This is a genomic window from Pseudomonas syringae CC1557 (genome assembly GCF_000452705.1).
In the GTDB taxonomy this organism is placed as follows: domain Bacteria; phylum Pseudomonadota; class Gammaproteobacteria; order Pseudomonadales; family Pseudomonadaceae; genus Aquipseudomonas; species Aquipseudomonas syringae_F.
The window spans coordinates 963863-1077821 of record NZ_CP007014.1; the positions used below are offsets into that span (position 1 = coordinate 963863).

Annotated in this window: 107 protein-coding genes, 1 other RNA gene and 1 pseudogene (2 of these 109 cut by a window edge); 63 read left to right on the forward strand and 46 right to left on the reverse strand. The window is 58.6% G+C overall.

Annotated features, from left to right (window positions below; genetic code table 11):
- Positions 1 to 985 carry the 3' portion of a cell division protein ZapE gene (gene zapE, locus N018_RS04540; RefSeq protein WP_024645906.1) on the forward strand. It extends 110 nt beyond the left edge of the window, so only the last 985 of its 1095 coding nucleotides appear in the window; its start codon lies beyond the left edge, outside the window; its stop codon occupies positions 983 to 985.
- Positions 986 to 1032: 47 nt separating this feature from the next.
- Here zapE and N018_RS04545 read toward each other — a convergent pair whose 3' ends face one another.
- A complete protein-coding gene (locus tag N018_RS04545) occupies positions 1033 to 1938 on the reverse strand; it encodes a GlxA family transcriptional regulator (RefSeq protein WP_195757180.1) in 906 nt (301 codons plus the stop codon).
- A 494-nt stretch (positions 1939 to 2432) separates the two neighbouring features.
- Here N018_RS04545 and rplM point away from each other — a divergent pair, with 494 nt between their 5' ends.
- From rplM to N018_RS04565, 4 genes are all read left to right on the forward strand, one after another.
- Positions 2433 to 2861, forward strand: a complete 429-nt coding sequence (gene rplM, locus N018_RS04550) for a 50S ribosomal protein L13 (protein ID WP_002555065.1) — start codon at positions 2433 to 2435, stop codon at positions 2859 to 2861.
- A 14-nt stretch (positions 2862 to 2875) separates the two neighbouring features.
- The gene (gene rpsI, locus N018_RS04555; protein WP_003216038.1) at positions 2876 to 3268 is read left to right on the forward strand and encodes a 30S ribosomal protein S9; all 393 of its coding nucleotides are present in this window, start codon (positions 2876 to 2878) and stop codon (positions 3266 to 3268) included.
- A gap of 321 nt (positions 3269 to 3589) precedes the next feature.
- The gene (locus N018_RS04560) at positions 3590 to 4207 is read left to right on the forward strand and encodes a glutathione S-transferase N-terminal domain-containing protein (RefSeq protein WP_024645908.1); all 618 of its coding nucleotides are present in this window, start codon (positions 3590 to 3592) and stop codon (positions 4205 to 4207) included.
- Positions 4208 to 4224: 17 nt separating this feature from the next.
- The gene (locus N018_RS04565) at positions 4225 to 4641 is read left to right on the forward strand and encodes a ClpXP protease specificity-enhancing factor (protein ID WP_024645909.1); all 417 of its coding nucleotides are present in this window, start codon (positions 4225 to 4227) and stop codon (positions 4639 to 4641) included.
- 77 nt (positions 4642 to 4718) lie between these two features.
- Here the strand turns inward: N018_RS04565 and N018_RS04570 are convergent, their stop codons facing one another.
- The 4 genes from N018_RS04570 to N018_RS04585 form a co-directional block, all read right to left on the reverse strand.
- Positions 4719 to 5297, reverse strand: coding sequence for a BON domain-containing protein (locus N018_RS04570; RefSeq protein ID WP_024645910.1), 579 nt, complete (start codon positions 5295 to 5297; stop codon positions 4719 to 4721).
- A complete protein-coding gene (locus N018_RS04575; RefSeq protein WP_024645911.1) occupies positions 5294 to 5887 on the reverse strand; it encodes a phosphoheptose isomerase in 594 nt (197 codons plus the stop codon). Before N018_RS04575 ends, N018_RS04570 begins: the two co-directional genes overlap by 4 nt.
- A gap of 168 nt (positions 5888 to 6055) precedes the next feature.
- Entirely contained in the window at positions 6056 to 6427 is a 372-nt protein-coding gene (locus tag N018_RS04580) for a YraN family protein (protein ID WP_032632871.1), read from the reverse strand.
- Entirely contained in the window at positions 6427 to 8241 is a 1815-nt protein-coding gene (locus N018_RS04585) for a penicillin-binding protein activator (protein ID WP_024645913.1), read from the reverse strand. Before N018_RS04585 ends, N018_RS04580 begins: the two co-directional genes overlap by 1 nt.
- 281 nt (positions 8242 to 8522) lie before the next feature.
- Here N018_RS04585 and rsmI point away from each other — a divergent pair, with 281 nt between their 5' ends.
- From rsmI to N018_RS26090, 19 genes and pseudogenes are all read left to right on the forward strand, one after another.
- Positions 8523 to 9395, forward strand: a complete 873-nt coding sequence (gene rsmI / locus N018_RS04590) for a 16S rRNA (cytidine(1402)-2'-O)-methyltransferase (RefSeq protein ID WP_025388930.1) — start codon at positions 8523 to 8525, stop codon at positions 9393 to 9395.
- Between the two features lie 82 nt (positions 9396 to 9477).
- Positions 9478 to 9835, forward strand: an RNA gene (rnpB, locus tag N018_RS25835) — RNase P RNA component class A.
- Positions 9836 to 10141: 306 nt separating this feature from the next.
- On the forward strand, positions 10142 to 10597 hold the full coding sequence (mraZ, locus tag N018_RS04595; protein ID WP_007248958.1) for a division/cell wall cluster transcriptional repressor MraZ: 456 nt from the start codon (positions 10142 to 10144) through the stop codon (positions 10595 to 10597).
- 2 nt (positions 10598 to 10599) lie between these two features.
- Positions 10600 to 11541 carry a 16S rRNA (cytosine(1402)-N(4))-methyltransferase RsmH gene (gene rsmH, locus N018_RS04600; RefSeq protein WP_080265747.1) on the forward strand — a complete coding sequence of 314 codons (942 nt, stop codon included), beginning with the start codon at positions 10600 to 10602 and terminating at the stop codon, positions 11539 to 11541.
- Positions 11538 to 11831, forward strand: coding sequence for a cell division protein FtsL (gene ftsL / locus N018_RS04605; protein WP_024645916.1), 294 nt, complete (start codon positions 11538 to 11540; stop codon positions 11829 to 11831). Before rsmH ends, ftsL begins: the two co-directional genes overlap by 4 nt.
- Positions 11831 to 13558 carry a peptidoglycan D,D-transpeptidase FtsI family protein gene (locus tag N018_RS04610; protein ID WP_161632840.1) on the forward strand — a complete coding sequence of 576 codons (1728 nt, stop codon included), beginning with the start codon at positions 11831 to 11833 and terminating at the stop codon, positions 13556 to 13558. The genes ftsL and N018_RS04610 overlap by 1 nt, the downstream gene beginning before the upstream one ends.
- Positions 13558 to 15021, forward strand: coding sequence for a UDP-N-acetylmuramoyl-L-alanyl-D-glutamate--2,6-diaminopimelate ligase (locus tag N018_RS04615; protein ID WP_025388931.1), 1464 nt, complete (start codon positions 13558 to 13560; stop codon positions 15019 to 15021). The genes N018_RS04610 and N018_RS04615 overlap by 1 nt, the downstream gene beginning before the upstream one ends.
- Positions 15014 to 16384: a UDP-N-acetylmuramoyl-tripeptide--D-alanyl-D-alanine ligase gene (locus N018_RS04620; RefSeq protein WP_025388932.1), complete on the forward strand. Its 1371-nt coding sequence runs from the start codon at positions 15014 to 15016 to the stop codon at positions 16382 to 16384. Before N018_RS04615 ends, N018_RS04620 begins: the two co-directional genes overlap by 8 nt.
- Complete coding sequence (mraY, locus tag N018_RS04625; protein WP_003313553.1) at positions 16384 to 17466, forward strand: phospho-N-acetylmuramoyl-pentapeptide-transferase; 1083 nt, start codon at positions 16384 to 16386, stop codon at positions 17464 to 17466. Before N018_RS04620 ends, mraY begins: the two co-directional genes overlap by 1 nt.
- 5 nt (positions 17467 to 17471) lie before the next feature.
- Positions 17472 to 18818, forward strand: a complete 1347-nt coding sequence (gene murD / locus N018_RS04630) for a UDP-N-acetylmuramoyl-L-alanine--D-glutamate ligase (RefSeq protein ID WP_025388933.1) — start codon at positions 17472 to 17474, stop codon at positions 18816 to 18818.
- The gene (gene ftsW, locus N018_RS04635) at positions 18815 to 20029 is read left to right on the forward strand and encodes a putative lipid II flippase FtsW (protein ID WP_024645921.1); all 1215 of its coding nucleotides are present in this window, start codon (positions 18815 to 18817) and stop codon (positions 20027 to 20029) included. The genes murD and ftsW overlap by 4 nt, the downstream gene beginning before the upstream one ends.
- Complete coding sequence (gene murG, locus N018_RS04640; RefSeq protein WP_024645922.1) at positions 20019 to 21089, forward strand: undecaprenyldiphospho-muramoylpentapeptide beta-N-acetylglucosaminyltransferase; 1071 nt, start codon at positions 20019 to 20021, stop codon at positions 21087 to 21089. Before ftsW ends, murG begins: the two co-directional genes overlap by 11 nt.
- The gene (gene murC, locus N018_RS04645) at positions 21082 to 22542 is read left to right on the forward strand and encodes a UDP-N-acetylmuramate--L-alanine ligase (RefSeq protein ID WP_024645923.1); all 1461 of its coding nucleotides are present in this window, start codon (positions 21082 to 21084) and stop codon (positions 22540 to 22542) included. The genes murG and murC overlap by 8 nt, the downstream gene beginning before the upstream one ends.
- Positions 22539 to 23498, forward strand: coding sequence for a D-alanine--D-alanine ligase (locus N018_RS04650; RefSeq protein ID WP_025388934.1), 960 nt, complete (start codon positions 22539 to 22541; stop codon positions 23496 to 23498). The genes murC and N018_RS04650 overlap by 4 nt, the downstream gene beginning before the upstream one ends.
- Before the next feature lie 3 nt (positions 23499 to 23501).
- A complete protein-coding gene (locus N018_RS04655) occupies positions 23502 to 24371 on the forward strand; it encodes a cell division protein FtsQ/DivIB (RefSeq protein ID WP_007248946.1) in 870 nt (289 codons plus the stop codon).
- A 14-nt stretch (positions 24372 to 24385) separates the two neighbouring features.
- Positions 24386 to 25642, forward strand: a complete 1257-nt coding sequence (ftsA, locus tag N018_RS04660; protein WP_024645925.1) for a cell division protein FtsA — start codon at positions 24386 to 24388, stop codon at positions 25640 to 25642.
- A gap of 88 nt (positions 25643 to 25730) precedes the next feature.
- A complete protein-coding gene (ftsZ, locus tag N018_RS04665) occupies positions 25731 to 26918 on the forward strand; it encodes a cell division protein FtsZ (RefSeq protein ID WP_024645926.1) in 1188 nt (395 codons plus the stop codon).
- A gap of 112 nt (positions 26919 to 27030) precedes the next feature.
- Complete coding sequence (lpxC, locus tag N018_RS04670) at positions 27031 to 27942, forward strand: UDP-3-O-acyl-N-acetylglucosamine deacetylase (protein WP_002555040.1); 912 nt, start codon at positions 27031 to 27033, stop codon at positions 27940 to 27942.
- A gap of 287 nt (positions 27943 to 28229) precedes the next feature.
- Positions 28230 to 28379 (forward strand): annotated as a pseudogene (locus tag N018_RS26090) (T6SS amidase immunity protein Tai4 family protein); the annotation flags it as partial.
- 35 nt (positions 28380 to 28414) lie between these two features.
- On the opposite strand, the gene N018_RS04675 reads toward N018_RS26090, so the two are convergent.
- Positions 28415 to 28870, reverse strand: a complete 456-nt coding sequence (locus N018_RS04675; protein ID WP_025388935.1) for a DUF721 domain-containing protein — start codon at positions 28868 to 28870, stop codon at positions 28415 to 28417.
- A 304-nt stretch (positions 28871 to 29174) separates the two neighbouring features.
- Here N018_RS04675 and secA point away from each other — a divergent pair, with 304 nt between their 5' ends.
- From secA to N018_RS04695, 4 genes are all read left to right on the forward strand, one after another.
- On the forward strand, positions 29175 to 31916 hold the full coding sequence (gene secA / locus N018_RS04680) for a preprotein translocase subunit SecA (protein ID WP_025388936.1): 2742 nt from the start codon (positions 29175 to 29177) through the stop codon (positions 31914 to 31916).
- 109 nt (positions 31917 to 32025) lie between these two features.
- Positions 32026 to 33243, forward strand: a complete 1218-nt coding sequence (gene argJ, locus N018_RS04685) for a bifunctional glutamate N-acetyltransferase/amino-acid acetyltransferase ArgJ (RefSeq protein WP_025388937.1) — start codon at positions 32026 to 32028, stop codon at positions 33241 to 33243.
- 57 nt (positions 33244 to 33300) lie between these two features.
- The gene (locus N018_RS04690; RefSeq protein ID WP_025388938.1) at positions 33301 to 33927 is read left to right on the forward strand and encodes a glutathione S-transferase family protein; all 627 of its coding nucleotides are present in this window, start codon (positions 33301 to 33303) and stop codon (positions 33925 to 33927) included.
- A gap of 2 nt (positions 33928 to 33929) precedes the next feature.
- Complete coding sequence (locus tag N018_RS04695) at positions 33930 to 34880, forward strand: Nudix family hydrolase (protein ID WP_025388939.1); 951 nt, start codon at positions 33930 to 33932, stop codon at positions 34878 to 34880.
- Between the two features lie 139 nt (positions 34881 to 35019).
- Here N018_RS04695 and N018_RS04700 read toward each other — a convergent pair whose 3' ends face one another.
- From N018_RS04700 to N018_RS04710, 3 genes are read right to left on the reverse strand one after another with little or no spacing between them, the layout of a single operon-like run.
- Complete coding sequence (locus tag N018_RS04700; RefSeq protein WP_024647240.1) at positions 35020 to 35598, reverse strand: cob(I)yrinic acid a,c-diamide adenosyltransferase; 579 nt, start codon at positions 35596 to 35598, stop codon at positions 35020 to 35022.
- 15 nt (positions 35599 to 35613) lie between these two features.
- Positions 35614 to 37650, reverse strand: coding sequence for a sensor histidine kinase (locus N018_RS04705; RefSeq protein WP_025388940.1), 2037 nt, complete (start codon positions 37648 to 37650; stop codon positions 35614 to 35616).
- A 43-nt stretch (positions 37651 to 37693) separates the two neighbouring features.
- Entirely contained in the window at positions 37694 to 38614 is a 921-nt protein-coding gene (locus tag N018_RS04710) for a putative 2-dehydropantoate 2-reductase (protein WP_025388941.1), read from the reverse strand.
- A 171-nt stretch (positions 38615 to 38785) separates the two neighbouring features.
- On the opposite strand from N018_RS04710, the gene N018_RS04715 reads away from it, so the two are divergent.
- The gene (locus N018_RS04715) at positions 38786 to 39265 is read left to right on the forward strand and encodes a YajQ family cyclic di-GMP-binding protein (protein WP_007248931.1); all 480 of its coding nucleotides are present in this window, start codon (positions 38786 to 38788) and stop codon (positions 39263 to 39265) included.
- Between the two features lie 100 nt (positions 39266 to 39365).
- Positions 39366 to 40196 (forward strand): mechanosensitive ion channel family protein, encoded by an 831-nt coding sequence (locus N018_RS04720; protein ID WP_024647243.1) that lies wholly within the window; start codon positions 39366 to 39368, stop codon positions 40194 to 40196.
- 68 nt (positions 40197 to 40264) lie between these two features.
- On the opposite strand, the gene N018_RS04725 is transcribed toward N018_RS04720, so the two are convergent.
- Genes N018_RS04725 through N018_RS04735 form a run of 3 tightly spaced genes read right to left on the reverse strand, consistent with a single transcriptional unit; the run spans position 40265 to position 42569 of the window.
- On the reverse strand, positions 40265 to 40579 hold the full coding sequence (locus N018_RS04725) for a hypothetical protein (RefSeq protein ID WP_025388942.1): 315 nt from the start codon (positions 40577 to 40579) through the stop codon (positions 40265 to 40267).
- 28 nt (positions 40580 to 40607) lie between these two features.
- Complete coding sequence (locus tag N018_RS04730) at positions 40608 to 42158, reverse strand: AmpG family muropeptide MFS transporter (RefSeq protein WP_024647245.1); 1551 nt, start codon at positions 42156 to 42158, stop codon at positions 40608 to 40610.
- 54 nt (positions 42159 to 42212) lie between these two features.
- Positions 42213 to 42569, reverse strand: a complete 357-nt coding sequence (locus N018_RS04735) for an MGMT family protein (RefSeq protein WP_025388943.1) — start codon at positions 42567 to 42569, stop codon at positions 42213 to 42215.
- A 160-nt stretch (positions 42570 to 42729) separates the two neighbouring features.
- Between N018_RS04735 and N018_RS04740 the strand changes: the two genes are divergently transcribed.
- Positions 42730 to 43737: a DUF481 domain-containing protein gene (locus tag N018_RS04740; protein WP_024647247.1), complete on the forward strand. Its 1008-nt coding sequence runs from the start codon at positions 42730 to 42732 to the stop codon at positions 43735 to 43737.
- Positions 43738 to 43789: 52 nt separating this feature from the next.
- Here N018_RS04740 and N018_RS04745 read toward each other — a convergent pair whose 3' ends face one another.
- The gene (locus tag N018_RS04745; RefSeq protein WP_025388944.1) at positions 43790 to 44548 is read right to left on the reverse strand and encodes an SDR family oxidoreductase; all 759 of its coding nucleotides are present in this window, start codon (positions 44546 to 44548) and stop codon (positions 43790 to 43792) included.
- 333 nt (positions 44549 to 44881) lie between these two features.
- Between N018_RS04745 and N018_RS04750 the strand changes: the two genes are divergently transcribed.
- The 3 genes from N018_RS04750 (at position 44882) to groL (ending at position 47611) form a co-directional block, all read left to right on the forward strand.
- Positions 44882 to 45373: an FxsA family protein gene (locus N018_RS04750; RefSeq protein ID WP_024647249.1), complete on the forward strand. Its 492-nt coding sequence runs from the start codon at positions 44882 to 44884 to the stop codon at positions 45371 to 45373.
- 252 nt (positions 45374 to 45625) lie between these two features.
- Positions 45626 to 45919 (forward strand): co-chaperone GroES, encoded by a 294-nt coding sequence (locus N018_RS04755; protein WP_003304675.1) that lies wholly within the window; start codon positions 45626 to 45628, stop codon positions 45917 to 45919.
- 48 nt (positions 45920 to 45967) lie between these two features.
- Positions 45968 to 47611 carry a chaperonin GroEL gene (gene groL / locus N018_RS04760; RefSeq protein WP_024647250.1) on the forward strand — a complete coding sequence of 548 codons (1644 nt, stop codon included), beginning with the start codon at positions 45968 to 45970 and terminating at the stop codon, positions 47609 to 47611.
- A gap of 102 nt (positions 47612 to 47713) precedes the next feature.
- Here groL and N018_RS04765 read toward each other — a convergent pair whose 3' ends face one another.
- On the reverse strand, positions 47714 to 48451 hold the full coding sequence (locus tag N018_RS04765) for a phosphatase PAP2 family protein (RefSeq protein WP_025388945.1): 738 nt from the start codon (positions 48449 to 48451) through the stop codon (positions 47714 to 47716).
- A gap of 176 nt (positions 48452 to 48627) precedes the next feature.
- Between N018_RS04765 and colR the strand changes: the two genes are divergently transcribed.
- From colR to N018_RS04790, 5 genes are all read left to right on the forward strand, one after another.
- Entirely contained in the window at positions 48628 to 49311 is a 684-nt protein-coding gene (gene colR / locus N018_RS04770) for a two-component system response regulator ColR (protein ID WP_024647252.1), read from the forward strand.
- Complete coding sequence (locus tag N018_RS04775) at positions 49301 to 50590, forward strand: sensor histidine kinase (protein WP_024647253.1); 1290 nt, start codon at positions 49301 to 49303, stop codon at positions 50588 to 50590. The genes colR and N018_RS04775 overlap by 11 nt, the downstream gene beginning before the upstream one ends.
- Positions 50591 to 50789: 199 nt before the next feature.
- Positions 50790 to 51470, forward strand: coding sequence for a class I SAM-dependent methyltransferase (locus N018_RS04780; protein WP_024647254.1), 681 nt, complete (start codon positions 50790 to 50792; stop codon positions 51468 to 51470).
- A gap of 4 nt (positions 51471 to 51474) precedes the next feature.
- The gene (locus N018_RS04785) at positions 51475 to 52197 is read left to right on the forward strand and encodes a lipopolysaccharide kinase InaA family protein (RefSeq protein ID WP_024647255.1); all 723 of its coding nucleotides are present in this window, start codon (positions 51475 to 51477) and stop codon (positions 52195 to 52197) included.
- Positions 52194 to 52421, forward strand: a complete 228-nt coding sequence (locus N018_RS04790) for a hypothetical protein (RefSeq protein ID WP_024647256.1) — start codon at positions 52194 to 52196, stop codon at positions 52419 to 52421. Before N018_RS04785 ends, N018_RS04790 begins: the two co-directional genes overlap by 4 nt.
- A gap of 77 nt (positions 52422 to 52498) precedes the next feature.
- On the opposite strand, the gene N018_RS04795 is transcribed toward N018_RS04790, so the two are convergent.
- The 3 genes from N018_RS04795 to N018_RS04805 are packed head-to-tail and all read right to left on the reverse strand — an operon-like array spanning position 52499 to position 56151.
- The gene (locus tag N018_RS04795) at positions 52499 to 53596 is read right to left on the reverse strand and encodes a DUF1513 domain-containing protein (protein WP_024647257.1); all 1098 of its coding nucleotides are present in this window, start codon (positions 53594 to 53596) and stop codon (positions 52499 to 52501) included.
- Between the two features lie 17 nt (positions 53597 to 53613).
- Positions 53614 to 54678: an imelysin family protein gene (locus tag N018_RS04800; protein ID WP_025388946.1), complete on the reverse strand. Its 1065-nt coding sequence runs from the start codon at positions 54676 to 54678 to the stop codon at positions 53614 to 53616.
- Between the two features lie 45 nt (positions 54679 to 54723).
- Complete coding sequence (locus tag N018_RS04805; RefSeq protein WP_025388947.1) at positions 54724 to 56151, reverse strand: di-heme oxidoreductase family protein; 1428 nt, start codon at positions 56149 to 56151, stop codon at positions 54724 to 54726.
- Between the two features lie 267 nt (positions 56152 to 56418).
- Between N018_RS04805 and N018_RS04810 the strand changes: the two genes are divergently transcribed.
- Positions 56419 to 57048 (forward strand): pyridoxamine 5'-phosphate oxidase family protein, encoded by a 630-nt coding sequence (locus N018_RS04810; RefSeq protein ID WP_025388948.1) that lies wholly within the window; start codon positions 56419 to 56421, stop codon positions 57046 to 57048.
- A 188-nt stretch (positions 57049 to 57236) separates the two neighbouring features.
- On the opposite strand, the gene N018_RS04815 is transcribed toward N018_RS04810, so the two are convergent.
- From N018_RS04815 to N018_RS04830, 4 genes are all read right to left on the reverse strand, one after another.
- The gene (locus N018_RS04815) at positions 57237 to 58601 is read right to left on the reverse strand and encodes an imelysin family protein (protein ID WP_024647261.1); all 1365 of its coding nucleotides are present in this window, start codon (positions 58599 to 58601) and stop codon (positions 57237 to 57239) included.
- Between the two features lie 179 nt (positions 58602 to 58780).
- Positions 58781 to 60832: a putative bifunctional diguanylate cyclase/phosphodiesterase gene (locus N018_RS04820; protein WP_025388949.1), complete on the reverse strand. Its 2052-nt coding sequence runs from the start codon at positions 60830 to 60832 to the stop codon at positions 58781 to 58783.
- A 348-nt stretch (positions 60833 to 61180) separates the two neighbouring features.
- Positions 61181 to 61762, reverse strand: coding sequence for a superoxide dismutase [Fe] (gene sodB, locus N018_RS04825; RefSeq protein ID WP_024647263.1), 582 nt, complete (start codon positions 61760 to 61762; stop codon positions 61181 to 61183).
- Between the two features lie 190 nt (positions 61763 to 61952).
- The gene (locus tag N018_RS04830) at positions 61953 to 62555 is read right to left on the reverse strand and encodes a LysE/ArgO family amino acid transporter (protein WP_024647264.1); all 603 of its coding nucleotides are present in this window, start codon (positions 62553 to 62555) and stop codon (positions 61953 to 61955) included.
- Positions 62556 to 62650: 95 nt separating this feature from the next.
- On the opposite strand from N018_RS04830, the gene N018_RS04835 reads away from it, so the two are divergent.
- The 4 genes from N018_RS04835 to N018_RS04850 all read left to right on the forward strand — a co-directional run bounded on the left by N018_RS04835 (position 62651) and on the right by N018_RS04850 (position 66383).
- Positions 62651 to 63550 carry a LysR family transcriptional regulator ArgP gene (locus N018_RS04835; RefSeq protein ID WP_025388950.1) on the forward strand — a complete coding sequence of 300 codons (900 nt, stop codon included), beginning with the start codon at positions 62651 to 62653 and terminating at the stop codon, positions 63548 to 63550.
- A 74-nt stretch (positions 63551 to 63624) separates the two neighbouring features.
- Positions 63625 to 64617 (forward strand): NAD-dependent epimerase/dehydratase family protein, encoded by a 993-nt coding sequence (locus N018_RS04840; RefSeq protein WP_025388951.1) that lies wholly within the window; start codon positions 63625 to 63627, stop codon positions 64615 to 64617.
- 86 nt (positions 64618 to 64703) lie between these two features.
- On the forward strand, positions 64704 to 65555 hold the full coding sequence (locus N018_RS04845) for a hypothetical protein (RefSeq protein WP_025388952.1): 852 nt from the start codon (positions 64704 to 64706) through the stop codon (positions 65553 to 65555).
- A 138-nt stretch (positions 65556 to 65693) separates the two neighbouring features.
- Complete coding sequence (locus tag N018_RS04850; RefSeq protein WP_025388953.1) at positions 65694 to 66383, forward strand: hypothetical protein; 690 nt, start codon at positions 65694 to 65696, stop codon at positions 66381 to 66383.
- Positions 66384 to 66455: 72 nt separating this feature from the next.
- On the opposite strand, the gene N018_RS04855 is transcribed toward N018_RS04850, so the two are convergent.
- From N018_RS04855 to N018_RS04865, 3 genes are read right to left on the reverse strand one after another with little or no spacing between them, the layout of a single operon-like run.
- Entirely contained in the window at positions 66456 to 67505 is a 1050-nt protein-coding gene (locus tag N018_RS04855; RefSeq protein ID WP_024647269.1) for an alkene reductase, read from the reverse strand.
- 21 nt (positions 67506 to 67526) lie between these two features.
- The gene (locus N018_RS04860) at positions 67527 to 68693 is read right to left on the reverse strand and encodes an MFS transporter (RefSeq protein ID WP_025388954.1); all 1167 of its coding nucleotides are present in this window, start codon (positions 68691 to 68693) and stop codon (positions 67527 to 67529) included.
- Between the two features lie 32 nt (positions 68694 to 68725).
- Positions 68726 to 69040, reverse strand: coding sequence for an ArsR/SmtB family transcription factor (locus tag N018_RS04865; protein ID WP_024647271.1), 315 nt, complete (start codon positions 69038 to 69040; stop codon positions 68726 to 68728).
- Positions 69041 to 69203: 163 nt separating this feature from the next.
- Between N018_RS04865 and N018_RS04870 the strand changes: the two genes are divergently transcribed.
- Positions 69204 to 69803 carry an ACP phosphodiesterase gene (locus N018_RS04870; RefSeq protein WP_025388955.1) on the forward strand — a complete coding sequence of 200 codons (600 nt, stop codon included), beginning with the start codon at positions 69204 to 69206 and terminating at the stop codon, positions 69801 to 69803.
- On the opposite strand, the gene N018_RS04875 is transcribed toward N018_RS04870, so the two are convergent.
- Together N018_RS04875 and olsB are read right to left on the reverse strand one after the other, a co-directional pair.
- Positions 69761 to 70567: a lysophospholipid acyltransferase family protein gene (locus tag N018_RS04875; RefSeq protein ID WP_025388956.1), complete on the reverse strand. Its 807-nt coding sequence runs from the start codon at positions 70565 to 70567 to the stop codon at positions 69761 to 69763. The genes N018_RS04870 and N018_RS04875 overlap by 43 nt on opposite strands.
- Positions 70567 to 71322 carry an L-ornithine N(alpha)-acyltransferase gene (gene olsB, locus N018_RS04880; protein WP_024647274.1) on the reverse strand — a complete coding sequence of 252 codons (756 nt, stop codon included), beginning with the start codon at positions 71320 to 71322 and terminating at the stop codon, positions 70567 to 70569. The genes N018_RS04875 and olsB overlap by 1 nt, the downstream gene beginning before the upstream one ends.
- A 288-nt stretch (positions 71323 to 71610) precedes the next feature.
- On the opposite strand from olsB, the gene N018_RS04885 reads away from it, so the two are divergent.
- From N018_RS04885 to N018_RS04900, 4 genes are all read left to right on the forward strand, one after another.
- A complete protein-coding gene (locus tag N018_RS04885) occupies positions 71611 to 72717 on the forward strand; it encodes a serine hydrolase domain-containing protein (RefSeq protein WP_025388957.1) in 1107 nt (368 codons plus the stop codon).
- The gene (locus N018_RS04890; protein ID WP_025388958.1) at positions 72714 to 73052 is read left to right on the forward strand and encodes a hypothetical protein; all 339 of its coding nucleotides are present in this window, start codon (positions 72714 to 72716) and stop codon (positions 73050 to 73052) included. Before N018_RS04885 ends, N018_RS04890 begins: the two co-directional genes overlap by 4 nt.
- A gap of 79 nt (positions 73053 to 73131) precedes the next feature.
- Positions 73132 to 73713, forward strand: coding sequence for a YceI family protein (locus tag N018_RS04895; RefSeq protein WP_024647277.1), 582 nt, complete (start codon positions 73132 to 73134; stop codon positions 73711 to 73713).
- 1 nt (position 73714) lies between these two features.
- Positions 73715 to 74872, forward strand: coding sequence for a phospholipase D-like domain-containing protein (locus N018_RS04900; protein ID WP_025388959.1), 1158 nt, complete (start codon positions 73715 to 73717; stop codon positions 74870 to 74872).
- Between the two features lie 117 nt (positions 74873 to 74989).
- On the opposite strand, the gene N018_RS04905 is transcribed toward N018_RS04900, so the two are convergent.
- Both N018_RS04905 and N018_RS04910 read right to left on the reverse strand, forming a co-directional pair.
- On the reverse strand, positions 74990 to 76750 hold the full coding sequence (locus tag N018_RS04905; protein ID WP_025388960.1) for a tetratricopeptide repeat protein: 1761 nt from the start codon (positions 76748 to 76750) through the stop codon (positions 74990 to 74992).
- Positions 76751 to 77139: 389 nt separating this feature from the next.
- The gene (locus N018_RS04910) at positions 77140 to 78663 is read right to left on the reverse strand and encodes a fumarate hydratase (protein ID WP_024647279.1); all 1524 of its coding nucleotides are present in this window, start codon (positions 78661 to 78663) and stop codon (positions 77140 to 77142) included.
- A 179-nt stretch (positions 78664 to 78842) separates the two neighbouring features.
- Here N018_RS04910 and N018_RS04915 point away from each other — a divergent pair, with 179 nt between their 5' ends.
- Entirely contained in the window at positions 78843 to 79781 is a 939-nt protein-coding gene (locus N018_RS04915; RefSeq protein ID WP_024647280.1) for an iron-sulfur-binding ferredoxin reductase, read from the forward strand.
- Positions 79782 to 79928: 147 nt separating this feature from the next.
- On the opposite strand, the gene pyk is transcribed toward N018_RS04915, so the two are convergent.
- Complete coding sequence (gene pyk, locus N018_RS04920) at positions 79929 to 81380, reverse strand: pyruvate kinase (RefSeq protein ID WP_003380907.1); 1452 nt, start codon at positions 81378 to 81380, stop codon at positions 79929 to 79931.
- A gap of 176 nt (positions 81381 to 81556) precedes the next feature.
- Between pyk and N018_RS04925 the strand changes: the two genes are divergently transcribed.
- Together N018_RS04925 and N018_RS04930 are read left to right on the forward strand one after the other, a co-directional pair.
- A complete protein-coding gene (locus tag N018_RS04925) occupies positions 81557 to 81946 on the forward strand; it encodes a tetratricopeptide repeat protein (RefSeq protein ID WP_025388961.1) in 390 nt (129 codons plus the stop codon).
- Between the two features lie 192 nt (positions 81947 to 82138).
- A complete protein-coding gene (locus N018_RS04930; RefSeq protein WP_024647282.1) occupies positions 82139 to 82498 on the forward strand; it encodes a PilZ domain-containing protein in 360 nt (119 codons plus the stop codon).
- A 39-nt stretch (positions 82499 to 82537) separates the two neighbouring features.
- Here the strand turns inward: N018_RS04930 and N018_RS04935 are convergent, their stop codons facing one another.
- From N018_RS04935 to N018_RS04960, 6 genes are read right to left on the reverse strand one after another with little or no spacing between them, the layout of a single operon-like run.
- The gene (locus tag N018_RS04935) at positions 82538 to 83881 is read right to left on the reverse strand and encodes a DUF58 domain-containing protein (RefSeq protein ID WP_025388962.1); all 1344 of its coding nucleotides are present in this window, start codon (positions 83879 to 83881) and stop codon (positions 82538 to 82540) included.
- Positions 83878 to 84936: an AAA family ATPase gene (locus N018_RS04940; RefSeq protein ID WP_025388963.1), complete on the reverse strand. Its 1059-nt coding sequence runs from the start codon at positions 84934 to 84936 to the stop codon at positions 83878 to 83880. Before N018_RS04940 ends, N018_RS04935 begins: the two co-directional genes overlap by 4 nt.
- Positions 84933 to 86162 carry a DUF4350 domain-containing protein gene (locus N018_RS04945; RefSeq protein WP_025388964.1) on the reverse strand — a complete coding sequence of 410 codons (1230 nt, stop codon included), beginning with the start codon at positions 86160 to 86162 and terminating at the stop codon, positions 84933 to 84935. The genes N018_RS04940 and N018_RS04945 overlap by 4 nt, the downstream gene beginning before the upstream one ends.
- Positions 86159 to 87748 carry a DUF4129 domain-containing protein gene (locus N018_RS04950; protein WP_024647286.1) on the reverse strand — a complete coding sequence of 530 codons (1590 nt, stop codon included), beginning with the start codon at positions 87746 to 87748 and terminating at the stop codon, positions 86159 to 86161. Before N018_RS04950 ends, N018_RS04945 begins: the two co-directional genes overlap by 4 nt.
- Positions 87735 to 88715, reverse strand: coding sequence for a stage II sporulation protein M (locus N018_RS04955; protein WP_025388965.1), 981 nt, complete (start codon positions 88713 to 88715; stop codon positions 87735 to 87737). Before N018_RS04955 ends, N018_RS04950 begins: the two co-directional genes overlap by 14 nt.
- Complete coding sequence (locus tag N018_RS04960) at positions 88712 to 89434, reverse strand: RDD family protein (protein WP_025388966.1); 723 nt, start codon at positions 89432 to 89434, stop codon at positions 88712 to 88714. The genes N018_RS04955 and N018_RS04960 overlap by 4 nt, the downstream gene beginning before the upstream one ends.
- A 180-nt stretch (positions 89435 to 89614) precedes the next feature.
- Between N018_RS04960 and sbcB the strand changes: the two genes are divergently transcribed.
- The gene (gene sbcB / locus N018_RS04965; protein ID WP_025388967.1) at positions 89615 to 91045 is read left to right on the forward strand and encodes an exodeoxyribonuclease I; all 1431 of its coding nucleotides are present in this window, start codon (positions 89615 to 89617) and stop codon (positions 91043 to 91045) included.
- Positions 91046 to 91125: 80 nt separating this feature from the next.
- On the opposite strand, the gene mvaT is transcribed toward sbcB, so the two are convergent.
- Positions 91126 to 91506 carry a histone-like nucleoid-structuring protein MvaT gene (mvaT, locus tag N018_RS04970; protein WP_002554971.1) on the reverse strand — a complete coding sequence of 127 codons (381 nt, stop codon included), beginning with the start codon at positions 91504 to 91506 and terminating at the stop codon, positions 91126 to 91128.
- Between the two features lie 356 nt (positions 91507 to 91862).
- Here mvaT and purU point away from each other — a divergent pair, with 356 nt between their 5' ends.
- The gene (purU, locus tag N018_RS04975; protein WP_025388968.1) at positions 91863 to 92714 is read left to right on the forward strand and encodes a formyltetrahydrofolate deformylase; all 852 of its coding nucleotides are present in this window, start codon (positions 91863 to 91865) and stop codon (positions 92712 to 92714) included.
- A gap of 76 nt (positions 92715 to 92790) precedes the next feature.
- A complete protein-coding gene (locus N018_RS04980) occupies positions 92791 to 92976 on the forward strand; it encodes a hypothetical protein (RefSeq protein ID WP_025388969.1) in 186 nt (61 codons plus the stop codon).
- 168 nt (positions 92977 to 93144) lie between these two features.
- Here the strand turns inward: N018_RS04980 and N018_RS04985 are convergent, their stop codons facing one another.
- Positions 93145 to 94617, reverse strand: coding sequence for an inorganic phosphate transporter (locus N018_RS04985; RefSeq protein ID WP_024647292.1), 1473 nt, complete (start codon positions 94615 to 94617; stop codon positions 93145 to 93147).
- Positions 94618 to 94816: 199 nt separating this feature from the next.
- On the reverse strand, positions 94817 to 95014 hold the full coding sequence (locus tag N018_RS04990) for a hypothetical protein (RefSeq protein WP_007248860.1): 198 nt from the start codon (positions 95012 to 95014) through the stop codon (positions 94817 to 94819).
- A gap of 869 nt (positions 95015 to 95883) precedes the next feature.
- Here N018_RS04990 and pcaR point away from each other — a divergent pair.
- The 5 genes from pcaR (at position 95884) to N018_RS05015 (ending at position 101235) form a co-directional block, all read left to right on the forward strand.
- Positions 95884 to 96726, forward strand: coding sequence for a pca regulon transcriptional regulator PcaR (pcaR, locus tag N018_RS04995; RefSeq protein WP_007248858.1), 843 nt, complete (start codon positions 95884 to 95886; stop codon positions 96724 to 96726).
- A gap of 156 nt (positions 96727 to 96882) precedes the next feature.
- Positions 96883 to 97740 carry a CoA transferase subunit A gene (locus N018_RS05000; protein WP_025388970.1) on the forward strand — a complete coding sequence of 286 codons (858 nt, stop codon included), beginning with the start codon at positions 96883 to 96885 and terminating at the stop codon, positions 97738 to 97740.
- Positions 97737 to 98519 (forward strand): CoA-transferase subunit beta, encoded by a 783-nt coding sequence (locus N018_RS05005; RefSeq protein ID WP_195757182.1) that lies wholly within the window; start codon positions 97737 to 97739, stop codon positions 98517 to 98519. The genes N018_RS05000 and N018_RS05005 overlap by 4 nt, the downstream gene beginning before the upstream one ends.
- On the forward strand, positions 98519 to 99718 hold the full coding sequence (gene pcaF, locus N018_RS05010) for a 3-oxoadipyl-CoA thiolase (protein ID WP_024647295.1): 1200 nt from the start codon (positions 98519 to 98521) through the stop codon (positions 99716 to 99718). The genes N018_RS05005 and pcaF overlap by 1 nt, the downstream gene beginning before the upstream one ends.
- Before the next feature lie 215 nt (positions 99719 to 99933).
- On the forward strand, positions 99934 to 101235 hold the full coding sequence (locus tag N018_RS05015; protein WP_025388971.1) for an MFS family transporter: 1302 nt from the start codon (positions 99934 to 99936) through the stop codon (positions 101233 to 101235).
- A gap of 66 nt (positions 101236 to 101301) precedes the next feature.
- Here the strand turns inward: N018_RS05015 and N018_RS05020 are convergent, their stop codons facing one another.
- Genes N018_RS05020 through N018_RS05030 form a run of 3 tightly spaced genes read right to left on the reverse strand, consistent with a single transcriptional unit; the run spans position 101302 to position 107057 of the window.
- Positions 101302 to 102762: an AdeC/AdeK/OprM family multidrug efflux complex outer membrane factor gene (locus N018_RS05020; protein ID WP_024647297.1), complete on the reverse strand. Its 1461-nt coding sequence runs from the start codon at positions 102760 to 102762 to the stop codon at positions 101302 to 101304.
- Entirely contained in the window at positions 102759 to 105893 is a 3135-nt protein-coding gene (locus tag N018_RS05025; RefSeq protein WP_025388972.1) for an efflux RND transporter permease subunit, read from the reverse strand. The genes N018_RS05020 and N018_RS05025 overlap by 4 nt, the downstream gene beginning before the upstream one ends.
- A gap of 3 nt (positions 105894 to 105896) precedes the next feature.
- Positions 105897 to 107057, reverse strand: a complete 1161-nt coding sequence (locus N018_RS05030; RefSeq protein ID WP_024647299.1) for an efflux RND transporter periplasmic adaptor subunit — start codon at positions 107055 to 107057, stop codon at positions 105897 to 105899.
- A 255-nt stretch (positions 107058 to 107312) separates the two neighbouring features.
- On the opposite strand from N018_RS05030, the gene N018_RS05035 reads away from it, so the two are divergent.
- Both N018_RS05035 and N018_RS05040 read left to right on the forward strand, forming a co-directional pair.
- A complete protein-coding gene (locus N018_RS05035) occupies positions 107313 to 107960 on the forward strand; it encodes a TetR family transcriptional regulator (RefSeq protein ID WP_024647300.1) in 648 nt (215 codons plus the stop codon).
- A 471-nt stretch (positions 107961 to 108431) separates the two neighbouring features.
- On the forward strand, positions 108432 to 109556 hold the full coding sequence (locus N018_RS05040) for a DUF3396 domain-containing protein (protein ID WP_032633054.1): 1125 nt from the start codon (positions 108432 to 108434) through the stop codon (positions 109554 to 109556).
- A 23-nt stretch (positions 109557 to 109579) separates the two neighbouring features.
- On the opposite strand, the gene N018_RS05045 is transcribed toward N018_RS05040, so the two are convergent.
- Positions 109580 to 111091 (reverse strand): MDR family MFS transporter, encoded by a 1512-nt coding sequence (locus N018_RS05045; RefSeq protein WP_024647301.1) that lies wholly within the window; start codon positions 111089 to 111091, stop codon positions 109580 to 109582.
- A 128-nt stretch (positions 111092 to 111219) separates the two neighbouring features.
- A complete protein-coding gene (locus N018_RS27725; RefSeq protein ID WP_195757213.1) occupies positions 111220 to 111366 on the reverse strand; it encodes a hypothetical protein in 147 nt (48 codons plus the stop codon).
- 177 nt (positions 111367 to 111543) lie between these two features.
- Between N018_RS27725 and N018_RS05050 the strand changes: the two genes are divergently transcribed.
- Complete coding sequence (locus tag N018_RS05050; RefSeq protein WP_024647302.1) at positions 111544 to 111783, forward strand: hypothetical protein; 240 nt, start codon at positions 111544 to 111546, stop codon at positions 111781 to 111783.
- On the opposite strand, the gene N018_RS05055 is transcribed toward N018_RS05050, so the two are convergent.
- The 3 genes from N018_RS05055 to N018_RS05065 form a co-directional block, all read right to left on the reverse strand.
- Entirely contained in the window at positions 111784 to 112407 is a 624-nt protein-coding gene (locus tag N018_RS05055) for a flavin reductase family protein (RefSeq protein WP_024647303.1), read from the reverse strand. It abuts the gene before it with no gap.
- Between the two features lie 138 nt (positions 112408 to 112545).
- Positions 112546 to 112866 carry a hypothetical protein gene (locus N018_RS05060; protein ID WP_024647304.1) on the reverse strand — a complete coding sequence of 107 codons (321 nt, stop codon included), beginning with the start codon at positions 112864 to 112866 and terminating at the stop codon, positions 112546 to 112548.
- Between the two features lie 427 nt (positions 112867 to 113293).
- Positions 113294 to 113959, reverse strand: partial view of an MFS transporter gene (locus N018_RS05065; protein ID WP_024647305.1) — the 3' portion only. Its footprint extends 660 nt past the window's final position; only the last 666 of its 1326 coding nucleotides appear in the window; the start codon falls outside the window, past its right edge; the stop codon is at positions 113294 to 113296.

Consider the following 113959-nt stretch of genomic DNA (forward strand, 5'->3'; position numbering starts at 1 on the left):
TGCCGCTCACGGCAGCAAGCCCGGCCTGTTCGGCAAGCTGTTTGGCAAGAAAGAGCCGACTCTGGTCAAAGGCCTGTATTTCTGGGGCGGGGTCGGGCGCGGCAAGACGTATCTGGTCGATACGTTCTTTGAAGCGCTGCCTTTCCAGGACAAGGTCCGCACGCACTTTCACCGCTTCATGAAGCGTGTGCACGAAGAGATGAAGACCCTCAAGGGCGAGAAAAACCCGCTGACGCTTATCGCCAAGCGTTTTTCCGACGAGGCGCGGGTCATCTGTTTCGATGAGTTCTTTGTCTCCGACATCACCGACGCCATGATTCTGGGCACGCTGATGGAAGAGTTGTTCAAGAACGGCGTGACACTGGTGGCGACGTCGAACATCGTTCCCGATGGCCTGTACAAGGACGGTCTGCAGCGTGCGCGGTTCCTGCCTGCGATTGCGCTGATCAAGCAGAATACCGACATCGTCAACGTCGACAGTGGCGTCGATTATCGTTTGCGTCACCTTGAGCAGGCCGAGTTGTTCCACTTTCCGCTCAATGAAGCTGCGCAAGACAGCATGCGCAAAAGCTTCAAGGCGCTGACACCGGATTGCGCGGAAACCATCGAAAACGATGTGCTGATGATCGAAAACCGCGAAATCCGCGCGCTGCGCACGTGTGATGACGTGGCCTGGTTTGATTTTCGCGAGCTGTGCGACGGCCCGCGTAGCCAGAACGACTACATCGAGCTTGGCAAGATCTTTCATGCCGTGCTGATCAGTGGCGTCGAGCAAATGGACGTCTCCACCGATGACATCGCCCGACGCTTCATCAACATGGTTGACGAATTCTACGATCGTAACGTCAAGCTGATCATCTCGGCTGAAGTCGAGCTGAAGGATCTGTACACCGGCGGCCGGTTGATGTTCGAGTTTCAGCGCACCCTCAGTCGCCTGTTGGAAATGCAGTCCCACGAGTTCCTGTCACGGGCGCACAGGGCCTGACGGCAGTTTCAAGCTGCAAGCCGCAACTCAGGCTTGTAGCTTGTAGCTTATAGCTTCTCCCTTTGACTCTCGAACTGGTGCCGGTACTGATTGGGTGAAAGCTCGGTGTGTTGGCGGAACAGGCGGGCGAAGAAGCTGGCGTCGTCGTAGCCGACTTCATAGCTGATGGTCTTGATGCTCTTGCGAGTACCTGACAGCAATCCCTTCGCTGTTTCGATACGCAGCCGTTGCAGGTAATGCAGCGGTTTGTCGCCGGTTGCGGTCTGGAAGCGGCGCATGAAATTGCGAATGCTCATGCCGTGTTCGCGAGCCACGTCCTCGAAGCGGAATTTGTCGGCAAAGTGCTCTTCCAGCCAATGCTGAATCTGCAGAATCACCACATCCTGATGCAGCTTCTGCCCGCCGAAGCCGATACGTCCCGGCGCATAGGTGCGGCGCACTTCATAGAGAATGTCGCGGGCCACGGCCTGGGCCACGTTGGCGCCACAGAATCGCTCGATCAGATAAATGTACAGGTCGCATGCCGAGGTGGTGCCTCCAGCGCAATACACGTTGTCGGCGTCGGTCAGGTGTTTTTCCTGATTGAGCAGCACGTTGGGGTAGCGCTCGGCGAAAGCACTGAAGAATCGCCAATAGGTGGTTGCTTCCTTGCCGTCGAGCAGTCCGGCCTCGGCGAGCCAGTAGACGCCGGTGGCTTCGCCGCAGATTACCGCGCCGTTGGCATGTTGTTCGCGCAGCCAGGGCAGGATCTGCGGGTAGCGCTGGCAGAGGATGTCGAAGTCATCCCAGAAGGCCGGGATGACGATGATGTCGCTTTGGCACAGTGCCCCGTCCACGGGTAACGTGACGTCGCTGAAGCTGCTGACCGGGAGCCCGTCCGGGCTGATCAGACGGGTTTCGAAGGCGGGTACCAGGCCTTGGCCCAATTGCTTGCTGTAGCGCAGGCTGGCCAGGTGGAAAAAGTCCTTGGCCTGCATCACGGTGGAGGCGAACATTTTATCGGTGGTCAGGATGCTGACGCGCCGTAGAAGGGCGGTTTGCTGAATCGGCATAATCTTTATTCTTATATGGGTAAATGGTCAAGCAACGGCTGGATCGTCTTATTTTTTGACGATTATGTCCAGTCTGCCTTGGCAGGCATCCCGAGAGCCTATGAGTGATGGCTTTGTGCTTCGCCGGCAAATATCCATCAATCGGCCCCTCGCAGGCAATAAACAGAACGTGAACAACAAAATCCGGTTGAGGTTATTTTCGCAGTCTGTATAATCCGCCAGCTCTTTGCAGTGGAAGTGATGCGCCGTCTGCCGAAGAATCTTGCCGTATAACGGACGCGCTGACCCGAGCCCCCGATAGCGTCTGTTTCCGGCTGCCTTTGACTTGTCAAAGTACGCACTATTCAGTAAGATCCGCCGTCTAATTTTCAGGGCGGCCCCTGAGGCTATAAAGAATGAAAACTTTTACTGCTAAACCGGAAACAGTTAAGCGCGACTGGTTCGTCGTCGACGCTGCTGGTCAGACCCTGGGTCGTCTGGCCACCGAAATCGCGAGCCGTCTGCGTGGCAAGCACAAACCGGAATACACTCCGCACGTTGACACCGGCGACTACATCGTCGTGATCAATGCCGAGCAGATCCGCGTTACTGGTGCCAAGACGACCGACAAGATCTACTACTCACACTCCGGTTTTCCGGGCGGGATCAAGTCGATCAACTTCGAAAAGCTGATCGCCAAAGCTCCTGAGCGCGTGATCGAGACCGCGGTCAAAGGCATGCTGCCTAAGAACCCGCTGGGTCGCGACATGTATCGTAAGCTGAAAGTCTATGCGGGCGCTGTACACCCTCATACTGCTCAGCAGCCCCAAGAACTGAAGTTTTAACGGAATAGTTCATTATGTCGGCGACTCAAAATTACGGCACTGGCCGTCGCAAGACCGCAACCGCACGCGTTTTCCTGCGTCCGGGTACTGGTAATATCTCGATCAACAACCGCACTCTGGAAAACTTCTTCGGCCGCGAAACTGCCCGCATGGTAGTTCGTCAGCCGCTGGAACTGACCGAGACCGTTGAAAAGTTCGACATCTACGTCACCGTTATCGGTGGCGGTGTAAGTGGTCAGGCTGGCGCAATCCGCCACGGTATCACTCGCGCTCTGATGCAGTATGACGAGACGCTGCGCGGCGCTCTGCGTAAAGCAGGCTTCGTGACTCGCGATGCTCGTGAAGTTGAACGTAAGAAAGTCGGTCTGCGTAAAGCGCGTAAGCGTCCGCAGTACTCGAAGCGTTAATTCGCTTTTCGTTCGAAGCTCTTTTTTCAAAGGGCTTCGTTCGAAGCTGTTCGTTCAAAGAAAAAACGTCCACCTCCTCTCGGAGCTGGGCGTTTTTTTATGGGCGCGGTCTTTATGGGTTGGCGGGTCTCAAGCTCTCCTGCTACGCACATATCGCGGGGCTCATAGCCTACCGATGCAAGATTGCAGAATTTACATCGCGTAAATAAGCTATCTTGTCGCCCGCGACGAACACCTGTCCTGTTGCGATCATTATCGGAGGCGCCTTGAGGCGCGTTCGTTCGTGTTTCCGATAAATTTTAACAAGCGAGGAGGATCACCATGGGCGTGACCAACCGGTTGGCCTGTTACTCCGACCCCGCCGACCACTATTCCCATCGCGTGCGCATGGTGCTCGCGGAGAAAGGTGTCAGCGCCGAAATCATTGAAGTCGTGGCAGGTCGTCATCCGCCTCAGCTTATTGAAGTGAACCCTTATGGCAGCGTACCCACCCTGGTCGATCGTGATCTGGCGTTGTACGAGTCGACGGTGGTGATGGAATATCTGGATGAGCGTTATCCTCATCCACCCTTGTTGCCTGTTTATCCGGTGACCCGTGCCAACAGCCGTCTGTTGATTCACAGGATTCAGCGTGACTGGTGCGGTCTTGTGGACCTGATCCTGGATACTCGCAGTAAAGAGCCTGCTCGTGTTCAGGCGCGCAAGGAGCTGCGTGAAAGTCTGACCGGGGTTTCTCCGTTGTTCGCGGAAAAAGCTTTTTTCATGAGCGACGAGCTAAGTCTCGTTGATTGCTGTCTATTACCCATACTCTGGCGTTTGCCGATTTTGGGTATTGAACTGCCGCGGCCAGCCAAGCCGTTGCTTGATTATATGGAGCGCCAATTTGCGCGTGAGGCTTTTCAGGCGAGTCTGTCTGCTGCCGAACGTGAAATGCGCTAAGGCTTAAGGAGCCGTTAATGAACTCCAGTCGCCCTTATCTTGTTCGTGCTCTTTATGAGTGGATCGTCGATAACGATTGCACTCCGCATGTGCTTGTCAATGCGGAGTACCCGTCCGTTCAGGTCCCTCAGGGGTTCGCCAACGATGGACAGATTGTCCTGAATGTTTCGCCCAGTGCTGTGCGTCATCTGCACATGGACAACGACGCCGTCAGCTTTGAAGGTCGCTTCGGCGGCGTGCCACACACGCTTTACGTGCCTGTTGCTGCCATCCTGGGTATTTATGCCCGGGAGAACGGGCAGGGCATGGTCTTCGATCTGGAGCCCTCTCTTGAGGGTGTAGAAGAGATCGAGATTGAAATCGAAGAAGATACGCCGCCAGACAGCGAGCCGCCGCGTCCAAGCGGCCGGCCGAGCCTGAAAGTGGTCAAGTGACACGGTGCTGAAACAGCAGCGCTGAAATAAAAAAAGGCGATCTCAGGATCGCCTTTTTCATGTCTGCCAGTTGGCCGTCAGTCGATGTACTCGAACAGTTTGACGATCTTCTGCACGCCAGAGACGCTTTGTACAAGGTTGGTTGCGCGGTTGGCTTCGTCCTGAGTCACCAGGCCCAGCAGGAATACGATACCGTTTTCGGTCACGACCTTGATGCGCGAGCCGGGGATCGACGCGTCAGCGATCATCTGGCTTTTGATCTTGGTGGTCAGCCAGGTGTCGTTATTGCGGGCCAGCAGCGAAGACGGCGCCATGACCTGGATCTCGTTATTGACCTTCTTGACGCGCTGGACTGCGCTGGCGGCCTGTTCGGCCATTGCCTTGAGGTCTGCGCGCGGTGTCTGGCCTGCCAGCAGTACGATGCCGTTGTAGCTGGTCACAACGATGTGCGAACCTTCGGCCAGATCGGGGCTTGCCTTGGAGATATTGACGGCCGCCTTGGTTTCGATCAGTGAGTCATCGATCTTGCTGCCAAAGGTGCGCGTGCCGCGATCATCCTCGATCGGTTTTTCGCGAGCGGCTGTGATCACCGAACTGCATCCGGTGATGCTGAGGCACAGTGTCAAAACCAGTAGGCTGAGACGATTAGGGGTCATTCTTCACTCCCGAACAGTTGGCTGTCGATCAGATCGCAAAGGCAATGGATCGCCAGCAGGTGGACTTCTTGTATGCGTGCCGTGACGTTGGCCGGTACGCGGATTTCCACGTCCTCCGGCAATAGCAGGGAAGCCATCCCGCCGCCGTCGCGTCCCGTCAATGCTACGACAATCATTTCACGATCATGTGCGGCCTGGATGGCCTGAATAATATTCGCCGAGTTGCCGCTGGTGGAAATAGCCAGCAATACATCGCCCGGCTGGCCCAGTGCGCGGATCTGTTTGGAGAAGATTTCGTTGTAGCTGTAATCATTGGCAATCGAGGTGATCGTCGAGCTGTCAGTGGTCAGCGCAATGGCTGGCAGGCTCGGCCGCTCACGCTCGAAGCGGTTGAGCAGTTCCGAGGAAAAGTGCTGCGCATCACCCGCCGACCCACCGTTGCCACACGAGAGCATTTTGCCTTCGTTGAGCAGGGCATTGACCATGACCTGGCTGGCTTGCTCGATATAGGGTGCAAGGACTTCCATCGCCTGTTGCTTGGTTTCGATGCTGGCCTGAAACAGCCGGCGAATTCGGGATTGCATGTCCATCAATGTGACCTTAATTAGAGCGTACGGCGGCGGGACGGATGCGCCGGGGTCTCCCGGATGCTATCCGGCACACAGGGTGTGCAGCCGGCAAAACAAATAGCGAAATCGATGATGGCAGAGGCGGGTTGCAGGTCTTGAAGGTAGTCGGGCTGTTCGCCCTGATGCACTTCAGCTGTCAAAAGCGCTTCTGATCCAGTTCAGCGGTGCGGCACTGCCAGGGTCGCCTTCAATAGCGATCACGTCGAAACGACAGGGGTGATCGGCCCATTCCGGGACCTGTTGCAGAAAAAGCTGTGCGGCAGTGACGAGTTTCTCCTGCTTGCGAAAATCGACGCTTTCGACAGCGCCACCCCAGCCAGCGTGGCGGCGATAGCGAACTTCGACGAATACTACTGTATCGCCGTCAAGCATGACTAGATCAAGCTCGCCGCGTTTGCATAACCAGTTTTGTTCGATGAGACGCAGCCCCTGCTGTTGCAGATACTGCAGGGCGAAGGCTTCTGCCTCGCGCCCTGCCTGCTGTCGGGTGCCGCGTTGCATCAAGGGGCGGTGTCCGGCAGGCGCTGAATCTTGCCGTCCACAAACTCTGCCCATGGCAATTGACGCTCGATACGGCGACCAGGGCTCATGCTCAGGCTGCCGGAGAGGCCGTCGATGCGGGTATCAGGCATCGCCTTGAGTTGGCCAAGGCGCGGGGCCAGGCGGTAAGCATCGATGCCCATCGCGTACAAGCGACCCAGGCTACCCGCAGCCTGCGGCCATTGCGCCGTCACTTGCTGGCGCAGCGGGTCGTCGGCGTTGAGCAGCCATGGTGTTTCGCAGAAGCGCACGCCGTTCAGGTCCATGTACTGCGCGTGGTCATTGCTGTTGGTAAACAGGTGTGACGTCGCATACACCGGAACGTCGCCAGCATACTGGAAGACCATGGTCGGTTTGATTTGCTGCGCTTGCTGAGGTGTGGCGGCGAGGAACATGAAGTCGATGTCCTGGCGACGGCTAGGCTGTGCTGCTACCTGAGTGCCGGCAGTGCTTTGCAGGCGTTGGGCACGACCTTCACTGTTACGCAGCTGGAACAGATCGGCGACCTGTTGGGCCAGCTCTACCGGCTGATCGACGTGCTCGGCTGCAATCAGCGTACCGCCCTTCGCTTGCCAGGCTTTGCGGAAGGCATCCAGAACGCGGTCGCCCCATTCGCCTTTTGGCACCATGGCAACGGCACTGCGCTTGCCGTCGGCCCACGCGCGGCGGGCCACTTCGCGGGCTTCGTCTTCTGCGGCCAGACCGAATTGATACAGCTGCGCCGGGCCTTCCGTGCCCATGTCACTGTAGTTCAGCGCCAATGTGGTGATCGGCAATTGCTGGCGGCTGTTGAGCTGTTTTACGAGGTTCTTTTCCAGCGGGCCGACGACCAGTTGAACACCGGCAGCCTGTGCCTGACGATAGAACTCATCCATCGAGGTGATGCGCGAGCTGTCGAAGACCTGGATGGCAGGCGGGTTTTCACCTGCCTGCTGAGCCTGGAAGTGCGCAGCCATGAAGCCTTCACGCAGTGCCTTGGCGACCGATGCCAGTTGGCCGTCCTGCGGCAACAGCAGGGCGATTTTGGTCAGCGGCTCACTGGTCAAGGCGCGCAGTTTGGCGAGGGCAGTAGGCAGTTGCAGGGCGGCAGGGTGTTTCGGGTTCTGTGCTTTCCAGTTGTCGATGGCAGCCTGTTGCTGATCAAGCGTACCGGCACCTTTGATCGAGCGCGCGAGGTTCAGCCAGCCGCCCATGTCGTCGGTAGCGGAGCTCTGCAGTTGCTCGGCCGGAAGGGCGGAGACCAGCGTCCAGATCGCATCATTGTTGGCGCTGAGGTCTGCGCCCTGCAGGAGCGGTCCGGCAACAACCCGTTCGTGAACGGCAGCCAGCATCTGGCCGTCGGCTTCCAGCGCGCGCGCCTTGACCATGTGGGTACGAACCTGCTGTTCGACCGACAGTTCACCCAGGCGCTGCATGCTCGGATGATTCAGGGCGGTCAGCGCGGCCTTGGGTTGATTGCGACCCATCGCCAGCTCGGCGGAAAGCGTGCTGGCGTAGACCTGAAGACCTGGCTTGAGTTGATCAAGCTGGACCTGGCCAAGGATCTGCGCTGCGCGTCCTGCGTCGTTCTGGCGGCTGGCCAGGTCGGCAGCACTCAAGCGCAGCGTTGCGGCCTGCTCGGGTGTTTTGGCGTTGGCAGCCTGATCGAGCAATTGCTCGATGCTGGCATCAGGGGTGCGCGGTAGCTCGCCAAGGCTGGACGAGGGTGAGCTGGCGCAGGCTGCAAGAAGCGCAGCGAAGCAGAGGGCAGAGAGCAGCCGCAGACAAGCGATCATTGGTATGTTCCTGATACTCGAGCGAATTAACGTGGAATTGTACCCAAGCGCTGGCCGGGGTGCGACGTCGAAGGTATGTAAAGCCGTGATATTGATCGCGTTAGGGTCATCTGCCGACCAAATCGTTCAATTCGGGGCTGTCGGCGCGTGCTTCGGTTAGGCGTCATCGCGTTTTTATTCCTTTTTTACCGGCTTCCCTGATGCCCGAGCCGTAGGTTCGCGTCGCAGTCTGTACAATGCGCGCTTCCAAGCATCAAGCTTTAACACAAGAGGTCTGCGTTTTGACTGTTCCGGTTGTTTCGAATTCCACTCCGGGCTCGCTATATGTTGTAGCGACCCCCATCGGCAATCTGGACGATATGAGCGTGCGGGCGCTGAAGGTGTTGCGTGAAGTCGCGTTGATCGCGGCAGAAGACACGCGTCATTCAGCACGCCTGATGCAGCACTTCGGAATATCGACGCCACTGGCGGCTTGCCATGAACATAACGAGCGAGATGAGGGTAGCCGGTTTATCGCGCGGCTGCTGGCAGGCGAAGATGTCGCGCTGATTTCCGATGCGGGTACACCGCTGATCTCCGATCCAGGCTATCACCTGGTTCGCCAGGCGCGTGCCGCTGGTGTGCCGGTTGTGCCGGTGCCGGGTGCCTGCGCGTTGATCGCCGCGTTGTCTGCTGCGGGTCTGCCGTCTGATCGTTTCATATTCGAAGGCTTTCTTCCGGCGAAGACGGTCGGGCGTCGGGCGAAGCTCGAGCTGGTAAGGGAAGAGCCGCGCACGCTCATCTATTACGAGGCGCCACACCGGATTCTGGAGTGCCTGCAGGATATGGAGCTGGTATTCGGCGCCGACCGTCATGCTCTGCTGGCGCGTGAAATAACCAAAACTTTCGAAACGCTCAAGGGTCTGCCTTTGGGTGAACTGCGGGCTTTTGTCGAGGCCGACAGTAATCAGCAGCGTGGCGAGTGTGTCGTGCTGGTGTCCGGCTGGACCCCGCCCGAAGACGAGGATGTCATCGGTGCCGAAGCGCGCAGGGTGCTCGATCTGCTGCTTGAAGAGATGCCGCTAAAGCGTGCTGCTGCCCTTGCAGCAGAGATAACAGGGGTGCGTAAGAATCTGCTTTATCAGGTGGCGCTGGACAAACAGAGGGGCGAGTGAGCGGTGCTTGCGAGGGACCATGCGGGTTGCAGGCACTTTAAAGCTTGTTCTTGATGGCGTGTGCCGCTAACCTTGTCGGCGGAGAGTCGATTGGACAGTCGCTGCCTTTTGTTGTTCCGCAACAAGGGGGGGAGGAAAGTCCGGGCTCCATAGGGCGGAGTGCCAGGTAACACCTGGGGGGCGCGAGCCTACGGAAAGTGCCACAGAAAATAACCGCCTAAGCACTTCGGTGCCGGTAAGGGTGAAAAGGTGCGGTAAGAGCGCACCGCACGTCTGGCAACAGTTCGTGGCAAGGTAAACCCCACTCGGAGCAAGACCAAATAGGGTTCCAAGGCGTGGCCCGCGCTGGAACCGGGTAGGTTGCTAAAGACGTCCAGTGATGGCCGTCGTAGAGGAATGACTGTCCTCGACAGAACCCGGCTTACAGATCGACTCTCCACCTTTTTTCTACCCTTCGTTTTACGCAGCAAATCCCCTTCGTAATACCAAAAAAATCTTACAGCTCATAAATCACATTAACTTCGAATCGCAACGATTTGAGTTGTGTGGGATTTATCTGTCGGATAGCGCCTGATTTATCCGTTTTGACTTCGAAACCACTCCTAAATCTCCGAAATGTAAGGGTTTTCCTTAAGACCGTGCCTTGACGGTGTGGTGGGCGCGTTCCTATAGTGTGCGCAAGTGGCAGAAAGTGGCACGAAGTGGGTTTTTTTAGCGCAAAAAGCTGATATTCGGAGAATGCGCCTGTGTTCCGTGGTGCCAACGCGATCAATCTCGATGCCAAAGGCCGTCTCGCTATGCCGAGCCGGTATCGTGACGAGTTGGATTCGCGCAGTGCCGGGCAAATGATCGTGACGATTGACGCTGTTGACCCCTGCTTGTGTCTCTACCCGTTGTCCGAGTGGGAACTGATAGAAGCCAAGCTTCGGGATCTGGCGACCTTTCGTGAAGAGAACCGTCGCTTGCAGCGGCTTCTGATTGGTAACGCGGTCGATCTGGAGCTGGATGGCAGCGGGCGTTTTCTGGTGCCGCCACGCCTTCGCGAGTACGCGAAGCTCGACAAGCGCGTGATGTTGGTGGGCCAGCTCAACAAGTTTCAACTGTGGGACGAGGACGCCTGGAATGCTCTTGCTGATGCTGACCTTGCGGCCATTCAACAACCTGGCGCCATGCCTGACGAATTACGTGACCTGATCCTGTGACTATGAATAGCGCCTTTACCCACATCACCGTACTGCTTGAAGAAGCCGTGGAGGCTCTCGCGGTACGCGCGGATGGCTGCTATCTGGACGGTACGTTCGGACGTGGCGGGCACAGTCGTTTGATCCTCAGTCACCTCGGTCCGGACGGCCAGCTGCTGGGATTCGACAAGGATCCCCAGGCGATTGCCACTGGGCAAGCGCTAGCGGCCGAAGACGGCCGCTTTGTCATTGTGCAGCGCAGCTTTGCAGAACTGGGTTCGGAAGTTCAGGCGCGCGGTATGGCGGGCAAGGTCAGCGGTATCCTGCTGGATCTGGGTGTGTCGTCCCCGCAGCTGGACGATCCTGAGCGTGGCTTCAGTTTCATGAACGACGGCCCGCTGGACATGCGTATGGACCCGACGCGTGGTATCAGCGCTGCCGAGTTCATCGCCTCCGCACCGGCCGAGGAAATCGCCCGCGTCTTCAAGGAATACGGCGAAGAACGCTTTGCCAAACGCATGGCCAACGCGGTTGTGCAACGCCGTGAAGTCCAGCCATTCGAGCGCACCGCCGACCTGGCCGAAGTGCTCAAGGTCGCCAACCCTGCCTGGGAAAAAGGCAAGAATCCTGCAACGCGTGCCTTTCAAGGCCTGCGTATTCACGTCAACAACGAATTGGGTGATCTGGAAGCCGGGCTTGAAGCCGCCCTGGACGCGCTGGAAATCGGTGGCCGTCTGGTGGTGATCAGCTTTCATTCGCTTGAAGACCGCATCGTCAAACTGTTCATGCGCAAGCTCGCCAAAGGCGAAGCCGATAACATGCCGCGCGATCTGCCGATCCAGTTCAAGCCGTTCGAACCAAAGATCAAGATTCACGGCAAGGCTCAGTTTGCTTCGGAGGCAGAAACCAAGGCTAATCCACGCTCGCGCAGCGCTGTCATGCGTGTAGCGGAGAAGCTCAGGTGAGCCGGGTTTTCCTCAAGCCTTTGCCAGGTGGCAGCTTCATTATGCTGCTGCTGTTCATCGCTGTCCTGATTTCGGCAATTGGTGTTTCCTATAGCGCCCATTGGAATCGTCAGCTGCTCAACTCGCTGTATTCGGAAATGAGCGTGCGCGACAAGGCGCAGGCCGAATGGGGTCGTCTGATCCTTGAGCAAAGCACCTGGACGGCCCACAGCCGCATCGAAACCCTGGCCACCGAACAGCTGAAGATGCACATTCCAAGTGCTGCTGAAGTGCGGATGGTGGCGCCATGATGAAACTCGAAGGCGCACTTTATCCTTGGCGCTTCCGCGTGGTTGTGGGCCTGCTGGTTTCGCTGGTGCTCGCGATTTGCTGGCGCATCGTCGATCTGCAGGTCGTCGACCACACGTTCCTCAAGGAACAGGGCGACGCCCGCAGCCTTCGTCATATCCCTATTCCGGCTCACCGTGGTCTGATTACCGACCGTAACGGCGAGCCTCTCGCCGTCAGTACGCCGGTCACCACACTGTGGGCCAACCCGCGCGAAATGCAGCAGGACAAATCCAAGTGGCCGATGCTCGCTGCCGCGCTGGGCCAGGACCTCAAGGCCCTCACCGAACGTCTCGACTCGCAGGCTACCAAGGAATTCATCTACCTTGTTCGTGGCCTCACGCCTGAGCAGGGTCAGTCGGTTATCGACCTGAAAGTACCTGGTGTCTACGGCATCGAAGAATTCCGCCGCTTTTATCCCGCTGGTGACGTGACTGCACACATGGTTGGCTTTACCGACCTTGATGACCACGGCCGCGAAGGTGTCGAGCTTGCTTATGATGACTGGCTTGCCGGTGTGCCCGGCAAGCGTCAGGTCATCAAGGACCGGCGAGGGCGACTGATCAAGGATGTTCAGGTGACCAAGAATGCCAAGGCCGGGAAGACCTTGGCTTTGTCTATTGACCTGCGTCTGCAATACCTGGCCACCCGTGAACTGCGCAACGCCATCGTCGAGAACGAAGCCAAAGCAGGCAGCATGGTGATCATGGACGTCAAGACTGGCGAAGTCCTGGCGATGGTCAATCAGCCTACCTACAACCCCAATAACCGTCGGACCATGGTGCCTGCTGCCATGCGTAACCGGGCGATCATCGACGTGTTCGAGCCGGGTTCGACCATGAAGCCGATCTCCATGACCGCCGCGCTGGACAGTGGCCGCTGGAAACCGACTGACAAGGTCGAGGTTTATCCGGGGACGTTGCAGATCGGCAAGTACACGATTCGTGACGTGACCAAGACCGAAGGCCCGATCCTTGATCTGACCGGCATCCTGATCAACTCCAGTAACGTCGGCATGAGCAAGGTCGCATTCGACGTCGGCGGTGAAGCGATTTTCCGCGCCATGCAGCGTGTCGGCTTCGGTCAGTACACCGGTCTGGGTTTCCCTGGCGAACGCGTCGGCAACCTGCCCAACTATCGCGAATGGCGCAAGGCAGAGACCGCCACACTGTCCTACGGCTATGGCTTGTCGGTTACCGCGTTGCAACTGGTGCATGCCTATGGCGCGCTGGCCAACAACGGCAAGCTCGTGCCGCTGACCATCCTGAAAACGGATAAAGAGCCGGAGTCGACGCAAGCCATCCCCGAGAAAACCGCCAAGACCCTGCAAGGCATGTTGCAGCAGGTGATCGAAGACCCTCGCGGCGTGTATCGCGCCCGTGTGCCGTCCTATCACGTTGGCGGCAAGAGCGGTACAGCACGTAAGACTTCCATCGGCACCAAGGGCTACGCAGAGAATTCCTACCGCTCGCTGTTTGCCGGTTTCGGACCGATGAGCAATCCGCGCTACGCCATCGTTGTGGTGATCGACGAACCGAGCAAAGGCGGCTACTACGGTGGCCTGGTGTCGGCTCCGGTATTCAGCAAGGTCATGTCCGGCACATTACGTCTGATGAACGTGACGCCAGACAACCTGGCGCCACCGGAGCAAGTCAATGCAACACCGGCAGCCAAAGGAGGGCGCGGTTGATGGCTTTTAATCTGAGCAAGATTTTCGCTCACACCGACCGCGATCCATTGATTCGCGAGTTGACGCTCGACAGCCGCAACGTACGTCCGGGGGATCTGTTTCTGGCTGTGCCGGGGATCAACTCCGACGGACGCGCGCACATTGCCGACGCCTTGAAGCGCGGCGCAGCAGCAGTGGCCTACGAAGTCGAAGGGTCGAGCGTTTTGCCGATTACCGACGTGCCGCTTATCCCGGTCAAGGGCCTGGCAGCGCAGCTGTCCGATGTCGCCGGGCGTTTCTATGGCGATCCGAGCCGCAGCCTGAACATGGTTGGCGTCACTGGCACCAACGGCAAGACCAGCGTGACTCAACTGGTCGCCCAGGCGCTGGACCTGCTCGGTCAGCACTGCGGCATCGTCGGCACGCTGGGCACCGGCTTTCACGGTTCGCTGCAAAGCGGCCGTCACACCACGCCTGACCCGATCGCCGTTCAGGCGACGTTGACCGACCTTAAAAAAGCCGGCGCTCGTGCCGTGGCAATGGAAGTGTCGTCCCACGGTCTTGACCAAGGGCGTGCGACGGCCATTGCATTCGATGTAGCGGTGCTGACCAATCTGTCCCGTGATCATCTGGATTATCACGGCACCATGGAAGCCTATGGCGCGGCCAAGGCCAAGCTGTTTGCCTGGCCCAACCTGAACTGCCGGGTGATCAACCTCGATGACGAGTTCGGTCGCACTCTGGCCACCCTCAAGCATGAATCGCGGCTTATCACCTATAGCCAGCTGGACAGTTCAGCTTACCTGTACTGCCGCGACGCAAAATTCGACGACGATGGCGTGCGCGCCACGCTGGTCACGCCTCAGGGCCAGCACTTCCTGCGCAGCGCTTTGCTGGGCCGCTTCAACCTGAGCAACGTACTGGCTGCAGTGGGTGCGCTGTTGGGGCTGGATTATGCGCTGGATGAAATTCTCAAAGTGCTGCCGAAACTCGAAGGTCCGGTCGGACGCATGCAGCGTCTCGGTGGTGCCAGCAAGCCGCTGGTCGTCGTCGATTACGCGCATACCCCGGATGCACTGGAAAAAGTCCTCGAAGCACTGCGCCCGCATGCCAAGGGCCGCCTGTTGTGCCTGTTCGGCTGCGGCGGTGACCGCGATCGCGGCAAGCGTCCGCTGATGGCCGAAGTGGTCGAGCGTCTGGCTGACAGTGTCTGGGTCACGGATGACAACCCGCGTAACGAGCCGCCTGCGCAGATTTTCGATGATATTCGTCCAGGCTTGGTCAATGCTGACAAGGCACGGTTCATCGAGGGCCGTGGTCGGGCTATCGCAGAGCTGATCGCCACAGCCAGTGCCGACGATGTCGTGGTACTGGCTGGCAAGGGCCACGAGGACTATCAGGAAATCGCCGGGCAGCGTCATCCGTTTTCCGATCTGCAAGAAGCCGACAAAGCGCTTGCTGCATGGGGGCCTGCGAATGATTAAGCCAATGACGCTCAGCGAACTGGTTATGCACCTCGACGCCCGGCTGGTGGGTGGCGACTGCAGTTTTGACGGCGTCAGCACCGATAGCCGTGGCATTGCGCCGGGCCAATTGTTCGTCGCCCTGACCGGGCCGCGCTTCGACGGGCATGAATACCTGGAGCAGGTCGCTGCCAAAGGTGCCGTCGGTGCCTTGGTCGAGCGCGAAGTGGAAGGCGCGAGCCTGCCCCAACTGGTGGTGCTCGACACGCGCATGGCGCTCGCGCAACTCGGCGCTATGAACCGCAATGCGTTCGTCGACAAGCCTGTCGCGGCGATGACCGGTTCCAGCGGCAAGACCACGGTCAAGGAAATGCTGGCCAGCATCCTGCGTACGCGCGGCCCGGTTCTGGCCACCCGTGGCAATCTGAACAATGAACTGGGCGTGCCATTGACGCTGCTGGAACTGGCACCCGAACACACTGCCGCCGTCATTGAGCTGGGCGCATCACGGGTGGGTGAAATTGCCTTTACCGTGAGCCTGACCAAACCGCACGTCGCGATCATCACCAATGCCGGAACCGCCCACGTGGGCGAGTTCGGCGGTCCGGACAGGATCGTTGAGGCCAAGGGCGAGATTCTTGAAGGTCTCGATGCCACCGGCACTGCGGTATTGAACCTGGATGACAAGGCGTTTCCGATCTGGCACCTGCGCGCTGGCAGCCGCAAGGTCATGACGTTCGCATTGAATGATCCGTCAGCCCACCTGCATGCAACCGATTTGCGGCGTGATGCGCGCGGCTGCCCGGCGTTCACCCTGAACAGCCCGCTCGGTGCCGCACCGGTACAACTGAATTTGCTGGGCGCACACAATGTGTCCAACGCCTTGGCTGCAGCGGCCGCTGCCTGCGCGCTGGGCGTCAGCCTGGAAGGCATTGTCGCCGGGTTGAACAACGTGCAGCCGGTCAAGGGCCGTGCTGTCGCGCAGATCGCCAGCAATGGCGTCCGCGTCATCGACGATACCTACAACGCCAATCCGGCCTCTATAAATGCTGCTGTCGATATCCTGACCGGCTTTACCGGTCGTACCGTGCTGGTGCTGGGTGATATCGGCGAGCTGGGCGACTGGGCCGAGCAGGGCCACCGTGATGTAGGTGCCTACGCTGCCGGCAAGGTTTCAGCGCTGTATGCCGTCGGCCCTCTGATGACGCATGCCGTGAGCGCGTTTGGCGAGCATGCGTATCACTTTGCCAATCAGGCAGAGCTGATCGCGGCGCTGGGCGCAGAGCAGGACCCTAATACCACTTTATTGATCAAGGGCTCGCGTAGCGCTGCGATGGAAAACGTCGTGGCTGCCTTGTGCGGTTCTAGCCTGGAGAAACATTGATGCTGCTGCTGTTGGCCGAGTTCTTACAACAGTTCTACAAAGGCTTCGCGGTCTTTCAGTACCTGTCTTTGCGCGGGATCCTTGGCGTGCTTACTGCACTGACGCTGTCGTTATGCCTGGGGCCGTGGATGATCCGCACTTTGCAGATGCGCCAGATTGGCCAGTCCGTGCGCAACGATGGTCCACAGTCGCATCTGTCCAAGTCCGGCACGCCGACCATGGGTGGCGCGCTGATTCTGTCGTCGATTGGTATCAGTACCCTGTTGTGGGCGGACCTGAGCAACCGTTACGTCTGGGTTGTGTTGCTGGTGACCTTTCTGTTCGGTGCCATCGGCTGGGTCGATGACTACCGCAAGGTGATCGAAAAGAATTCCCGAGGCCTGCCGAGTCGCTGGAAGTATTTCTGGCAATCGGTGTTTGGCCTGTGCGCGGCCATCTTCCTTTATACGACCGCACCGTCCGCGACCGAGACCACGCTGATCGTGCCGATGCTGAAAGATGTACGCATCCCGCTGGGCATTGGCTTCATCGTGCTGACCTATTTCGTGATCGTCGGCTCCAGCAACGCCGTCAACCTGACTGACGGTCTGGACGGTCTTGCGATCATGCCGACGGTGATGGTCGGCGGCGCGCTGGGCATCTTCTGCTACCTGTCGGGTAACGTGAAGTTCGCTGAATACCTGCTGATCCCTTATGTGCCGGGGGCGGGTGAGTTGATTGTGTTCTCCGGTGCTCTGATCGGTGCTGGGCTCGGATTCCTGTGGTTCAACACCTATCCGGCGCAAGTCTTCATGGGCGACGTCGGTGCGCTGGCACTGGGCGCTGCACTGGGCACCATGGCCGTGATCGTGCGTCAGGAAATGGTCCTGTTCATCATGGGCGGTGTGTTCGTGATGGAAACCCTTTCAGTGGTCATTCAGGTTGCGTCTTTCAAACTCACCGGCCGCCGGGTGTTTCGCATGGCGCCGATTCACCACCACTTTGAACTCAAAGGCTGGCCCGAGCCACGCGTGATCGTCCGTTTCTGGATCATCACCGTGATTCTCGTGTTGATCGGTCTTGCCACGTTGAAACTGAGGTAGAACGAGTGTCCCTGATCGTTTCCGACCGCTTCCGCATTGTCGTGGGTCTAGGCAAAAGCGGCATGTCTCTGGTTCGCTTTCTGGCGAACCAGGGCGTGTCCTTTGCTGTGGCCGACACGCGGGAGAATCCTCCTGAGCTGGCGACCTTGCGTCGCGATTATCCGCAGGTGGAAGTGCGTTGTGGCGAGCTGGATGTGGACTTCCTCTGCCGTGCCGACGAGCTGTATGTCAGCCCTGGCCTCGCCTTGGCAACACCGGCCCTGCAACAGGCACATGCGCGTGGCGTCAAGCTGTCGGGCGATATCGAACTGTTCGCACGGCACGCAAAGGCGCCGGTGATTGCAATTACCGGTTCCAATGCGAAAAGCACCGTGACCACGCTGGTCGGCGAAATGGCCGTTGCCGCTGGAAAACGTGTCGCAGTCGGCGGCAATCTTGGCACCCCGGCGCTGGACCTGCTCAGCGACGAGGTCGAGCTTTATGTCATGGAGCTGTCCAGCTTTCAGCTCGAAACCACCGATCAGCTCAACGCTGAAGTCGCCACTGTGCTGAACATCAGCGAAGACCATATGGACCGTTACAGCGGCCTGCCTGCCTACCATCTGGCCAAGCACCGCATTTTCCGCGGTGCGCGGCAGGTGGTGGTCAATCGTCAGGACGCGCTGTCCCGCCCGTTGATCGGCGAAGGTCTGCCGTGCTGGACGTTTGGTCTGAACAAACCTGACTTCCACGGTTTTGGCCTGCGTGAAGAGAATGGCGAAAAGTACCTGGCCTTCCAGTTCGAGAACCTGATGCCAGTGCGCGAACTGAAGGTGCGTGGCGCGCACAATCAGGCCAACGCGTTGGCGGCACTGGCCCTGGGCCATGCGGTCGGGCTGCCGTTCGACGCCATGCTTGCCAGCCTGCGTGAGTTCACCGGTCTTGAGCACCGCTGCCAATGGCTGCGCGAGCGCGAAGGCGTTCACTACTACAACGACTCCAAGGCCACCAACGTGGGTGCCGCACTGGCCGCCATCGAAGGCCTCGGAGCGGATATAGACGGCAAGCTGGTACTGATCGCCGGTGGCGACGGTAAAGGCGCCGATTTCAGCGGTTTGCGTGCGCCAGTGGCTGAACATTGCCGCGCTGCCGTATTGCTCGGTCGCGACGCCGAGCTGATCGCTCAGGTGTTGGGCGATGCCGTTCCATTGATTCGTGTCGACACGCTGCAAACGGCGGTCGAGCGCAGTGCTGAACTGGCCCGCAGCGGCGATGCCGTGTTGCTTTCTCCCGCATGCGCCAGCCTGGACATGTTCAAGAATTATGAAGAGCGCGGACGTGTGTTCGCGCAGGCAGTGGAGTGCTTGTCATGATCTTCGGTGTGATCAAGCCATATCCATCGCCGCTGATCAGCGGACGCGGTATCGACCTCGATTTCCCTATGCTGGTCGGTTGTCTGGCATTGCTGGGACTCGGTCTGGTGATGATCACGTCCGCCTCGTCGGAAGTGGCGGCCGTGCAGTCGGGTAACACGCTGTACATGATGACTCGCCACCTGGTCTATCTGCTGCTCGGTCTGGGCGCCTGCGGTGTGACCATGATGATCCCGGTCGCCACCTGGCAGCGCCTGGGCTGGCTGATGCTGCTGGGTGCATTCGGTCTGCTGCTGATGGTGCTGGTGCCCGGCATCGGGCGCGAGGTCAACGGTTCGATGCGCTGGATCGGCTTCGGCGCGTTCAACGTGCAGCCCTCGGAAATCGCCAAGGTTTTCGTGGTGATCTTTCTCGCCGGTTACCTGATTCGTCGTCAGCAGGAAGTCCGCGAAAGCTGGATGGGCTTCTTCAAGCCGTTCATTGTGTTGCTGCCGATGGCGGGTCTGTTGCTGATGGAGCCTGACTTTGGTGCCACCGTGGTCATGATGGGTTCGGCTGCCGCGATGCTGTTTCTCGGCGGAGTGGGGCTGTTCCGCTTCTCGCTGATGGTGGTGCTGGCGGTTGCTTCGGTGGTCGTGCTGGTTCAGGCCCAGCCCTATCGTATGGCGCGTCTGACCAACTTTACCGATCCGTGGGCTGACCAGTTCGGTTCCGGCTACCAGTTGACCCAGGCGCTGATCGCCTTCGGTCGCGGCGAGTGGTTTGGCGTCGGTCTGGGCAACAGCGTGCAGAAGCAGTTCTACCTGCCGGAAGCGCACACCGACTTCGTGTTCTCGGTTCTCGCAGAAGAGCTGGGCGTCATCGGCTCGCTGCTGACCGTTGCGCTGTTCCTGTTCGTCAGTATTCGTGGCATGTACATCGGCATGTGGGCAGAAAGGGCCAAGCAGTTCTTCGGCGCTTACGTTGCCTATGGCCTGTCATTCCTGTGGATTGGTCAGTTCCTGATCAATATCGGTGTGAACGTCGGTCTGTTGCCAACCAAAGGCCTTACGCTGCCGTTCCTCAGCTATGGGGGCAGTTCGTTGGTGATCTGCTGTGCGAGCCTCGGCCTGTTGCTGCGCATCGAGTGGGAGTCGCGCAACAACATGGGCAGTGAAGAAGCCGAGTTCCAGGAAAGCGACTTCGCCGAGGAGACGCACAATGGACGCTAACGTGCTGATCATGGCAGGCGGTACCGGCGGGCACGTATTCCCGGCGCTGGCCTGCGCACGCGAGTTCCAGGCCCGAGGCTACAAAGTCCACTGGCTGGGCACGCCACGCGGCATCGAAAACGAGCTGGTGCCACAGGCCGGTCTGACGCTGCACCTGATCAACGCGACCGGTTTGCGTGGCAAGGGTCGACTGTCGCTGCTCAAGGCGCCGCTGATGTTGCTGAAAAGCCTGATGCAGGCGCGCAAGGTGGTTCGCCAGGTGAAACCGGTCTGTGTGGTCGGCTTTGGTGGTTATGTCACCGGCCCTGGCGGTCTGGCGGCGAAGCTGGCGGGCGTGCCGTTGATCATCCATGAGCAGAACGCCGTCGCCGGTACTGCCAACCGCAGCCTGGCTTCGTTCGCCAGCCGCGTGTGTGAAGCGTTCCCGGACACGTTTGCGGCATCGGCCAAGCGCCGCACCACCGGCAACCCGGTGCGTGTCGAACTGTTTCTGGAAACACCGCGTCAGGCGCTCGCCGGGCGCAAGGCGCGTCTGCTGGTACTGGGCGGGAGCCTGGGCGCGGAGCCGCTGAACAAGTTGTTGCCTGAGGCGCTGGCGCAGTTGCCGCAGGACATCCAGCCCGAAGTGTTTCACCAGTCGGGCAAGAATCATGATGCCGTCACCGCCGAGCGTTATCGCAACGTCGGTGTCGAGGCGCAAGTTGCGCCGTTCATCCAGAACATGGCCCAAGCCTATAGCTGGGCCGATCTGGTGGTCTGCCGCGCAGGCGCATTGACCATCAGCGAACTGGCCGCCGCCGGTCTGCCGTCGTTGCTGATACCGCTGCCCCACGCGATTGATGACCATCAGTCCCGTAACGCCGACTATCTGGCCCGAGAAGGTGCAGCCTTCGTCATGCCACAAGCAACAACTGGCGCCGCCGAGATGGCCGCACGCCTGAAAGAGGTTTTGATGCAACCCGAACAATTGAACAGCATGGCCCGCACTGCACGCCGTTTGGCCAAGCCTGATGCAACCAACACCGTCGTCGATGTCTGTGTGGAGGTGGCCCATGGTTGAGAATCAACGTGCCATGCCTCAGCCGGAAATGCGCCGTATCCGCCGCATCCACTTCGTCGGTATCGGCGGGGTCGGCATGTGCGGCATCGCCGAGGTACTGCTGAACCTGGGTTACGAAGTGTCGGGTTCCGACCTCAAGAGTTCCGCCGTGACCCAGCGCCTTGAATCGTTCGGCGCACAGATCTTCCTCGGCCATCGCGCCGAAAACACCATCGGCTCCGATGTGCTGGTGGTGTCCAGTGCCGTGAACACGTCCAACCCGGAAGTGGCCACAGCGCTGGAGCGCCGTATCCCCGTCGTACCGCGCGCCGAAATGCTCGCCGAGCTGATGCGTTATCGCCACGGCATCGCCGTTGCCGGTACGCACGGCAAGACCACCACCACCAGCCTGATCGCTTCGGTGTTCGCGGCCGGTGGCCTGGACCCGACGTTTGTGATTGGCGGCCGGCTGAACGCTGCCGGCACCAACGCGCAGTTGGGCACCAGTCGTTATCTGATCGCCGAGGCCGATGAGAGCGATGCCAGCTTCCTGCACCTGCAACCGCTGGTGGCTGTGGTCACCAACATCGACGCCGATCACATGGCGACCTACGAGGGTGACTTCAACAAACTGAAGAAGACCTTTGTCGAATTCCTGCACAACCTGCCGTTCTACGGTCTGGCGGTGATGTGCATCGACGATCCTGTGGTGCGTGAGATTCTGCCGCTGGTCAAACGTCCGACCCTGACCTACGGCTTCAGCGAAGAAGCCGACGTGCGTGCGATCAATGTGCGTCAGGACGGCATGCTGACTTTCTTCACCGTGCTGCGCCGCGACCGCGAGCCGCTGGATGTGTCAGTGAACATGCCCGGCAACCACAACGTACTCAACTCGTTGGCCACCATCGCCATTGCGACCGACGAAGGCGTCAGCGATGAAGCCATCGTCCAGGGCCTTTCGGGCTTCCAGGGCGTGGGCCGACGCTTCCAGATCTACGGCGAACTGCCGGTCGAAGGCGGCAACGTCATGCTGGTCGACGACTACGGTCACCACCCGCGTGAAGTCGCAGCGGTGATCAATGCTGTACGCGGCGGCTGGCCGGATCGTCGTCTGGTCATGGTTTACCAGCCGCACCGTTTCAGCCGCACACGCGATCTGTACGACGATTTTGTGCAGGTGCTGGCCGACGCCAACGTGCTGTTGCTGATGGAAGTCTACCCGGCCGGTGAAGAACCGATCCCCGGTGCGGACAGCCGCAACCTCTGCCACAGCATTCGTCAGCGTGGCCAGCTGGACCCGATCTACATCGAACGTGGCGTAGAGCTGGCGCCATTGGTCAAGCCGCTGCTGCGTGCCGGTGACATTCTGCTCTGCCAGGGCGCTGGCGACATCGGCGGTCTTGCACCGCAGTTGCTCAAAAGCCCGCTGTTCGTCGGCGCGAAAGTGGCGTCAACCGAAGGGAAGCTGAAATGACAGCCCTTGCCTGGTCTTCCCTGTGCTCGACACTCGAGCCGAAAAGCTTCGGCCGCGTTGCCGTGCTCTTCGGCGGCAAGAGTGCCGAGCGGGAAGTGTCCCTGAACTCGGGGCAGGCGGTACTCAAGGCGCTGCTCGACGCTGGCGTGGATGCGTTCGGCGTCGATGTGGGCGTTGATTTCCTGCAGCGACTGGTCAGCGAGAAGATCGACCGCGCCTTTATCGTTTTGCACGGACGGGGCGGCGAAGACGGCACTATGCAAGGCCTGCTGGAGTGCCTGGAAATCCCTTATACCGGCAGTGGCGTACTGGCGTCGGCACTGGCCATGGACAAGCTGCGGACCAAGCAGGTCTGGCAGAGTCTGGGCCTGCCAACCCCGCTGCACGCCGTGCTCGAAAACGAGAGCGATTGTATTTGCGCCGCGACGGAACTGGGCTTCCCTTTGATCGTCAAACCGGCCCATGAAGGTTCAAGTATCGGTATGGCCAAGGTGAGCAGCGTCGATGAATTGATCGCCGCCTGGAAAGCCGCCAGTACCTACGATTCGCAAGTGTTGGTCGAACAGTGGATTCAGGGGCCGGAGTTCACTGTTGCGTCTCTGCGTGGCCAGGTATTGCCTCCCATAGGCCTGGGCACACCTCACAGCTTTTATGATTACGACGCCAAGTACCTGGCCTCCGATACCCAGTACCGGATCCCGTGCGGGCTTGGTGATACGCAGGAACAGGAACTCAAACAACTCGCTGCACGTGCTTGCGAAGCCATCGGCATTGCAGGCTGGGCGCGCACGGATGTGATGCAGGATGCGCAGGGCAAGTTCTGGCTGCTGGAAGTGAACACTGTACCGGGCATGACCGATCACAGTCTGGTGCCGATGGCGGCACGCGCTGCGGGCCTGGATTTTCAGCAACTGGTGTTGGCGATTCTGGCCGACAGCGTTCCGGTGAGAGGGTAAAGCATGTACGGCCCTTCGGCACGTCCTCAGCCACCCGCCCCCGGCCGTAACAAGCCGGTGCCGCGTGGCGCCAGCCGGATGGTGGCCAAGGAGCCACTGTCGGCGCGCCTGCCGAAGGCCAACTTCAGTTTTCTGAAGCGCCTGTTCTGGCCGGTGTTGCTGGTGATTCTGGGCTTTGCCACGTACGAGGGAGCTCAGCGCCTGCTGCCGTATGCCGATCGCCCGATTACCCGTATCAACGTGCAGGGCGATTTGAGTTACATCAGCCAGCAGGCTGTGCAGCAACGTATCGCTCCCTATGTGGCGTCGAGTTTTTTCAAGATCGACCTTGCCGCCATGCGTACCGAACTGGAGCAGATGCCGTGGATCGCGCATGCCGAAGTGCGTCGCGTCTGGCCGGATCAAGTGGTGATTCGTCTTGAAGAGCAACTGCCGGTGGCGCGGTGGGGCGATGAGGCGTTGTTGAACAACCAGGGGCAGGCTTTCACGCCACGTGAACTGTCCAATTATGAACATCTTCCCCAGTTGTTCGGCCCGCAGCGGGCTCAGCAACAGGTGATGCAGCAGTATCAGGTGTTGAGTCAGATGTTGCGCCCGCTGGGCTTCTCCATCGTACGCCTGGAGCTGCGCGAGCGTGGCAGCTGGTTCCTGACAACAGGCGCCGGTAGTGCAGGCCCGGGTATCGAATTGTTGCTTGGACGCGACCACCTTGTCGAAAAAATGCGCCGCTTCATCGCGATTTACGACAAGACGCTTAAAGAACAGATCACGAACATCGCGCGCGTCGACCTGCGTTACTCCAACGGCCTTGCGGTCGGTTGGCGCGAACAGGCAGCGCCGACGACGGAAAAACCCGCCGTCGCGAAGAATTGATAAGAGGCAGGACCATGGCAAACGTGCAAAGCGGCAAAATGATCGTCGGGCTGGATATCGGTACCTCCAAGGTGGTGGCGCTGGTAGGCGAAGTCGCGGCCGATGGCTCGCTGGAAATCGTGGGTATCGGCACCCACCCCTCCCGCGGCCTGAAAAAGGGCGTGGTGGTGAATATCGAGTCGACCGTGCAGTCGATTCAGCGCGCAATCGAAGAAGCGCAGTTGATGGCCGGTTGCCGCATCCACTCGGCCTTCGTCGGTGTCGCGGGCAGCCACATTCGCAGCCTGAATTCGCACGGTATCGTGGCGATTCGTGATCGTGAAGTCAGCTCTGCGGACCTGGAGCGCGTGCTTGATGCTGCTCAGGCAGTGGCCATTCCTGCCGACCAGCGCGTGTTGCACACCCTGCCTCAGGATTACGTGATCGATAACCAGGAAGGCGTACGTGAGCCACTGGGTATGTCCGGTGTACGTCTGGAAGCCAAGGTGCACGTAGTGACTTGCGCAGTGAATGCCGCGCAGAACATCGAAAAGTGCGTGCGTCGCTGCGGCCTGGAAGTCGACGACATCATTCTCGAACAACTGGCTTCGGCCTATTCGGTTCTGACCGATGACGAGAAAGAACTTGGCGTCTGCCTGGTGGATATCGGCGGCGGCACCACCGACATCGCGATTTTCACCGAAGGCGCCATTCGTCACACCGCGGTGATCCCGATTGCCGGTGATCAGGTGACCAACGACATCGCCATGGCGCTGCGTACACCAACCCAGTACGCCGAAGAAATCAAGATTCGTTATGCCTGCGCCCTGGCCAAACTGGCCGGTGCCGGCGAAACCATCAAGGTACCGAGTGTGGGCGACCGTCCACCTCGCGAGCTGTCGCGTCAGGCGCTGGCTGAAGTGGTCGAGCCTCGTTACGACGAGCTGTTCACCCTGATCCAGGCCGAACTGCGTCGCAGCGGCTACGAAGACCTCATCCCGGCCGGCATCGTGCTGACCGGTGGTACGGCGAAAATGGAAGGTGCGGTCGAACTGGCCGAGGAAATCTTCCACATGCCGGTGCGCCTGGGCGTACCGCACAGCGTCAAAGGGCTCGCAGATGTCGTGCGTAACCCGATCTATTCAACGGGCGTAGGCCTGTTGCTGTACGGGCTGCAAAAACAGTCGGACGGCATTTCGTTGTCCGGGATTGTCGGCAACAGCAGTTACAGCGACGAAACCAAGGCTCCGGTGCTTGAGCGGATCAAGCGTTGGGTGCAGGGCAATTTCTAAGTTTCAGGTTGTAACGTTTCAGGGCGACAAAAAAGCAGTATCGGCAGGCAGTAGGCAAAACTAACTAGAAAGCGGAAGGAGAGAGAAAATGTTCGAACTCGTAGACAACGTCCCGCAAAGCCCGGTCATTAAAGTTATCGGCGTAGGCGGTGGTGGCGGCAACGCCGTCAATCACATGGTCAAGAGCAACATCGAAGGCGTGGAATTCATCTGCGCCAACACCGATGCTCAGGCGCTGAAAAACATCGGCGCGCGGACCATTCTGCAACTGGGCACAGGCGTGACCAAAGGTCTTGGCGCTGGCGCCAACCCTGAAGTCGGTCGTCAGGCCGCCATGGAAGACCGTGAGCGCATTGCTGAAGTCCTGCAAGGCACCAACATGGTGTTCATCACCACCGGCATGGGCGGCGGTACCGGTACCGGTGCAGCGCCAATCATTGCTGAAGTGGCCAAGGAAATGGGCATCCTCACGGTAGCAGTCGTGACCCGTCCGTTCCCGTTCGAAGGTCGCAAGCGTATGCAGATCGCCGATGAAGGCATCCGCATGCTGTCCGAAAGCGTCGACTCGTTGATCACCATTCCCAACGAGAAGCTGCTGACCATCCTCGGTAAGGACGCCAGCCTGCTGTCGGCTTTCGCCAAGGCTGACGATGTACTGGCCGGTGCCGTTCGCGGTATCTCCGACATCATCAAGCGTCCGGGCATGATCAACGTCGACTTTGCCGACGTTCGTACGGTCATGAGCGAAATGGGTATGGCGATGATGGGCACTGGCTGCGCCAGCGGTCCGAACCGTGCACGTGAAGCGACTGAGGCAGCCATCCGTAACCCGCTGCTCGAAGACGTCAACCTGCAGGGCGCTCGCGGCATCCTGGTCAACATCACTGCCGGTCCTGACCTGTCTCTGGGTGAGTACTCGGACGTGGGTAGCATCATCGAAGCGTTCGCTTCCGAGCACGCCATGGTCAAGGTCGGTACTGTTATCGATCCGGACATGCGTGACGAGTTGCACGTGACCGTGGTTGCCACCGGCCTGGGCGCGAAAATCGAGAAACCTGTCAAGGTCATCGACAACACGCTGCAGACCACCCAGCAGGCTCCTGCACACCAGGCAGCCCGTCAGGAAGCGCCGTCGGTCAACTACCGCGATCTGGATCGCCCTACCGTTATGCGCAATCAGGCACACGCCAGCGCTACCGCTGCGGCAAAGATGAACCCTAACGATGACCTCGACTACCTGGACATCCCGGCTTTCCTGCGTCGTCAGGCCGATTGATGAAATGTATCAGGGGTATTAGGGTGATTGGTGTTCAGCAAAGGCATGGTCTGCTATTATCGCCAGCCTTTGTTGATACCAGTTCGCAACTTGCGCTGAAGCGGCCCATGCCATGATTAAACAACGCACCCTGAAAAATATTATCCGTGCCACAGGTGTAGGCCTGCACTCCGGGGAGAAGGTTTACCTGACCCTCAAGCCCGCACCTGTGAATACCGGCATTGTGTTTTGCCGAGCTGACCTTGACCCCGTCGTGCAGATACCTGCGCGTGCGGAAAACGTCGGCGACACCACCCTTTCGACCACACTGGTGAATGGTGATGTCAAAGTTGACACGGTAGAACACTTGCTCTCGGCCATGGCTGGCCTTGGCATCGATAACGCCTACGTCGAGCTCTCTGCCTCCGAAGTCCCGATCATGGACGGCAGCGCAGGCCCTTTCGTATTCCTGATTCAATCGGCAGGCCTGGAAGAACAGGACGCGCCGAAGAAATTCATCCGGATCCTGCGTGAAGTCACAGTGGAAGAGGGCGGTAAACGCGCTACTTTCGTGCCTTTCGAAGGCTTCAAGGTCAGTTTCGAGATCGATTTCGATCACCCCGTCTTCCGTGACCGCACCCAGAGTGCAAGCGTGGACTTTTCCAGTACTTCCTTCGTGAAGGAAGTCAGCCGTGCCCGGACCTTCGGGTTCATGAGTGATATCGAGTACCTGCGCAAGCACAACCTCGCACTCGGCGGCAGTGTGGAAAACGCCATCGTGGTCGACAAGGACGGCGTATTGAACGAAGACGGCCTGCGTTACGAGGACGAATTCGTCAAACATAAAATCCTGGACGCCATCGGTGACCTTTACCTGCTCGGCAATAGCCTGATCGGGGAGTTCCGTGGCTTCAAGTCAGGACATGCACTGAACAATCGTCTTTTGCGCACGTTGATCGAGCAGAAAGACGCCTGGGAAGTGGTGACCTTCGAGGATGCCAGTACGGCACCTATTTCTTACATGCGCCCTGTCGCGGCGGTGTAAGCAAGCTTTACTCTCTTTCCTTTTGTTCTTTAAAGGCTGCCCTCGGGTGGCCTTTTTTTATGGGTTTCTTCCGCAAATCGAAGGTTGGGTTGACGGCACATCGCTGTCTCTTATCATTAGTGATTAACGGCATGGATTAGCCGTGGATTCAGGCTTATGGAGTGTGTCTTGATCAGATATATGAATGCGGTTGCAGTGCTGACATGTGCGGCCTTCGCTTCTGTTGGCTGGGCCAGGGATGACGCTGCGAATTCGCCTAAGGCGGGTGGGCGTACCTACGCGCAAAACTAGTCGAGTCAGAAGTGAAGGGCGTTCGCTTTGACCTGCTGAAGTGCCTGGATCTTTATCACAGCAAAGAGCTGGACAGTCAGGTCAAAGAGCTGGTTATCAAGCCTGACCACACTTACCGCCAGGATAACCCGCCGAAGACGAAATGACGTACGTCCCGCTTGGCTGCCTGTTTCCCGGCCTCTTATTTCCTGTCCCGGGCATGGCTGGCGAGTCGCTCCAGTGCGGCGCGCAGCCTGGGGTCGGTGATGCCCTCGGCAGTGGCCTGGATGTTTTCGGCGGCGACGGTCGACAGGTCGATGGTGTGGGTCGCGGCCCCGCGAGGCGCTTCGGGCGGCTGGACCTTGAAGACGATTCTGGTCAGGTTGACGAAGTCGTCAAAGGCGATCAGTTGTCGATGCAGGCGCTTTTGTTGATAACGCAGGCGCGTGGCCCAGTGGCCGTCGGTCACGATCAGCAACAGCGTGCCCTCGCGCCATGAGGCCACATGGCAGTGCTCGCGCGCTGCCGGTTGCAACTGGCTTTCGAGCAAGCGTTGCAGGTGGCTCAGGCGTTCGGCATGGCGAAAAATAGCCTTCAGGGGCTTGGCTTCGCGCAGCAGAACCGCAGGGGGGCGGGCATTGAGGGGACGAAAGGCCATGGGTAAGTGCCTGGTAACAAGATGAACATCTTAACAGAAAGCATTCTGACGGCTGCTTTCCGAGGCGTTTCCGTGCTTTCATATGCAAATCAATGAGTAACTTCCCCGGTTTATGGGTTGAAGTGCTTGAAAATGGCCCCATTGTAAATCTGCCCCGTCACAGCGCTGTGCCAGCATCGTGGAATAACGCCACTTTCCTCACCATCGTTTCCGGGTAGAATGCTCGTTCGCATGTGGCCATCTGGGCTGCACGGGCGACTCACGGGGCCGCCCTCCATTCCTATGTGTGGAAGATCCTGTCGATATGTTTGCGCCTTTGTTGAAAAAACTTTTTGGAAGCAAGAACGAGCGTGAAGTCAAACGCATGCTCAAGACGGTACAGATCGTCAATGCCTTCGAAGAGCAAATGGTGGCCCTTTCGGACGAGCAATTGCGCGCCAAGACCGAAGAGTTCAAGGCCCGCATAGCCAAAGGCGAGACCCTCGATCAATTGCTGCCTGAAGCCTTTGCCGTCGCTCGTGAAGCGGGCAAGCGTGTCATGGGCATGCGCCACTTCGACGTTCAGTTGATCGGCGGCATGACCCTGCACGAAGGTCAGATCGCGGAAATGCGTACCGGTGAAGGTAAAACCCTCGTCGGTACTCTCGCTGTGTACCTCAATGCATTGTCCGGCAAGGGCGTTCACGTAGTTACCGTGAACGACTACCTCGCTCGCCGCGATGCCAACTGGATGCGCCCGCTGTACGAATTCCTCGGTCTGACCGTAGGCATCGTCACGCCATTCCAGCCACCGGAAGAGAAGCGCGCCGCATACGCTGCCGACATCACTTACGGCACCAACAACGAATACGGTTTCGACTACCTGCGCGACAACATGGCGTTCAGCATGGACGACAAGTTCCAGCGTGAACTCAACTTCGCCGTGATCGACGAAGTCGACTCGATTCTGATCGACGAAGCGCGTACGCCGCTGATCATTTCCGGTCAGGCCGAAGACAGCTCCAAGCTGTACACCGAAATCAACCGCCTGATCCCCAAGCTCGAGCAGCACATCGAGGAAGTCGAAGGCGAAGTCACCAAGCCGGGCCATTTCACCGTTGACGAGAAGACGCGTCAGGTCGAGCTGAACGAAGCCGGTCACCAGTTCATTGAAGAAATGCTCACCGAAGTCGGCCTGCTGGCCGAGGGCGAGAGCCTGTACTCGGCGCACAACCTTGGCCTGCTGACCCACGTCTATGCCGGTCTGCGTGCGCACAAACTGTTCAATCGCAACATCGAATACATCGTTTCGGACGGTCAGGTTCTGCTGGTCGATGAGCACACCGGTCGTACCATGCCGGGTCGTCGCCTCTCGGAAGGTCTGCACCAGGCCATCGAAGCGAAGGAAGGTCTGAACATCCAGGCTGAAAGCCAGACGCTGGCTTCGACCACGTTCCAGAACTACTTCCGTCTCTACAACAAGCTGTCCGGCATGACCGGTACAGCCGATACCGAAGCGTTCGAATTCCACCAGATCTACAATTTGGCCGTGATGGTCATTCCGCCGAACAAGGCACTGGCGCGCAAGGACTTCAACGACCTCGTCTATCTGACGGCGGAAGAGAAGTACGCGGCCATCGTGACCGACATCAAGGCCTGCATGGCGGAAAACCGCCCGGTGCTGGTCGGTACGGCGACCATCGAAACGTCCGAGCACATGTCCAATCTGCTCACCAAGGAAGGTATCGAGCACAAGGTTCTGAACGCCAAGTTCCACGAAAAAGAAGCAGAAATCATCGCACAGGCCGGTCGTCCGGGTGCGCTCACCATCGCCACCAACATGGCCGGTCGTGGTACTGACATTCTGCTGGGCGGCAACTGGGAAGTCGAAGTTGCCAACCTGGAAGACCCGACCCCGGAGCAGATCGCACAGATCAAGGCTGACTGGCAGAAACGCCATCAGCAAGTGATCGAAGCCGGTGGTCTGCACGTGATTGCCTCCGAGCGTCACGAATCGCGTCGTATCGACAACCAGTTGCGCGGCCGTGCCGGTCGTCAGGGTGACGCCGGTTCCAGCCGTTTCTACCTGTCGCTTGAAGACAGCCTGATGCGCATCTTCGCCTCTGACCGGGTGAAGAATTTCATGAAGGCCCTGGGCATGCAGTCCGGTGAAGCCATCGAACACCGTATGGTGACCAATGCCATCGAGAAAGCGCAGCGCAAAGTGGAAGGTCGTAACTTCGACATCCGTAAGCAACTGCTTGAGTACGATGACGTTGCCAACGAACAGCGCAAAGTGATTTATCACATGCGTAACACGCTGCTGGCCGCCGACAACATTGGCGAAACCATCGCCGACTTCCGTGAAGAAGTGCTCAATACGCTTATCAGCCAGCACATTCCGCCGCAGTCCCTGCCTGAGCAGTGGAATGTCTCTGGTCTGGAAGCTGCGCTGAATACCGACTTCGCTGTGCAACTGCCGATTCAACAGTGGCTCGATGAGGATGATCGTCTTCACGAAGACAGCCTGCGCGAGAAAATCATGGCGCAGCTGCTGGTGTCGTACAACGAGAAGGAAGATCAGGCCAGCGCCGAAGCGCTGCGCTCCTTCGAGAAGCAGATCCTCCTGCGTGTGCTGGACGATCTGTGGAAAGATCACCTGTCGACCATGGACCACCTGCGTCACGGCATTCACCTGCGCGGTTACGCTCAGAAGAACCCGAAGCAGGAATACAAGCGCGAGTCGTTCACCCTGTTCCAGGAGCTGCTCGATTCGATCAAGCGCGACACTATTCGTGTCCTGTCGCATGTTCAGGTTCGTCGCGAAGATCCGGAGGAAGAAGAGACACGCCTGCGTCGCGAAGCCGAAGAACTGGCCAGCCGCATGCAGTTCGAACACGCGCCAGCGCCGGGCATCGATCAGCCGTTGCTGGATGAAGAGGGCGGCGAAGTACCTGTTGCAGTCGCTTCGGAACCCGTGCGCAACGACCAGAAACTGGGTCGCAACGAGCTGTGCTGGTGCGGTTCGGGCAAGAAATTCAAGCACTGTCACGGCCAGATCAACTAAGCCTTTGACCGTGTAATACCTGCGCCGCGACCGGCTTGCCCGTCGCGGCGTTTTTTCATTGATAGCCGTACCGATGTGGACGGCGCCACACTCCTTGAGGAGCACCCCGATGGCTGTTGGTCTTGGTCCTTTGCCTGCGTTGCACCCGGTTCCCGGTTTTGAACTCGGCATTTCTTCTGCCGGCATCAAGCGTCCGGGGCGCAAGGACGTCGTGGTCATGCGCTGTGCCGAAGGCTCCAGCGTTGCCGGTGTCTTCACGTTGAACGCGTTTTGCGCCGCTCCGGTCATTCTGGCCAAGCAGCGTGTGCAGGGCGTTGTGCGTTACCTGCTGACCAACACTGGCAATGCCAATGCGGGTACCGGCGAGCCGGGTCTGGCTGCGGCGCGTCGTACCTGCGAAGCGCTGGCGCAACTGACGGGCGTTGATGCGTCTGCAGTGCTGCCGTATTCAACGGGCGTAATCGGCGAGCCGTTGCCTGTGGAAAAGATCGAAGGCGCCCTGCAAGCCGCGCTCGACGATCTGTCTGTGGATAACTGGGCCGCTGCGGCAACCGGGATCATGACCACCGATACCTTGCCCAAAGGCGCAAGCCGCCAGTTCACTCACGATGGCGTCACCATCACCGTGACCGGCATCAGTAAGGGCGCGGGCATGATTCGCCCGAACATGGCGACCATGCTCGGTTACATCGCGACCGATGCCAAAGTTTCGCAGAGCGTCTTGCAAGACCTGATCCGCGACGGCGCCAACAAGTCGTTCAACCGCATCACCATCGATGGCGATACCTCGACCAACGACTGCTGCATGTTGATCGCGACCGGCCAGGCTGATCTGCCCGAAATCACCGAAGCCAAAGGCCCGCTGTTCGAGGCTTTGAAGAAGGCCGTGTTCGACGTCTGCATGGACGTCGCTCAGGCCATCGTGCGCGACGGCGAAGGCGCGACCAAATTCGTGACTGTCGAAGTCAATGGCGGTGGCAATCATCAGGAATGCCTGGACGTCGGCTATGCCGTCTCTCACTCACCCCTGATCAAGACCGCGCTGTTCGCCTCCGACCCGAACTGGGGGCGTATCCTGGCCGCTGTCGGCCGTGCGGGCGTGCCGAATCTGGACGTGAGCAAGATCGATGTATTCCTCGGTGGCGTCTGTATCGCCAGCCAAGGCTGCCGAGCGACCACCTACACCGAAGAGCAGGGTTCGGCGGTCATGGCTGAAGAAGAAATCACCATCCGTATCGAACTGGGTCGTGGTGATTGCAGCGAAACCATCTGGACCACCGATCTTTCTCACGAGTACGTGAAGATCAACGCGGAATACCGCACCTGATTCAACGTCCGGCGTGTGGGCAGCCTGTCTTCGCGCCGGACTCAGTGGAGCTGAACCATGAGCCTGCATCTGATTATCGGCGACAAACGCTACTCCTCCTGGTCGCTGCGTCCATGGCTGGTGCTGGAAATGACCGGCGCGCCGTTCACCGATCAGGTGATCCGCCTCAACCAGCCTGATACCCGCCAGAACATCCTCAAATACTCTCCGACCGGCAAGGTGCCTGCACTTCAGTGCGAACACGGCACGATCATCGATTCTCTGGCGATCTGTGAATACCTGGTCGAGCGCTTCCCTGATGCGGCGCTATGGCCGAGCGACACCGCTGCCCGAGCTCAAGCTCGCTCGGCATGCGCGCAGATGCACAGCGGTTTCGTCAGCCTGCGCTCGAACATGCCGATGGACCTGCGCCATGATCAAGCGCTGGAAGTGATTCCGGTCGACACCCAGAACGACATCGACCGCATCGTCGCGCTGTGGGCCGAGTGCCACGCCGCGGCTGCTGAAAGCGGTCCGTTCCTGTTCGGTAAACCGAGTATTGCCGATGCGTTCTTCGCACCTGTGGCGATTCGTTTGCGCAGCTATCGTGTCGAGTTGCCGGCAGAAGCGCTGGCTTACATCGAAACCATCTACCACTGGCCTGCCTTCAAGCGCTGGCAGCAGGCTGGTCTGCAGGAGTCCTGATCGTGAAACGAGTGCATGTGGCCGCCGCTGTTATCCGTGGCGCAGACGACAAAGTCCTGATCGCCCGACGTGCCGACAGCCAGCACCAGGGCGGGCTCTGGGAGTTTCCCGGTGGCAAGGTCGAGGCGGGCGAGACCGTTGAGGCGGCACTCGCACGTGAACTGCAGGAAGAGCTGGGCATCGTGGTGACCACTGCTCGTCCATTAATCAAGGTGTGCCACGATTATCCGGACAAGCAAGTGCTGCTGGATGTGTGGGAGGTTTCTGCATTCACCGGCGAGCCGCATGGCGCAGAAGGTCAGCCGTTGGCCTGGGCGACGCCTCGGGAGCTGGCCAGCTATGAGTTTCCGGCGGCCAACCAGCCGATTGTCGCAGCGGCACGCTTGCCTGGCGAATACCTGATCACGCCTGACGGGCTGGACAACATCGAGTTGTTGCGTGGCGTGCAGAAAGCAATCGCCGGTGGTATCAAGCTGGTTCAGTTGCGGGCACCGGGCGGCTACGATCCGAAGTATCGCGATCTGGCAGTCGATGCAGCGGGCTTGTGCGCAGGCAAGGCGCAACTCATGCTCAAAGGCCCTCTGGAGTGGCTGGGGGACTTTCCGTCCGCTGGCTGGCACCTCACGGCGGAACAGCTGCGCAAGTACGCCAGCCGCGGCCGTCCGTTCCCTGAGCATCGCTGGTTGGCTGCGTCCTGTCACAACGCAGAAGAACTGGCCCTGGCCGAACAGATGGGCGTGGATTTCGTCACCCTGTCACCGGTCCAGCCAACCCTGACCCATCCAGATGCACAGCCACTGGGCTGGGAGCAGGCGACACAGTTGATCGCAGGCTTCAACAAACCGGTTTTTCTGTTGGGTGGGGTAGGCCCTGCGGAACGTCAAAAAGCCTGGGAAGGCGGCGCGCAAGGCGTGGCTGGAATCCGCGCGTTCTGGCCTGACGAGATCGTCTGAGTCGCAAAACAGGACGCAGAGCGTCCTGAACGGCATGGCAACGCAGAGCGTCGCACGATAGTTGAGATTATCGTTCCTTACGCTCCAGCGTGGGCATGCCTTTCACGACGCTCCGCGTCACACGCAGCCCGCCTGCCAATTAAACCGGCTTGGGCGCGGGCTGCCAGAGTATCTCGGCAATGCCCTGTCTTCTGGCGATCAATCGGGCGGCGACAAACAGCAGGTCCGACAGCCTGTTGATGTACGCCAGCCCTGCGCCTTCCAGCGGTTCTACTGCGTTCAGGTGCTGGCAGCGGCGTTCGGCGCTACGCGCCAGGCTGCGGCAGATGTGCGCTTGGGCGATCAGCGAGGAGCCGCCCGGCAGGATGAAGTTTTCCAGCGGCCCCAGCTCGTCATTCCAGACATCAATCGCCGCTTCCAGCCGCTCGACCTCGGCGCTGTTCAGCGCCTTGTAGCTCGGCATCGCCAATTCGCCACCCAGATCAAACAACCGATGCTGGCAGGGCGCAAGCACCTCAATCACTTCATTGAGCGCCGGAACGCGCTGAGCCTCGTCAATCAACCCCGCCAGCAACAGCCCCAGCTGGCTGTTCAGCGTATCGACCTCACCAATGGCCTCGACGCGCGGGTGATCCTTGGAGACACGGCGGCCGTCACCCAGCCCGGTTTCTCCGGTGTCGCCAGTGCGTGTGTAAATCTTCGACAAACGAAAGCCCATTGCGATGGCTCCTGATCAGGATTTAGAAATAACCTGCTGCTGCACACTTACCTGATTGGCGACCAGAGGCAAACGCAGCGTGAAGCAGGTTCCCATGCCGAGGGAGGATTGCACCTCCATCTGGCCTTTATGGTTATTGGTGATGATGAAGTACGACACCGAAAGCCCCAGTCCAGTGCCCTGGCCAATTTCCTTGGTGGTAAAGAAAGGCTCGAAGGTACGTTTGCGCACGCTTTCCGACATGCCGATGCCGTTGTCTTCTACCTGAATTTCGGCCCACGGCGGATTAAGGCGAGTGCGCAGAATGATGCGCCCTGGTTCAGCGCTGTCAGGCCGTTGATGAATGGCCTGCGCTGCGTTTTTCAGCAGATTCAGGAGGACCTGCTCCAGTTCGTTGGAGATGCACGGCACCGGGCCCAGCTCCGGGTCGAACTGGCGAATGATGTGCTGGCCCTTGAAGTCGAAACCGATGGTCAGGTCGAAGTCGTTACTGGCGATTTCCACCGCCTGATCGATCAACGCGGGCAGATCGCAGGGCGACAACTGGCGGCTGCTCAGGCGGCTGAAATTGAGCATGTGGCTGACAATCTTCGCCGCCCTGGCGCCTGCCTGCTGAATGCCATCCAGCAGCTTTGGAACCTCGCGGTTCTCCAGATACTGATTGACCACCGCCAGATCAATGCCGTCGGCTTCGGCTTGTTCGATGTTCTTTGGCAGTTCCGGGGACAGGCGCCGACGGATGTTCTGCACGTTATGCAGAATCGCCCCCAGCGGATTATTGATCTCATGTGCCATACCCGCTGCCAGGCCGCCGACAGACAACATCTTCTCCGACTGCACCATCATTTCTTCCAGCGAAATACGCTGGGTGATGTCGTCGATGCGGATCACCACACCACGCCCGGCATCGCCGGTCAGCGGGTAGAACGTCAATGCGTAATGGCGCGCCTCGTCGTTCTTGATCCAGGTCACGCGCTCGATCTTGGTCACACTGTGCCGCTCGACAGTGTGTTTGATCTGCGGCAGGAACGAGCGCATCGGTTCGAAGGCGAGGAAGATCGGCTGATTCAGTGCTTCGTCCAGCGTCGTCCCGGACAGCGCGGTAGCCTCCTGATTCCACTGCGTCACGTAGAGCTGCTCGTCCAGCGCGATCATTGCCGAAGGCATCGAATCGATGATGCTGTTGAGGTAGTTCTGAAAGCCGGTGAGCTTCTTCTCGATCTTGCTGCGTACCTGAACCTCCAGCTCCAGCTTGCGGTTGGTGTGGCGTGTTTCCTCGGCCAGCCCCTGGGCTTGATCGTAGGCTTCCTGAGAGTCGTCCCGGGCGCGCTTGAGTTGCTGCTCGCGGGCCTCGATACGCGACAGCATGGTGTTGAATGCTTCGGCCAGGCTACCGATTTCATCTTCATTGCCAGGCTCGGCGCGCAGGGCGTAGTTCTCTTCGCGGGTCACCCGCCGGGACAGTTCTTCCAGTTGATAGATAGGCTCGGTGATCAAGCGCCGGATCTGCCGTGCGACCACCAGCCAGAGCAGCACACTGAACACCAGAATGCCCAGGCTGGCGGTCAGCGTGCCCGTGTAGAACGCAGGCGGCAGCTCGCTGCTGGCGACCAGTAACAGATGCCCTGGCGGTTCATTGCCTTTTGGCACGGTAATGACCTGAGTGCTGCGAAATTCCGTCAGGCGCCAGCTGTCCAGGTCCTTGAAATGCTTGGGCAGCTCAAGGCTTTCGCCCTGATGCATCTGTTCGAGCCGCTCGCCGTTGTTGTCATACACGGCGGCTGCACGTAACGGCCCGTAGCTTCTCAGTTCCTTGAGCAGGGCACGCGCCTCGTTCGGCGAGTACAAGGCTCGCTCGTTGAGGTTGGCGCTGCTGATCAGGCGGCCGATGGTTTGCAGGGCCTGCGGGGCCATGGCTTCCTGAGAGATGTAATAGGCCGCGCTGATGAAGGTCAGGTTGGCGACCAGCAGCACGGTGGTCATCAGGACCAGCAGGGCGGCCAGCAGTTTCTGGCCTACCGGCAGGTTTTCCAGGCGTTGGCGCAAGGGCATGGGCAAGTCGCATTGACGGGTGGTGCGAGCAGGGTAGCGCGGGCTAGTCAGTACGCAAACCCTTGCTTGCCAGATGAGCTGTCAGACGCGCCTGCAAATGCTGCAGGTGGGGCGTCGGGCAGCGATGGCGGATGGCGGCAGCACACGCGAAGCCAAGCAGGTAGCTGATTTCGGTGCGGCGCCGGTGGGCGACGTCCTGATGCATCGACGCGTAGTTGGCCGCCGTGGCAGTGATCACGCGCAGCACTTCGCTGTGCAACTCCTGCGCGGCGGCGGGCTGGCCGCAGCACTCCAGCAACTGAGCCAGTTCTGCGCATAACGTCGCAACCTCGCAGCCGTGTTCCAGCAAACCGCCATTTCGGCAATCGTGGAGCACCGTCAGCGGGTTGATCGCGCAATTGATCGCCAGCTTGCGCCACAGGCGAGAGAGAATGTCCGGCGTCCATTCGTGCGGGATACTGCTGTCGTGCAGGTCCTGCAAAAACTGCGGTGCAGCCGGGTTTGCGGGATCACCCAACCAGGTGAAACCATGGCCGGCGAACCTGACGCACCAGTCCGACTCTCGAAACGCGCCTTCGGTACTGGACGCGAAAATGCAGCGAGCGTGTGGTATTCGAGCGGCCACCGCATCCTGACTGCCCATACCGTTCTGCAGCAGGATGACGTCGGCGTTGGCCGTCAGACGCGGCGTCAGTTGCGCAACAGCCTGCTCAGCGTCGTAGGCCTTGCAGGCAACCAGCAGCCGTTCGATGGGCGCTTGCTGCTCAGCCGTCTGCGCTTCGACGGCATAGGCATGCGGCACAGCGTTTTCGACCAGCGTCACGCAGCCACCATTGGCGTGATACGCCGCCAGCCGATCGGCGTCGCGCAGTATCAGGCGCACCGGCAGACCTGCCCGGCTCAGACGTGCCGCCCACAGGCTGCCCAGGCTGCCGGCCCCCAGCACATGCCAGATCACCGCCATCAGCGTGGCACGATCATGGGCTGGAACGGTCTGTTGAACGTGAAAACAGGGATGTGCATGAAAGGCTCACAGTGAACGCAGGGAAAGTCTCGTTATAATGAGCGTTCTTTCAAACCGTCAAGTCATGCGTGCCCGAACATTGTGCGCACGCCGTTTATCTGGAGAACATACATGCCCTCGTTCGACGTAGTGTCCGAATTGGATAAACACGAAGTCACGAATGCCGTCGACAACGCCATCAAAGAGCTGGACCGTCGCTACGACCTCAAAGGCAAAGGCACGTTCGAGTTCAAGGAACTGACCATCACGCTGACCGCTGAAGCAGACTTTCAGCTGGAAGCCATGATCGAGATCCTCAAGCTGGCGCTGGTCAAGCGCAAGATCGACGCCAAGTGCCTGGAAGTCAAAGATGCGTATGCGTCCGGCAAGCTGATGAAGCAGGAAGCCACGCTGCGCGAAGGCATCGACAAGGAGCTGGCGAAGAAAATCGTCGCCCACATCAAGGAAGCCAAACTCAAGGTTCAGGCCGCCATTCAGGGCGAGCAGGTTCGCGTGACCGGCAAGAAGCGTGACGACTTGCAAGAAGCCATCGCGGCACTGCGCGCCTACGATGCGGACATGCCGCTGCAATTCAACAACTTCCGTGACTGAACAGGTGCACTGAGCTGCGGGGAACCGTTGCGTTCCCCCGCCAGTTCGAATCGCCTTGAGCGCGATTTGACATCGGTTAGTAACGGGTATGGGGGCAACAATGGATTTAAACGCTGAAGTCGGTCATCTGTGGCAAGCGTCGCAGGCGTGGATTCCGATGATCATGGAATACGGCAGCCGTTTGCTGCTGGCCTTGGTAACACTGTGCCTGGGCTGGTGGCTGATCAACCGGCTGACCGGCAAACTGGGTGCTTTGCTGGCATTGCGACACGCCGACCTGGCCTTGCAGGGCTTTGTCAGCAACCTGGCGAACGTCATTCTGAAAATCCTGCTGGTGGTCAGCGTCGCGTCGATGATCGGCGTCGAAACCACCTCATTCGTGGCCGCAATCGGTGCTGCCGGTCTGGCCATCGGTCTGGCTCTGCAGGGCAGCCTGGCGAACTTCGCGGGCGGCGTGCTGATTCTGCTGTTTCGCCCGTTCCGCATCGGTGACTGGATCGAGGCCCAAGGGGTATCGGGAACCGTCGACAACATCCAGATCTTCCACACCGTGCTGCGCACCGGCGACAACCGCACCGTGATCATTCCCAACGGCAACCTGTCCAACGGCATCATCACCAACACCAACCGTCAGCCAACCCGCAAGATCACCTTCGACATCGGTGTCAGCCACGATGCAGACTTGAGGAAAGCATTGCAGGTCCTGCTGGACATGGCCGACGACCCGCGCGTGCTGAAAGACCCAGCCCCGCAGGCCGTGGTGGCCGCGCTCGGCGAGAACGCGATTACCTTGTCATTGCGGGTCTGGACCAGTACTGGCGACATGGGCGATGTGACGTCGATGTTCAACATCGAAGCGCGCGACCGCTTGAAGGACGCGGGCATCGAGATCCCACTGCCGCAGCGGATTGTGCGGATGGTTCAGGAGTAACTGACAGCTCTTCTGATACGAAAGAAGCCCTGACATTGTAAACGTCAGGGCTTTTTCGTCTCGTCTCACTACATCCTGGCCAACGTAGTAATGATCGTGATCGCCGCGGCAACTGCGGCCATTGCGTTGATCCAGAACACTGCGCGTACTGTTCTGGACAGCCTCCACGGCTTTATCGCGATGGCGTAAAGCAACAGGAAGATGACGGCGAAGATTTCAATCTGCGCGAGGATGACTGTGCCACCGCCAAAGGCCGTCGAGCCGGACGCATCAGCAGGCCCTTGCGACAGGTAGGCGGCGCCTATGATCGGCAGCCAGACCCCAAGGCTGATAAGGCCCAGTGGAACCGGGTTGAAAGGGCGTGCTTTGTTTTCAGTGTCCAATGGTGTTCCTTGATGGGTTGGCCAGGGATCAGGGCTGGTCGATGGAGGTCGCTTCTTTAGGCTCCTCGGTCTTCGCCGTGCGTAGCTCTCTGTTCCATTGCAGGATGATCATCACCAGTGTCGGGATACCCAACAGGGCGGTGATCAGGAAAAAGTTGTGGTAGCCGAACTTTTCCACCACCACGCCAGAATAACCGCCCAGCAGACGTGGCAACAGCAGCATGATGGAGCTGAGCAAGGCGTACTGGGTGGCGGAGAACTTCAGGTTGGTGAGGCTCGACAGGTAGGCGACGAACGCCGACGTCGCCAGTCCGGAACTGAGGTTGTCCAGCGAGATAGTCAGAATCAGCATCTTCACATTCGGCCCCATGTCCGCCAGCAGCAGGAACAGGATGTTGGTCGCTGCCGAAGTAAAGCCGCCGATGAACAGGATTGGCATGATGCCGAAGCGCACGATCAGCAAGCCACCGGCACCTGCGCCCAGCAGGGTCATGACCAGACCGAATATCTTGCTGACACTGGCGATCTGGTCCTTGGTAAAGCCCTGGTCGATGTAGAACACGTTGGCCATCACGCCCATGACCGTATCCGACATCCGATAGGTCGCGATCAGGCCCAGCAGCAGCAGGGCCTGCCAGCGATAGCGCATGATGAAATCGTTGATAGGCGTCAGTACGGGTGCCAGACCACGACGGCCCATCGAAGACAGGCAGGCGAAGGTCAGGAGTGTGTAGAGGATCGCGCGCAGGAAGGCCCGGTCTTCCAGCAGCAGGTCCATCCAGCTGGTTCCGTTGAACAGCACGCTGGCGAAGTCGGTGTTGTAAAGCTGGGTAAACATCGCCGGTACTGAGACCAGCAACACAATGAGCACGAACACCGACGCCAACTGGTGCGTGAAGCCGTAACGTGCGGCTGACAGTTGGGTGCGCAACGGCACTGGCGGCTCGCGCATGATCAGCGTGGTGGCCAGTGCTGGCAGCATCAGCAGGCCGAACAGCACGTAGGTGCCGGTCCATGCGGAGTGCTTGTAGGCAAAGCCGGTCGAGCCGAAACCCTCGGCGAAGTACAAGGCGCCCGCGGTTGCCAGCAGTGCCGCTACTCGATAGCCGGACATGTAGCTGGCGGCGAGGGCAGCCTGTTGGGTGTCCTGAGCGATTTCAAGGCGATACGCATCAATGGCAATGTCCTGGGTCGCAGACGCAAAGGCCACCACCACGGCAATGGCGATCAACCACGATAGGTGCTTTTGCGGATCGCAGAAGCCCATGCCGATCAGGCCCAGGATCACCAGGCTCTGCGCAAGGACCAGCCAGGAGCGACGCCGCCCGAGTTTACCGAGCAGCGGCAGACGCCATTGGTCGAGCAAAGGCGACCACACCCATTTAAAGGCGTAGGCCAGACCGATCAGGCTCGCATAGCCGATGGTTTCACGAGCGACACCGGCTTCGCGCAACCACACGGATAAAGTTGAAAAGACCAGCATGTAAGGCATGCCCGCAGCGAATCCGAGCAGCAGTAATACTAATGTCGACGGGCTGGCATAAGCGGCGAGCGCGGCGCGCCAGGTTTTACGGGGCATGGGCTGGAATCTGCCTCAGGTTACGAAAACAAAGGGCGCACTCTAACCGCTGTGCTATAGGGGACGCCAGCCATGGCGCTGCATATCCACCCGATTATTTATAATGGTAACGCCCTCGGCCCGTAAGCGTGCGCGCTGTTCGTCACCTGACGCGCTGCCCACCGGCAGGCTGATGCGGCCGCCCGCCCCTAAAACCCGATGCCACGGCAGGGCGGAGCCCTCCGGTAACTGGCTCAGCGTGCGCCCGACCCAGCGCGCGGCGCGGCCAAGGCCAGCCAGCTCGGCCAGTTGCCCGTAGGCGACCACTTTGCCTTCCGGTATTTGCGCCATCGTCAGGTAGAGAGCGGCACGTCGTACCTCGTTGGGTGACTGTCCATCGGGGTAAGGTAATGTTAAGTCCGGGTCGGCCACACAATAATCCTGTATAAAACGATATTGATTGTCGTTCGCTGAACTTTTGCTGGATAAGGCTGTCAGTTACCACCGTGCCTAGTGGTACATGGATAGCCCCCGAACGCCCTCCTGCAGGATAATGCCCGATTTCCCGCCTTACAGAGCCTAGTTATCGCTTATGTTGTCCAGAACCTTGCTGTGCCTTGCAATCACCGCCGTATCCACTCCGTTGCTTGCCGATACCGTCTGGTTGAAGAATGGCGATCGGCTGACCGGCACCATCAAAGTGTTCGATGGCGGCAAGTTGCTGCTGCAGACCGAATACGGTGGCGCTATCGCGCTGGACTGGAAACAGGTCAAGACCCTGAAAAGCGACCAGCCTTTGCTGGTCAAGCAGGATGAGCACACCGGCGAAGTCGCCAAGTCGTTGCAAGCTGCCGACGACGGCAAGGTGGTGCTGGCCAATGGCGAGGCACCGAAGACGGTCGAGCTGGCCAGCATTCAGCAGATCATCAAGCCGAAGCCGGTCATCACCGATCTGGTCTGGAAGGGCAATATCGATGCCGCGCTGGACTTCCAGCAGGCCGAAAACGATACTGATGACTACAACGTCTCCTTCAAGACGTCGGCTCGGCATGGTGACTGGCGTCATAACGCCAAGGGCGATTACAACCGCGAGACTACGGATGAAGTGGTCGGCACCGACAACTGGAGCGCCGAGTACTCGCTGGACCGCTTCCTGACCGAGAAATTCTTCTGGGACGGCCGCATCAGTTACAAGCGCGACAAGGTAGAAGACCTCTCCCGTCAGCGCGTTGTGGGTACCGGTCCTGGCTACCAGTTGTGGGATGACGAACTGGGTGCCTTCAAGGTCGGTGCGTTGCTGAACCGTACAGACTTCGAATTTTCCAATGACCAGAAGGAAAACTTCTACTCTGTTGCCGGCACCTGGGACTACAACCGCTACCTGATCGGCAAGAAAGTCGAGTTCTTCACCAACGGCGAGCTGGGCAAACCGTTGAGCGGTGTGGCTGATTACTCGCTGGATGTCGAAGCGGGCCTGCGTTACAAGGTGACCGAGTGGGCCTCGCTCAATCTGAAAGCCGAGAAAAACGTTATCAGCGGTTCGGATAATGGCGATGTCGACAAGACCCGTTACACCGCTGGCTTCGGCGTAAGCTGGTAAACCAATAAGTGGGCGACGACGCTTACGGTGCGTCGCTCACTTATTGATGTGACTAAATGCGCATCGCGCCATCCAGCTCCAGGATGCGTCCGCTGAAATAATCATTCTCCAGAATATAAGCCACCGAGTGCGCAATCTCGTCCGGCTTGCCCATGCGTTTGAGCGGTATTGCTGAGGTCATTTTTTCCAGTGCCTCGGGCTTCATGCCGCCAGTCATCTCGGTTTCAATGAACCCCGGCGCTACGCCCGCCACGCGAATGCCGTAGCGCGCCAGTTCCCTCGCCCATGTGACAGTCGCTGTAGCGACACCGGCCTTGGCGGCTGAATAGTTGGTCTGTCCGATATTTCCGGCCCGGGAAATCGAGGAGATGTTGATGATCGCGCCCTGACTCTTCTGCTCGATCATTTTCGCTGCGACTTCGCGTGTACACAGAAAGACACCGGTCAGGTTGACATCGATGACCGACTGCCATTGCGCAAGGCTCAGCTTGGTCATGACGCCATCCTTGACCTTGACCAGCAGGCCGTCACGCAGGATGCCTGCGTTGTTGACCAGACCGTGAATGGCACCGAAGTCCTCAGCGACCTTGTCGACCGTATCAACGACTTGATCTTCGTTGGCGACGTTGCACAGATAAGCGCGAGCCTTGACGCCCAGCGCCTCACAGGCCGCGACGGCCTGGTCCAGCTTCTCCTGATTCAGGTCCAGCAGCGCCAGATTCGCGCCCTTGCCGGCCAGATACTCGGCCATGGCTCTGCCCAAGCCCTGGCATCCGCCGGTGATGATTATCAGCTTGCCTTTCAATTCCATGTGCGTGCCCAATCAAGTGATCGTTTCCATGGCGTCACTGGCTGGATGCGAGTGCTTATGCCATAGCCAGACGACGTTATATTCTGTTTCGACGCGTTCGTCTTCCCTTCGCACAAGGCTGCCGTGACTGAGCTTTAGCCCAGGTCCGCCGCCGTCGTCGGTGGGTATTTTTGCGGCTCTGAAATACACCGATACACGTTCGTGAAGCCTGTGTTCAGCTGGTTTATGCGCATAATCAGCGTGCGGCCGAGACGTATGGCGCTTGAATTAACGATCTTCTGACATCACATACGGTCTACTCGGAAGGCATTCTTCCCTTGAGGAACTCATTTGATGCGTGTTTTTTTACTGCTGTTTTTATTATTCCCGGTTCTTGAGCTGTTTCTGCTGGTTCGGGTCGGGATGTCCATCGGCTTTCTCTGGACGTTCCTGCTGGTCGTCGCGACGTCCATGCTCGGGTTGTTCGTGATGCGTGTGGCCGGGTTTGCAACGGCACTGCGTGCGCGCGAAAGCCTGGCGCGCGGCGAATTGCCTGCTCAGGAAATGCTCGAGGGTCTGATGGTTGCCGTGGGTGGTGGTCTGTTGCTGCTGCCCGGCTTCATCAGCGACATTCTGGGCGTGATCTGTCTGTTGCCGATAACCCGCCGTCTGCTGATCAGCAAGGTGCGGCAGCGCGCCGAGGCTCAGGCAATGCGTCAGCGCGCGTTCGCGGATGATTTGCAGACCCCGGCCAATCATGGGCCTGCAAGCCGCCCCGGAGCGATTCATCAAGCGACCCGCGATCCCGATGTCATCGAGGGCGAGTTCGAACACCGCGACAAGTGACCTGTATCGCCCGGCAGCGCGGCACCTTCGGGTGCCGCGCTCGTTTTCGGGCCGACATCCGATTATAAAAATTTTCTGCGCCAAGACTTGTAATCACCTTGCTCGCCCTTATGTATGGGTCACCGAAAGGTTTCTGGCCTGAAGGCCAGACCGTATTCTGCGGTTCGCGCGTCGAACCGTAACCGGCAAGTCCGGATTTGAACCGGCCGGTGCACTCACCGGGCGATAAAAAAACATAATCAGGAGATCGCAATGAAGCTTCGTCCTCTGCATGACCGCGTCGTAATCCGTCGCAGTGAAGAAGAAACGAAAACTGCCGGCGGTATCGTTCTGCCAGGTTCGGCTGCTGAAAAGCCTAACCGTGGCGAGATCGTTGCTGTGGGTACCGGCCGCGTGCTGGACAACGGTGAAGTGCGTGCGCTGGCTGTGAAAGTGGGTGACAAGGTTGTGTTCGGCCCTTATTCCGGCAGCAACACAGTGAAAGTTGATGGCGAAGACCTGCTGGTGATGAGCGAGAACGAGATTCTTGCTGTTGTCGAAGGCTGAGTGCTTCCGCTGATTTCCGTTACCACCAAGTATTAAGGAATAATGATCATGGCTGCTAAAGAAGTTAAGTTCGGCGATGCTGGCCGTAAAAAAATGCTCGCCGGTGTAAACGTCCTGGCTGACGCAGTAAAAGCGACTCTGGGCCCTAAAGGCCGTAACGTCATTATCGAAAAAAGCTTTGGCGCTCCACTGATCACCAAAGACGGTGTGTCGGTTGCCAAGGAAATCGAACTCAAAGACCGTTTCGAGAACATGGGCGCGCAGCTGGTCAAAGACGTTGCCTCCCGTGCCAACGATGACGCTGGTGACGGTACTACCACTGCGACCGTTCTGGCTCAGGCCATCGTCAACGAAGGCCTGAAGGCTGTCGCTGCCGGCATGAACCCGATGGACCTCAAGCGCGGCATCGACAAGGCGACCATCGCCATCGTTGCAGAGCTGAGAAAGCTGTCCAAGCCTTGCACCGACACCAAGGCAATTGCCCAGGTCGGCACCATCTCGGCCAACTCTGATCACTCCATCGGCGACATCATTGCCGAAGCCATGGAAAAAGTGACCAAAGACGGTGTTATCACTGTTGAAGAAGGTTCGGGCCTGGAAAACGAGCTGTCTGTTGTAGAAGGCATGCAGTTTGACCGTGGTTACCTGTCCCCGTACTTCATCAACAAGCCGGACACCATGGTTGCCGAGCTGGACAGCCCGCTGCTGTTGCTGGTCGACAAGAAGATCTCCAACATTCGCGAAATGCTGCCGGTTCTGGAAGCAGTCGCCAAGGCTGGTCGTCCTCTGCTGATCGTGGCTGAAGATGTTGAAGGCGAAGCGCTGGCAACTCTGGTTGTCAACAACATGCGCGGTATCGTCAAAGTTGCAGCCGTCAAGGCTCCAGGTTTTGGCGATCGTCGCAAGGCCATGCTGCAGGACATCGCTGTTCTGACTGGCGGTACCGTCATCTCCGAAGAGATCGGTCTGAGCCTGGAAACCACTACCCTGGAACACCTGGGTAATGCCAAGCGCGTCATTCTGAACAAAGAAAACACCACCATCATCGATGGTGCTGGCGTCAAGACCGACATCGACTCGCGCATCTCCCAGATCCGCCAGCAGATCGGCGACACCAGCTCGGACTACGACAAGGAAAAACTGCAAGAGCGTCTGGCCAAGCTGTCGGGCGGCGTTGCAGTGATCAAGGTCGGTGCTGGTTCCGAAGTTGAAATGAAAGAGAAGAAAGCCCGCGTTGAAGACGCCCTGCACGCAACCCGCGCAGCCGTTGAAGAAGGCGTGGTACCTGGCGGTGGCGTAGCGCTGGTTCGCTCGCTGCAGGCTATCGAAGGTCTGAAAGGCGACAACGCCGATCAGGACGTCGGTATCGCTCTGCTGCGTCGTGCAGTTGAAGCACCTCTGCGCCAGATCGTTGCCAACTCCGGTGACGAGCCAAGCGTTGTTGTCGACAAGGTCAAGCAGGGTTCGGGTAACTACGGTTACAACGCTGCTTCGGGCGAATACGGCGACATGATCGAAATGGGTATCCTCGACCCGGCTAAAGTGACTCGCTCTGCTCTGCAGGCGGCGTCCTCCATCGCCAGCCTGATGATCACCACCGAAGCGATGATCGCTGACGTGGCTGACGACAAGGCCGCTGGCGGCGGCATGCCGGACATGGGCGGCATGGGTGGTATGGGCGGCATGATGTAAGCCGGCTTTACCCCTCGAGCAACACCCATAAAGCTGCACCCATAAAAAACCCCGCCTAGTGCGGGGTTTTTTATTATGCAGCGTATGTCCGAATAATCAGACTCAGCGAACCGCTTGAGTTTGCGCATTCGCGACTTGCTTCGGTGCTGGCCGATACAACACGAAATAATAAACTCCCAGACAGATCAGCCAGCAGAACACGGCCGTCCAGATGTTATGGGAAAAGAAGTGCGCGCCTTGCAGCATACGGCCAATGGAAAATATCGACCCCAGGCCGAAAGCCAGTGCCAGCCCTGCTTTTGCCAGCCGAGGGCGACGATCACGAAGCATGAAAAACAGTGCGAACAGGGTGAAACCGGTAGCCGCATGGCCGCCGGGCCAGCAGCGCCCTGGTTTGTCGGTGGCTGGACGTGTGCTCAACAGCTCGCTGTAGGTTTCCTGGCCGCCGAACTCTTTCAGGCTCCAGGGGCACTGCACCGAAGTCACCACTTTTACAGGAGTAACGAAGGCAGTTGAAAGGGCCATGGACAGCACAAGGCACCCCAGCTCTCTGCGCCATGGAATCAGCCGTTCTACCTTGAATGACGCAGCAAAACCGATGATGGCCAGCGCACCGAAGGCCATGACCATCTGTTTGGCGCGGTCATGCAGGACATCTTCGAGAAAGTAACTGTGCCGGCCGATGAACTCGCCGCTGACGGGGTCGTAGACCATTTTGGCAATGTCCATGTCCAGCGGGGTTAGTTCGAGCAGTATCAGCGCTATCGCAACAGCGATAGGGATACCCAGGTAAATCCAGGGATTGAGCGAACGAGAGTAGGGAAGGGCAGTTTTCGACATATCGAATCCAGAACGATGGGTAAAAGGCGGCTGTTTTACGTGCGACAGCAGGTCTCAAAGTGTGTCATGGGCTTTGTTTATCATAGGTGAAAAAAACGTCATGCCATATCGGCGCTGGCTCTGAGGCCCACTTCGTCTTAAGCTGCGCCAGCCCAAACTGCATATGAGAGTGCTCCATGCGAATTCTTCTGGTTGAAGACAACCGCGACATCCTGGCGAACATGGCCGATTACCTGGGCATGAAAGGCTACACCGTCGACTGCGCCCAGGATGGCCTCTCAGGACTGCATCTGGCAGCCACCGAGCATTACGACCTTATCGTGCTCGACATCATGCTGCCGGGCATTGACGGCTACACGCTGTGCAAGCGCCTGCGCGAGGACGCTCGTCGCGATACGCCGGTCATCATGCTTACCGCCCGCGACCAGCTGGACGACCGTCTGCAAGGGTTTCGCTCGGGGGCCGACGACTACCTGCTCAAACCCTTTGCCCTGTCAGAGCTTGCCGCCCGTATCGAAGCCGTATTGCGTCGCGCGCAGGGCGGCGGGCGGCGTACCTTGCAGGTCGGCGATCTGATCTACGACCTCGACACGCTTGAGGTCACCCGCGAAGGTCGCATGCTCAAGCTCAACCCGGTCGGGCTCAAGCTGCTGGCCGTGCTGATGCAGAAAAGCCCGCATGTGCTGCGCCGCGAGATTCTTGAAGAAGCGTTGTGGGGCGACGATTGCCCGGACAGCGACAGCTTGCGCAGCCATGTGCACCAATTGCGTCAGGTGATCGACAAACCGTTCGCCAAACCGCTGTTGCAAACGGTGCATGGTGTGGGCTACCGCTTGGCCGAGGGCCGGGATGGAGTTTAAACAGAGTCTTGCCCAACGGATCATCATTGCCTTCGCATTGATGAGTGCACTGGTCGCCGGGTCGTTCGCCATTGGCATCATCTCCACCGTCCATCTGGTTGAAGAAAAACTGATCTCTGCAGGCCTCGGTGGCGACCTCAATCGCCTGATGCTGATGGACAGCGTCAGCGACTGGAGCCACCGGCCCAAGCCTGACCAGCTGTTCTATTTCAGCAACGGTCCTGGCGATTTCGATCTGCCCAAGGACCTTCGGCATCTTGAACCGGGCTTTCACGAGGTTTTTCGCGGGCCATTGTCCTACCACGCCATGATTGAAGTGGTGGACGGTCGGCATTACGCGCTGCTTCAGGATCAAAGCGATTTCGAAGAGCGCGAGCGCGTCCTGTTCGCCGTTGTGCTGGTGGGTTTTGTGCTGGCTCTGGCATTGGCGGTGTTTCTCGGCTGGGTACTGGCGCGTCGAGTCATGGCACCGGTCGTGCGTCTCGCGAGGCAGGTGCGGCACCGTGACCAGCTTCTGGGGCTTGCGCCGCCACTGGCACCCGACTACGCCGCCGACGAGGTGGGTGAGTTGGCCGTGGCGTTCGACGCAACGCTGGGGCGCCTCAGACAGGCGCTGATCCGTGAGCGCATGTTTACCAGCGATGTGAGTCATGAACTGCGGACGCCGTTGATGGTGCTGGCCAGTTCCTGCGAGCTGTTGCTGGAAAACCCTGCGCTCGACCAGCGCGCGCGCCGACAGGTCGAACGTATCGGCCGTGCCTGTGAAGAAATGCGCGATCTGGTACAGACCTTCCTCATGCTCGCTCGCACCCAGCGTGAAGACCCGGCCATGACGCCGAAAGCCACCCTGGTAGGTGTTGCCGAGCAACTGATCTCCCAGTGGCGAGACCCTATCGAGAGCAAGGGCCTCACGCTGACCTACAACCCTCCGCCCGAAGACCAGCTGTCCGACATTCGCTACAACGCGACTTTCCTGCACGCGGTCATGGGCAACCTGCTGCGCAACGCCCTGCACTACACAGACGAAGGGTTCATTGTGTTGACCTTGCAGGCTGAAAGCTTCACGGTCGAGGACAGTGGGGTCGGCATTCCCGAAGAAAAGCGCGAGGCCATGTTCGAGCCGTTTGTGCGTGGCAACGAGCAGCGTGGCGAAGGGCTGGGTCTTGGTTTGTCGTTGGTCCAGCGTATTTGTGTCAACCAGGGCTGGAGCGTGGAACTGAGCCCGATGGAGCCCCATGGTTGCCGGTTCAGTGTGACCCTGAATGTGACCAAGGCCTGAACGCCCTGTTCGATAAAAAATGCTGGTGTGTGATCAGAAATCGACTGCATTTCGTCGATTGGTCACACCTGGTGTTTATCTCCCTGTAAAATCTCGAAACACCTGCCTCGCCAACATGACAAATTTTTCACATTGAGATGACCTGACAGTGACAGCGTGGCCTTTATTTTGGCCGGCATCATTGTCAGGAGATGCTCTTATGAGTGAGCGCATAGAACTAGAGTTTTCCCGGAAGTACGATAAAGATCATGCTCGTCAATATCTTGAGAAACATCAAGACGGTCTATGGCGCAAGCTGTCGCACTATCGCGATGAGCAGTTGGCGAGAAAAGCCCTGCACATGGCGGGTGACCCGGGTCTGGTTCTGGATTTGCCTTGCGGTGCAGGGCGTTTTTGGCCGCTCCTCGCCGAAAAGCCCAACCGGACGATCATCGGTGCCGACAACTCTGCTGACATGCTCGCCACAGCCTGTGCGTCGCAACCGGGAGATGTTGTAAAAAGGGTACAACCCTTGCAGACATCTGCTTTTGCCATTGATCTGCCTGATAACTCGGTAGACAGCATTTTTTGTATGCGTCTGTTGCACCATGTCGGCCAGGCCAGTGATCGAATGGCTCTATTGCGTGAGTTTCAACGCGTTACCCGTGACAGCGTAATTATTTCGCTATGGGTCGACGGCAACTTCAAGGCATGGAAGCGCGAACGTCTGGAGAAACAGCGTTTGCAAAAAAACGGGCAGGAAAGTTACCAGAATCGTTTTGTGTTACCCGTAGCAACCGCAGAAACCGAATTTGAGCAGGCCGGATTTCGCATTCAGAACCGAATGGATTTCCTGCCGATGTACGCCATGTGGCGTGTCTATGTCTTACGAAAAAGGTAAAAAGATGGGTTTGCAGTCCTTGAAAACGCCAGTTGTAAACTCGATGCAGGATGAGTTCAGCCATTTCTGGAACCAGCGCGGCGAATGGGTTGAAGAGCCTAATGTGCGCCGTGGCGGAGAGAGTGGTGTACAGCGGCTAATCATGGACGACGGCCAGATGCTTTATGCCAAACGCCAGACAGGCCATATCTATCGCAGCCTGCTGCATCCGCTTGGTCGTCCGACTGTCTTGCGTGAGCGCGAGGCACTCGAAGGGCTGCGCAAGCAGGGTGTTGTTGTGCCGGAAGTGGTGTATTGCGGCGCCAGGCGTGGCGATGGCAATGCCTGGCAGGCATTGTTGGTTACTGGTGAACTGGTGGGTTTCGAGGAAATCGAGAAGTGGCTCGATGCAGGAGGACGAGAGCGCCATGGCGAGCTTTTTTATGAGCATATGCTCAAGGAAGTGGCCCAAACCCTGGCGCGCATGCACCTCGGCCGCTGGCAACACAGCTGTCTGTACATCAAGCACATTTTTGTTCGGGTGACAGGTGACGGTCCTGACGCCAGCGTAGAGGTTGCCTTGCTTGATCTGGAGAAAGGCCGCCGTCGCGTCACCGCCTACGGTGCTGCCCAACACGACATGAAACAGCTGAGACGCCATTCGTCATTCAGCACCGCAGACTGGCAGAAACTGGTCTACTTTTACCAAGTGGCATTTGGCAGTTCCATCAAAGGTTTAGAGTCATGAAACTAGAAATGGCAAGAGGTCTGTTTGTCTTCGGCGCGCTGGCGACAGCGACCGTCGCAATTGCAGCGTTTGAGCAACCGACTACCCGAATACTTAGCGCGGCGCACGGTGAAGGGTATTGCCCTATGCCGCGTGTGGCGAAAAGCCTGGTGCCGGTGAGTCCGGATCACGACCTCTTGCTGCTCATGTATGGCCTGGTTCAAGGAACCGGCGTCCGTAACTGAGCCTGTTTCACCTCACGCAATAAGGCCCCTGAAGGGGCCTTATTGCTTGCTGCGTGCAGTCTCCTCTCCATGAATGGCTATGCCACATGCAGGTGGTTGTCCCAGAGCCCTGCGGGCAAATTCAGAGGCTCGGCCAGCAACCCGGTTTTACGGCAATCGTAGAATCGGCAACGACCCTGGCCTGACGTCACCACAAAGCCATCTGCTACTGCACCTACGCCCGCGCAGTCCGGTAACGGTGCATCCAGCTTCAATGCGCCGCTGTCCAGATCCCAGATGAAAAACCGATTGCCACGCGGTGCGGTGAGGGCCACCAGTCGCAGCTCACTGTGCACTGCGACGCTGGCCGTGTAGTGAGCCATTGCGCGAAGTTGTTCTTCTGCCACCGGAAACGCCTGGAACGGCTGGCCCGGACGCTTGATTGCCAGCAGCTCGGCCAGCTCATGGCTGGCGCCCATGAATTGCTGACTGGCAACGATTGTGCCGTCAGCGGCGATGCCCATATGGCGCACGCTGTTCATCTGCTGCGAAAGGGTTTCCTTGCTCAGCAACGTCCCGTCGCGCTGCATCAACACCAGACTGGGCTGCATGGCATTGAGGTTCATTTCCACGCGGCTTTCCGCTTCGGTACGAATGCCACCGTTGGCGACGACCAGTGTCTCGCCGTCCGGCATCCAGGACACTTGATGCGGGCCAATGCCGTGCGTAGAGATTTCGCCCGAATACTCCAGTCGCTCACCGACAAACCGATAGATGCCCAGCAGACCGCGGCCTGGATCGCTCGTGTCGTTTTCCGTAGCGTAAAGCCACTCGCCGTCGCGATGGATCACGGCATGGCCATAAAAGTGACGATCAGTCTGTGACGTGATGGTTTGCAGCAGGCTGCCGTTGCGCAGGTCGATCAGATAGCTTTCGGTCCCTGGACGACGCGCGATGAACACCGCCAGCGGCAGGCTCGGATGGTTGATGATGTCGTGACAGCGCTGGCCGACCTGTGTGGCGAACACCTGCTTGCCGTCAAGCCGGTAACCCACCGCGTAATGCCGACCGTCGGCATCGTCACGCGCGGAAAGCAGCAGGGGGCCCTGATCCTTTTGCCTGAACAACATCCAGCCACCCAGCATGCGAGCACTGGGTAACCATTTGGCGAGGGCCGTGGCCTGACGTCGCAACATCACTCGTCTCCTCTTGATCAGTCGCCGTCGTTGGCGTTGAAGCCCAATTGAATGCCCAGTGCCTTGGCCAGTTCGCCTTCGTGCAGGCGATGCACTGTGTTCAGGCTGTCATAGAACGCATTGAGTTGCTGGCGTCCTGCCTCGGTGGCCAGCAGGTCGGCCAGCGGCGGCTTGAGTTGCGTGAGCAATGTGCGGCTGCTGGCGTAGGCTGCATCGATTTTGTCGGCCAGTGGTTTCTGTTCGGCAGGGAGCAGGCCTCGCAAACCCTTGTTATCGACCCCAGTCCAGACGGTTTCGGCGCTGATCAGGCTGGCTTCCAGGCTGCTGAGCGACGCTTTGCTGCGCCATGCATCTGCCTGGAATGGCTGCGGCTGGCCTTTGCTCTGGCGACCCAGTGGCGTACCCAGTTTTTTCTTCAGGCTGTCCAGTGCAGTGACCTGAACCCGCAGCAACTCGGCAATGGCTTCGTGGGAATCGGCGTAACGCTGGTTGGGAAACTTGCTCAGTTGCGCGAGCATGCCGTCGGTGCTGTTCCAGCTGTTGAGGATCTCTTCGGCCAGCTGTTTCTGACGCTCGCCAATAGCCATCAACAGCGGGCAGTACCGCGCTTTCTGCTCTGCATTGGCCATGTCGATGTCGGCATCGAACAGAATGTATTCGTAAGCGGACAGGCCTTGCACCACCACACTGGCTTTGGAAAGCTCACCGGCGGTGATCTGCGGTTGAGCGGCGACCAGTTGCTCGACCTGACGCCCAACCAGATTCTTCTTGTCGGGCCAGAACTGTATTTGCCAGGCGCGATTGCCTTCGGCCAGCGGGCCGATCAACAGCGGTTGCAGCTCCGCCCAGGTCTTTTGCGCTTTTAGAAAGTCTGCGCGGGCTGCTGCCAGATCGGTCTTGCCCTGGCAGAACGCCAGAGCGCTGGCCGCCAACTGACGATCGGCGTCTACCCAGCGACTGTAGGTCGGCAGGATCACCTGCTTGGCGATGGCCGCAGACGTGACCGCTTGAGGATCGGATGGCGAACAGGCACCCAATGCGAGAGCCGCAAGGCTGGTCAGCAACAACTTGGGTCGGAACATGTCCGGCTCCTTATTTTTTGAAGAAGTAGTCTGGAAGGGGAGCAATCATAACGAATTCAGAAAGGCGAGCAGCGCTTCACGCTGTTCGGCGTCGAATGTCAGTACTTTTCGTTGCGCCGTCTGGGCCTCGCCGCCGTGCCAGAGTATCGCCTCAAGCACAGTACGGGCGCGACCATCATGCAGCAGTTGGGTGTGTCCGCTCACCGTGCTGGTCAGGCCCAGCCCCCACAGCGGTGGCGTGCGCCATTCGCTTCCTGTGGCTTGAAACTCGGTACGATTGTCGGCCAGCCCGTCGCCCATATCATGCAACAGCAGGTCGCTGTAAGGGCGAATCTCTTGATTGGCCAACTCTGGCTCGGCGGCGTCGCTTCGGGTTTTGAACGCGGGCGTGTGGCACTGCTGACAGCCTGTTTCGAAAAACAGATTCTTGCCGGCCAGCACTTGAGGGTCGTCCACCTTGCGACGCGCCGGAACGCCCAGGTTGCGGGTATAGAACTCCACCAGACGCAGTATGTTGTCGCTGACTTCCGGCTCGCCTTCCGGGCCGTTGCCGTTTGGCGCTGCCCGGCAGTCGGTCTGCGCCGGGGTGCAGTCATCGAAGCGCCGCAGGCTGGTGGTCAGCCCCATGTCACCGGCAAACGCATGCACGTTCTGCTGATTGAGGTTGGGCTGCCCGGCTTTCCAGCCGAAGCGTCCCATCACGACTTTCTGTTGCGCGTCGTCCCACACCCAGTTGGCGCGCCCGGAGATACCGTCGGCGTTCTTGTCATCGGGATCGGCGTTGGCGAGGATCGCTTCGTCGGCGATGGCTTCCAGCAACCCGAGGCCAATCATTGGCGGTGCGATGCGCGCTGAAATGTGGGTTTCGGGATGCATCGGGCCGTAGCCCAGCTGTGTGATTCTGAGGGTAGGCTGGCGTAACGCTACAGAAGTGCCGTCGCGAAACGTGACCGCCAGCGCGTCATATTGGACCCGCACCTTGCCCTCTGGTGGCACGCCGGGGTTGGACATGTCCTGCAATTGTCCGCCGTAGGTCGGTTCGGGCAGTACACCGTTGCGCTGGATCAGGTCGGCGTAGGCCGGGTCGTCTGGAATGGACAGCCTGACCAGCATCGACACCGCATTGCTGTCGCCCGCTTCAGGTGGGTGCCCGCGACCGTCCTTGATATGGCAATTCTGACAGGCGTTGGTGTTGAACAGCGGCCCGAGGCCGTCGCGAGCCGTGGTGGTAGACGGCGCGATCACCCAAGGGCTGCGGAAGAAGCTGTTGCCGACGCTGAAGTCCAGCCGCCGTACCGGTGACAAATTGGCCGAGGGCATGGAGAACGCGTTCTGGTCAGTCTTGCGCACCGTGGCGCTGCCTGCGGACAGGGCTTCGCCCGGCTCGGCATGCGTGAAGCGCGGGGCGTCATCGCACGCGCCCAGGACCAGCGTCGAGAGCAAGGTAAAGAGAAGACGGAACCGCGTACTCATAAACATCCTGCAACGAGGCGCCAATCAGGGCGTGCAAGCTTATCAGTCTGCTGCGGTTTGAATAAGAGGGATTATCGTTTGCTGGGCTTCAAGCAATGCGTTGTTACGAATCTTTCAAACTGGCCGGATTTCGACATTCTTGCCTATCCTGCATGTGCCGTTTCAAATTGCGACCAATCGCATCACTGTCATCGTGACCTGCTTAGACTGATCACGCGTGTCGCAGCCAGCAGCCCTCAAAGACAAATGCCCAGTAGAGATCATTCGATGGATAACCCGGACAACAGTGCGTTCGTGACCACTACCCAGGCGCTGGAAGCGCTCTATGGCCCGATTGCTCCTCCTTCCCTCATCAAGGAAGTCGACCATATTCACCCGGCCTACCGACCCTTCATCGAGTCGGCACCTTTTGTTGTGCTTGCCTCTGCCGGACCCGACGGGCTCGACGCCTCGCCGCGCGGAGATCAGGCGGGCTTCGTGCATATCGAGGACAGCAAGACGCTGTATTTGCCTGACCGACGCGGCAACAACCGGATCGATACCCTACGCAACATCGTCAACGATCCACGCGTCGCGCTTCTGTTTCTCATCCCCGGCGTCGGTGAAACCTTGCGCATCAACGGCACAGCGCAGATCTCGATTCAGCCCGCGCTGCTGTCGCGTTTTGAAGTGCAGGGACAACGGCCCAGATCAGTCCTGCGCATCACGGTGACCAGCGTGTATTTCCAGTGCAGCAGAGCCACTATCCGGTCTGGTCTGTGGAACGCAGCACGGCACATCGAACGCAGTGCGCTACCCACTGCGGGGCAGCTACTGAAAGCGGTTTCGGCGGCGCAAATCGACGGTGATGCCTATGACAAGGCCTTGCCGGGACGCATTGCGGATACGTTGTATTGATAACCCGGGCCGCGCCGACGACGTGGGTAGACACAATCGGATTTGCCTGCTGGAAGATTGCCTGTGGCCGGGCAGTACCCTCCACGTGGCCGGGCGAAAGAGATGAAAACAGCGTAGGCCCATGTGCAATAAAAAACGCCGGTCAGCGAACTGACCGGCGTTGTTTTTACAGCGCGAAACGCAGTTGATCAGAACTCGTGGTCAGCGTTATCCGGGTTCAGGTCGGTGATGCCCAGCTTGCCCGCCGCTTGCTCGATGGCGCCGGTCTGTTTGACCAGTGCGGCGATGGCGTCACGGACCACTTGATTGCCCGCGGTGTTGCCGGCGGCGATCAGTTGGTCGAAGTGTTCGCCCTTGTTGGCGTGATCGACGATGGCCTGCAGCTTGGCCTGGGTGTCGTCCAGGTCCGCGCGCAGTGTGGCGTCGGTGGCCGGATCTGCTTTAGCCACCAGCGACGAGAGGCTCGGGCCGCTTATTTTGCTGCCGTCGGTGCGGGTGTATTCGCCCAGATAAACGTTGCGAATGCCTTTGCCGTTGTAGAAGTGCGAATTGTGCGTGTTGTCGCTGAAGCAGTCGTGTTCGTCTTCGCTGGAGTTTGCTTCCAGCGCGACCTTCATGCGCTCGCCTGCCAGTTCACCCAAGGACAGACTGCCCATGCCGAACAGCATCTTGCGCAGGCCGCTTTCGCCGGACTCGGCTTCCAGCGTGGCGCGGTAGTTGTCGGCAACACCGGCTTTCCAGTTACCGGACATTTCTTCCAGGTCGCTGACCAGCAGGTCAGTGACCGCCTTGAGGTAGGCGCGGCGACGGTCGTTATGACCACCGGTAGCACCCGCGCCTTCAAGGTAGTCACTGGCTGGACGGTTGCCGGCGCCCGGGCCCGTGCCGTTCAGGTCCTGGCCCCAGAGCAGGAATTCGATGGCGTGGTAGCCCGTGGCGACGTTCGCCTCGGAACCGCCCAGCTCGTTGAGGCTGGCGAGTTTGTCGGGGGTGATCTCTTTGACGTCGACCTTGTCCTCGCCTACCTGAATTTCGGTGTTGGCGATGATGTTCGCGGTTGCGCCAGGATTGCCCAATGCGTGCTGGTAGTCCTTGGCCACGTAATCGATCAGGCCTTCGTCCAGGGGCCAGGCGTTAACCTGTCCTTCCCAGTCGTCGATAATGGTATTGCCGAAGCGGAACACTTCGCTCTGCATGTAAGGCACGCGGGCAGCAACCCAGGCATCCCGAGCAGCTTTCAGGGTTTCGTCATTGGGTTTGGCCAGAAACGCGTCGACGGCGGTGCTCAGTTTTTTCGCACCGGCTTCGGCATCGTCGAACACTGCTGACACCATGTTGGTGTAGTTGGCAACGACAGCTTTGGCAGCGGCATCGTCTGTCTGGGCTGCGGCAGCCGGTGCGGCGGCGGGTGCAGCAGGCGCTGGCGCGCTAGCCGGGGCGGCAGGGGTTGCGGCGGGAGCCGGTGCGGCTGCCTTGTCCTTGCCTTCACCGCAACCGGCGAGAGAGATAGCGATGGCCAACAGACTAGCGGTTGCCAGAGGCATACGAATCATGACGGAATCCTGCGTCGATAGGGTTAAGGCGGAGGTGCGCCCAGAAAATCTGCGACATGATGCGAAAGATTTGCATTCGATGTAAAGGCAAAACGCCTTTGCCGGCGTGATCAGGTATTCGAGAGGTTGTAACAGATGGTTTCAAGGCAGCTTGAGCAGCCCGGCCTGTGCGTCAATTTTCAGGGTATGACCGGATTGCCCTGACGTGCCTGCTTCAAATACGTCAGCAGCTCACGGCTCGGCAGCGGTTTGCTGTACAGGTAGCCCTGACCTTCATGGCAGCCTTCGGCCACGACGTAGGCTTCCTGCTCAACCGTTTCCACGCCCTCGGCAATCACCTGCATACCCAGGCTTTTGCCCAACTGAATAATCGCCCGCACGATCGTGGCGTCATCGTCGTCATCAATCAGGTCCTGGACGAAACTCTTGTCGATCTTGATCTTGTCCAGCGGCAGACTTTTCAGGTAACTAAGCGATGAGTAACCCGTGCCGAAGTCATCGATGGCAATCAGCGCACCAGAGCGTCGCAAGCTGAGCAAGTGCTGGGCGGCGGTGTTGATGTCTTCCATCAGGCCGGTTTCGGTGACCTCCAGTTCCAGGCTGCGGGGCGGCAGGCGATATATCTGTAACAGGTTGTTCACGACCCTGGGAAGCTCGGCGTGATGCAGCTGCACGGTCGACAGGTTCACCGCCATGCGTAAATCGGTGAAGCCCTGATCAAGCCACTCGCGCAGTTGGCGGCAGGCCTGGTCGAGCACCCATTCGCCAATGGCGATGATGGTGCCGTTCTGCTCGGCCAGCGGGATAAACACGTCCGGCGGCACCAGGCCATGCTCCGGATGCTGCCAGCGAATCAGCGCTTCAACGCCGACCACACTGTGGTCGCGATAGCTGACCTGCGGTTGATAGACCAGGTACAACTGATTGCGTGGCAAGGCGTCGCGCAGGTCTTTTTCGAGTTCACGACGGCGGCGCATTTCGCTGTCGACGCTGGCAATGTAAAACTGATAGCGATTGCGCGAGCGGGCCTTGGCCAGCGTCATGGTCTGCTCGGCTTTCTGCAACAGTTTCTCGGTGCTGTCGCCATCCTCGGGGAAGAGGGTGATGCCGATGGTTGCCCTTAGCTGGATTCGCTGTTCGGCGACATCAAACGGGGCTTCGAGCTCATCAAGAATATTTTGCGCCAGTTCTGCCGCTTCGTAGGGCTGCTCGATGGTGGCCTGAACCAGCGCGAACTGATCGCCGCCCAGGCGCGCCAGAGCACCGAGTCGCCCGCTGTGCGCACGCAACCGGTCGGCGAGCGCCAGCAGCAACTGGTCGCCAGCCTGGTAGCTGAACTGCTCGTTGATGCCCTTGAAGTCATCGAGACCCACGCAGAGCACTGCAACCCGGTGCTGTTGACGTCCGGCATCCTCCAGAATCCGGTCCAGCCGAGTCTGCAACTGGAGTCGGTTGGGCAAACCGGTCAGAAAATCGTACTGCGCCATGCGCTGCAGATTGCTTTCGGCCTCGTGACGCAGATAGGTGTTGCGCTCAATGGAGGCCAGCAGTTGATTGGCGGTGTTGACCCAGATTCCCAGCTCGTTTTCTTCATGCCCCTTGAGCAGCGGCAATTGATGCTCGCTGGGGCGATCCGGGTTGATGGTGGTCAGGTGTTCGATGATTTTTGACAATGGCTTGGTCAGCAGCCAGTGATAAACCAGATACAGCACCAACCCCATCGCCAGTGCCCGCAGTACGCCTGCGATGAAGATGATCCCGGCGTTGACCAAAAAGCTTTCGCCATAGTTGGCGGTGTCCAGCGTGATGCGCAAGTCGCCGTAGTACTCACTGTACGGGCTGCGTCCTACCAGTTGCGTGGAGAAGCTGCGCTCCTGGCCCAGAATGAGATCGGTCAGCCAGCGCGTCGGTGATGCCTTCAGCGGGCGGTCTTTTTCGGCAAGCAGGGTTTCGTTGGGATGTCCGATCGAGGCCATGCGTACCGAGTCATCCTGAAACAGACCTTCGATGACCTGCATGCCCATTTCCCTGTCCAGGCTGTAGACCGCCTGGGTTGAGGGATCGCGAAACATGCCGAGAATCCGCTCTGCATCGCTCGCCACTGTCTGGCGGGTCTTGTACGCATCGAAAACGATTTGCGCGCAGCTCAATACAACGCCGACCAGAAGCGCCGACAGCAGCACTACACGCAGCAGCTTTACCGACAGGCTGTTCTTGAGTTCCAGCTTCAATGGCCGTTCCTTAGTTCGTGTCGGAGGGCGCGTATGGCCCCGTCACCCTCGAAAAACCGGTTGACCCATAGAGGGCTCGCACCGGCTGATCTTCGCGTTCCTTGCACCCACTGGCCCACGCCACCTCGATGCATCGGGCGGCCATGTGCGTAACTTGAGCAGGACACTGTAAAGAATTAAGTCGTGATAATTAGCTAACTAGCGTTTTCTGACAATACAAAAGTACAGGCGGCAGGTTAAAAACATTTCTGCTTCGCATGGATGAAAAACTGGTCGTCCGAGGGCATTTCGCTGGGGGCAGGCCATAAAAAACCCGGCGCATGGCCGGGTTCTTCAGGGTTGCCGGACTCAGGAAGCGAATTGCTCAGCCACGAATTTCCAGTTCACCAGGTTCCAGAACGCTTCTACATACTTCGGACGCAGGTTGCGATAGTCGATGTAGTAGGCGTGTTCCCAGACATCGCAGGTCAGCAACGGCTTGTCACCGCTGGTCAGCGGGTTGCCAGCGCCGATAGTGCTGGCCAGTGCCAGGGAGCCATCAGCCTTTTTCACAAGCCAGCCCCAGCCGGAGCCGAAGGTGCCGATGGAAGTCTTGCTGAACTCTTCCTTGAACTTCTCGAACGAGCCGAAGGCGGTGTTGATCGCATCAGCCAGCGCACCGGTAGGTTCACCACCAGCGTTTGGCGCCAGGCAGTTCCAGTAGAACGTGTGGTTCCAGACCTGCGCGGCGTTGTTGAAGATACCGCCCGAGGAAGTCTTGATGATCTCTTCCAGCGTCTTGCCTTCGAACTCGGTGCCTGGCACCAGGTTGTTCAGGTTCACGACGTAGGTGTTGTGGTGCTTGTCGTGGTGATATTCCAGAGTCTCCGCAGAAATGTGCGGCACCAGAGCGTCTTTGGCGTAAGGCAGTGGCGGCAATTCAAAAGCCATGGTTTATCTCCTTTCAGGTCAATTGCGGTAGTCGCACGGCCGATCACGGGCGGCCAGATACAGCATGCACCGGGAGTTTTACTCTTTTGCGGCGCAGACCCCGGACTATAGCACCGGGCCTGCGGCTTAACCACGCAACAACTGTGTGGGATAGAGGTTCCCGCGCTGTTGCCTCAACGACATGAAACCTTCAGGCCGACTGGATCAATTGCCACGCCACGCTGAACATCATGACCGCCACCATCACATCCAGCAGACGCCATGTGGCAGGGCGGGCCAGCCAGGGAGCGAGCCAGGCCGCGCCGATGGCGAGGCAGGAGAACCACAAAAAAGAAGCGCTTGCGGCGCCGGCCACATAGGCCCCCGGCACACTTTGCTGTGCCCCGAGCGAGCCGATCAGCAATACGGTGTCCAGATAAACGTGCGGGTTGAGCAAGGTAACGGCCAATGCACTGAGCAGTACCGTGCGGCGCGACTTTTTGCCCGCCGCCGCGCTTTGTTCGAGGCTCTGTTTCGAGCAGGCCCGGCGCAGGGCCTGCAAACCGTACCCACTGAGAAATATCACACCGCCCCAGCGTGCTACCGCCAACAAGGTCGGGTTTTGCGCCAGCACACTGGCCAGACCGAACACCCCGGCGGTGACCAGAATGACATCGCAGATAACGCAGAGCATCGCGACCGACACAGGGTGTTCACGGCGCAGACCCTGAGCCAGCACGAAGGCGTTTTGCGAGCCGATGGCCATGATCAGGCCAGCGGCGATCAGCAATCCGTTGAAGTAGCTTTGCCACATAAATACGTTCCCATCGAGCAGATTGAGATGGCGATTCTCGGGACTGAAGCGGTATAAGGAAAACCAATAATCCTGATCGCTCATTAGGGAAAGTGATGTTCGACTACAAACTGTTGTCTGCGCTCGCTGCAGTCATCGAACAGGCCGGGTTCGAACGGGCGGCCCATGTGCTGGGGCTGTCGCAGTCAGCCGTCTCGCAACGTATCAAATTGCTTGAAGCGCGTATCGGCCAGCCGGTTCTGGTCAGGGCCACGCCGCCCAGCCCGACAGACATCGGGCGACGCCTGCTCAATCACGTGCAGCAAGTGCGACTGCTGGAACGCGATCTGCAAAGCCAGGTGCCTGCCCTGGATGAAGAGGGCAGGCCCGAGCGTTTGCGGATCGCCTTGAACGCCGACAGTCTGGCAACCTGGTGGGCACCGGCCATTGGTGATTTCTGTACGCAGCATAGTCTGTTGCTGGACCTGGTGGTCGAAGATCAGGACGTCGGGCTCAAACGCATGCGTGCTGGTGAAGTGGCGGCCTGCCTGTGTGGCAGCGAGCGCCCCGTGGCCGGGGCGCGCAGTCAGTTGCTGGGGGCGATGCGCTATCGGGCGCTGGCCAGCCCGGCATTCATCGCACGCCATTTTCCGGGCGGTGTCAGCCCGGAAAAGCTGGTCAGATCAGCGGCGCTCGTTTACGGGCCGGATGATCTTTTGCAGCATCGTTATCTGGCGCTGCTTGGTGTGCAGGACGGTTTCGAGCATCATTTGTGCCCGTCCTCCGAAGGTTTCATCCGTATGATTGAAGCCGGAATGGGCTGGGGGCTGGCGCCCGAGCTGCAAGTACGCGAGCAATTACGCAGTGGCACGCTGCTTGAGCTGCTGCCGGATCGCTGTATTGATGTGCCGTTGTACTGGCACCATTGGCGCAACGGCGGTCAGTTGCTGACCCGTCTCACCGAGCATCTGGCACAACATGCTGCCCACTGGCTGGTGCCGTTGAGCGATGAATGATCGTCATTACGATCATGTGTAATCAATGCGGGTCGGGTTACTCCCGTCACGCAGACGCGTTAATGGAGCGGTAAATGAAAATTCTGGTCACCGGCGCAAGCGGCTTCATCGGCGGACGCTTCGCGCGTTTTGCCCTTGAGCAGGGCATGAGCGTGCGGATCAATGGCCGTCGTGCCGATGCTGTCGAGCATCTGGTCAGGCGCGGCGCCGAGTTTATTCAGGGCGACCTTGCCGACCCGTATCTGGTGCAAGCGCTGTGCGATGACGTCGAGGCCGTGGTGCATTGCGCCGGCTCCGTCGGCGTGTGGGGGCGTCGTCAGGATTTTATGCAGGGCAACGTGCAGCTCACCGAGAACATTGTCGAGGGCTGCCTGAAACAAAGAGTGCGCCGGCTGGTCCACCTGTCATCGCCGTCGATCTATTTCAATGGTCGCTCGCGCCGCGATATTACCGAAGACCAAGTGCCCAAGCGCTTCCACAACCACTATGCGGCCACCAAATACCTGGCCGAGCAAAAGGTCTTCGGCGCTGAAGAGTTCGGCCTGGAAGTGATTGCCCTGCGGCCGCGCTTCGTCACTGGTGCAGGCGACAACAGTATTTTTCCGCGCCTGCTGCACATGCAGCGCAAGAAGCGTCTGTCGATTGTCGGCAACGGCCTGAACATGGTCGACTTCACCAGCATGCAGAACCTTAATGAAGCGTTGTTAAGCAGTTTGCTGGCAACCGGGTCTGCGCTGGGCAAGGCGTACAACATCAGCAACGGCACGCCTGTCCCGTTGTGGGATGCGATCAATTATGTGATGCGGCAGATGCAGTTGCCTCAGGTTACTCGTTATCGTTCTTACGGGCTGGCCTACAGTGCGGCGGCGATCAATGAAGCGGCCTGCATGCTATGGCCGGGCCGACCTGAACCTACGCTGTCCAGACTGGGCATGCAGGTCATGAACAAGGACTTCACGCTTGATATAAGCCGTGCAAGGCATTATCTGGATTATCAGCCGCAGGTCAGCCTGTGGACGGCACTGGATGAGTTCTGTGGCTGGTGGCGGGTACAGAACGGGATGTGAATGCAGTAGTGGCACAGTGAGATTGGTCACGGTGCTGTTGTTATACTGCCCGACTTTGGTTTCAACAGCTTCCTGAAGGGTTATCCATGCGCAACGATCCATACGATGACGTCGATGACGTTCCCCACCTCACCGCCAAAGACGACGATGACGATTTTGTCGTGGGCAGTGAAGCGCGTGATCGCACCACGGTCTATTCGCGCACCACGCCTGTGGTCAAGGTCAAGGGCCCGAGCACCGGGCCGCTCTGGGCATTGGTCGGTGCGCTGTTTATCGCGTTTTGTGGTCTGGGCTGGTGGAGCTTTCAGCAGGTTTCCCTGATGGAGCAACAACTGGTGGCGACGCAGGAAAGCTTTGCGCGCATCAGCGAAGAAGCGGCGGGGCGTTTGCAGGATATCTCCGGCAAGGTCGTGGCCACCGAATCGCTGTCCAGCGACGGCGAAGCTCTCAAGCAGCGTATCAAGTTGCTCGAAGCGCAACTGGAAGACCAGGACAAACAACGTGAAGGCGTTGAAGGTCAGCAGGGCAGCCTCGACAAGCGTCTGGAGCAGATGGCCGCGCAAACGGCGCAGCAGCACACCGAAAACGCGCAGACCCAGGAGCAACTGAAAAGCGTAGTCGCTGAACTGGCCGCGTTGAAGGCCGTGTTGCCTGACCTGAAAACCGCCCAGGCTGAGCAGGGCAAGCTGGACGCCCAGATCAAGAGCGTGGCAGCCGATGTAGCAACGCTGAAAAAGCAGGGCAATCCGTCCGCTACTGTCGAACGACTGGAGCAGGAGCTGATGGTCTTGAAAAGCGAACAGGAAAACCGCCCGGCACCGTCAGCAGAAACCAATACCGCCGAGTTCGACGCATTTCGTGCTCAGGTCACTCGTAACATCAACACCCTGACCAGCCAGATCCAGAATCTGTCGCAACAGCTCAACGCACGTCGTTGAAACCGGGCCTTGCCTGCTGCTATCCATAGCGGCAGGCAGGTGGCCCGTTTTTTTTTTGCACTCCGTACATAGTTATATGCCTGCCAATTGAGGGAAGGCTTACGCTTGCCTGGCAGTTAAATAAATGGAGTTTCAATAATGAATGGAATCAAGGATATGCGCCCTAATACGCCGGAAGAAACCATCGAAATAGATGACAGCGTTGCTGAAGAACTTCAGCCCGTGCATCCAGAGTATCTGGTATCAACCAAACCAAAAGTAAACGTCAAGCCTCCGGTCAAGGTGAAAACCCCACTCAAACCGCCGGTGAAACCTCCGATCAAGACAACGGACCCGCTCAAGCCGCCAGTCAAACCTCCGATCAAGACAAAGGACCCGGTCAAGCCGCCGGTCAAACCGCGGGTCAAGCCCTCTATCAGTGAGCCATTGCCGCAGGCGATGCCCCCGATACCTGCGGCACCCTCGCGTCTGGACAAGCTACTGGCAGTCGTCAACACCGCAACAGGTGTTCTGCAACTGGTCCAGCCGCTCAATAGCGTGGTCAACCCGGACGGCACGGTCAGCTATCCAAACGGCAGCGTCGAGTCTGCAGATGGTCAATCCGTCACCCATCCTGACGGAGCCTTGCAGAACCTCGACGGCACGACGGTGCATGTCGATGGCTCGATAGAGCACCCCAATGGTGATGTCCAGCACAAGGATGGAACCTGGGTTTTTGCGGATGGCTCGGTCAACTACCCGGACGGCCGCTGGAAAATGGTGGATGGTACGATCACCGACGCCGAAGGCAATGTGTTAGGTACAGTCAAGCCTGACGCTGCACCGTAACGTTCCCCGTTAGACGGGCGATAAAAAACCCTGACTCTTGCGAGTCAGGGTTTTTTGCCTTGCAGTAACGTGTTACAGGCGTGGGTAGTCGATGTAACCGACCGGGCCTTTGGCGTAGAACGTCTCCGGATGAGCTTCGTTCAGAGGGGCATCGCTGGCCAGCCGCTCCGGCAAGTCCGGGTTGGCGATGTAAGGCACACCGAACGCGATTGCGTCGGCCTTGCCTTCTGCCAGCCAGGCATTGGCACTGTCTTTGGTGAACTTCTCGTTGGCGATATAAACGCCGCCGAAGTCTTTCTTCAACTGCGGGCCGAGGCTGTCTTCGGCGTCATGCTCGCGAGCACAGATGAACGCGATACCGCGCTTGCCGAGCTCCCTGGCCACGTAGCTGAAGGTTTCAGCCCGGTTTTCATCGCTCATGTCATGCATGTCGGCGCGCGGCGAAAGGTGCACACCCACGCGACCGGCACCCCACACGTCAATGACTGCATCGGTCACTTCCAGTAGCAGACGGGCACGGTTTTCTACCGAACCGCCGTACTCATCGGTGCGCTGGTTGCTGCCGCTCAGCAGGAACTGCTCCAGCAGATAGCCATTGGCACCATGGACTTCCACGCCGTCGAAGCCCGCTGCCTTGGCGTTTTCCGCGCCGATCCGATAGGCCTCGACGATGTCGCCGATTTCCGCCAGCTCCAGCGCGCGCGGCACTGGCAGCGGCGTGATAGGGCGCATCAGGCTCACATGCCCTTCAGCTGCAATGGCGCTCGGCGCAACCGGGGTTTCGCCGTTCAGGTAAGAAGGGTGGGAAATGCGCCCTACGTGCCACAGTTGCAGCGCGATGCGGCCACCGGCGTTGTGCACCGCCTTGGTGATGTTGCTCCAGCCACGCACCTGATCATTGGACCAGATGCCAGGGGTGTCCGGGTAGCCCACGCCCATCGGCGTGACCGAGGTAGCTTCAGTCAGGATCAGACCTGCCGAGGCGCGTTGTACGTAATACTCGGACATCATTGCATTGGGGACGCGGCCTTCATCGGCGCGGCAGCGTGTCAGCGGCGCCATGATGATGCGGTTTGGCAGTTGCAGATCGCCCAGGGTGATAGGGTCAAAGATAGTCGTCATGTATCGAATCCTCGTAATTGATCAATTAGTAGCGTGTGCCAGATCCGGGTTGCCGGTCTGACGGAAAGTAATCAGGGTGATCAGCAGCGCGAGCACTGCCAGTACAGCAGCCGCCAGTGGCACGCTGGTCAGGCCCAGGCCGTGAGCGATAACGCTGCCGCCGACCCAGGCGCCGAGCGCGTTGCCAACGTTGAAGGCGCCGATGTTCAGGGTCGAAACCAGGTTGGGTGCCGCCTTGCCGAAGGTCACCACATTGATCTGCAACGCCGGGACCGCAGCGAAAGCCGCGACCGCCCAGAGGAACAGGGTGATTTCAGTCGGGATCAGCGATGCGCTGGTCCAACTGAGGACGGTGGAAATCACCGCCATCGAAACGAACACGGCAATCAGTGTGGACGACAGGCGGCGGTCGGCCATTTTGCCGCCGAGCACGTTACCGGCGGTCAGGCCAAGGCCGATCAGCAGCAGGGTCCAGGTCACGCCGTTGGGCGATACGCCAGTCACTTCGCCGAGCAGCGGGGCGATGTAAGTGAACAAGGTAAACATGGAGGCTGAAAACAGCGCAGTCATGCTCAGCGACAACCAGATACCGGCACCTCTGAGGGCTCCCAGTTCGGCGCGCATGTCGAGCTTTTCTTCATTGCGATTGGTCGGCAGAAAGCGAATCAGGCCGATCAGCGCAATGACGCCGATGACGGTCACTGCCCAGAACGTCGAGCGCCAGCCTGCGTATTGACCCAATGCGGTGCCCAGCGGCACGCCCAGCACGTTGGCCAGGGTCAGACCGGTGAACATCAAGGCCACAGCGGACGCACGACGGTTGGCCGGCACCAGGCCTGCGGCAACCACCGAGCCGATACCGAAGAACGCGCCGTGGCACAGTGCGGTAACGACACGGGCGAACATCAGCACGTTGTAATCACTGGCCAACGCACAGAGCAGGTTACCGATGATGAAAATCCCCATCAGCGTGACCAGTGCGGCCTTGCGTGGCAGTTTTGCCGTGGCCATGGCCATGAACGGTGCGCCGACTGCCACGCCCAGGGCGTAGCCGGTCACCAGCCAGCCAGCGCCGGGGATCGATACGCCGAGGTCGGCGGCGACGTCGGGCAGCAGGCCCATGATGACGAATTCAGTGGTGCCGATGGCGAAGGCGCTCAGGGCCAGAATGAGTAGCGAAAGGGGCACGGGGCATCTCCAGGAACAAAAGGTGAAAAAAATCAGGTCGGGTTGTTCAGCTCTTCAAGCAGTGCCTGTACGAATGCCTGGATGACTTCTTCGTTGCGTCTGAAGAAATGCCATTGGCCGACCTTCTTGCTGCTGATCAGCCCGGCGCGTTGCAGCGTTGCGAGGTGGGCTGACACAGTGGATTGGGACAACCCTGCGCGCTGATCGATCTGTCCGGCGCAGACGCCATGTTCGATCGAGTGTTCCTGAGCCGGAAAACTCGCGCGCGGGTCCTTCAGCCAGGTCAGGATTTCTCGGCGGACCGGATGGGCCAGAGCTTTTATTATGTCGTCGAGGTCAATTGGCATGTCGTTCTCACAGGCGTATAGCGATATATCGCGATGGGGCGAACTTTATATCTGTATTTCGCGATATACAAATATGATTTCGTGCTGAGCAACGATCAAATCGGAATATCGGGTTATATCGATATATGGACCGGAACCCCATAAGCGGCGTAGGCTTGCGGTCATGAACTATCTGGCACATCTTCATCTTGGCGGGCATCGACCTGCCCAATTGCTCGGCAGCCTGTACGGCGACTTCGTCAAAGGCCCGCTGCCGGGGCGTTTTCCTGTCGAGCTGGAAGCGGCGATTCGTCTGCATCGCAGCATCGATGCGTTCACGGATGCTCATCCGCTGATCAAGTCGTCCATTGCCCGTTTTCCAGCGCAACGCCGCCGTTATGCGGGCATCATGCTTGACGTGTTTTTTGATCACTGCCTGGCGCGTGACTGGCAGCTGTATGCCGATCTGCCGCTGGACGTGTTCACTCGCAAGGTCTATGGCACGCTGGCCGCCGAGCCGCAGTTGCCCGAGCGCCTGGCGCTGATCGCACCGCGTATGGCGGCGCAGGACTGGCTGGGTTCCTATCGGGATTTCGAGGTGCTGGAGCAGGTGCTGCGGGGTATCTCCAGCCGCCTGTCACGACCCGAAGGGCTGGCGGGCGGCATGCAGGAGTTGCAGGCGCTTTACCAGCCCTTGAGCGAGGACTTCGCGGAGTTTTATCCGCAGTTGCAGGATTTCGCTCAGGCCGCTCTGGCCGGGCGCGAGACCACTTCACTCGGCTGAGCAGGCTCGCCGATCACCGGTTCACCAAACAATGCCGTTTGCACAGCTTGCTGAGCCTTGAAGGCCAGGGCCGCACGTTCCTGATCTGCAGTCGGGATCGGTGTCAGAAGGTGAATATGCACGTCGCTCTGCTCGTTGGCGAACAGTCGGCGCAAATGCGACAGCAAGTCATCGTCGCCAATGAACGGGGCTATCGGGTCCGGTTTGCCGTCACGTGAGTAACCAATCGCCACCGGCTGGATCGGCACACCTGCTTCGATGGCGCTGGACAGCAAGCGACCGTGAAAGGTGCGCAGGCTCTTGCCATCGGTGGTGGTGCCTTCCGGGAAAATCAGCAGCGCGTTACCTTGTTGCAGGTGATTGCACATCTGCTTCTGGATCAGACGACTGTCGCCCGAGCCACGTCGAATGAACAGCGTACCGGCTTTCAATGCCAGCCAGCCGGCCACCGGCCAGGTGCGTACTTCGGCCTTGGACAGAAACGACAGCGGCGCGAGCATGCCCAGCAGTGCGATGTCGGTCCAGGACACATGATTGCTGACCCACAACATCGGCTGCGTGGGCAGCTCGCCGGTCACGGTGACGCGAAATGGCAGGGCGTTGCTCAGGCGTGCCATGAACCAGCGGCTCCAGCGCTGCCTGCGCTCCATCGAACTGCCGAACTTGATACGCTCCAGAATCGCGAAGGCTCCGGCAATCATGAGGCCGAGCGCCACGACCATCAGCACCCTGACCACGCGGGCGTAGCCGCGAATCCGGCTCATCATACGGCCGCCTTGAAATGGCGCGCGTAACGTGGGCACAGGTCGTCGCGCTTGAGCAGAATGAACACGTCGGCGACCTGGAAATCTTCGTCCCAGCACGGTTCGCCACAGATCTTGGCGCCCAGACGCATGTAAGCCTTGAGCAGCGGCGGCATTTCGCAGATCACGTTGCTCGGGATGTCGAGGGTCGGCAGCGGGTTCTTCGGTTCGGCGCGCAGGTGCTCGTTGCACAGGTAGCGTTCGCGCAGACGCTGCATGATCGCGTGGGCCTGAATGCCGCCGTCCTGCATCGGAATACTGGCGCAACCCATCAGGTAGCTATAGCTGCCTTCATTGAGCACTTCGGCCAGCTCGCTCCACAACACGGCAATGGTGCCGCCGTTGCGGTAGGCTGGATCGACACACGTGCGACCCAGTTCCAGAATCGGACCTTGCAGATGAGTCAGGCCGTGCAGGCTGAATTCTTCTTCACTGTAAAAGCTGCCCAGTGTGCTGGCAGCCTTGTGGTCGAGCAGCCGAGTCGTGGCCACCAGGCGCCCGGTGTTCAAGTCGCGAACCCCGATGTGCGAGCAGTGAATATCATAGTCATCGATATCCAGACCGTGTTCAGCGCCATTGAGGCGGGCGTTGAACTCTTCGCTGAACACACTGAAACGCAACGCCTGTGCTTCCTGCAAGGCGCGCGCTCCAATCAGGCGCTCGGCCTGAAGACGACGTTCAGAAGTGTTGTCACGAATGCGGGCGATCTGGGTCATACGAATCTCCATGAGCCAGCCTTGCATATTGGCTGGTTGACTGATTTGTCCAGGCGCTTTGCCGTAGTTGCAGGCTAGGGAGATGGCGTGTCATGCCTGTGAAGCTTTGGTGATGGTTGTGTGACGGAGGCTCTGACGCCTCATCGTGGTCATCCTCATCCGCCCGGTTATGGGTCTATCGTGCCGACGCTCTGCGTCCGCCCTTGAAGGGGAGCGGCAATCCTGCGTGTTGACTGGCTGTCATGAAGCGCTGCTAATGTGCGCGGATAAACTTTTCGAGACTTAGCCATGCCTCGTCGATTCATCCATCTGTGTCTGCTTTTGATTTTGGGCATCAACCTGCACAACGCTGCCGCCGAAACCTGGCCAGCCGAGCAGTGGCCCTCCCGCTCAGTGCCGCGATCTTCGGCCATTGAAGAGCTCGAAACCTACGCCTTCCCACCCAGAGACGAAGAAACCCGCAAAGGCATCCGCACCGATGCGCTGCTGGTCATCCGCGATGGTGAAGTGGTCTACGAGCGTTATGCCGGTGTCACCACTGCCCAGACCCCGCACCTGACCTGGTCTATCAGTAAGAGCATCATGGCGACTGTGTTGGGAGTGGCATTCACAGAGGGGCGCTTTCAGTTGAATGATCCGGTCGCCAGGTTCTACGCGCCGTTCCAGGCGCATCCCGATATCACCCTCAAGGACCTCATGCACTGGGCGTCAGGCCTGGACTGGCAGGAGGACTACGAGTACGCGCCGCTCAACTCTTCCGTGGTCGCCATGCTCTACACCCGCGGGCGTGACGACATGGCGCGCTTCACCGCCGATCACGCCGCAGCCAGGCCGGCAGGCAAGGCGTACCTGTATTCCAGTGGCGACAGCGCCGTGCTGGCCGCGGCGTTGAAAACCATGGTCGGGCAGCAGGCTTATGCGGATTACCCATGGAAAGCGCTGTTTGACCCGCTGGGTATTCGGGGGGCCGTCTGGGAAACCGACGGCAGCGGCACCTTCGTGGGCTCGTCCTATGCCTACCTGACGGCTCGCGACCTGGCACGCATCGGCCTTTTGATGCAGCGTGGTGGGCAGTGGCAAGGTCGGCAGTTGCTCAATCAGGAGTGGATGAACTTCGTGCTGACGCCTTTTGCCGGCGAGCAAGTAGACGCGACTGTCGAAGTGCCGGGCGGCCAGTGGTGGCTTAATCACACCGCTGATGGAGGCAAAGGGCCGTGGCCCGACGCACCCGCCAATACCTTCGCCGCGCTGGGCCATTGGGGGCAGGCGTTGTATGTGATCCCCGACGAGAAACTGGTGATCGTGCGCTACGCCGATGATCGCGATGGCACGTACAACCACAATCAAATGCTCAAGCTGACACAAGCAGCATTCGGTAAGGAGGGTGGCCAATGAGCAGCCGTCGAATGTTCATCCTGCGTCGCCCGTTCAGCAGCCTGTTGTTGCTGATCGTTGCTGCACTCGCGGTACTTGCCTGGCAGTATCGCGTTAATTTGCAGGCATTCCCGACCATCATCAGCGCCTACACCGCCAAGGAATACTGCTCGTGCCGGTACGTGATGAACAATCCCGAAGCGTACTGTCGGGGCTACGTCAAACAGTACGTGCCGAGCACCCTGACAGACGACTCCGGGCAGAAACGGGTAGTCGCCAGCGGCCTTGGACGAACCAGCAGTGCGGCGTGGCAAGGCGAGCGCCAAGGCTGTCGGCTGTTGCCGCCCGCCCCATGAAAATTTTGGGCGAACATAGCGGTATGCCGGTGGTCTGACAGGCGGTAAGGTGGCCCTCAAATGCTCGTCTGGAGTCTGCATGCTCAACACAATTCGTCTGCTGCTGGTCATGCTGGCCGCAGTGGCGTTACCTGCCCATGCCAACTGGTATCTGGACAACGAGTCTTCACGGCTCTCTTTCACGTCAACCAAAGATTCCGACATTGCCGAAGTGCAACGCTTTCTGGTGCTGCACGGCAAGGTGGGCAACAAAGGGCTGGCTGAGGTCGAGATCGAGATGGACTCGGTCAGCACCGGCATTCCGTTGCGCGACGAGCGCCTTCGTGAACAGGTGTTTCAGGTTCGAACATTTCCTTCTGCGCAGATCAACGCGCAACTGAATATGCGGCCGATCAATGATCTGGCCCCTGGCGCGCAACTGGAGCTGCGCCTGCCGCTGTCCGTGCGCCTGCGTGGCAAGACCCATAGTTACAATGCCGAATTGTTGGTCACGCGCCTCGACGAGCGTCGCTTTCAGGTGGTGACGCTGGAGCCACTGGTGGTTCATGCACAGGATTTCGACCTGGTGCCAGACTTCACCGCCTTGCGCAAAACCGCAGGTTTGTCTGCGGTCAGCCTGTCGGTGCCTGTAGGCGCTGTCCTTATTTTCACGGCGCGCTGACATGAACGGTGCGATTTTTCCATGGCGTGAAAACAACCGTTTCCAATTGTTGATCGACGGCCCGGCGTTCTTCCCGCGTATGATCGCGGCAATAGATCGGGCCGAGCAGCAGGTTGATCTGGAGCTGTACCTGGTCGAGGCCGGGGCCTGCGCGGATGCCATCGTGCGGGCGCTGGTCGAGGCGGGACGACGTGGCGTGATAGTCCGTTGCCTGTTCGATGACTTCGGTTCAAAAGCATTCGATGCCGGGTTGCGCCAGCAACTGACCGATGCCGGCGTCATCCTGCGCTTCTACAACCCGATTCACTGGCGGCGTGGCGTGCGTAATTTCTACCGTGACCATCGCAAGATCCTGGTCGTGGACAAGACCCTGGCTGTGGTCGGCGGCACCGGTGTGACCGATGAATTCTGGGAGCCGGACAAAGACGTCAGCCAATGGCACGAGGTCATGGTGGAAATCAGCGGGCCGCTGGTTCTGGACTGGCAGGCCTTGTTCGACCGTCAGTTTCACGCCAATGCCCGGCGCTTTGCCTGGCGCCCGAAGCAGAACTTTGGTCTGACGCAGTTGCCGAAAATGCCGGCATCCGGTGAGGGGCTGGGCCGTGTGGCGTATGCCGACTCGCGCCAGCATCGCGACATTCTGCAGTCATTGGTGCGCACCTTGCACAGCGGCCAGAAGCGTATCTGGCTCGCCACCCCGTATTTTCTGCCCACCTGGAAAGTTCGCCGGGCGCTGCGTAGTGCCGCGGCGCGGGGCGTCGATGTGCGTCTGTTGCTGACCGGCCCGCGCACCGATCACCCGTCCGTGCGCTACGCTGGCCACCGCTATTACCCGCGTTTGCTGCGTGCCGGTGTCAAAGTCTTCGAATACCAGCCGTGTTTCCTGCACCTGAAAATGGTCCTGATCGATGACTGGGTGAGTATTGGCTCGTGCAACTTCGACCACTGGAACCTGCACTTCAACCTGGAGGCCAACCTCGAAGCCCTTGACCCGGGCCTGACCCGGGATGTGGTTGCCAGCTTCGAAAAAGACTTCGCCCTGAGCGCCGAAACAACGCTGGAAGACTGGAAAGCCAGACCATTGTGGAGGCGGGTCAAACAGCGCTTGTGGGGCTGGATCGACCGGCTGGTGGTGAACATGCTGGATCATCGGAATTGAGGTGTTATATGTTATAGGGTAGCTTGCAGCTGCTTGCTGTACTCTAGCTACGCTGTCCCGAATACTTTGAGAAAAGAGGGGCAAGGTCCGACACAGCCTGCGTAGAATTGTCTAAAGCTATTGCTGAATGTTGATACTATCAGATTTTTTTCTGGCGTTTTTTCGTGCAGGCGCTGGTGTTAGAATCTTCAAAATTGCATCATGCGTTTCTTTAACTTTCAGGTTGTCAGGGTAAAGCTCAACAGCCTTTTGGATTATTTGTTTAGCCTCGTTACTCTTCATGTATTGAAAAGCTAAAAATTTTGCATAATTAAGCAAAATAAGGACGTTGTGGGGATTTAGCTCCATTGCTCTTTGGTAGTATTTTTCCGCTAGATCGTAGTTATTAAGATGGTCAGATAAAAAATCAGCGTAACTCAGTGAGATATCTGCATTGTCGGGGTGGTTTTTTACTGCTTTCTGATAAACTTTGCTCGCTCGCGATAGTTCTTTATTTTTAACAAGTGCTTCTGCATAAAGACCAATTACATCAGAGTCTTCAGGAGCAATAGATAAGGCCTCCTCAAGGAGTTCCAATGCTTTGCTGTAGTCCCCGTCATGATTAATAACTATCTCTGCATAGTTATGCAGGATCTCGTGGTCTTTTGGTGCTAGTTTTAAAGCCTTTTCATACATCGATTTTGCGCTATCTGGATCATTTTTAGTGGCGGCTAAAAAAATGGCGTAGTTATAAAGTAGCTCAGGGCTGTCAGGGAACTGAGATAACCCCTGCTTGTATATCTCCTCTTTCTCTTCAGGGGCAGACGCCGCGACCGCTTCTATCTCCCATGACCACCAACTTTTTTTGCTATGAACTGACTGTGCCATTACTCTTCGCGTATTCAGTTGCTCCTCAGTGCCTTTTTCCAAGCTTTTTATCAACTGCTCGGCTTGCTTGCGATACCGTTCAGCACTTTTCTTTCCGAGCTCTTCGGTGCGCTCAGAAATTCTATTTAAATCAAAGTTTGGCACAAGTTTTGCTGCTAGTTGCAACATGAACTCGTCAAATCCGGGGATCTGTACTTTTATTCCATCATGCTTGGCGAGTACTTCCTGGGCTAGTAACGGAGGTGGCGAGCCATTTCGATAGCACCAAATCATTCTACCAGCGATATCTCCCAGCTCAAGGCTATTGAGCAACCCCATCAAGCTTCCATCATTGCCACCGTAACCCACTACGACAGGGGTGAAGTACTGAAAAAGTTTTTTAAGTGCAATTTTCCAACCTTCTTCCAGGTTGGACACCCCATCGTGATCATTGATAGGGTTGAAATAAAGGTCGCGGTGAATCTTTGCAACGAGCGGTCTACGAAGTTGGGGGCGAACGAAACCGACTAATGATTCATGAGCAACAACGAGTGGTGATTGGTGAGCATGCATTGATAGAGCATCTGCTACCAGATTGTCAAAGTTGGTTGTAATAACTACCTTGTGTCTAGTTTCTTGTATTATTTCGGCAAGCAGTGTGTACCCTAGGCTTGGGGTTTTACCATCCATGTGTTTTTCCAACTCTGCGTACCCTGATTCGCGATCTCCCCGAAAGCGGCGCTCAAAAATCTGAGGGTAGAACTCGGCAGCAGTTTCGAATGTTAATTCTCCGTTTCCTATACCGCTTTCCTTGGTCCACTCTTGAATCGATTGCCCGTTCCTGCATTCTCGAAGATGAAGGTCGGTAAGCCAGCGCTGGGCGAGGTCTTTTCCAGTCGGTATATTAGACGAAAATGACGCTCCAGAGCCGAGAATAAATGCAAAGTGCCTATCATGCATTGAGCCGTCCAAGCGGGCCAGTTCGTCCAAAACACCTTCCAGTGTCCATTCCTGCACTTCATTATGAGGCATCAGTCATCCTTGAGAGTAAGCAAAGAACAGGAGGTATCATAATGCCTCTACGTTTGCATTTCTATCTAAGATCGCTAAGTTTTTCGCTGAGGCAAATCTGATGGGCAGGGGTGAGAAGCATGCATGGAGCGAGGTATTCTCTCGTGGCCCAAAATTTAGGAATCGACGGAGCTCGTTGAAAAGCGAGTTTCTTGCTGGTATCTAGGGCAGAGCTTATGCCCTTAATACTTACACAGGGCCCTTATTAATGTTTTCTGCATAGAAATATGTCTCAGCGACGATTTGGGTATTCTGTCAGTGCCAATAAATTACTGGTATCTTGAATATAGGCTTAAACCGATTACAAATCCGGCATTCGCCGGGTTTGTAATCGCGTTTCACGTCAAAACCTACTGCACTTCCACCGCCAGACTGTCGCTGATCTTTTTCTGCCAGATCTGCGGACCGGTGATATGGACGGATTCACCGGTGCTGTCTACCGCAACGGTCACCGGCATGTCCTTGACCTCGAACTCGTAGATCGCCTCCATGCCCAGTTCGGCGAAGGCCACGACTCGGGATTTCTTGATCGCCTGAGCCACCAGGTAAGCTGCGCCACCGACGGCCATAAGGTACACGGCCTTGTGGTCGCGGATTGCTTCGATAGCGGTCGGGCCGCGTTCGGATTTACCGATCATGCCCAGCAGGCCGGTCTGGTCGAGGATCTGGCGGGTGAACTTGTCCATCCGCGTCGCCGTTGTCGGGCCGGCAGGACCAACTACTTCTTCACGTACCGGATCAACCGGGCCAACGTAGTAGATAAAGCGGCCCTTGAGGTCCACCGGCAGGGTTTCGCCCCTGTTGAGCATCTCGACCATGCGTTTGTGCGCAGCGTCGCGACCGGTGAGCATCTTGCCGTTCAGCAGCACGGTTTCGCCCGGTTTCCAGCTTTGCACGTCTTCCGGGGTCAGGGTGTCGAGGTCGACGCGACGGGCCGATGGACCGGCTTCCCAGACGATTTCCGGATAGGCATCCAGTGATGGAGCCTCCAGCGAAGCAGGGCCGGTGCCGTCGAGGACGAAGTGGGCGTGACGGGTGGCGGCGCAGTTGGGGATCATGCACACCGGCAGTGAAGCAGCGTGGGTTGGGTAATCCATGATCTTGACGTCAAGCACGGTGGTCAGACCGCCAAGGCCCTGAGCGCCGATGCCCAGTTGATTGACCTTCTCGAACAGCTCCAGACGCATCTCTTCGATACGGCTCTGCGGGCCGCGGGCTTTCAGCTCATGAATGTCGATGGACTCCATCAACACTTCCTTGGCCATGACCGCGGCTTTTTCAGCCGTACCACCGATGCCGATGCCGAGCATGCCGGGAGGGCACCAGCCAGCACCCATGGTCGGTACGGTTTTCAGTACCCAGTCGATGATCGAGTCGGACGGGTTGAGCATCGCCATCTTCGATTTGTTTTCCGAGCCGCCGCCTTTCGCCGCCACGTCCACTTCCACGGTGTTGCCCGGGACGATGGAGTAGTGGATGACCGCCGGCGTGTTGTCCTTGGTGTTTCGGCGAGCGCCTGCCGGGTCGGCGAGTATCGACGCGCGCAGCACGTTCTCGGGCAGGTTGTAGGCGCGACGCACACCTTCGTTGATCATGTCGTCCAGGCCCATGGTGGCGCCGTCCCAGCGTACGTCCATACCGACGCGCACGAAAACGGTGACGATGCCGGTGTCCTGACAGATCGGGCGATGACCGGTCGCGCACATACGCGAGTTGATCAGGATCTGGGCGATGGAGTCGCGAGCGGCAGGCGACTCTTCACGCAGGTACGCCTCGTGCATGGCCTGGATGAAATCCACGGGGTGGTAATAGGAAATGAACTGCAGGGCGTCTGCAACGCTCTGAATCAGGTCGTCTTGCTTGATCACGGTCATGCGGCGCGCTCCTCTGTAAGGACGGGAACATTCAATTACGCTATCGGCGGCAGTCTGGAACTGCGGCTTGAACCAGAGCTGTCAGGTTAGCCGTAGCGGGCGCAAAAAGGCGCGGCAGTATAACCCGCCCGACAGACCAGTCTGTACAATCGCGTTTATTTTCTGCATAAGGCGGTTTGATGCCTCAATTGCGTGTTGGTGAGCGTAGCTGGACGGTGGCAGCGGCCGACAATCTGCTCGATGCCCTGAACGATGCGGGTGTGGCGGTTCCGTTCAGTTGTCGTGCGGGCAGTTGCCATGCGTGCTTAGTGCGCTGCGTTCAGGGTGAACCTGCCGATGCATTGCCCGACGCGTTGCCCGCTGAAAAACGCCAGCAGGGTTGGCGTCTTGCCTGTCAGTGCCGAGTGAGCCAGGACCTGGCGGTCGAGGTGTTCGACCCGCAACGCGACGGCCTTCCTGCAACAGTGACCGGCTGCGACTGGCTCAGTCCGACGCTGCTGCGTTTGCGTCTGGCACCTTTGCGCCCGTTGCGCTACGGCGCTGGTCAGCATCAGGTGCTATGGACTGAGAATGGCGTTGCACGGCCTTATTCACTCGCTAGCCTGCCGGGTGAAGACCCGTTTCTGGAATTCCATATCGATTGCCGTTATCCCGGTGCATTCTGCGACGCTGCCCGACAACTGCGTGTGGGCGATGCGCTGAGGCTTGGCGAACTGCGTGGCGGGGCACTGCGTTATGACGCTGACTGGCAGGAAAAACCCTTGCTGCTGCTGGCGTCGGGTTCCGGGCTCGGGCCGTTATGGGGCATATTGCGTGAAGCTTTGCGTCAGGAGCATCAAGGCACGATCCAACTGATCCATCTGGCCCGTGACAGTCAGGAACACTACCTGGCAGACGAGTTACAGGCGCTGGCCGCGCTTCACCCGCACCTGTCAGTACAACTCATCACCGCGCAGACGCTACAGGCAGCGCTGGCCGACCTGCGCCTGTTGTCCCGGCGCGCCATGGCACTGGTATGCGGCAGTGCTGATAGCGTAGAGATGTTTGCCAAGCGGTTGTACCTGGCAGGGTTACCGCGCAATCAGCTACTGGCGGATGTGTTTTTGGCGCGGGAATAAGAGGCTCGTCAGTTACCGCTCTCGTTCCGCACGCTCCAGCGTGGGAACGCCTTGCGCGACGCTCTGCGTCACATTCCGGCAGGCATGACACCATGCAAAAGGCCCCGACTCTTGAGAGCCGGGGCCTTTGTTTGCAGCGTGTGGCTATCAGACCAATGGGTCGCCAACGTGCAGAATCTTCATGCCGTTGGTGCCGCCAATGGTGTGGTAGCTGTCACCCTTGGTCAGGATGACCCAATCGCCTTGCTCGACCAGCCCACGCTTGAGCAGTTCGTCGACTGCAGCCTGACTGACCTGACCTGGCGGCAGGGCTCCCGGATCGAAAGGCACGGTGTAGACGCCACGGAACATCGCCGCGCGCGCCTGAGTGCCACGGTGCGGGGAGAACGCGTAGATCGGTACCGAAGAGCGAATACGCGACATGATCAGCGGGGTATAGCCGCTTTCGGTCAGCGCAATGATCGCCTTCACGCCAGGGAAGTGGTTGGCGGTGTACATGGCGGCCAGCGCAATGCTCTCGTCACAACGCGTGAACGAGTGGCCGATACGGTGGCTGGACGTTTTACCGGTCGGGTGCTTTTCAGCGCCGACGCAGATACGTGCCATGGCCTGCACCGCTTCTACCGGGTAGGAACCTGCTGCGCTTTCTGCCGAGAGCATGACGGCGTCGGTGTAATCGAGCACGGCGTTGGCCACGTCTGAAACTTCAGCACGGGTCGGCATCGGGCTGGAAATCATCGACTCCATCATCTGCGTGGCGACGATTACTGCCTTGTTGTGGCGACGTGCGTGCAGAATGATGCGTTTCTGAACACCCACCAGTTCGGCGTCGCCGATTTCAACACCCAGGTCACCACGAGCAACCATGACAGCGTCACTGGCGCGGATAAGTGCGTCGAGCACTTCGTCATTGGCGACCGCTTCAGCGCGTTCGATCTTGGCAACCAGCCACGCTGTGCCACCGGATTCGTCACGCAACTGGCGGGCATATTCCATATCAGCGGCATCGCGCGGGAAGGAAACGGCCAGGTAGTCCAGGTCCATTTCGGCAGCGAGCTTGATGTCCTGCTTGTCCTTCTCGGTCAGCGCCGGAGCCGTGAGGCCGCCGCCGCGACGGTTGATGCCTTTATGGTCGGACAGCGGACCGCCGATCAGCACCGTGCAGTGCAGCTCGTGCGCGGTCTGGGTGTCGACGCGCATGACCACGCGACCGTCGTCGAGCAACAACTCGTCGCCTACGCCGCAATCCTTGACCAGATCCGGGTAGTCGATACCCACGATTTGCTGGTTGCCACTGGTCAGCGGATGAGCGGTGGAGAAGGTGAACTTGTCACCGACCTTCAGCTCGATTCGTTTGTCTGTGAACTTCGCAATACGGATTTTAGGACCTTGCAAGTCACCCAGCAGAGCGACGAAACGCCCGTGTCTGGCGGCAATTTCACGGATCAGTTTAGCGCGAGCCTTATGCTCATCCGGGGTGCCGTGGGAGAAGTTCAGGCGGGCAACGTCGAGACCCGAGAGGATCAGTTGCTCGATGACTTCTGGTGAATTGCTGGCAGGGCCAAGTGTGGCGACGATTTTGGTGCGGCGTACGGTCATGCACAAACTCCTTGATTGAAGCGCAGCGAGAGGCTACTCCTCTCTGGGTGTTTAGTCATTGTTCCTTTGCACAGCCGCGCCGGGGGCGGGCAGGGCACCTGGCTGACGATTGGTGCTCGATTTGCCTGAAGAAACTGGCTGTCGAGCCGATAAAGCGCAGAGAACAGGAGACTCCCATGCGTATTGTAACGATTGTTGTATTACTGATTACGCTCAGCGGATGCAATCGCTGGGCAATGAACTCCAATCTGGATCATGCCTACCGCGCTTATCAGGAAGGCGATTGCGAGCGCGTGATGCTCGATCTGTCCAAGGTCGAACGCCAGAGCCGTGAGCGTCGCTATGTGCAGCCGGAGGTCTCGATGCTGCGCGGGCAATGCCTGGAACGTCAGAAATTGTACGTAGATGCTGCGCAGACCTATCAATTCCTTCTAACGCAGTACCCGCAAAGTGAATATGCTTACCGTGCACGGGCAAGGCTCGACACGCTGGCGCAACTGGGTCATTACCCTCAGGCCCAGCCGGTCAGAGTGATGCCTGCCCCACGCCCTCCCGTTTCAAAATAGCCGCATCCATTTGGGTGGAAAATATCGCTGTCGGGTGGATTTCGGATGAAACTGGGCTAGTCTGTCGCTTAAGGAACAGACGAGCTGTAAAGCTCTGCTTCAAGGACTTTCTGCAGCTCGACGTATTGGGTAGCTGTGGTGAGCGTGCAGTTTTACGTAACCATGCCCAGTGGTTTCCGAAGGCGGCCTGCCATGCATAAAGAGCGAAGAATAGAACGGCACCAACTGCATGACTACCTTCAGGTTTTCAACTTCCATACAGGCAAGCCTGTAGGTTGCCTGGGTAATGTTTCCGAAGACGGACTCATGCTTATAAGTCACATGCCCATGCTCGTGGGCGCGCGGTTCGACCTGGTCTTGAAAATGCCCTTTGCAACCGGCGCCGAGGTCATCGATGTAAACGCCTTGTGCCTCTGGTGCAACGAGGACGAAACGCCCGGTAGCTACGATTCTGGCTTCGAGTTGTCGCAGGTTTCGTCAATGTATCTGGACTATGTCCAGATGCTGCGACGTTACTTCTCGTTCTACCCGTCCTATGAGGCTTCTGCCTGAGCTGTGCTGACCTTGCCGATTACACACAAAGGTTCTGCCTCATAGTGTGCCTGCCTTTTTCCAGCTCAAGTAACGAGTAATCAGCTGTGGCCCAAGTTCTTTAGGGCGCGCATCCATGACCGCAACGCCTTGAGCGCTGATCCGGTCATGAAGTGCTGTCCGGGCGTTGAGAAAATTCATCGTCCCGCAGTAGTCCAGCGCCTGGTCATAGGTTTGCACGGGTGACTGGCGCAGACTGTCCAGCACTTCCTCCCGCAGACTGGCGACCAGCACGCGATGCTGGCGACTCAGTTGCCTGACCGCCGCCAAAAGCTCTTCGTCGTCTTCGTCGCGAAGGTTGGTCACCAGCACGATCAGTGACCGTCTTTTATGTCGGATCATCAATTGACGAACGGCTGCGCTGTAGTCGGCCGGACGCCGGGTGGTCTGCAGGTCATAGACCGTATTCAGCAGCAGGTTAAGATGCCCCGGCCCTTTGACAGGCGACAGGTAGCGGTCCTCGTCGCCGGCAAATGTCGTGAGGCCTACCGAGTCGCCCTGACGCAATGCGACATAACTCAGCAGCAGACAGGCATTGAGAGCGTGATCGAAATGCGAAAGGTCACCGTCCTGGCTGCGCATGCGGCGTCCGCAATCGAGCATGAAGACGATCTGCTGGTCGCGCTCGTCCTGATATTCGCGGGCTATCGGGGTACGCTGACGCGCCGTGGCTTTCCAGTCGATCTGGCGCAGGCTGTCGCCCTCCCGAAATTCGCGCAATTGGTTGAATTCCATACCCAGCCCGCGCCGTTGCAACTGACGCACACCCAGCTGGCTTATCCAGTTATCCACCGCCAGCAGTTGTCCGCCGTAAAGCCGTGCGAAGTCCGGGTAGACGCGAGTGCTGCTGTGCAAGGCCAGATAGCGCCGGGTTGTCCACAATCGCAAACGGCCCGGCAGGCTGATTTCACACTGTTCGAACGTGAAGTAGCCCCGGCTTGACGGTCGCAGCCGGTAGCCGAGCTGGCCTTTTTCGCCTGCTGGCAGCGTAATGGATTGCGGCAGGTTTTCGCATTCAAGGCCGTGGGGCAGATGGTCGAAAACGCGCAGCGTCAACGGTCTGGAACCGTGGTGTTCAAGATCGAGCCGAGCTTCGTTCCAGCGATCCAGCGCCAGGCTTCCCGGCAGATGGCGCTTTACCTGCGGCGACGCCTGGCGAGCCAACCAGAATGCGTCGAGCACGCTGGCAATCGCCAACACCAGCAATGCCCCCCAATACAGGCTGTCGAGCTGCGCCGGATAGTCGATACCCAGCGCATGCAGCGTCCCGAGCAGCATTGCGCCGCACGTCAGCGCCCCGAGCCAGCGGAGCATCGTGACCGACGGCCTGAGCATCTGCTTCACAGGCGCGGTGCCGAAACCTGATCGAGGATCTGCCTGAGCACCTGATCCACCGACAGCCCTTCGATGTCCAATTCTGGCGACAGGCGTACCCGGTGCCGCAGCACAGCCAGCGCGCAGCCCTTGATATCATCCGGGGTGACGAACTCGCCACCCCGCAGCACGGCCCGCGCGCGTCCACCCCGAACCAGCGCAATCGACGCTCGAGGGCCTGCGCCCTGGCTGAGTCCGGGCCAGGTTCGCGTGCTGCGGGCCAGCCTTACTGCGTAGTCCAGAACCTGCTCGTCAAGGGGCAGCTCGCTGGCAATGCGTTGCAGGGCCTGAACTTCACGGGCCTGCATGATGACCCTGAGCGGTTTTACATCCAGCATGTCGGCGCGCGAAGAGCGAGTGACCTGACGCACCATGTCCAACTCTTCCCTGGCTTCGGGATAGTCCATGCGCAGCTTGAGCATGAAGCGATCCAGTTCGGCTTCGGGCAGGGGATAGGTACCTTCCTGCTCGATGGGGTTCTGGGTCGCCAGCACCATGAATGGTTGCGGAATTGGCAGGGCTCGTCCTTCAAGCGTGACCTGCCGTTCTTGCATGGCTTCCAGCAGGGCGGCCTGTGTCTTGGCCGGTGCCCGGTTGATCTCGTCGGCCAGCAGCAGGTTGGTGAACAGCGGCCCCTTGCGCAGCTTGAACTGCTCGGTCTGCATGTCGTACACAGCGTGCCCGGTGACATCGCTGGGCATCAGATCCGGCGTGAACTGGATGCGCGCGAACTCGCAACCGATGCAACTGGCCAGCGCCCGGACCAGCAGCGTCTTGCCCAGCCCCGGTACGCCTTCCAGCAGAACATGCCCGCCACCGATCAGCGCGGTCAGCACGTCGTCGATGACCGCGTTCTGACCGATCACGGCTTTTTGCAGCTCAGTGCGCAACGCCTGAGCCAGCTGGCTGGCGCGCTGGCGTTGCTGCGCCTGGGTGCTTGCAGTGCTCGTCGGGCTGACCTGCTCGGTGACGGGCTCTACAACAGGCTCGGCGCTGGCGATGTGTTCGGGCGTTTGATCGCTCATAAGGCATTCCTGAGGGTTTGCAGGTGGGCCACCTGACGGGTGAATTCGCTGTGTGAAAGGCGTTGCGCCGGTCGTGGGCGCAGGGCATCGCTGATGGCGCTGGTCGGTTGGCGTGTCAGGCGCGACAGCACCTGCCATTGTTCGGCGACCACCAGTTGCTCGAAGCCGGGATGAACCTGACGGGCGCGGCGCAGTACATCCTGTTGCAGACTTTTGATCAGGGTCTGCTGGCCGGTGCGTCTGCGCAGAAACTCGGCGCTGGCGCGCAGGTGCTCGGTCAACTGGCGGCGCGCCAGGGAGGCAGGTTTCTGCAGCGGGCCTTCGCGCATTCCGACATGCCACAGACCGAAGGCAATCAGTAACGCCGATGCCAACAGCGCCTGGGGGAAGTTGCGCAGCAGCAGACTCAACAGGTTGTCGTGTTCGGTTTGCAGCACCATGGTCACTTCGCTGCCTTGCGTCAGGTACCAGAGCAGCCAAGCGTTGTCGTAATTGCCGATCGAATGGGTTTTCCATAGGTCGGCGTCAGTGATCACCGTGATCATGCCGTCGCCACGGCTGATCTGCATGAGGTGCGTGGCGTCACCACTATTGGCCCACGATTGGGCATTGTCTTCCGGGTCCTCCAGATGAAATGCTGGCTCGAAACTCATGTAGGCTGGCGCGCTTTCGTTCTCCAGATACAAGCGGGTCAGCTTGGGCCAGGGCACTTTTTTGTGCGGCAGGGCGGGTTTCATCAGGGGAATGGGCGGCATTGGCTGCGCGTCGTCCAGTTGCCGTTCCTGAGCGTTGATGTCGCGGGTCAGGTATTGATGAATCTGTAACCTGTCCAGCAGCAGATCACCGCTGCGGCCCTTTTTTTCATTCCAGAGTTTTTCCGCGACGAACAGCAAGTGCCCACCCGATTCGGCCCAGCTCAGCAGGCGCTCGGTTTGTGCGGGTGTCATGTTCGTTCGGTCATTGAACAGCAAAAGAGTCTGTGTGCTCTGACGTGGATCGGGCAGCTGCACCAGCGTGTCGGTGGTGTTGACCGGAACCGACAGCCCTTGCAGGAACTGCTTGGCTGCCAGCCACGGGTTGGCCTTTGCCTCAGGTGACGGTCCCTGATCGACAGTTTTCTCGTAGCGCTCCAGATGGCTGCTCAGGTAAATCCCTGCGGCTGCCAGCAGTGCGACGACCAACAAGCCGATCGATATGCCAATCATTGCTCCATTGCGGCGGCTCATGATTTCGCCGCCGAATTGAACAGTTGCCGCCAGCCGTCGCAGAGTTCCTGCTGCGCGTGAGCGGGAGGCAGGCGGTGGCCGTAGGCGAGTGCTTGCCAGTGACGGGTCAGGGTGTTGCTGAATTCGTTCAATAGCGGCTGGTCCAGCGACGCTATACGCTCCAGAACCTGCCCTTCAGTGTCGGCGCTTTTCAACGGCAGTTGGTAGTCGGTCAGCAAGCGGCTGAGGAGGGCGCGGTACAGCAAGCCCAAGGCTTCACGCGGCTGGCTGGCCCAGAGCTGTTCGGCATGACCAGCGACATCGTCCGGGAGGCTTTCGGCGCTCACTTGAAGGCCGAAAAGCTGCTCGGGTCTCGCGGTTACGGTTTTTTTCCTGCCCGTACCACGGCTGACAAAGGTCGTTACCCACTGTCGATAACGCCAGATCAGCAAGCCGGTCAGGCCCAGCACTGCCGTCCAGAGAAGTACTTCGACAAAACGGGCGATGCCGTGGGTCGCCAGCAACAACCTGTTTAGCCATTTGATCAGCCAGCCTTGATCGTGATGTTCCCGCCCGCTCGGTTTGTCCGCCTGTTTTTCGGGGAAGCGCCAGCCTGTTTCGGTCTTGAGGTTCTTGAACGGTGGCTGTTGCAGCACCTCGTTTATCTTGTTTCGGGACGCTTCGCTGGTCAGCGTCTGGCGAGTCAGGCGTGGTGTGTCGGGCGCAGCCAGAGACTGATTCGCTTGCAGCTCGCTGCTGTCGGGCAATGGGCAGCTGTATTCTTGCTGCTCTGCCCATGCCGGCGCCGGCGCGGTCGACAGGACCAGTCCGAAGCCGATCAATAGCACATAGGCGCTGCCGATCAGCCGCTGGCGCAAACGTCTGAACACCAGCTCGATATCCCACGCTTCAAGGACGGTGCGGCGGTTGAGATAAAGGGTGAAGCCGCAGGCGACATAGACCGGCTCCCAGAGGACCAGCGCCAGCACATAAAACAGGTTGGTCAGGTGATCGATCCACACTCGCTGGCTTTCAAGATCGAGCACGCTCAGCCAGCGCCAGTCGACCTGTACCTGTTGAGGAATCAGGGCATAAAGCAGAATCAGCAGGCCGATCCACAGCGAGTATTCCAGGTGTGCGCCTACGACCGTGAGCATCCGCGCGGCGCGCAGGTCTTTTTGACTGAGCAGACCGACACGTATGGCGCGTTCGGTGCCTGACAGATGTTCAAGTTGCTGCACCGGTAACTCAAAGCTGCGGCTCAGGCTAAGGCGGTGCCATAGCAGGCTGGGCAACAGCTGACTTTTCAGGGTGGCCGGCCAGGCTTTCAGGGCTTGTCTGAGGGTCGGTGGCGCGCCGAACAGCGACTGGGACAGGATGAGCAGCGGCAGGCGTTCGAAGGCGGGCTTCAGCCACCAGAACAGGAAAATGACCGCCGAGGGATAGTCCCAGAGCAGCAGGCTGAGCAGGCAAAAAAACGGCAGCGTCACAATAGCCCAACTGCCCATCAGCAAGCTGCGATGCTGTCCGGCCAGCAGCACGCCAAGATCAATGGCTTCCCAGGGAGAACGAGGACGTATGGCGACGCTCGATTCAGTCAGGCGCATGGGTTATCCGTCCGGCGAAGGTCAGATAGGCGGCCACCAGCCCCCATAGCAGGGCACCCACCAGGTACTTGATCACGGGACCAGGCCAGGTCATTGATGACCAATAGGCTTCGATGAACGCCGCAATCAGCAGAAACAGAATCACCCCGCCGATCAGCTGCACGCTGGTTTTGGCTGCAACGCGCAAGGCTGCGCTGCGGGTCAGTCTGCCTGGGGCGAGCAGCGCCCAACCTAGTTTGAGCCCGGCAGCCCCGGCCAGGGCGATGGCGGTCAGTTCGAAAGCACCGTGGCCGATCACGAACGACCAGAAGGTCTGACCGTAGCCGATATCGGTCAGATGCCCCGCGACTGCGCCGATCATCAGGCCGTTGAATAGCAGGAAGAACAGGCTGCCCAGGCCGAACAGCAAACCGCTGGCGTAGGTTTGAAAGGCGATGCCGATGTTGTTCATGATGTAGTAGCCGAACATCATCCAGTCGGCGTCGGATGTGCGTTCGGCGGCTTGCCCGATCCGGCTGGCGGACGGGTCATACATGCTCTGCATCTCGCTAAGCTGTTCCGGGCTCACGACGCTGTAGATCAGCTCTGGAAAGCCGTAGACCAGCAGACCCATGCCAATCAGGCTGACGAAAAACAGCAGACTGGCGACCAGCACGAAGCGCCACTCCGCGCGAACCAGCCTGGGGAAACCCGCCAGAATAAAGCCCAATAAGCGTGCGCCCGATGCGCTGCGATGGCGATAGAGCTGTTGATGGCCGCGCATGGCCAACTGGTGCAGCGGGTCGATGAGGTGGCTGCTGTAGCCTCGTTCCTGAGCCAAGGCCAGATGCTGGCAAATGCGGCGGTAGTCGCCGGGGAAGGTCTCACTGGCAGCGGCATCGGCTTTGCCGCGCTCCAGCGCATCCAGACGTTGGCCGAAGCGTTGCCACTCCTGTTCATGACGGGTTTCGAACTGGCTTTGTTTCATGTAGGCCCCAGCAGGCTGCGGGCGATGCCATTCACATGCCCCACCGCCTTGTCGGCCGGGATGTGCAACGGCTCGGCCAGAATCGCAGCCAGCTCCTGGGTGCGGGCGGCGGACAGTTCTCCCTGTCGTTCAGCCAGGCTCAACAGTGCCCGCTGTTCGTCCAGCCGCAGGGCAAACGGCACAATAACCGGCTCGGCGTGCGGTACCACAGGGCGCAGGGCGGGCCGGTCGCTGTAAATCACCAGCGTGCCGGCGGCCAGGTCGCCCAAGCGTTTGAACAGCGGATGATTAAGGCAGGTAATCGCTCCAAGGCTGTACCCCAGCGGTAGCATGTCGACGAAACGCAGCAGGTTGCGTATCACCGATGAAGACCAGTCAATGGGAGTGCCGTCGTCATGCACGACGCGGAGGCCGAGCATTCGCTTGCCCGGCGTGCGGCCTTGATTGAGGACTTCGAACAGCACCATGTACCACCAGTTGACCAGAAAGATGGCGATGGCCGCGAGGCCCATTCCGAGCTTGTCGAATAGTTGCAGTAGCACGAACAGTATGCCGATGACGCCGGCCCGAATGGCGAGGTCGACAGCGAAAGCCAGCGCGCGGGAAACCAGGCCGGCAGGCCGAAGAATCATGTCGATACCTTCCGGGGTTTCGATCTCGATGCGAGTGTCCAGCGGTCTGTTCACTGCATTCCTTGGCAAAGCTGGAGAGGGTGACATTATCGAAGAGCGCACCTTGAGACCGAATACTGATGCTAGCCACCCGCGCAGTGCTAAGCAACCAGCCATTCATTACGCGAGCTGTAAGAAAAGATTTCCCGGTGGGCGGGACTTTACCCGATTAGCCAACGACGTCTTTGACACCCTACACTTGGCGGGTCTTTTGTTCAGGATCAGCCCGTGACTTCCAGCATTTTTTGGTATGACTACGAAACCACCGGCATCAATCCGCGCAATGATCGTGCGTTGCAGATGGCTGGCATCCGTACCGACGCCGAGCTCAATGAAATCGCGCCTCCGGTCAATCTGTATTGTCAGCCCAGTGATGACATCCTGCCGCACCCTGCTGCGTGCATGATTACCGGAATCACACCGGCCACGCTGGCGGAAAAGGGCCTGTGTGAAGCAGACTTCATGACCCGTGTACACGCTGAGCTGTCTGCGCCCGGCACCTGTGGCGCGGGGTACAACACGCTGCGTTTTGATGACGAAGTGACCCGTTATAGCCTTTATCGCAACTTTTTCGATCCGTATGCGCGCGAGTGGCAGGGCGGCAACAGTCGTTGGGATCTGATCGATGTGGTGCGGGCGGCTTATGCCTTGCGTCCCGATGGGATTGTCTGGCCCGAACAGGATGGGCGGGTAACGCTTAAGCTGGAGCGCCTCACGGCTGCCAACGGAATCGATCATGGGCAGGCGCATGACGCATTGTCCGATGTGCGTGCAACGATAGCGCTGGCCCGTTTGATTCGTGAGAAACAGCCAAAACTTTACGACTATCTATTTGCGCTGCGCAGTAAACAGAAAGTTCAGGATCAGATTCGTCTGATGCAGCCAATGGTGCATATCTCCGGACGTTTTTCTGCAGCGCGCCATTACCTGGGCGTGGTGTTACCGCTGGCCTGGCATCCGCATAATCGCAACGCGCTGATCGTCTGTGACCTGCATCTGGATCCCTCGCCTTTGTTGGACCAGGACGCGGCGACACTTAAGCAGCGCTTATATACCCGGCATGAGGCGTTGAACGAAGGTGAACTACCCGTACCGCTCAAATTACTTCATATAAATCGCTGCCCGGTGATTGCACCCATGGGCGTGCTGCGCAACGAAGATCAAGAACGTCTGCAACTGGACATGACAGGTTATCAATCGCGTGTGGCGCGTCTGAGTGAAAGCCGCGAAGTTTGGCAGGACAAAGTGTTGGCCCTTTACGGCAAGGATGACTTCACGGCAAGTGAAGATCCCGAACAACAGTTATATGACGGATTTATTAGTGACCGTGATCGTCGGCTGTGCGAGCAAGTACGACTTGCTGACCCCGAGCAGTTGACGCGCGACGCCTGGCCCTTCGACGATGCGCGTTTGCCTGAGCTGTTATTTCGCTATCGAGCGCGTAACTTTCCGGAGACCCTGAGTCTTGAAGAGCAGCAGCGTTGGCAGCGTTTCTGTCAGGACCGGTTACGCAGCCCGGAGTGGGGCGCGCCCAACACCCTGCAGGACTTTACGGCCGCGCTGATTGAACAGTCGCTTAGTGCCACACCAGAGCAATTGGAGGTGTTACGTCAATGGCAGGATTACGCCCAGCTGTTGACTGCGCGTTTGCAGCTATAAGCCGCTATAAATAGCAGGCAATAAAAAACGCCAGCACGCTGGCGTTTTTTCAATCGCAATGAATAGCGACCGTGTGCAGCTTAGCCCAGCAGAGTGGCCCAGCTTTCTACGTCATCGCTGCCCCACTTGGCTTTCCACTCTTTCAGCGTTTTGTGGTTGCCACCTTTGGTTTCGATGACTTCACCGTTGTGCGGGTTCTTGTATTGCTTGACCTTGCGAGCGCGCTTGGTGCCGGCAGGTTTAACTGCGCCGCCACGTGGAGCCTTGTTAACCTTGGCGTCCGGGTCCAGCAAAGCAATGATGTCACGCAGCGATTTTTGATATTCGCCCATCAGTGTGCGCAGTTTGCCTTCGAATTCCAGCTCGGTTTGCAGTTTGTCGTCTTGCGACAGGTTTTTCAAACGGGCTTGCAGTTCTTTGATGGCTTCTTCTGTGGCACGGTATTCGTTGATCAGGGACATGAGGGGACCTTATGTTGTGAGGGGTGCAGGGATACAGTGCGGTAATAATAGTCACTGCAAAAGGGCAAGTAAACATTAAATAAAAGTTTTATTTGAATTATTTAGAAATATACACACGTCCTACAGACGTCTGAACTAGAAGCGGGCGGCGCGCTCTTGAAAATAACCTCGGATAAAACCCTTCTTAATAGAGGTCTTGTTTAGCATCGGGCTCGCTAAAAGCAGATAGTGGCACGGTGCAATCTTTTGTGTCGGGGCCGTGCTTTTCGAGGGCTGCATTCAGGCAACAGAGATACTGCAGTTTTCCTGCGCAGCCGCTAGAATGGCGGCTTTGCGAAGTTCTGGAGTTTCCCCTAATGCGCACTTTTCGTCTGGTGATTGCTTGCCCGGACCGCGTCGGCATCGTTGCCAAAGTCAGTAACTTTCTGGCCTCCCATAACGGCTGGATCACCGAAGCGAGTCATCACTCGGACAATCTCAGCGGCTGGTTTTTCATGCGTCACGAGATTCGTGCCGACACACTGCCTTTTGATCTGGACGGGTTCCGTGAGGCCTTCACGCCGATTGCCGAAGCGTTTTCGATGGACTGGCGCATCACTGATTCGGCGCAGAAGAAGCGCGTCGTGCTCATGGCCAGCCGTGAATCGCACTGCCTGGCGGACTTGCTGCACCGCTGGCACACTGATGAACTCGATTGTGATATCGCTTGTGTGATTTCAAACCACCAGGACCTGCGCAGCATGGTCGAGTGGCATAACATCCCTTACTACCATGTTCCGGTGGACCCCAAAGACAAGGAGCCCGCGTTTGCCGAGGTGTCGCGTCTGGTTGGGCATCATCAGGCGGACGTTGTGGTTCTGGCGCGTTATATGCAAATTCTGCCGCCGCAGTTGTGCCGCGAATACGCCCATCAGGTCATCAATATTCACCACAGCTTTCTGCCTTCATTTGTGGGCGCCAAGCCCTATCATCAGGCATCGCTGCGCGGCGTGAAGCTGATTGGTGCGACGTGCCACTATGTGACCGAAGAGCTGGATGCCGGTCCGATCATCGAGCAGGATGTGGTGCGCGTCAGCCATCGCGACAGTATCGAAAACATGGTGCGCTTTGGTCGTGATGTAGAAAAGATGGTACTTGCCCGTGGTCTGCGTGCGCATCTGGAAGACCGTGTTCTGGTGCATGACAACAAAACGGTAGTGTTCGACTAATCTCTGATGCAGGCGCGCCTGTTGCGCGCCTGCCATTCCCTGTGGGTTATGGCGTTACGCGCAAGGTGCCAGCCTGATGACCGACCCTCTCGACAAAGCTGTCTCGACACCGCCCGCAGTCCTTGGCGAAGGCTGCCTGAGCCGCTACGACCCCGCTGCCCTGACTCCGGAAAACGGTGCCGACTTCGACGGTGCTGCAGAGCTGTGGCGCCAGTTGCAGCAATCAGATGAACAGCCGTCCCCGCTACAGGAAGATGCCTGAGCGCAATCAAGTCGAGTTTTGAGTAGAGCGGGCAATGAAGAGTGTCATGCCACAGGCGGTCAGTTGGCTGGGGTATGAGCTCACCGTCGCGCAGCAGAAAGCGCACGCAACAGACGTTATGGAAGCGTTCAGGCGGTGCGCAGTGCGCACCGCCTGAAAAGGCTCAAATCAGGACAGCGCCTTCGAGGCCAGCCAGAACAGGGCGGCGGACAGCGCGACAGTGGCGGGCAGGGTAAGGACCCAAGCCAGCAGAATGGTTCGAACCGTTCCACCTTGCAGGCCGCTCTTGTTGGCAACCATGGTCCCGGCAACACCCGATGACAGAATGTGGGTGGTGGAAACCGGCAGGCTGAATACGTTGGCGAGGCCGATGGCGCAGGCCGTTGTGATCTGTGCCGACATGCCCTGGGCGTAAGTCATGCCCTGCTTGCCGATCTTCTCGCCGATGGTCAGCACGACACGTTTCCAGCCCACCATGGTGCCAATGCCCAGCGCCAGTGCGACCGCCAGAATCACCCAGAAAGGCGCGTATTCAGTGGTGGCGGTCAGGTCCTTGCGCAGCTTCTCCAGGTCGGATTTTTCACGCACGCCCAAGTCTGGCAATTTGCCGACCTTGCGCGCGGTGTCATCCAGGCACAGTAAATAGCGGCGCACTTCGATGCGGCTTTCGGACGGTAACGCATGGTAGTCGGACACACCTTTGAGGCGGTCGAGCAGTGCGTCGATGGTCGGCTCGGTCTGTTTCGGGTTGCAGGCAGAGCTGGACGGCAAGTCGCCTTTTTCAGCCTTGCCCATCGCCAGGTATTCGCCGAGCGTACTGCTGTTGCGCTGATAGAACTGGCTCAGATGCAACGTGGCGTCGCGGGTGCGCTCGATCTGGTAGGTGGTACTGGTCAGGTCCAGCACGAACTGGCTCGGTACGATGCCGATGAGCACCAGCATGATCAGGCCGATACCTTTCTGACCATCATTGGAGCCGTGTACGAAGCTGACTGCCATGGCGGAGATGACCAGCACCAGACGGTTCCAGAACGGCGGATGCTTCTTGTCGTCAAGCTTGCGGCGTTGATCCGGCGTCTTGTGCATCTTCGACTGCGGCCGCCACCATTTCAGACCGATCAGCACCAGCCCTGCAACGATGAAACCTGCGAGCGGCGAGAACACCAGCGAGGCGCCGATATCGATCGCCTTCTGCCAGTTGACGCCATCGGCCAGAGGGATGTCGTTGATCAGGGCGTTGGCCAGACCTACGCCCAGGATCGAACCGATCAGGGTGTGCGAGCTGGAGGCAGGAATACCGAAATACCACGTGCCCAGATTCCAGGTGATCGCCGCCGCCAGCAGCGAGAACACCATCGCCAGACCGTGTCCGGTATTGACGTTGATCAACAGCTCAACCGGCAACAGATGGACGATCGCATAGGCAACGCCCACACCGCCCAGCAGCACACCGAGAAAGTTGAATACACCGGAAAAGAGCACGGCCAGATGAGGCGGCATGGCTTTGGTGTAGATGACTGTCGCCACCGCATTTGCGGTGTCATGAAAGCCGTTGATGAACTCGAAGGTGAGGACGAAAGCCAGGGCGAGCAACAGGCTCACAAGCACCCAGGCATCAAGCCCGCTGAATAAATCGATCATGTAGGTTTTCTGACCGGGTCTGAAGGGGGCGCGATTATGACAGAAAAAATACAGGAGGACTTGTCGTCGCTGTCCGGTGTCGCCTCAAACCAAAAAAAAGACGCATGAGCACCGCCCCGTTGAACACTCAATGGGGCAGTCATGCAGGTATTCCGGATGCATCAAGGCAGACGTGGCAGGGGTATTCAAACCTGTGCTGTCACGGCTCTTCTTTTAATTCTTCTTCCATTTTCTGCAATTCCTGCTTGAACGCCTGGTCCAGCAGGCTGGCCCTTTTGCGCCAAGGCTTGCGTTCCGGTTCCGGTTGCGCGGCGTAGGTGGTGATTTCCCCGCCGTAGACATCCTTGAAACGTTGCTCCTGGCGCTCAAGTTCCGCGCGCAGTTCATCTTTAGTCACTGTATTACCTGATCAAGTCAAAAGGGATCCGGTGAGAACGCAAAACATCGCAAGTATGTTCATTCTGGCTCTTCGTATTCCGGAAGCAGGCACAAACCTGGCCGGAAGGTCGCGTAGAGGGGCGCTGAACATCTTGCTATTGCTTGCGGCTACGTACACCAGAGGAACAGCTGTCGTAGCGACATGCATTCTGATTTCAAGCACTGGGCTCGGGTTGGCAGGCTTGCCGGCGATCGGCAACGTGTTGCGTCACAATACAACGCATTGGCTTCGCGTCGAAAGGATCATCGAAGCAGAGCGGCCTTGCAGCGGACAATCGTCAGAGGGGTAATGCCTGTCAACTGAGAGGTACTATCTCCAAGATGTTGTGATACGTCAACTACCGGCGTTGCATGAGTTCACATATCTTGGTTTTTTGTACGATTGTTCCGAAGTTTGAGTGGGCCGTTTATATGAAAGAACTTTTATAAAACACTTTTTCTGGGACGGGACAAAACGTTCACTCTGACATTCAGAGAGTTCTATATCCGCACCGAGTTGAGGTGTTGCCATATATTCAAGGTTGGGTGAAAAGCGAAGGTGATGCTCGTGACAGGGTCGTGAGGGTGAGAACGATGCGTCGTAATGAAAACGGCCTTGCTTGGTAAGCAAGGCCGCTGCCTATGACTTCTCAGTGGGTACCTGACCAGTAATTTCCAAGAAGTCACTTCATGGCAGAGGTAAAGGTATAAGTATATTTGCGAGGGGTCAATTGCGATTATCGGCCACCTGTTCGATAATCGCACAAACCGGGGTATGCAGAAGATCTTGAAATCGATCTGAAACCCTCGGTTTACAAGGCCTGAACACGCGTTACAGAGGGTGCGGTAATGAACGATGAATTGCGTAATTCTTTTGCCTCACTGGCGCCGCCCATCGTGGCGTCGCCTGCCAAGCGCATCCAGGCGCTGACCGGTGACCCCGATTTCATGACCTCGCTGGCGCGCGGGCTGGCTGTTATTCATGCCTTCCAGGAGCGCAAACGGCATCTGACCATTGCGCAGATCAGCCACCGCACTGAAATCCCCCGTGCGGCAGTGCGGCGCTGTCTGCACACATTGATCAAGCTGGGTTACGCGACCACTGACGGGCGCACCTATTCATTGTTGCCCAAGGTCCTGACCCTTGGTCACGCCTATCTGTCGTCAACACCGCTGGCAACCTCGTCGCAGCCTTATCTGGATCGCATGAGCGATCAACTGCATGAGGCATGCAATATGGCCACGCTGGAAGGCAACGACATTCTTTATATCGCGCGCTCGGCGACCACTCAGCGCTTGATCTCGGTCGACCTTTCCGTCGGCGGCCGATTGCCAGCCTATTGCACGTCCATGGGGCGCATTCTGCTGGCTGCGCTGGATGATGTGTCACTGCAGGAGTATCTGGATCACGTCGATCTGCAGCCCAAGACCAGCCGGACCATCCGCACGCCGGAAGCCTTGCTCGAATGCCTGCAACTGGTTCGTCAGCAAGGCTGGTGTATTGTCGACCAGGAACTGGAGCAGGGGCTGCGCTCGATTGCCGTACCGGTCTATGATGCGTCGGGCCAGGTGCTGGCGGCGTTGAATGTCAGTACCAGTGCCGGGCGTGTGGCGCGTAGCGAGCTGGAACAACGCTTCCTGCCGATCATGCTGGATGCCAGTCGTGACCTGAGTACGCAACTGTTTACCTGAAGCGACCGTGTTTCTGACTGATTGAATTCGTTCGGTTACCGAACGGTTAGTCGATTATCGGATTGTTTGCCTTCTTGCTCAGGCATAACCTCATTTTCATTCCGGCGCAGGTCTTCGCGCTGATCATTGAACGTGATGTTGGGTTCGGAGCACCTCATGGCAGATATTCTTTCTCTACGCGATGCGGTGAAGCAACTGGTCAACGATGGCGACACCGTTGCGCTTGAAGGCTTCACCCATTTGATCCCCACGGCTGCTGGCCATGAAATCATTCGTCAGGGTAAAAAAGACCTGACGCTGGTACGCATGACGCCCGACCTGATCTACGACCAGTTGATCGGTGCCGGTTGTGCGAAACGACTGATTTTCTCGTGGGGAGGCAACCCTGGCGTTGGCTCCCTGCATCGTCTGCGCGATGCGGTCGAAAAACAGTGGCCATATGCGATGGAAATCGAAGAACACAGCCATGCCGACCTCGCCAATGCCTACGTGGCCGGAGCCTCTGGCCTGCCGTTCGCAGTACTGCGCGCTTACGCAGGGTCCGACCTGCCCAAGGTCAACCCGCTGATCAAGACGGTGACCTGCCCGTTCACCGGCGAAGTGTTGGCGGCGGTGCCTTCGGTACGCCCGGACGTAACCGTGATTCATGCTCAGAAGGCCGACCGTAAGGGCAACGTTTTACTGTGGGGCATTCTCGGCGTGCAGAAAGAAGCCGCGCTGGCCGCCAAACGCTGCATTGTGACCGTTGAAGAAATAGTCGATGACCTCAAGGCGCCGATGAACGCCTGCGTGCTGCCCACCTGGGCGCTGAGCGCGGTATGTCTTGTGCCCGGCGGCGCGCATCCTTCCTACGCGCATGGCTACTACGAGCGGGACAACCCGTTTTACCAAGCCTGGGACCCGATTGCCCGCGACCGCGAGACGTTCACGACGTGGATCGATGAATACATCCATGGCACAGCAGATTTCAGCGAATTCCAGAGCAAGCTGGCTCATGCTTCGGAGGCCAAATAATGACTTACTCCACCAGTGAAATGATGACCGTCGCCGCCGCACGCCGTCTGCGTAATGGCTCGGTGTGCTTTGTCGGCATCGGTCTGCCTTCCAAGGCCGCTAACCTGGCACGCCTGACGTCGTCGCCTGATGTTGTGTTGATTTACGAATCGGGTCCGATTGGCGCCAAACCTAACGTTTTGCCGCTGTCGATTGGTGATGGCGAATTGGCGGAAACTGCTGACACGGTTGTTTCCACCAGTGAAATCTTCCGCTACTGGCTGCAGGGCGGACGTGTCGATGTCGGCTTTCTCGGCGCAGCTCAGGTTGACCGTTTCGGCAACATCAACACCACCGTGGTCGGCGATTACCACCATCCCAAAGTGCGTCTGCCGGGAGCCGGTGGAGCGCCGGAGATTGCCGGTTCGGCGAAGTCGGTGTTGATCATTCTCAAGCAGTCGGCGCGCTCGTTCGTCAACAAGCTGGATTTCATCACCTCGGTCGGTCACGGCGAGGGTGGCGATTCGCGCAAACGCCTGGGCCTGCCCGGTGCCGGTCCGGTGGGCATTATCACCGACCTGTGCATCATGGAGCCGGAAGCCGACACTCATGAATTTGTCGTGACCACGCTGCACCCCGGGGTGACCCGCGAGCAGGTGATCGCGGCGACTGGCTGGGACATCCGTTTTGCCGACACTGTTGTGGTGTCGGAAGAGCCCACTGACGTCGAGCTGAAGGCGCTGAGGGACCTGGAAGCCCGTACCGCCGCAGCCCATGGCCAGGTTGCAGGAGAAGCGTGATGCGTGACGTCTTTATTTGCGATGCGATTCGTACACCGATCGGGCGTTTCGGCGGCGGTTTGTCCACTGTGCGTGCTGACGATCTGGCTGCCATACCGATCAAGGCCTTGATGGCGCGCAACCCCAGCGTCAATTGGGAGGAGGTCGATGAGGTGTTCCTCGGTTGCGCCAATCAGGCCGGTGAGGACAACCGTAACGTAGCGCGTATGGCGGCCTTGCTCGCCGGGCTGCCGAAAAGCGTTCCGGGCGTCACCCTCAATCGCCTTTGTGCTTCCGGAATGGATGCCATCGGCACCGCGTTCCGTGCCATTGCTTCAGGTGAGATGGAGCTGGCGATTGCCGGTGGCGTCGAGTCCATGTCGCGCGCGCCGTTTGTCATGGGCAAGGCCGATGCGCCTTTTTCGCGCAACATGAAGCTGGAAGACACCACCATCGGCTGGCGCTTTATCAACCCGGCCATGAAAGCGCTGTATGGAGTGGACTCGATGCCCGAGACCGGCGACAACGTCGCGACTGACTTCAGGATTTCTCGAGCCGATCAGGACGCTTTCGCCCTGCGCAGCCAGCAACGCACTGCTGTTGCCCAGGCTGCGGGCTTTTTCGAGGAGGAGATCGTGCCGGTGCGGGTTGCGCACAAGAAGGGCGAAACGATCATCGACAAGGACGAGCATCCGCGCGGTGATACCAGTCTGGAGACCCTGAGCAGACTCAAACCGGTCAACGGTCCTGACCAGACGGTTACTGCTGGCAATGCGTCAGGCGTCAACGACGGTGCGGCGGCGTTGATCCTGGCGTCGGCCGAGGCGGTCAAAAAGCATGGTCTCACTCCTCGCGCCAGGGTGCTGGGCATGGCCAGCGCAGCGGTCGAGCCTCGGGTGATGGGCATCGGCCCGGTGCCAGCAGTGCGCAAGCTGGTCGAGCGGCTGGGTATGGCCGTTGCCGACTTTGACGTCATCGAGCTCAATGAGGCCTTTGCCAGCCAGGGCCTGGCCGTGTTGCGCGAGTTGGGGCTGGCGGATGATGCGCCGCAGGTCAACCCCAACGGCGGCGCCATTGCGCTTGGGCACCCGCTGGGCATGAGCGGCGCTCGGCTGGTACTCACGGCGCTGCACCATCTGGAAAAGACCGGTGGGCGCAGAGGTCTGGCAACCATGTGCGTTGGGGTAGGGCAGGGCTTGGCGCTGGCGATTGAGCGTTAAAAACATTCCGTTTTAAAAAGTTGCCCGGCAACCCGGTTCATTTGTCTGTCTCCACGAAAAGACAGGCTGATGATCCGGGTTGTTGTGCGAATAACGCCAGGTTTTCCATCGCTCTCAACATAACCCTGTCAACTGAATTGGCCAGGGTGATTGTGCTTGATTAAAGACGGTGTTACAGATTGTTGCTAAATGGACAGTTCTGCTTGGGGAAAATAATGACTACAACAGCAAAAGCACCGCATTACACGGGCGAGGAGCGAAGCAAAAGAATTTTCGCTATCGTCGGCGCGTCTTCCGGGAACCTCGTCGAATGGTTCGATTTTTACATTTATGCCTTCTGTGCGATTTATTTCGCACCTGCTTTCTTTCCTTCCGATGACCCGACCGTCCAGTTGCTCAACACTGCAGGTGTGTTTGCAGCAGGCTTTCTGATGCGCCCGATTGGCGGCTGGCTGTTTGGTCGTGTGGCTGACAAACATGGTCGCAAGAACTCGATGCTGATTTCGGTCACCATGATGTGCGCAGGGTCGCTGATCATCGCCTGTCTTCCGACCTACGCATCGATTGGTGCCTGGGCACCGGCATTGCTGCTGATGGCGCGTCTGCTTCAGGGGTTGTCGGTGGGGGGCGAGTACGGCACCACGGCCACTTACATGAGTGAAGTGGCGTTGCGCGGCCAGCGCGGTTTCTACGCTTCGTTCCAGTACGTGACGCTGATTGGCGGCCAGTTGCTGGCAGTACTGACCGTGGTGATTCTGCAGCAATTTCTCACCACCGAGGAACTGCGTGCCTATGGCTGGCGAATCCCGTTCGTGATCGGCGCTGCTGCGGCTGTCATCGCCTTGCTGCTGCGCCGTACGCTCAATGAAACAACCACTGCTGAAAGCCGTCAGGACAAGGACGCCGGCAGCATCACGGCGCTGTTCAGAAATCATACGGCTGCTTTTATTACGGTGCTGGGTTACACCGCGGGTGGCTCGCTGATTTTCTATACCTTTACCACTTACATGCAGAAGTATCTGGTCAATACCGGTGGCATGGAGGCCAAGACCGCCAGCTACATTATGACTGGCGCACTGTTCCTGTACATGTGCATGCAGCCGTTCTTCGGCATGCTGGCGGACCGTATCGGTCGTCGTAATTCGATGTTGTTGTTTGGCGCGCTGGGCACGTTGTGCACGGTGCCGATCCTGATGACCCTGAAAACCACCACCAACCCGTTCATCGCGTTTGTACTGATTACCCTGGCGTTGGCGATTGTCAGCTTTTACACCTCGATCAGCGGGCTGGTCAAAGCCGAGATGTTTCCGCCTCAAGTGCGTGCGCTGGGTGTGGGCCTGGCCTACGCCGTCGCCAACGCCATGTTTGGCGGCTCGGCCGAGTGGGTGGCCTTGAAGCTCAAGAGCGCCGGGATGGAAAACAGCTTTTACTGGTACGTGACTGTCATGATGGCAATAGCGTTCCTGTTCAGTCTGCGGCTGCCGAAAGAGCCTAAGTACCTGCATCAGGATCATTGATCGCAGGTTTGTTTCGGCCACAAAAAAACCACCTGATCAGGTGGTTTTTTTGTGTGCCGCTGTCAATCAGAATAGCTGAACCGAAGGCTTCTCCTTGGAGATGGTTTCGGTTTGTCCGGTTCTTTCATACCAGCCGCCGCCGAGAGCCTTGTACAGGTTGACCTCGCTGGTCAGCTGCGACAGGCGATCAGTGATCAGCGTTTGTTGCGCACTGAACAGCGAGCGCTGGGCGTCGAGGAAGGTCAGGTTGCTGTCGATGCCGATACGGTAGCGACGCTCGGCCAGACGGTAGTAGTCCTGGTTGGCCGCGACGAAGTCACGTTGCGCCTGGAGCTGCTCGTCATAGGTCTTGCGTGAAGCCAGGCCGTCGGACACTTCCTGGAAGGCGGTCTGAATCGCCTTCTCGTAGTTGGCGACGCTGATTTCCTTCTGGATCTTCGAGTAATCCAGGCTGGCACGCAGACTGCCGGCGTTGAAGATCGGGATGTTGATGCTTGGCTGGAACAGCCAGGCGCCCGATCCGCCCTTGAACAGACCGGACAGCTCGCTGCTGCTGGTCCCGGCACTGGCCGTCAGGCTGATGCTCGGGAAGAACGCTGCACGTGCGGCGCCGATGTTGGCGTTGGCCGCCTTGAGCGAATGCTCGGCTTGCAGAATGTCCGGACGACGCTGCAACAGGTCGGACGGCAAGCCAGCCGGCATTTCCGTCAGCATGTCGGAATCGAGCAATTGACTGGCTGGCAGGTTGTCGGGCAAGCCGGTGCCAAGCAGCAGCACCAGGCTGTTCTGATCCTGAGCGACCAGGCGCTGATACTGGGCCAGTTTGGCGCGGGCGCTTTCGACGGCGGTGCGCGACTGGCTGAGGTCCAGCGCCGAAGAAACACCGACTTCATTGCTGCGCGAAGTGAGGCGGAAGCTTTCTTCGTAGGTCTTCAGGGTGTCCTGCGTCAGCTTGAGCAGTTCCTTGTCGGCCTGCCAGGTCATGTAGGCATTGGCAACGTTGGCCACCAGACTGATCTGGGTGCTGCGACGCGCTTCTTCAGTGGAGAAGTAGTTTTCCAGCGCTTGTTCACTGAGGCTACGCACTCGACCAAACAGATCCAGCTCGTAGGCGCTGACGCCCAGCGTTGCCGAATAGCTGCTGGTAATGCCGGCCTGACCAGTCTGCGACTGGCCGGCAGGCACGCGTTGGCGGCTGCCGCTGCCGGTTGCCGAAACAGCCGGGAACAGGTCCGCGCGCTGAATGCGGTACTGGGCGCGGTAGGCGTCGATGTTCAGCGCCGCGACCCGAAGGTCACGGTTATTGAGCAACGCGGTCTGAATCAGCTGTTGCAGCGCCGGATCATTGAAGAAGTGGCGCCAGCCTTGTTCCGCAGCGGCCATTTTGGCCGCCTCGACCGGCGAGTAAGCCGGACCTTGCGGGTATTGTGCGGCGACCGGTGCTTCCGGCTGCTTGTACTCGGGGATCAAAGAGCAGCCGCCGAGAATGAACGCGGTAACTGCAAGAGAGATCAATGACTTGCTCATTGGCCAGCCTCATCGTGTGAAGTATGTTTCTGCTTGCTCTTGAACAGCCCTGAGATCGAGACGAAGAACAGGGGCACCCAGAAGATCGCCAGAATAACGGCTGTGATCATACCGCCAATTACGCCAGTACCAATCGAATGCTGACTACCTGAACCCGCACCCGACGAGATCGCCAGTGGCACAACGCCAAGAATGAAGGCCATGGAGGTCATGATGATCGGGCGCAGACGCATGCGGCACGCTTCGATCGCTGCCTCGGCAAGGCTCTTGCCCTGTTCGTGCAGCTCTTTGGCGAACTCGACAATCAGGATGGCGTTCTTCGCCGCCAGACCCACTGTCACCAGCAATCCGACCTGGAAGAACACGTCGTTGGACAGACCGCGCAGGCTGGTTGCCATCAGTGCACCGATAACCCCCAGTGGCACCACGAGGATGACCGCGATCGGAATCGACCAGCTTTCATACAGCGCAGCCAGACACAGGAACACGACCAGCAACGACAGGGCGTACAGGGCAGGGGCCTGCGAGCCGGACAAGCGCTCCTCGTAGGACAGACCGGTCCAGGAGATGCCGATACCTTGTGGCAGTTTCTTGGCCAGTGCTTCAACTTCGGCCATCGCATCGCCGCTGCTGTAGCCCGGTGCCGGCGTACCGAGAATTTCCTCTGCCGCCACGCCGTTGTAGCGCGACAGTTTTGGTGAGCCGTAGGACCATTTGCCGCTGGCGAAGGCCGAGAACGGCACCATCTCACCCGCGCTGTTGCGCACGTACCACTTCTTCAGGTCTTCAGGCTTCATACGCGCACCCGCGTCGCCCTGGATGTACACCTTCTTCACACGGCCACGGTCAATGAAGTCGTTGACGTAGCTGCCACCCAACGCGATGGACAGAGTGTTGTTGATGTCCGACAGGGTGATACCCAAAGCACTGGCGCGTTCGTCGTCGATGATCAACTGATATTGCGGCTCGTCGTTCAACCCGTTCGGACGCACGCCTGCCAGAATCTTGCTCTGGGCGGCCATGCCGAGGAACTGGTTACGGGCTGCCATCAGTTTTTCGTGACCGACGCCGCCCTGGTCTTGCAGGTAAACGTCGAAGCCTGTTGCGTTACCCAGTTCCAGCACCGAAGGCGGCACGATGGCAAACACCATCGCATCGCGCAGGCTGAAGAAGTAGCCTTGGGCACGCTTGGCCAGTTCGAAGACGCTGTTGTTCGAGTCACGCTCTTCCCACGGCTTGAGCATCACGAACGCAATCGCCGAGCTTTGGCCGCGGCCCGCGAAGTTGAAGCCGTTTACCGAGAACACCGACTTCACTGCGCCGCTTTCCTTGGTCAGCAGGTACTCACGCATTTGATCGATGACTTCCTGCGTCCGCTCGGTCGAAGAGCCGGCAGGGGTCTGGATCTGGGCGAAGATAACGCCCTGGTCTTCTTCCGGCAGGAACGCTGCAGGAATCCGCATGAACATGAAGACCATGCCTGCGCAGATCACGATGTAGCCCAGATACGACAGCCATTTGTGCTTGAGCATATTGCCGACGCCGCGCTCATAACTCAGAACGCTGCGGTCGAAAGTACGGTTGAACCAGCCAAAGAAACCACGTTTCGGTTGCCCGTGCTTCTCGTGATCGATGGGCTTGAGCATGGTGGCGCACAGCGCCGGGGTGAAGATCAGGGCCACTACGACCGACAAGGCCATGGCCGAGACAATGGTGATCGAGAACTGCTTGTAGATCACCCCGGTGGAGCCGCCGAAGAACGCCATCGGCAACAGAACCGCCGACAGCACCAGGGCAATACCGACCAGCGCGCCCTGAATCTGGGTCATGGATTTTATCGTGGCGTCGCGCGGGGAGAGCTTTTCCTCCTCCATGACCCGCTCGACGTTTTCCACCACCACAATCGCATCGTCCACCAGCAAGCCGATGGCCAGCACCATACCGAACATGGTCAGGGTGTTGATGGTGAAGCCGAAGGCCGCGAGGATGCCGAACGTACCCAGCAAGACCACCGGAACCGTCATCGTGGTGATGATGGTGGCGCGGAAGTTCTGCAGGAACAGGTACATCACCAGGAACACCAGCACGATCGCTTCGATCAGGGTGTGCACCACTCCGTTGATCGATTCGCTGACCACCGGTGTCGTGTCATACGGGTAAACGACTTTCATGCCAGGCGGGAAAAACGGCTCCAGCGACGAAACGGTCGCGCGGATGGCCTTGGCAGTGTCCAGTGCGTTGGCGCCGGTGGCGAGCTTGATCGCCAGACCGGAAGCCGGTTTGCCGTCGAACTGCGAGTCAGTGCTGTAGTTCTCTGCGCCCAGGCCCACCGTGGCGACATCTTTCAGGCGAACCTGCGAGCCGTCGGTGTTGACCTTGAGGAAGATGTTGCCGAACTGCTCGGCGGTCTGCAGACGGGTCTTGCCGATGATCGTGGCGTTGAGTTGCTGGCCACTGATCGCTGGCAGACCGCCCAACTGGCCGGACGACACCTGGACGTTCTGCGCGGTGATCGCGTTTTTCACGTCAACCGGGGTCAGCTGGAAGTTGTTCAGCTTGGCCGGATCCAGCCAGATACGCATGGCGTACTGCGAACCGAACACCTGGAAGTCGCCCACACCGGAGGTCCGGGAGATCGGGTCCTGCATGTTCGACACAATGTAGTTGGCCAGGTCTTCCTTGCCCATGCTGCCGTCTTCCGACACCAGGCCGATCACCATCAGGAAGTTCTTCACTGCCTTGGTGACGCGGATACCCTGTTGCTGAACTTCTTGCGGCAGCAGCGGGGTCGCGAGGTTGAGCTTGTTCTGCACCTGAACCTGCGCCGTATCCGGGTTGGTGCCCTGATTGAAGGTCGCAGTAATGGTCATGCTGCCGTCGGAGTTACTTTCCGAACTGACATAACGCAGGTTGTCGATACCGTTGAGCTGTTGCTCGATCACCTGAACCACAGTGTCCTGCACCGTCTGGGCAGATGCGCCCGGATAAGTGACCTGGATACCGATGGCTGGCGGTGCGATGCTCGGGTACTGGTTGATCGGCAGGCTGGAAATCGACAGCGCACCGACCAGCATGATCACGAGGGCAATAACCCAGGCAAAAATGGGTCGATCAATAAAAAATTTCGACATGGGTTACTCCCCTTTGCTGCCTGCGGCTTTATCAGTGGCCGGGGCAGGCGCCGGGTTTGCTCCTTTGACGTTGGTCGCTTCGGCGACTTTCACTTCTGCACCTGGTTTGACGTACTGCAAGCCTTCGGTGATGACGCGATCACCCTCTTTCAGGCCGTCTTCGATCAGCCAGTCGCTGCCCACCGTGCGATTGGCAACCAGCGTGCGCACTTCAACCTTGTTGTCCTGGTTGACGACCATGGCGGTCGGTGTGCCTTTAAGGTCGCGGGTCACGCCTTGCTGCGGTGCCAGGATGGCTTTTGAGTTGACGCCAGCCTGCAACTGCGCATGCACGAACATACCCGGCAGCAGACGGTGTTCAGGGTTCGGGAACACTGCACGCAAGGTGACCGAGCCGGTTGTCTGGTCAACCGACACTTCGGAGAACTCCAGTTTGCCTTCCTGGCCGTAGACGCTGTTGTCTTCCAGTGTCAGCTTGACCTTGGCCGCAGTGTCGCCGGCTTTCTGCAGCTTGCCGCTGTCCAGGTCGCTGCGCAGCTTGAGCATGTCGGCAGATGACTGCACCACGTCGACATAGATCGGATCGAGCTGCTGGATGGTTGCCATCGCGTCGGTCTGGGCACTGCTGACCAGTGCGCCTTCAGTGACCGCAGAGCGACCGATACGACCGGAAATAGGTGCCAGCACCTTGGTGTAGCGCAGGTTGATCTGGGCGGTCTGCAGGGCAGCCTGAGCTTCCTGGGTGGATGCCAGCGCCGTGTCGTACTCCTGACGGCTTACCGCTTGCTCACTGACCAGTTGCTTGTAGCGATCGGACATCGACTTGGCGGACTGCAGGGTGGCCTTGGCGCTGTTGGCGTTGGCTTCATAGACAGCCGGGTCGATCTGGTAGAGCTGCTGACCGGCTTTGACATCGCCACCTTCGGTGAACAGACGCTTGAGAATGATGCCGTTGACCTGAGGGCGAACCTCGGCGACGCGGAATGCGGTGGTCCGGCCCGGCAGCTCGGTGGTCAGCGTGTAGGGCTGTGCTTTTATGGTAACGACGCCTACCTGAGGGGTTTGCGCAGGCGGGGCGGCCTGTTCCTTCTTGCTACAGCCACTGAGCAGGGTTGCCAGGGCGATGGCAGTGACCAGAACGGTAACAGCTGGCTTGAATTGCATGAAGATCCTCGGGGCAGGAGCCTGTTTTCTCAACAGTACGTTGAAGTGTTAAAAAATATTTCGGCTAGATAAGTAGCATGCTAAGGAATATACTTACATTCGCGGCTGTTTGTAAATACCCGCCGTGCGCATTCGGCCAGTATTCAGGGAGCCGACAGCCAATTCGGGACAAGGCGAGACAAATGCCGCCCGGTGATATCTCGAGGCATGACGCAAGACGCGTGCCTGAGGTGAATTTTTTGAGGTCTTATTGCCATGGTTCGTCGCACCAAAGAGGAAGCTCAGATCACTCGCAGCCAGATCCTGGAGGCTGCCGAGCAGGCTTTTTATGAGCGAGGCGTCGCCCGCACCACGCTGGCTGATATTGCGTCCCTTGCCGGTGTGACGCGTGGTGCCATCTATTGGCACTTCAATAACAAGGCCGACCTGGTCCAGGCGATGCTCGACAGCCTTCAGGAGCCTCTCGACGAAATGGCTCAGGCCAGCCAGAGCGAGGAGGAGGAAGACCCGCTGGGGTGCATGAGGAATCTGTTGATTCATTTATTCCATGAACTGGCACTGGACCCGAAAACCCGTCGCATCAATGAAATCCTTTTCCATAAATGCGAGTTTACTGACGAGATGTGTGATTTTCGTCGTCAACGGCAGGAAAACGCCATTCAATGCCATGAGCGGATCAACCTGGCGCTGCGCAACGCGGTACGCCAGGGGCAGCTCCCACAGGGTCTGGATACCGCACGTGCAGCCGTCGCCATGTTTGCCCACATCAACGGCATCATCTATCAATGGTTGCTGGTTCCCGACAGTTTCTCGCTGCCTGAAGAGGCCGAGCAAATGGTCGATGTGTGTCTGGACATGCTTCGCTACAGCCCGTCCTTACGGGTGAAGGCTGTTGCTGCCTGAAAGTGACAAGACGCCTGCCGCTTCCTGGTGCGCGATCTTTCTCACAAAGGCTGACTCCATTCCTTGCTTCGTATGCAGCAGATTTACCGACTGTTTATCTGTCTGGCCCGACTATGTCCGTTTATTACGACCAATTGATCTGCGGATTACAAAAGTTTTGTAGGACGCGAGTAGGACATTTCCCTATACATGTAGCTGATTTCCCAAAGTAATTTCCGACTATTGCTCCGTGGGAAAACTCCCTTCACTCTGCGCCTCCTGAAAAACAGAAGAGAGGAAGGTTGCATGCTTTTGCCGAATCTTGCGCCGATGTGTCCCGAAATCGACCCCAGCTCCGCCGATGTCCATTTTGGCGTGTCTGGTCGTGCCTCTCGTGGAGCCAGACGCACGCAGCAGGTAACCGAAACGCGCAAGACGGCTTCAGGCAATGGCGCTACCCGATCCACCAAAGGACTGAAAGGAGGGCAGGTAATGTCGGACAGCGGATCTGATGTTGTGAGGTTTTTGAACAGTATCGGACAACAATCCGGACCTGTTTCCGTAGATTCGATATCGGGGGTACCTGTCATACGACTGGGTTTGATAACCACCTTGTACTTCCGTGACGGTCACAGCCTGGAGGCCAGACGACGGATCGAAGGCTGCTTCACACGCTTTTACGAAACCTTCAGACCGAAACTCAAATGGCAGCTGTTCAAACGCATGCGTCGCCTCACTTCGTCGGCGTTTGCCGCGACCTGCCGGCAGGTTGTGGAAAGCTCGCCGGACGAGCAGTTCACCTGGTCGATTGCCAGCGCTACTCAGTCTGAGGTCGCGATGCACAGTCTGTTTGTGATGAATACCCCGGAGGGTCAGGCCGAGAATGACCGGTCGTGTCTGAAGATGGTGTTGCCCTGGTCATACCTGAATGAGCCTGACGGTCTGAAAAACTACGAAACCTGGATCAGATACCTGAGCAGCGAAGTGCGGGCCGAACACGGTTACGGTGGGCTGGCCTGCGTGCTGCCCTGCGATGGTCATCAGTATTTACCGTGGGAATATCGCCTGGCTCAGGAATACATCGGGCTGATGGTCGATCCGGGACCGCATATAGAAAGCCTGCGTCTACTGGATCGCATCAAGGGCGTGAGCTGGTACACCGTACTGGGTGATTCTTTCGTCAGGCAACTGGGCGGCAGCGACCGAATGCGCGGCCAGATGAGCGCGCACAGCGACATCGTTTTCCACAGTTACCGCAATGGCCTGCTGATTCGTGCTGGCGCGTCACCCGATCTGGGTGGCAGAGGCCTGCCGCCACCGCAGCCTTACGTCACTGTCAATAGAATGATCAAGCCGATCCGCTTGCAGGACACCGGCAACCTTCATCCTTATCTGGCCCCGGCGCTCGGCTTCACTGAAGAGACCACGGCGCAGTGGTATGCGCGGTTCGATGAAAAGCCCTTGCCGCCGGTTGACGCAGGGCAGGCCTGTCCGAGATCAGGTTGCTGGTTCAGCAGCGCACAGTTTGGCTCTCGACGGCATTTCGACGAGGGCGAAATCATGCCGGCTTTCGCCCACGTAAAAAACAGGAAAACCCAGTGGTTCTGGGCCGGATAATCGTCCCGAGCCTGAACGGCTGCTCAGTCCCGGCCGCGCAACAGGGTGTTGGGCATGATCCAGGCCGCAGCCAGACCGAACAGTGAAATGGCGGCGCTGGTGATCAGCAGGTTTCTGAAGGTCAGCCCCAGTTCAGCCCGCAAGGTATCCAGCGCGGGCCCGGTTGCTGCATTGAGGCTGTCGAGCAGCACGTTGCCGGAACCGCTTTCGCTACCAGCCGACGCTGCGCCAGCCACTGCAGTTCCTGACAGGGCTACGCCCGTGTGTTGCAGCATCGCCAGCAACAACGCCGACATGAGGGCCACGCCGACGGCGCCACCCAGTGAGCGGAACAGATTGGTTGTGCTGGTGGCCACGCCCATGTCCTTGGTCTGCACAGCGTTCTGGGTCCCGACCAGCGATGTGGGAAATTGCATGCCGGTTGCGACGCCGGTCAGGATCATGAACAGGCTCATCAGCACAATAGACTGTGGCGGTGTGAAGGCCATCGCCAGAATGGCGATCGGCATCAGCAGCGCGCCAGTCAGGATCAACGGCTTGTATCGGCCGGTATGCGCGGTGCGTCGCCCTGCAAAATAAGCCCCCATCGGCATGCCGATTGCCAGTGGCAGCATGTGCAGGGCTGCACTGTCGGCGCCACCGCCGGTAACGGTCTGGTAGCGCAGCGGCATCAGGACAATCAGTGAAATGGCCTGGAAGCTGGTAAAAAACACCGTACACCAGCAGAGCACTGCGCTGCGGTTGGTAAACAGATGCATGGGCAGCAAGGGCTCAGGGGCGCGACGCTCGTACCAGACGAAAACCGCCAGCGCCAACAGGGCGATGCCGAGCAGCAGCTGAACCTGGGTATCGCCCAGATTCAGGCCTTGACCGATTTCGGTGATACCCAGCAACAGCGCGGTCAGGCCGATGATCATCAGCACGGTTCCCAGATAGTCGATGATCGGCTTGCGCTGGGGGATGGGCAGACCGTTAAGGGTCCGGTAGGCGACGATCAGCGCAGCGGCACCCAGCGGCAGGTTGATCAGAAACACCCAGCGCCAGGACAGGTATTCGGTCATCAAACCGCCCAATACCGGGCCTGCGACGCTGGCGACAGCGTACATGCTGCTGAAATAACCCTGATAGCGACCGCGCTCACGAGGCGGGACGATATCGGCGATGATTGCCTGGCTCACCGACACCATGCCGCCTGCGCCAATCCCTTGCAGTACGCGCGCCAGCACCAGTTGCTCCATGCTTTGCGCAACACCGCAGAACAGGGAGGCCAGCGTGAACAGACCAAGCCCGAACAGCATCAGATTGCGTCGCCCGTAAAGGTCGCCCAGCTTGCCGTAGATAGGAACCGCCACGGTCAGCGCGACCATGTAGGCAGAGATGACCCAGGCCAGTAGGTCGATGTCTCTGAACTGGGCGGAAATGGCAGGCATCGAAACAGCGACGATGGTCTGGTCCAGCGCGCTGAGCAGGACAGCCATCATCAGCGCGAACAAAATGCTGCGAATGGCGGGCGGCGTTTGAGTAAGACTGGTCAAGGCTCAACCTGATGGCAGTGTTGACCCGCCGCGAGGGAGGCGGGAGAAGTCTGGCCAGTCTAATCCGATAGCTTGCTAATCGATAGCTGCCTTTGCTGAATGGCGCTGTAATTAAGTGCGCATAAGCCTCATCGCAGGGCGCTGAAGCTTGCGTCGAGCGGCGCGCAATGGCCGAACGTGCAGTTGGCATATCCAGTGGCCTGTCGGGACAGTTCGTTTTGATACGCACCGGCAGCGTACACGGCCAGTACCGCGAGAATGCCGATGGCGGCCATACATCTTCTTGTTATTACTTTCATGACGCACTCCTTGCTTTACCTACAGAGCAGCTTGAAAGATCTAATCGAAGTGTAGGACAAGAAAGCGCTTCAGGCAGGAAGATATTCGTACCGCACACGAGGGGAGTGAACGGTTAGAATTCGCGTTTTGATTGATCGGCAGGTTAGAGACACATGGCGCGCAAGGAATACAACGGGTTTGAAGTAGTATCTGCGGTAATACCGTCAGAGCAGGAGGGTTATAGCGCAGCAGTTGCCGTCAAGTCATTGGCAGCAGGCGGTGCGCCGCGCTTCCACGCGATATTGCCAGGGCAGAAATTCAAGACCGCTCATGACGCCGATCTGGCCGCAGTCCAGGAACTGGAGCGGCTGATCGACGTGGATCAAGAGGGCGAGCCGGTGTGGGCTTGCTGATCAGGCACCTGGACGAAACATCTTGAACAGCGCTTCCGGGCCAAGCTGGAAGTAATCAGCCGGGCCACCGCCGCGCAGAATCGGCTCTGCCGCAGCGGTGTCGTAGATGCCGTCTTTGAGCAGCGACTTGTCGATGTGTACCGCAACCACCTCGCCCAGAATCAGCCAACTCGGGACCAGTTCCTTGTCCGCCCGTTGCAATTGAATGATCTGCGTGACCTTGCATTCGAAGGACACCGGCGTTTCCAGCACGCGCGGCACCGAAACAATGTGCGACGCCAGCGGCGTCAGGTTCGCCAGCTCGAACTCGCTCACGTCAGGGGCCACCGGTGCGCAGCTCTGATTCATGGCTTCGGCCAGCGAGCGGGTCGCAAGGTTCCAGACAAACTCGCCGGTCTGTTCGATGTTATTGAGGCTGTCCTTCCGACCGACGCTGCAGAAGCCAATGATCGGTGGCACGTAGTTGAACGCGTTGAAGAAGCTGTAAGGCGCGAGATTCAGCTTGCCGTTGGCATCCTGTGAGGATATCCAGCCAATCGGGCGTGGACCTACAATCGCGTTGAACGGGTCGTGTGGCAGGCCGTGCCCTTTGGATGGCTCGTAGGAGTGAATAGCGTCTGACATGCTCGGTTCCTGATGGCTCATGGTAGAGGTGAACATAGTGCTGCGCATCGGCGCTGGATGCCAGAGTCGTGTGTGTTTCCGTCTGGGCCAGAAACGAAGAAGCCCGGCATAGCCGGGCCTGGGGTGTCGCTTGAGGGATCAGCTCAGGCGGTTTGCACCGACGTGATCAGCGCCATCAGCAGCTTGACGATTGGCGCCTACACGATCAGCGCCATCAGCGGCCAGACGATTTGCACCAACGTGATCAGCGCCATCGGCAGCCTGACGGTTTGGACCTACACGATCTGCGCCATCAGCCGCTACACGGATCGAGCCGACGTTAGTGTGCTTGGTGCCGCCTTCAGCAACGATGGTTGCCTTGGACATGTCGTTATGTACGGTATTGACTGCTGGAAGAGCGAAGGCGCTCGACGCCAGAACAGAGAAGGCCAGGCCGAAGATCAGTTTGTTGGTTTTCATGAGAGTGTCTCCAAGTAGTGTCGGGTGAGTTGTCATCCCGGTATGGAGGCAATGCTACGCGCCAGCGGATTATTAAGAAGTTAATAGGATTGCTAGCGATCATCGCTGAAAATGATAGTAGGCCGTAACGCGCTGATTTCGGGCCTCTTAACCCGAATTGCATTGTTGTGGTGCAATTCCTGAAAAGTCTTGTAATAAAGCCTATTGACAAAATATAAGTGTTATTTATTCAACAGGTTGTCGCTGGAAATCACCCAAATAATGCACCGTACTGAAACGCTTTGTTTCAGATGATCTGTGAAAGAGGGGGCTTTTACACAGTAGTTATATCGATGCGGGCAATGATACTGATCGTTATAAGTGAGCTTCGATGACTCTCGTGCCTGCGCGAAGCATGGACACGAGAATCGTCGCAGTCGTTATCAGATCAGTCAGTTTCGATCCGCGAGTGTTTACGCGTGTCCTTCATGAACACATACACCAGCAGCGAGCAGGCGATGCACGCGGTGACGTACCAGTAATAACCCGTCTCCATGCCGATGCTCTTGAACCACAGTGCAAGGTACTCCGCAGTGCCGCCGAATATCGAGACGGTCAGTGCGTAAGGCAGGCCGACACCGAGTGCGCGGATTTCGGTAGGGAACAGCTCGGCTTTCACCACTGCGTTAATCGACGTGTAACCGCTGACGATGATCAGCGCGGCCATGATCAGGAAGAACGCGCCCCACCAGGTCTGAATGGTGTGCAACGTGGTCAGGATCGGCACTGTGCACAACGTACCCAGCACGCCAAAGGCAATCAGGATCGGACGTCGACCAACCTTGTCAGACAGCGCCCCAACCACCGGTTGCAGCAGCATGAACAGGAACAGCGTCGCTGCCGATATCGAGGTCGAGTCGGTGATGCTCATGCCAACGGTGTTGACCAGATACTTCTGCATATACGTGGTGTAGGTATAGAAGGCCAGGGTGCCGCCCATGGTCAGGCCGACCACCGTCATCAATTCCTTGGGATGGCGCATCAACGTGCGCATCAGGCTTTCCTTGCGCTTTTCCTTCTTTTTGCGGGTGAATGACTCGGTCTCTTCCATGCC

Excerpts from the sequence above, each read along its gene's own strand:
- rplM (WP_002555065.1), top strand. The coding sequence starts at position 2,433 with ATGAAAACTTTTACTGCTAAACCGGAAACAGTTAAGCGCGACTGGTTC.
- rpsI (WP_003216038.1), top strand. The coding sequence starts at position 2,876 with ATGTCGGCGACTCAAAATTACGGCACTGGCCGTCGCAAGACCGCAACC.
- N018_RS04560 (WP_024645908.1), top strand. The coding sequence starts at position 3,590 with ATGGGCGTGACCAACCGGTTGGCCTGTTACTCCGACCCCGCCGACCAC.
- N018_RS04565 (WP_024645909.1), top strand. The coding sequence starts at position 4,225 with ATGAACTCCAGTCGCCCTTATCTTGTTCGTGCTCTTTATGAGTGGATC.
- N018_RS04570 (WP_024645910.1), bottom strand. The coding sequence starts at position 5,297 with ATGACCCCTAATCGTCTCAGCCTACTGGTTTTGACACTGTGCCTCAGC.
- N018_RS04575 (WP_024645911.1), bottom strand. The coding sequence starts at position 5,887 with ATGGACATGCAATCCCGAATTCGCCGGCTGTTTCAGGCCAGCATCGAA.
- N018_RS04580 (WP_032632871.1), bottom strand. The coding sequence starts at position 6,427 with ATGCAACGCGGCACCCGACAGCAGGCAGGGCGCGAGGCAGAAGCCTTC.
- N018_RS04585 (WP_024645913.1), bottom strand. The coding sequence starts at position 8,241 with ATGATCGCTTGTCTGCGGCTGCTCTCTGCCCTCTGCTTCGCTGCGCTT.
- rsmH (WP_080265747.1), top strand. The coding sequence starts at position 10,600 with ATGAATAGCGCCTTTACCCACATCACCGTACTGCTTGAAGAAGCCGTG.
- N018_RS04610 (WP_161632840.1), top strand. The coding sequence starts at position 11,831 with ATGAAACTCGAAGGCGCACTTTATCCTTGGCGCTTCCGCGTGGTTGTG.
- N018_RS04615 (WP_025388931.1), top strand. The coding sequence starts at position 13,558 with ATGGCTTTTAATCTGAGCAAGATTTTCGCTCACACCGACCGCGATCCA.
- N018_RS04620 (WP_025388932.1), top strand. The coding sequence starts at position 15,014 with ATGATTAAGCCAATGACGCTCAGCGAACTGGTTATGCACCTCGACGCC.
- mraY (WP_003313553.1), top strand. The coding sequence starts at position 16,384 with ATGCTGCTGCTGTTGGCCGAGTTCTTACAACAGTTCTACAAAGGCTTC.
- ftsW (WP_024645921.1), top strand. The coding sequence starts at position 18,815 with ATGATCTTCGGTGTGATCAAGCCATATCCATCGCCGCTGATCAGCGGA.
- murG (WP_024645922.1), top strand. The coding sequence starts at position 20,019 with ATGGACGCTAACGTGCTGATCATGGCAGGCGGTACCGGCGGGCACGTA.
- murC (WP_024645923.1), top strand. The coding sequence starts at position 21,082 with ATGGTTGAGAATCAACGTGCCATGCCTCAGCCGGAAATGCGCCGTATC.
- N018_RS04650 (WP_025388934.1), top strand. The coding sequence starts at position 22,539 with ATGACAGCCCTTGCCTGGTCTTCCCTGTGCTCGACACTCGAGCCGAAA.
- N018_RS04655 (WP_007248946.1), top strand. The coding sequence starts at position 23,502 with ATGTACGGCCCTTCGGCACGTCCTCAGCCACCCGCCCCCGGCCGTAAC.
- ftsA (WP_024645925.1), top strand. The coding sequence starts at position 24,386 with ATGGCAAACGTGCAAAGCGGCAAAATGATCGTCGGGCTGGATATCGGT.
- ftsZ (WP_024645926.1), top strand. The coding sequence starts at position 25,731 with ATGTTCGAACTCGTAGACAACGTCCCGCAAAGCCCGGTCATTAAAGTT.
- lpxC (WP_002555040.1), top strand. The coding sequence starts at position 27,031 with ATGATTAAACAACGCACCCTGAAAAATATTATCCGTGCCACAGGTGTA.
- N018_RS04675 (WP_025388935.1), bottom strand. The coding sequence starts at position 28,870 with ATGGCCTTTCGTCCCCTCAATGCCCGCCCCCCTGCGGTTCTGCTGCGC.
- secA (WP_025388936.1), top strand. The coding sequence starts at position 29,175 with ATGTTTGCGCCTTTGTTGAAAAAACTTTTTGGAAGCAAGAACGAGCGT.
- argJ (WP_025388937.1), top strand. The coding sequence starts at position 32,026 with ATGGCTGTTGGTCTTGGTCCTTTGCCTGCGTTGCACCCGGTTCCCGGT.
- N018_RS04690 (WP_025388938.1), top strand. The coding sequence starts at position 33,301 with ATGAGCCTGCATCTGATTATCGGCGACAAACGCTACTCCTCCTGGTCG.
- N018_RS04700 (WP_024647240.1), bottom strand. The coding sequence starts at position 35,598 with ATGGGCTTTCGTTTGTCGAAGATTTACACACGCACTGGCGACACCGGA.
- N018_RS04705 (WP_025388940.1), bottom strand. The coding sequence starts at position 37,650 with ATGCCCTTGCGCCAACGCCTGGAAAACCTGCCGGTAGGCCAGAAACTG.
- N018_RS04710 (WP_025388941.1), bottom strand. The coding sequence starts at position 38,614 with ATGGCGGTGATCTGGCATGTGCTGGGGGCCGGCAGCCTGGGCAGCCTG.
- N018_RS04715 (WP_007248931.1), top strand. The coding sequence starts at position 38,786 with ATGCCCTCGTTCGACGTAGTGTCCGAATTGGATAAACACGAAGTCACG.
- N018_RS04720 (WP_024647243.1), top strand. The coding sequence starts at position 39,366 with ATGGATTTAAACGCTGAAGTCGGTCATCTGTGGCAAGCGTCGCAGGCG.
- N018_RS04730 (WP_024647245.1), bottom strand. The coding sequence starts at position 42,158 with ATGCCCCGTAAAACCTGGCGCGCCGCGCTCGCCGCTTATGCCAGCCCG.
- N018_RS04740 (WP_024647247.1), top strand. The coding sequence starts at position 42,730 with ATGTTGTCCAGAACCTTGCTGTGCCTTGCAATCACCGCCGTATCCACT.
- N018_RS04745 (WP_025388944.1), bottom strand. The coding sequence starts at position 44,548 with ATGGAATTGAAAGGCAAGCTGATAATCATCACCGGCGGATGCCAGGGC.
- N018_RS04750 (WP_024647249.1), top strand. The coding sequence starts at position 44,882 with ATGCGTGTTTTTTTACTGCTGTTTTTATTATTCCCGGTTCTTGAGCTG.
- N018_RS04755 (WP_003304675.1), top strand. The coding sequence starts at position 45,626 with ATGAAGCTTCGTCCTCTGCATGACCGCGTCGTAATCCGTCGCAGTGAA.
- groL (WP_024647250.1), top strand. The coding sequence starts at position 45,968 with ATGGCTGCTAAAGAAGTTAAGTTCGGCGATGCTGGCCGTAAAAAAATG.
- N018_RS04765 (WP_025388945.1), bottom strand. The coding sequence starts at position 48,451 with ATGTCGAAAACTGCCCTTCCCTACTCTCGTTCGCTCAATCCCTGGATT.
- colR (WP_024647252.1), top strand. The coding sequence starts at position 48,628 with ATGCGAATTCTTCTGGTTGAAGACAACCGCGACATCCTGGCGAACATG.
- N018_RS04775 (WP_024647253.1), top strand. The coding sequence starts at position 49,301 with ATGGAGTTTAAACAGAGTCTTGCCCAACGGATCATCATTGCCTTCGCA.
- N018_RS04780 (WP_024647254.1), top strand. The coding sequence starts at position 50,790 with ATGAGTGAGCGCATAGAACTAGAGTTTTCCCGGAAGTACGATAAAGAT.
- N018_RS04785 (WP_024647255.1), top strand. The coding sequence starts at position 51,475 with ATGGGTTTGCAGTCCTTGAAAACGCCAGTTGTAAACTCGATGCAGGAT.
- N018_RS04790 (WP_024647256.1), top strand. The coding sequence starts at position 52,194 with ATGAAACTAGAAATGGCAAGAGGTCTGTTTGTCTTCGGCGCGCTGGCG.
- N018_RS04795 (WP_024647257.1), bottom strand. The coding sequence starts at position 53,596 with ATGTTGCGACGTCAGGCCACGGCCCTCGCCAAATGGTTACCCAGTGCT.
- N018_RS04800 (WP_025388946.1), bottom strand. The coding sequence starts at position 54,678 with ATGTTCCGACCCAAGTTGTTGCTGACCAGCCTTGCGGCTCTCGCATTG.
- N018_RS04805 (WP_025388947.1), bottom strand. The coding sequence starts at position 56,151 with ATGAGTACGCGGTTCCGTCTTCTCTTTACCTTGCTCTCGACGCTGGTC.
- N018_RS04810 (WP_025388948.1), top strand. The coding sequence starts at position 56,419 with ATGGATAACCCGGACAACAGTGCGTTCGTGACCACTACCCAGGCGCTG.
- N018_RS04815 (WP_024647261.1), bottom strand. The coding sequence starts at position 58,601 with ATGATTCGTATGCCTCTGGCAACCGCTAGTCTGTTGGCCATCGCTATC.
- sodB (WP_024647263.1), bottom strand. The coding sequence starts at position 61,762 with ATGGCTTTTGAATTGCCGCCACTGCCTTACGCCAAAGACGCTCTGGTG.
- N018_RS04830 (WP_024647264.1), bottom strand. The coding sequence starts at position 62,555 with ATGTGGCAAAGCTACTTCAACGGATTGCTGATCGCCGCTGGCCTGATC.
- N018_RS04835 (WP_025388950.1), top strand. The coding sequence starts at position 62,651 with ATGTTCGACTACAAACTGTTGTCTGCGCTCGCTGCAGTCATCGAACAG.
- N018_RS04840 (WP_025388951.1), top strand. The coding sequence starts at position 63,625 with ATGAAAATTCTGGTCACCGGCGCAAGCGGCTTCATCGGCGGACGCTTC.
- N018_RS04845 (WP_025388952.1), top strand. The coding sequence starts at position 64,704 with ATGCGCAACGATCCATACGATGACGTCGATGACGTTCCCCACCTCACC.
- N018_RS04850 (WP_025388953.1), top strand. The coding sequence starts at position 65,694 with ATGAATGGAATCAAGGATATGCGCCCTAATACGCCGGAAGAAACCATC.
- N018_RS04855 (WP_024647269.1), bottom strand. The coding sequence starts at position 67,505 with ATGACGACTATCTTTGACCCTATCACCCTGGGCGATCTGCAACTGCCA.
- N018_RS04865 (WP_024647271.1), bottom strand. The coding sequence starts at position 69,040 with ATGCCAATTGACCTCGACGACATAATAAAAGCTCTGGCCCATCCGGTC.
- N018_RS04870 (WP_025388955.1), top strand. The coding sequence starts at position 69,204 with ATGAACTATCTGGCACATCTTCATCTTGGCGGGCATCGACCTGCCCAA.
- N018_RS04875 (WP_025388956.1), bottom strand. The coding sequence starts at position 70,567 with ATGAGCCGGATTCGCGGCTACGCCCGCGTGGTCAGGGTGCTGATGGTC.
- olsB (WP_024647274.1), bottom strand. The coding sequence starts at position 71,322 with ATGACCCAGATCGCCCGCATTCGTGACAACACTTCTGAACGTCGTCTT.
- N018_RS04885 (WP_025388957.1), top strand. The coding sequence starts at position 71,611 with ATGCCTCGTCGATTCATCCATCTGTGTCTGCTTTTGATTTTGGGCATC.
- N018_RS04890 (WP_025388958.1), top strand. The coding sequence starts at position 72,714 with ATGAGCAGCCGTCGAATGTTCATCCTGCGTCGCCCGTTCAGCAGCCTG.
- N018_RS04895 (WP_024647277.1), top strand. The coding sequence starts at position 73,132 with ATGCTCAACACAATTCGTCTGCTGCTGGTCATGCTGGCCGCAGTGGCG.
- N018_RS04900 (WP_025388959.1), top strand. The coding sequence starts at position 73,715 with ATGAACGGTGCGATTTTTCCATGGCGTGAAAACAACCGTTTCCAATTG.
- N018_RS04905 (WP_025388960.1), bottom strand. The coding sequence starts at position 76,750 with ATGCCTCATAATGAAGTGCAGGAATGGACACTGGAAGGTGTTTTGGAC.
- N018_RS04910 (WP_024647279.1), bottom strand. The coding sequence starts at position 78,663 with ATGACCGTGATCAAGCAAGACGACCTGATTCAGAGCGTTGCAGACGCC.
- N018_RS04915 (WP_024647280.1), top strand. The coding sequence starts at position 78,843 with ATGCCTCAATTGCGTGTTGGTGAGCGTAGCTGGACGGTGGCAGCGGCC.
- pyk (WP_003380907.1), bottom strand. The coding sequence starts at position 81,380 with ATGACCGTACGCCGCACCAAAATCGTCGCCACACTTGGCCCTGCCAGC.
- N018_RS04925 (WP_025388961.1), top strand. The coding sequence starts at position 81,557 with ATGCGTATTGTAACGATTGTTGTATTACTGATTACGCTCAGCGGATGC.
- N018_RS04930 (WP_024647282.1), top strand. The coding sequence starts at position 82,139 with ATGCATAAAGAGCGAAGAATAGAACGGCACCAACTGCATGACTACCTT.
- N018_RS04940 (WP_025388963.1), bottom strand. The coding sequence starts at position 84,936 with ATGAGCGATCAAACGCCCGAACACATCGCCAGCGCCGAGCCTGTTGTA.
- N018_RS04945 (WP_025388964.1), bottom strand. The coding sequence starts at position 86,162 with ATGAGCCGCCGCAATGGAGCAATGATTGGCATATCGATCGGCTTGTTG.
- N018_RS04950 (WP_024647286.1), bottom strand. The coding sequence starts at position 87,748 with ATGCGCCTGACTGAATCGAGCGTCGCCATACGTCCTCGTTCTCCCTGG.
- N018_RS04955 (WP_025388965.1), bottom strand. The coding sequence starts at position 88,715 with ATGAAACAAAGCCAGTTCGAAACCCGTCATGAACAGGAGTGGCAACGC.
- N018_RS04960 (WP_025388966.1), bottom strand. The coding sequence starts at position 89,434 with ATGTCACCCTCTCCAGCTTTGCCAAGGAATGCAGTGAACAGACCGCTG.
- mvaT (WP_002554971.1), bottom strand. The coding sequence starts at position 91,506 with ATGTCCCTGATCAACGAATACCGTGCCACAGAAGAAGCCATCAAAGAA.
- purU (WP_025388968.1), top strand. The coding sequence starts at position 91,863 with ATGCGCACTTTTCGTCTGGTGATTGCTTGCCCGGACCGCGTCGGCATC.
- N018_RS04980 (WP_025388969.1), top strand. The coding sequence starts at position 92,791 with ATGACCGACCCTCTCGACAAAGCTGTCTCGACACCGCCCGCAGTCCTT.
- N018_RS04985 (WP_024647292.1), bottom strand. The coding sequence starts at position 94,617 with ATGATCGATTTATTCAGCGGGCTTGATGCCTGGGTGCTTGTGAGCCTG.
- pcaR (WP_007248858.1), top strand. The coding sequence starts at position 95,884 with ATGAACGATGAATTGCGTAATTCTTTTGCCTCACTGGCGCCGCCCATC.
- N018_RS05000 (WP_025388970.1), top strand. The coding sequence starts at position 96,883 with ATGGCAGATATTCTTTCTCTACGCGATGCGGTGAAGCAACTGGTCAAC.
- pcaF (WP_024647295.1), top strand. The coding sequence starts at position 98,519 with ATGCGTGACGTCTTTATTTGCGATGCGATTCGTACACCGATCGGGCGT.
- N018_RS05015 (WP_025388971.1), top strand. The coding sequence starts at position 99,934 with ATGACTACAACAGCAAAAGCACCGCATTACACGGGCGAGGAGCGAAGC.
- N018_RS05020 (WP_024647297.1), bottom strand. The coding sequence starts at position 102,762 with ATGAGCAAGTCATTGATCTCTCTTGCAGTTACCGCGTTCATTCTCGGC.
- N018_RS05025 (WP_025388972.1), bottom strand. The coding sequence starts at position 105,893 with ATGTCGAAATTTTTTATTGATCGACCCATTTTTGCCTGGGTTATTGCC.
- N018_RS05030 (WP_024647299.1), bottom strand. The coding sequence starts at position 107,057 with ATGCAATTCAAGCCAGCTGTTACCGTTCTGGTCACTGCCATCGCCCTG.
- N018_RS05035 (WP_024647300.1), top strand. The coding sequence starts at position 107,313 with ATGGTTCGTCGCACCAAAGAGGAAGCTCAGATCACTCGCAGCCAGATC.
- N018_RS05040 (WP_032633054.1), top strand. The coding sequence starts at position 108,432 with ATGTCGGACAGCGGATCTGATGTTGTGAGGTTTTTGAACAGTATCGGA.
- N018_RS27725 (WP_195757213.1), bottom strand. The coding sequence starts at position 111,366 with ATGGCCGCCATCGGCATTCTCGCGGTACTGGCCGTGTACGCTGCCGGT.
- N018_RS05050 (WP_024647302.1), top strand. The coding sequence starts at position 111,544 with ATGGCGCGCAAGGAATACAACGGGTTTGAAGTAGTATCTGCGGTAATA.
- N018_RS05055 (WP_024647303.1), bottom strand. The coding sequence starts at position 112,407 with ATGTCAGACGCTATTCACTCCTACGAGCCATCCAAAGGGCACGGCCTG.
- N018_RS05060 (WP_024647304.1), bottom strand. The coding sequence starts at position 112,866 with ATGAAAACCAACAAACTGATCTTCGGCCTGGCCTTCTCTGTTCTGGCG.